Below are 115,343 nucleotides of genomic sequence, written 5' to 3'. Positions count from 1 at the left end.
TGCGCCTGCGCCGCTCCGACCCGACCGACATCGCCGCCCTGGAGAAGGAGTACCGCGCCTACGACCAGGGGATCGCGAAGCTCGCCGACGAGATGGAGCTCGTGCGCCCCGTCGTCGTCACGACCAGCCCCGTCGTGGCCGGTTTCTCGCCGTTCGAGTGGGCCGAGCACGTGATGTTCTTCGCCCGCGACGACTGGACGACCTCGACCCGCTGGAAGGGCCACTGGCCCGCCTTCCAGGAGGCCTACCGCCGCGTCGCGACCAGCGGCCGCTCCGTCACCGCCGTCTCGCAGGAGATCATCGACCGCATCGCGCCGACCGGCCCGCACGCCGTCGTCCCGAACGGCGTCAGCCCGGAGGAGTGGACCGGCCCCGTGCCCGAGGCCCCCGAGTGGCTCAGCCGCATCCCCGGCCCGCGCGCCCTGCACGTCGGCACGCTGGACGACCGGCTGGACGTCGAGGGGATCGTCGCGGTCGCCACCGCGCACCCCGAGCTGCAGATCGTGCTGATGGGCCCGCAGCCCGACCCCGGCTACCTCGCCCCGCTCGCCCCGTTCGCGAACGTGCACCTGCACCACTCCGTCGGCCGCCGCGAGCTGGTGGCGACGATGCGCAACGTCGAGCTCTGCCTCCTCGCGCACCGCCGCACCCCGCTGACCGAGGCGATGAGCCCGCTCAAGCTCTACGAGTACGTGGCGAGCGGCTGCCCGGTGATCTCCGTCGATCTGCCGCCGATCCACGGCATCAGCGACCGGATCCGCATCGTGCCGACCATGGCGGAGTTCGCCGCGGTCGTCGACGACGCGCTCGCCGACGGCCCGGCCACCGAGGACGAGCGCCTCGGCTGGATCCACGCGAACTCCTGGGCCGCCCGGCACGAGACGGTGCTCGACATCCTGCTCGACCGGAACGACGGCCGCGCCCGCGCGGGCGGAGCCACCCCGTCGGCGCTGCAGGCGGGCTAGGTCAATCCACCCAGGGGTCCGACTCCGAAGTAGCCAGGGAACGGGCGCCTCACTATCGTGGGGGTGGCACCGCGGCCCGTTCCGCTGTGCCCTCGTCCTCGGACGGCGAGCACTCGCCCAGGCGCAGGAGCGGATCACGCCGCGCCGGCACCGCGTCGCACCCGACGTCACGATCCTCACCCGCCCGAGAACCACCCGACCGACCAGGACCACGATGCAGCGCAGGCTCCCCGCCCCACCCCGCGCGCGTCCCCCTGGGCGTCGACCCGCCGATGCCCGGGACGCCCCCACGTCCTGACGCACTCCGGGGAGAGCGCGGTCACGACGCCGCCGGATCTCCCTCCCACCGGGCCGCTCCAGTGCAGAGCGGGGCTCCCGCCCGGCTCCGCGCCGCCCCAGCACCACCAGCACCACCCACCCCCCACAACACCCAGCCCTGCACTACCGCCTCAGTCAGCTTCCGCCGGAGGAGAGCCCGAGAGCTCCCCCGGACGCAAGAAGGGTCGCCATGTCACAGTTCCTGTTCGTCTGCTCCGGTGGAGGGCATCTCAAACAGCTCTTCACCCTGTCCTCCCGCTTCGGGATCGACCCCGCCGACCAGCACTGGGTGACCTTCGACAACGGCCTCAGCCGCTCCCTCCTCGAGGGCCGCCGCGTGACCTACAGCCGCTTCGCCGCTCCGCGCGACGCCCGCCCGATCGCCGAGAACGCGCTGATCGCGCACCGGATCCTGGCCAAGGGCGACTACTCCGCCGTCTTCAGCACCGGCTCGAGCCCCGCCGTGTCGTTCATGCCCGAGGCCTCGCTGCGCGGCATCGAGTGCCACTACATCGAGAGCGCCGCGCGCGCCGACGGCCCCTCGATCACCGGCAAGATCATGGCCCGCCTGCCGGGCGTGAACACCTACACGCAGTACCCGGTGTGGGCGGACGAGCGCTGGCTCTTCGGCGGCTCGATCTTCGACGCGTACACGACCGGTCCCGACGAGCCGGTCTCCGCGATCCGCCGCGCGGTGATCTCCGTGGGCACCCAGGACCTCTACCCCTTCGACCGGCTGATCGCCGCGTCGGTGCCGCTGCTGAAGGACGCCGAGGTGCTCTGGCAGACCGGCCTCGCCGACGTCTCCCCCTACGGCATCGAGGGCCGCGCGAGCGTGCCGCACCACGAGCTGCAGGAGGCCGTGAAGGAGGCGGACGTCGTCATCGCCCACGCGGGCACCGGCGCCGCCATCACGGCCATCGAGAACGGCAAGGTCCCGATCCTGGTCCCGCGTCTCGTCGCGCGCGGCGAGCACATCGACGACCACCAGATCCAGATCGCCCGCGAGCTCGACCAGCGCGGCCTGGCCATCGCGGCCGCGCCGGAGGAGCTCACGGAGGAGCTGCTGCTGCGCGCCGCGAGCCGCACGGCCGCGCTGGCCCCCACCGTGCCGCCGTTCCGCTTCAGCCCGTCCCGCGCGCGCTCGCGCCGCCGCGCCTCCGCGAGCGTCCCCTCCTGGCGCCCCGAGCGCGGCGACACCCGCTTCGAGACCGCCTGACGCGGGGGCCGCTGCGCCCGCCTCGCGCCGGAGCACCTCCGGCACGCCGCACCACCTCCGGCTCGCCGAATCCCCACGATTCCGCGAGCCGGAGCCGTCTCCACGTGCCGGACAGCGTCGTCACCACTACCGCCGGCGCGCGCGAGAAACCGCCCGCGCACGCAGAAGGGCGGAGGAGCCGCAGCTCCCCCGCCCTCGTCCTGCCCCCTCAGTGGGCGCAGGCGGCGCTCTCAGCGCCTCAGGAGGCGTTCGCGAGCAGCGCCGTCCAGGCGATGTCCGCGAGCTTCGCCTGACCCGCCAGCGACGGGTGGAAGTGGTCGACGTCGGAGATGTCGTCCGAGGTGACGTCGAAGTCGTGCAGGGCGCCCTGGTCGTAGACGCAGTTCGCGGTGGCGCCGCAGACGTCGGCGAGGACGTCGTTGTAGGCGTCGATCGTCGTCGAGACGTTGTCGCGGCGGGCCTGCGCGTCCGCGTCGTCCGACGTGGGCTGGTAGAGCAGCGAGTTGCAGTTGGAGCTGCCGGCCCAGCGGGAGACGGCCTCGGCGTCGCCGCGCTCGGTCTCGAAGAAGTCGAGCAGGTTCGGCACGGAGGAGACGAAGATCGTCGCCTCCGGAGCGCCGGTGGAGAGCGTCGAGAGCGCGGTCGTGACGTTGCTGCGGAAGGCGTCCGGCGTGGTGATGTCGGCGCTGTTCTTGCGGCAGACGTCGTTCGCGCCGATCAGGATCGTGACCAGGTCGGGCGCGGCGGCGACGGCCTTCTCGGCCTGGCGCGGCAGCTCGGCCGAGGTCGCGCCCTTCGAGGCGACGTTCTCGATCTCGGGCACGGCGCCGACCGACTCGCCGGCGCGACGGGCGACCGAGTCGACCGTCTCGTCCTCGCCGGTGGTCCAGGACGCGCTGGGGCAGGGCTTGTTCTGCCCGCAGGCGGCGACGCCGACCGAGATCGAGTCGCCCATCGCGGCGATCGAGCCGGCCGCGAAGGGCAGCTCGCCCGAGGCGGCGGGCTCGGTCGTCTCGGCGGGAGCCGGGGCGGAGGTGCAGCCGGCCAGCAGCGCGGCGGCGACGGCCACGGCGGCGAGGACGCCGGCGCGACGGGAGCGGGTGGTGCGGGTCATGCAGTGCCTCCATCGGCCGGGGTGGTCTGCGCGGCAGGCGCGGCAGGGGTCGCCGGGCCCTTGGGCTTGGGCTTCCGGACCTGCTTCACGAACGCGAGGATCTGGTTCATGTCGCGGCGGTAGGCCGGGATCGCCATCGCGAGCGCCAGCGGCACCAGCGAGGCGAGTCCGCCGACGAGCAGGTGGACGATCGCGGGCAGATCGGTGTACGCGCCGACGGCCCAGGCCGCGCCGAACATGAACGGCACGACGAGCGCGGGGCGCAGAACGGGCACGATCACGTCGGAGCCGCGCACGAAGGTGCCGCGGATCGCCAGCCAGAAGCCGGGCACCAGCAGCGCCAGGGTGGTGAGGCCGTAGAGCAGCGCGAGGCCCTCGACGCCGTTCCACCACAGGCCCACGAAGAACGAGCCGATGACGAGCGGGCGGGTGACCACGTAGTACACCAGCTGGCGGTGCACGCGGCCGAGCGAGATGTAGATCCAGCCCTGCACGTTGCCGATGCCCTGCGCGATGCCCGCGATGGACAGCAGCGACAGGATCGTCGCGGAGGACGACCACTGCGGGCCGAGCAGCAGCTCGACGAGCGGCCCGGCCAGCGCCGCGAGCACGCCGAACGTCGGCAGCGTGAGGTAGCCGATCACGAGCAGCGCACCGCGGACGTAGCGGCGGTAGCGCTCGCCGTCGTCCTGCAGCGAGGAGAGCACCGGGAGTGCGACGCGGCCGAGCGGTCCGTTGAGCTGCTGCAGCGGCAGCAGGAAGAGCGAGTACGCGCGGGTGTACTGGCCGAGCACGCCGGTGCCGAGCTGCGCGCCGATCAGCACGTTGTCGACGTTGCGGGCGAAGTAGTTGAGCAGCTGGACGCCGAAGATGCTGCCGCCGGTGGTGACCAGCGGGATGACCTCGCGCGAGATCTGCGGGCGGCCGAAGGTGGGCCGGGCCGCGACCCAGAGCGCGATGAACCGGTAGATCAGCGCGCCGCCCTGCAGCACGACGAGCGACCAGACGCCCCAGCCGAGGAACGCGGCGATGATCGAGCCGATCACGCCGACGAGCATCGAGACCACGTCGATCTGCGCCATCAGGCCGAACTTCATCTCCTTCTGCACGCGCGCCTGGAGCGGCATGCAGAGGCTGTTGATGAAGAGGGTCGGCGCGACGGCGAGCGTCAGGACGACCAGCGCCTGCTCGTTGTAGATGCCGGCGATGAGCCAGGCGGAGGCGCCGATCACGATCGTGCCGACCACGCCGAGCGCGACCGACAGCCAGAGCACGGACCGCCAGACGGTCTCGCTCATCTTCTTGGCCTGGATGATCGCGCCGGTCAGGCCGAAGTCGCGGACCAGGTCGGCCACGCCGACGATGGCCGTGACGGCGGCGAGCAGACCGAAGTCGCTCGGCGAGAGCAGGCGCGCCAGCACGATCGTGGAGATCAGCTGGATCGCGGTCTTGCCCCACAGGCCACCCAGGGTCTGGATGACTCCGCGGCTCGCCTTGTGCCCGAGGTCGGACTTGGGCGAGGCGGGCGGCAGGTTCGGCCCGTCCCCCACGGTCGGCGACTGCGCGATCGCGTCGGTCGCGAGCGTCTCGGTGGTGTGCGCGGTGTCGTCGATCGCCGCCTCGATCTGGGCGTCGCTCGCAGTGGTGCCGTGGCGGGCGGAGGAGCCGCCCGCGGGGGTCGACCCCGTCACGCGCGCGTCGTCTCGTCGCGGTTCCATTCGGGTACGCCTCCTCGAGCGATGATCGACCGCGCCTCGAGGCGGGGTCGCAGATAGCCGTAGCAGTAGATCGGGAAGGCCGGCCACAGGGCGGGCCGGCGCAGGACGCGCTTCAGCAGCGCGACCGGGCCGCCGCCGCCGGCGCCGGTCTGCTCGGGCACGAGGCCGGAGGCCGCGAGCTGGGCGTTGCCGATCGCGATGCGGACGGTGCGCTTGATCTGGTTGCGCATCCGGCGCGGCGCCTTCACGGAGAAGGACCGGCCGGGGAGCGTCAGCCGCTCCTCGGGGGTGAAGAGCTGCTGGACGAAGCGGTCGTCCGCGATGATCTCGGGGAAGGCGCCGAAGCGGCTCCGCCCCTCGGCCGACAGGCCGTAGATCCCGGAGCCGACCAGGCCCGGGGCCCGGTAGTCGGAGAGCTCCCAGATCGAGTAGTGCGCCCGGACGGGCCAGGAGGCCCCGCCGGTGTCGACCCGGAACTCCGGCGCGGCCGCGAGCGGGCCGCCGGGGCGGGCCAGCTCGTCGCCGAGCGCCAGGAGCGTCTCGGCCGAGACCGAGACGTCCGCGTCCACGTAGATCCTGGGGAGGACCGTGGCGAGCTCGTCGGCCGCGTTGAGGCCGGCGATCTTCGAGGCCCGGGGCGTCTCCGCCACCAGGATCCGAGGATCGACGGCCCGGGCGACGGCCGCGGTGTCGTCGGTGCAGCCGTTCGCGCCGACCACGATCTCGAGCCGGCCCTCCGGGTCCCCGTCCACGAGGGCGCGGAGGAGCCGGGCGATCACCGCCCCCTCGTCGTGCGCGGGGATGACGACGCTGACGCGTGCGCTCACGACTCGATCTGCGTCGGCTTGCGGACGACGTGAGCGCCGACGTGCGAGCCGAGGGCGGGCTGCCCGACCGGGATGTGGGGGCCTCCGCGGGTGAAGGCGGAGACGTGCCCCGCCTCCTCCGGCGACAGGCGCCGGCGGGTCGACTTCCGTGGTGCCTCCGTGAGCACCCAGGCCCCGACGGCCAGGAGGATCCAGAAGAGCATGAAGGACTGGAAGAAACCGAAGGCGTCGTAGAAGTACGCGGCGATCGTGTAGCCGAGCAGCAGGACCGCGATCGCGAACGCGAGGCTCGCGTACTGCGGCGTCGTGGTGCTCTTGAACGAGTAGCGCAGCAGCATCACGATCGGGACGAGGAACAGCACGGCCAGGCCGATGACGCCCACGGCGCCGCCGTCGAGCAGAGTGCCCAGCCACTGGTTGTCGAGGATGAACGCGTTCTTGTCCTCGCCCACCACGATGCGGCTGCCGACTCCCGTTCCGAAGAAGGGGTGCTCGCGCACGATCGCCATGGCCGGCTCGAGGTCGGCCAGGCGGCCCGCGCCCGCCATGCCCGCGGAGGTGTACTGCGAGGCGATGAGCGCGTCGGGGTCGAGGAACGACCCGATCATGTCCGTGAGGATCTTCGGGATCAGCACGAAGCCGAGGCCGAGCACCGGCACCATGCCCAGGAGCAGGTAGCCGCCGACCTTCGGGCGCAGGATCACCGTGAGCAGGAACATCACGCCGAGCGTGACGATCGCCGTGCGCGAGACCGCGGTGACCACGCCGAGCAGCAGGGCGAGGATCGTGCCGTAGTAGATGATCCGGCGGTTGATCTCGTTGAAGGGCCAGCGGGCGTACTTCGAGAGGTAGATCGCGATCGGGATCATCATGGTGAACATGACGGCCAGCGCGATCGGGTGCTGCGACGAGCCGAACGAGCGGTAACCGCCGGCCCGGTAGGCCTCCTGCTCGGCGCCGAGGCGCTCGAGCGGCAGGAACTTGTCGAGCATCGTGAAGACGTTCTGCTGCGTCGCGCGCTCGATCACCGCGAAGAAGGCGACGACGACGGCAGACCAGACCAGGAAGGTCAGGAAGGCCTCGACGAGCTTCTCGTTGCGCATCACGAGCCGGGCGACGAAGTAGACCGAGAGCATCAGCAGGTCGTTGACGATCGCGCCGGCGACACCGGAGCCGAGGGCGCCCTCGGAGATGAACTGCACATTCGCGGCGATCGAGAGCAGGCTCGAGGCCACCCAGATGCCGAGCGGCCAGCCGAACGCGGCCGGGCGCCAGACGAAGGTCGGGTCGATCATCAGCGCGACGATCGCCGCGACGACCATCAGCACGATGACGAGCCGGTACGGCTCCAGAGCGAAGCCCAGCGGGATCGGCAGCGCGTAGTAGCGCACCGGGATGAACATGATCACGCCGAGCAGGACGATGAACGCGCCGGTCCAGTTGAAGACCAGCTTGCGCGTGAGGTACAGGAACGAGATCCCGAAGAGGATCGCCCCCGCGTACAGCGGATTGAGGTAGTAGACCGCTGCGACGGCCACGGCCGCCAGCAGGACGGTCGACAGGACGGCGCGGACCGTGAAGGTCCGGCGGACGAGGATCTCACCCGCGTAGGGGTCGTCGTTCCCGGGGACCCCGAGCGGGGTCCCCTTCAGCGTCGGCGTGCTCATCTGCTGCGACCGCCTCAGGTGGCGCTGCGCTTCCCGGAGGAGGCCAGCTCACCCGGCCCGGCGGTGTTCTCGGGGGCGGTGCCGAGGGCGGCGGGTCGCTGGCCGTTCTCGGACGCGGTGCCGGTCAGGGCCGGGCCGCGCCGGAAGGACTCGCCGCGGCGCTGGTTGCCGCGGTTGGCGGTGACCCGCTCCCGCGAGATGCGGATGTTGTAGAGGATGAAGGCGAGCGCGATGAACGCGAGGAAGACGCCGAGACCGGTGATCGCGATCGGGATGATCGGGTTCGACCCCTCCTGCTCGACGGCCGCACCCTGGTCGGTGGTCTGCAGGGTGACGCGGAGCTCGGGGGCGACGCCCTGGGCGTCCTGCTGCGCGGTGATGTACCCCTGGAAGATCTGGGTCGCGGTCTGCGAGATCAGGACGGCGCGGGCCGGGTCGGTCGACTCGCCGACGATCGAGAGGATCGGGAGGCTGAAGCGGCCCGGGTTCTGCTCGGTGCCGGCCGGCTGGGTCGTGCGGCGCACGGCGCTGAGGGCCTCGGTCGGCGCGAAGCCGCCGATGGCCTGCTCGACCTGGGTGCGGATCTCGGAGCCGCTGACGATGTACGCGTAGATGACCGCGGTGTTCGTCAGGTCGTTCTGCTGGGCCTCGGACTGGCCCTCGGTGAGGGTCTGACCGGGCTCGACGGCCTGGAGCGGGTTCCGCGAGCCACCGCCGAGAAGGATCGTGGTGTCGGAGCGGTACGCCGACTCGGCGCGCGAGACGATCTCACCGTCCTTCACGGTGTAGCCGGCGACCATGGCGGCCAGGACGGCGACCACGAGGCCGACCGCGAGGAGCCATTTGTAGCTCCAGAGCACTCGAAGGTAAAGGGGGACGGACATCTCGGTCTCGACTTCCAGACGGCGAGGTGTGGGACCTCGGGGCGACGCGCCGCGTGCTCGGAGGTCGCATTGCTGCTGCAATCGTTGGAGCAACGCCTCCGTCCATCACGGCGGTGATGGCGGAACGGGTTTTGCGGCTGTCGAGGTGTCGACGGAGCCTGGTGCGAAGGGCGGTTTCGGAGCGGTGCGGTGCTGCTTTCGCACCGGCCTTCGGGCATGCCTCGATGGGGCCGGAACGAGCACAGAACCGGGACCCCGCGAGTGCGGTGCCCCGACACACTCATTGTGACCATAACCCACGGCATGCGGATGCCGGAAGTATTGCGGCTGTGTTAAGTCTGCGGGACCGACGACTCGCCGAGCCGGGAGTGGACTTGCGTTCCTCTCAGGTGGTCGAGGATGGTGGCTATCGTTCATTCCTGAGCGCGCCGCCCTCACGACAGGAGACGCATGGATGATGAGCACCAGTGCTCCACCACTGCCGCAGGCCCACCCGACCACCGAGACGACCCCGAGCACGACCGCACCGACCGCGACGCCCGTCCGCTGACGAGCGTCGCCTCCGGCGTGCCCGCCGGGGCTCCGCTGTCGATCCTGTACTCGTTCCCGCACGGCATCGGCTCGCCGGGCATCGGCTGGACCGCGCTGCAGCAGGTCCGCTCGCTCGTCGCCGCGGGGCACCGCGTCACCGTCGTCGCCGCCTCGATCACCGAGCCGCTCGGCCCGGTCGCCCGCGCCGTGACGACCCTCACTCTCGGCGGCGTCCGTCTCCCGCACCGCCTCTTCGGCCGCAGCCGCTCGATCGCGCACCACGACCGCGTCACCGCGCGGATCCTCGCCGAGGGCGACTACGACGTCGTGCACGGCTGGCCGTGGGGCTCGGCCCGCACCTTCGACGAGGCCGCCCGCCAGGGCGTGCCCGCGGTCCGCGAGGCCCCGAACACGCACACCGCGCACGCCTTCGAGGTCGTCGCCGAGGAGTACGAGCGCCTGGGCATCACGCCCCCGGTCGGCTCGCCGCACACCTACAACGCGGTGCGCCTGCGCCGCGAGGAGCGCGAGTGGGCGTCCGCGACCGCGATCCTCGTGCCGTCCGCCTCGGTGGAGCAGACCTTCCTCGAGAAGGGCTTCTCGCCGCGCAAGCTCCTCCGCCACCGCTACGGCGCCCTGGTCGACACGACCCGCAGCTTCGATCCCGACCCGCGCGACGAGCCGGACCACGTCTTCACCGCGGTCTTCGTCGGCCGGATCGAGCCGCGCAAGGGCCTGCTCTACGCGCTGCAGGCCTGGCAGCAGTCGAAGGCGAGCAGCACCGGGCGCTTCCTGGTCTACGGCGACTTCACCCCGGGCTACCAGGAGCGCCTCGCCGGACTGCTCGAGCAGCCGAGCGTCGAGCTGCGCGGCTTCACGGGCGACGTCGCCGGGGTCTTCGCGAGCGCCGACGTGCTGATCCTGCCGACCATCGAGGAGGGCAGCGCCCTGGTGACCTCGGAGGCGCAGGCCGCCGGCTGCGTGCCGCTGGTCTCCTCCGCCGCCGGCGCCAACCTCGAGGACGGCGTGCAGGGGCTCGTGCACGAGCCGCGCGACGTCGAGACGCTGACCGCGCAGATCGACCTGGTCTCCTCCGACCGCGCCCTGCTCGCTCGGATGCGCCGGGCCGCACTCGACAACCGGGCGAACCTGACCTGGGAGCGCGCGAGCATCGACCTCGTCGCCGCCTACCGCGCCGCGATGGTGCTCGTCCGCGAGGACCTGGCGGGCACGGGCTCAGCGGGCACGGGCTCAGCGGGCACGGGCTCAGCCGCCGACTCCGACGACCGCTCCGACCAGCCGAGGACAGACACGCCGTGAACCCCTCCGTCCTCACCCCGGGTGACGTCTCGATCATCCTGTGCACCCGCGAGCGGCCCGACATGCTCCGGGAGGCGCTCGCGGCCATCGCCGCCGGCACCGACCCCGAGGTCGAGGTGATCGTCGTCGACTCCGCGTCGACCGACTCCCGCACCCGCGAGGTCGCCCTCGCCGCGGGCGTGCGCTACGTCCGCACCGACACCAAGGGCCTCTCGATCGCGCGGAACCTCGGGCTCGACTCGAGCGACCGGCCGATCGTGGTCTACACGGACGACGACTGCTCGCCGACGCCCGGCTGGATCGAGGCGCTGCTGCGCGCCTTCGAGGAGGAGCGGGTCACCGTGGCGACCGGGCGGATGCTCGACCACACCCTGGTCGACACCGACGTGCCGCCGACCGACCGCATCGTCTACCGCTCCGCCGTCCGCGGCCTCGACGCGGGTCACGGCGCCGTGATGGCGTTCCGCCGCGACGTGCTGCAGACACTGGGCGGCTTCGACGACACCCTGGGGGCCGGCCGCTACCTCGCCGGCGCCGAGGACCTCGACATCTTCTGCCGCGCCCTCGCCGCGGGCGGCACCGCCGTCTTCGTGCCCGACAGCGTCGTGCTGCACGTCAACACCCGCAACCCCGTCGCCTACCGCCGCCTGATGCGCGGCTACGGACTCGGGCTCGGCGCGCTCGTCGGCAAGTGGTGGCGACTGTCGCCCAAGGTCGGCGCGCGGCTGACCGCGACCCTCGCCGTCCGCAGCGGCCGGCGCCTGGTGCGCTCGGCCAAGCGGCGCGGCCGCGGTGCGAAGGACGAGCTCGCGATGGTCGAGGGGATCCTGCGCGGCTACCTGCGCTCGCGCCACCTCCGCCTCTCCGGCTCGACCTTCGTCGACGAGTACCCGCCGACGCCGATCCGCCTGCCGGCCGCCGACCAGCGGCCCGCCGGCACCCCGAGCTGACCGCTCCCCTCCGCCGCCTCCGACCAGGGAGCACCGCCATGACCCGACCCCCTCGCCGCACCGGGCGACCGCACGCCGAGCCGCTGCGCACGCTCGACGAGAAGTTCGTCTCGAACGCCGTCGTCTACGAGGTCGCCCGGCCGACCGGCTCGATGATCGTCGACGGCGCCCCGTTCCGCCGCGCGGACGGCTCGCTCGACCGCGACCTCGTCTACTCCGCCTGGGAGGCGTTCATCCGCTCCTCCCCCTCGGTGCGGCAGCGGCTCGCCCGCGCCCCGCTCGGGCTGTTCACGCCGTCCTGGGTGTCGGTCGACGAGATCGACGTCCGCGACCACGTGCGCTTCCACCCGGGCGTCGTCGAGTGGGACCCGCGGCACGTCGAGCTGCTCACCGGCGCCTTCAACGGGCCGATGGACCCGAAGGGCCCGCTCTGGGACATCCTCGTCATCGAGCTCTCGACCGGGCAGCTGGGCTTCGCGGTGCGCATCCACCACGCGCTCGGCGACGGGATGTTCGGGCTGGTGCTGATCCAGGCGTTCACCTCCGGCGAGCCGATCGAGTTCGCGCCGTTCAGCCGCGCGCCGATGCGCTTCCCGGACGACCCGCGGCCGCCCCGCGGCCCGATCGCGCTCACGCTCGCCGCCCGCCGGCAGATCGCGTCGACCCACGCGTCGCTCGCGGACGAGTGGACCGAGTGGAAGCGCAAGCCGCTGAAGAAGCGGATCACCCGGGTCGGCGGCCGCAACATCCGCGCCGCCCGCGACTGGTGGATCCGCCGCTCGGGACTGCTCGAGCGCAGCATCAAGCCGCGCGACGCCGCGATCCTCACCGCGGACCTCAAGACCGCGAAGGCGGCGGCCCGCGCGGCCGGCGGCTCGGTCGCCGACCTGACCGTCGCGCTCGCGCTGCACGCCTTCGCCGCGCTGCACCCCGAGCGCGCGGAGATCGCGACGCTCGTGCCCGTGTCGCCGCGCCGCGACAGGAACGAGGTCAAGCGCAACCACGTGTCGATGGTGCGCGTCGCCGTGCCGGTGTCGCTCGGCCTCGCGGAGACGGTGGCGAGCGTGCGCGAGCAGGTGCAGCTCGCCGTCGAGACCGGCGAGAGCGGCATCACCCGCGGCCGGAAGGACTGGCAGGGCTACGCGTCCTACCTCCCCGTCTTCCTGCGCCCGCGCTGGTTCGGCGGCGCCGAGCTGGCCTCGATGACCCTCTGGCCGGTGACCGAGCCGGACGACGAGGCCGCGGTCTTCGCGAGCTCCTTCACCAAGCGGCTCGACATCGCGATCTCGGTGCGCTCGGACCTCGACGCGGACCTCTTCATCGGCTCCATCGCGGCCTCGCTGACCGAGATCGGCGCACCGGTCATCGACCCGCTCGCCGAGCAGACCCCCGCCGGATCGCCGGACGACCTCGAATCGAACGGAGCCGGCCGATGAGCCAGGGCGGCGGACCGCTGCGCACCCTCACGAAGGTGCGCACCTACCTGCAGGCCGTGCGCCTGCTGCACTTCCACGCGTACAGCCACGCCGACCAGGTGCCGCGGCTCACCCGCGGGGCCGACGTCTCGTTCGCGCCGAACGTGTCGTTCCGGAACGCCGAGCGGATCACCCTCGGCGCCGGCACCCACATCGGCGAGAACTCGCTGCTCTGGGCCGGCAACAGCACCGGCCGGATCACCCTCGGCGCGAAGTGCCTGCTGGCGCCGAACGTCACGATCACCGCCTCGAACTACGGCATCGTCCAGGGCACGCCCGTGATGGACCAGCCGAAGATCGAGAAGGACATCGTGATCGGCCGGGACGTCTGGCTCGGCGCGAACGTGGTCGTCGTCGCGGGCGTCACCATCGGCGACGGCGCGATCGTCGGCGCGGGGGCCGTGGTCACCAAGGACCTGCCCGCGAACTGCATCGCGGGCGGCGTGCCCGCCAAGGTGATCGGGCAGCGACCGGAGGCCGATCGTGCCTGAGTCGGTGGACACCAGCCTGGCGATCGTGGTCGTCAGCTACAACACCCGGGAGAAGACGCTGGCCTGCCTCGCGTCGATCCCGCTCGGCGACGCGCCGACCCCGCCGCACATCATCGTGGTCGACAACGGCTCCGAGGACGGCAGCGCGGAGGCGATCCGCGCCGCGCACCCCGAGGCGACCGTGATCGAGGCGGGCGACAACCTCGGCTTCGCCCGCGGCGTGAACCGCGGCGTCGCGGCGGCGACCGAGCGCTTCGTGCTGCTGCTGAACCCCGACACCCTGGTGCTCGAGGGCTCCTTCCGCGCGCTGCTGGAGTTCGCCGTCGCGAACCCGCGCTACGGCGTCTACGGCGGGCGCACCCTGCGCCCGGACGGCTCGGTCGACCCCTCGTCCTGCTGGGGCGCCCCGAGCCTGTGGTCGCTGCTGACCTACGCGACCATGCTCTCCACCGCCTTCCGCGGCAACCCGCTGCTCGACCCGGAGTCGCTCGGCGGCTGGCAGCGCGACAGCGTCCGCGAGGTGCCGATCATCACCGGCTGCCTGCTGCTGATGCCGCGCGAGGAGTACGAGCGGGTCGGCCGGCTCGACGAGCGCTTCTTCCTCTACGGCGAGGACGCCGAGTTCTCGATCCGCGCCCGCCGCGCGGGTCTGCGCCCGGTGATCGTGCCGACCGCCGTGATCGTGCACGACGTCGGGGCCTCCACCCGCGACGCGGCGACCGCCGGGAACTCCGGCCGCAAGATGTGCATGGTGATGGCCGGCAAGGCCACGATGATCCGTCTCTCGTGGAAGCCGCTGCCCGCGCGGATCGGCATCGCGCTGCTCCAGGCCGGCGCGCTCGTGCGCACCGTGCTCGAGACCGCGACCCGCCGCAAGCGCCGCGCCTGGACCGAGGTCTGGCAGCGCCGGGCCGACTGGCGCGTGGGCTACCCGGAGGCCGAGCGCACGCTGTTCGGCCGGGTGCCCGGCACCGGCGCGGCGGAGGTCGCCCGATGATCGCCGGCGGGACCCGCACCCTGCGCGGCCGCCTGCGCACGCGCCTGCGCGGACTGCTCTCCGGCGAGGACGCCCGGAGCCGCCGGCTGCGGGTCGAGGCCGAGCCGGCCTTCCGCACCCGCTATGCGAACCCCTACAACGCGCGGCTCTACACGGCGATGACCGCGGAGGGCGTGCTCGTGCGCGACCTCTCCTGGCTGCGCCTGCTCGTCGCGAAGGTCGACGTGGTGCACCTGCACTGGCCGGACCTGACCTTCCTCAGCGGCGTCCGCCGCTACCGGATCGTCGCGCGGCTGGTCTTCTTCTTCGCCTTCCTCCGCGTCGCGCGGCTGCGCGGCACCCGACTGATCTGGACCGCGCACAACGTCACCTCGCACGAGGAGCGCGGCACCCCGTTCCTGCGCAACTGGTACCGGCGGCTGCTGACCGAGAACCTCGACGCGATCGTCTGCCTCTCGGAGGAGGGCGTGACCGCGATGCGCCGCTCCTACCCCGAGCTGGCCGCGGTGCCCGCGTTCGTGACTCCGCACGGGCACTACCGCCAGGACTACGACTTCTCCGCGACCCGGGCCGAGGCGCGCGCCGAGCTCGGTCTGGACCCCGACGCACGGCTCGTCGTGTCGGTCGGCCAGATCCGGCCGTACAAGAACGTGCCGACGCTGATCGAGCGCTTCCGCGAGCGCGAGGACGACGGCACGCTGCTCGCGGTCGCCGGCAACCCGGCCCGCGGACCGCTGCGCGGCGTGATCGAGGAGGCGGCGGCGGGCGATGCGCGCATCCGGCTCGAGCTGTCCTTCCTCAGCGACGAGCGGATGGCGCTCTGGCTGCGCGCGAGCGACCTGGTCGTGCTGCCCTACTCGGCGATCCAGAACTCCGGCTCGGCGATCCTCGCGGTCTCGGCCGACCGGCCGGTGCTGGTGCCCGACCTCGGCGCGATGCACGAGCTGGCCGCCCTGGTCGGCCCCGACTGGGTGCGGCTCTACGACGGCGCCTTCGACTCCGCGGCCCTCGACGGCGCGCTGGCGTGGCTCGACGAGCGCACGGTGGCGGACGACGCCTCCGCCGACCTCTCCGCGCTGGAATGGGACGCGATCGCCCGCGCGACCATCGACGTCTACCGCCGCGTGCTGCGGGCCCCGCGCCCCCGCTGAGCTCCGTTCCTGCTGATCGAGCAGCCCGCGCAGCGGGCGTATGGAGATCCACCCTCCTCCACAGCCCCGTCCGCAGACCCAGCGCACTGAGAAATCACGAAGAGTAGTGCATCCCGAACCTGGGACCGCTAGCTTTGGCTCCTGATCCCCCTTGCACTCCTCCGTCGGCCGTTCCCAGCGTCCGACGGTCGTCGGTCACCGCTGCCCGGCGAGCCCTCCGGTTCCCCCGCCCCGCCCGCCGCACAGAAACACAGGACCTTCGTGATCCCTCGCTCCACCCCGTCGCGCCGCCCCGCCGGCCGCCTGCGCCGCTTCCTCGCGGCCACCGCCGCCGCTGCCGTCGTCACCGCCGGTCTCGTCGGCGCCTCCGCGCTCCCCGCGCAGGCCGCCGATGCCACGCAGACCGGCGCCGGCCGCTACGTCGTCACCGTCGACTCGAAGGCCGTCTCGACGACGCTCGCGAGCGCCCTCGGCCTCACGCTCGACGCGTCCTACGGCGGAGGCGTCTCCGGCTTCACCGCGACCCTGACCGCCCGTCAGCACGCGATCCTCGCCGCCGACAGCCGCGTCCTCGGCCTCTCGCCCGCCGACCAGGTGGTCGAGGGCCAGGCGCAGACCATGCCCTCGCACGTCCTGACCGCCGAGGCCGACAAGGCCCCGGTCAGCGCCGGCGACGGCGTCACCAACTGGACCGGGCCCGCCGTCGCGGTCATCGACTCCGGCGTGAGCGCGCACCCCGACTACAACCTGGCCAAGCAGGTCAACTGCTTCGGCTCCGGCACCGCCGAGGACGCCAACGGCCACGGCACCGGCGTCTCCGGCTACATGACCGCGCTCGACAACGGCTCCGGCACCGTCGGCATCGCCCCCGGCGCGCCGATCTACTCGGTCCGCGCGCTCGACGCGAACAACAAGGGCAACATCTCGACCCTGATGTGCGCGCTCGACTGGGTGTCGCAGAACGCCGCGACCTACAACATCAAGGTCGTCAACATGTCGCTCGCCACGAACGGCGCCGACGACGGCAACTGCGGCCGCACCGACGGCGACACCATCCACCAGGCGGTCTGCGACCTCGTCGCGAAGGGCGTGACCGTGGTCTCGGCCGCCGGCAACTCCGCCGCCGACCTGTCGAAGTACATCCCCGCCGCCTACGACGAGGTCCTCGCCGTCACCAACTTCGCGAACTACGACGGCAAGCCGGGCTCGCTCGCCGCCGTCCCGTGCACGAACGTGACCACCAAGGACGACAACTACACGCTGAACAGCAACTTCGCCTCGCCCGCGGACGCCGGTCACACCATCGCCGCGCCCGGCACCTGCCCCTACACGACGAAGAAGGGCAACACCTACGCGTACATCCAGACCGGCACCAGCATGTCGACGGCCGCCGCCTCCGGTGTCGTCCTCGACTGCCTCGCGGCCGGCGGATCCTGCGTGGGCAAGAGCCCCGCGCAGGTCATCGCCCAGGTGATCGCCCAGGCCAAGTCGGCCACCGTCGACCGCGGCCGCACCTTCGCCGGCGACCCGACGCGTCCCGTCTCCGGCCGCTACTACGGCTACGGCGTGAGCACGATCCCGGTGGGCACGGTCGTCACCCCGACGCCGACCGCGACGCCGACGGCCACCGCCACGCCGACCGCCACGCCGACTCCGACCGCGACGCCCACGGCGACCGCGACGCCGAAGCCGACGGCCACGCCGACCGCGACGCCGACCCCGACCGCGACGCCCACCGCGACCGCCACGCCGAAGCCGACCGCCACGCCCACCGCGACCGCCACGCCGACCCCGACGCCGACCTCCGGCGCCGACACGGTGAAGCCGCAGGCGAAGATCGTCTCGCCCGCCAGCCAGACGACCGTGACCGGCACCGTGACCCTCGTCGCCAACGCGAGCGACAACGTCGCGGTCACGAGCCTCGCCTTCTGGTCCGGCTCGACCAAGCTCGGCGACGGCGTCAAGCAGGCCGACGGCAGCTGGTCGCTCACCGCGAACAGCAAGAACTGGCCGAACGCGACCTACGCCGTGGTCGCCCGGGCCACCGACGCCGCGGGCAATGTGGGCTCCAGCGCCTCGATCACCCTGGTGATCAAGAACTGACCCGCTCCGCCTGACCGGCCCGGCTCCCTCCTCGGAGGGGCCGGGCCGTTCGCGTTTCCCACGGGGCGGTCGCGACGTCAAGGGCGGGCGCTCCGGTGGCGCGGTCCGTAGCGTCGGAGGCGCGCGGTCGACCTCCGTCCGCGCGGAGAGGCAGCCATGAGCGACACCCAGAACGGCCCCGTCATGGACGGCGCCGAGGACGCGAGCAACGACGACAAGCTGGGCGGCCTGATCGAGCAGGTCGACCACGACCACGGCGACGAGGGCGCGGGCGCCATGGCCGATGCGCTGCGCGACCGCGCCGACGAGACCGACACCGAGATCACCTCCTCCGACGAGACGGAGACCCGCACCGGGACGGAGTAGCGCCGCCGGTCGAGCAGCCCGCGCATGCCGGTCGAGCAGCCCCGCAGGCGGCGTATCGAGACCCGCCGTCACCAGCTCGGCGGGTCTGCAGACTCCTGTTCTGACGCTGGTGGATCTCGATACGCCCGCTCCGCGGGCTACTCGATCAGCATGATGCCGCCCGCCCCTCGAGCAGCCGCCGCAGGCGGCCCTTACACGCTGGTCGAGCAGCAGCGTCCGGCGGCCCTTGCACGCTGGTCGAGCAGCCCGAAGGGCGCATCGAGACCCACCACCGCCGAGACATCCGGGAGCGAGCCTCCTCCCCAACCCCGATCTGACAGCACTGTCCCCGATCGGCCCGCCACCCCACTCCGGTGTCGGTGGTGCCTGATTCAATACCCGTATGTCAGAAGACGAGGATGCGGCAGCACTCGCGGAGGTGCGCGACTGCTTCGACGACTCCGCCGCCGCCGAGCGCGCTGCGTCCCCGACGCGCCTCAGAGCGGCGGAGCGGATGCACCGCGGCTACCGGATCGCGCTCACCGTCCCGGAGGCCTTCGCCCGCGGCGCGACTCGCAGCGTGACACGCGACCTCGTCGAGCGCTCCGTCCGTGCCGAACTGGCGGTGGCGTTCGGGGTGTCCGAGCGGGAGGTCTCCCGCCGCCTCGAGACCGCGCAGCTTCTGATGGAGCACCTGCCGCTCACCCGCGCGCTGCTGCGCGACGGCCTGATCCTCTGGGAGCTGGGCGAGGCGATCTGCAGGACCGCGAGCAGCCTTCCCGAGACCTCCCGCTCCGCACTCGACGAGCGCGCCGCCGACGCCGCCGTCAGGATGACCACCACGCAGCTGCGCCGAGCACTCGGTCGCTGGCGGGAGGAGCTGCACGAGCAGCCGCTCGCCGAGCGCCACGCGCGCGCGAAGGAGGACCGCGCGGTCTGGGTCACGCCGGACGTCGACGGGATGGCGACGCTCTGCGTCTACGCTCCCGCGCCCGCCGTCTCCGGCGCCTACGACCGACTCCGCCGCATCTCCCGCACCCTCCGCGACGAGGGCGACCCGCGCACCCTGCAGCAGCTCAGCGCCGATGCGGCGGTCGATCTGCTTTGCGACGGCGACATCATCGGAACCACGCCGAACGACGAGCATCGGCCCGACCCGACCTTCGTCCCCGGCGTGCGCGCCGAAGTGCGGCTCACGCTCGCGGCGTCCACCGCCGTGGGTCTCGACGATGCGCCCGCGGAGCTCGACGGCTACGGCCCCGTCCCCGCCCCGATCGCCCGTGAGCTCATTCGCACCGCTGCGTCCTTCACCCGCGTCCTCACCGATCCGGACACCGGAGCCGTCGTCTCCGCCGGCCGGACCTGGCGCACTCCACCGCCCCAGATGCGCCTGCACCTGCAGCTGCGGGACCAGACCTGCCGCTTCCCCGGCTGCACCCGGACCGCCGCCACCAGCGAGGCCGACCACACGATCGAGTGGCGCAACGGCGGCGAGACCTCGCTCGAGAACCTCGTCATGCTCTGCACGTCCCACCACCACGTGCGGCACGGAGAGCAGTGGAGCTACGACCGGGTCGACGACCACGGGACGATCGAGTGGACGAGCCCGACCGGCCGACGGATCAGCAACCGCCCGCCACCCCTGCCCGGGCGGCCACCCGACCCGCCCCCGGGGCCCCGCTTCGACGATGCTCCCGCACCGTTCTGACGGTGGGGGATCTACTTGGAAGAGATGCCCGCACACATGCTGGTCGAGTAGCCCTGCAGGGGCGCATCCAGACCCGCCCACCCCAAGGACGTCGGTCTCCTCCCCGCCCTGCGCTGGCGCCGGAGGCGCCCCCTCCGCTCGATACGCCCGCTCCGCGGGCTACTCGATCAGCATTGATTCCCCGCTGCGGGCTGCTCGGCGAGCATGGACGCAGTGCGCGCCGACCGGGCAGCGGATGCCCGCGGTGTCTCCCTCTCGTGAGCATGCGCTCGCATGGACCGATGTCCCGTCCGCCGCACACCGTCCGCCTGAGCCACCCTTCGGAAAGGCAGCCGTGCCCGACGCTCTCCTCGTGCCGCTCCTGCTCGCCGCGCTCGTCACCAGCGGCCTGGCGGCGGGCTTCTTCTACGCCTTCGCCTGCGCGGTGATGCCGGGCCTGGGCCGGACCGACGACCGCGCCTTCGTCAGCGCGATGACCGCGATCAACGCCGCGGTGCAGAACCCGCTGTTCGCCCAGTACGTCGTCACCTTCGGGCGCAGCGTGCCGCTCAACCTGCGACTGGACCGCGCCGCCGGCGGTCCGCTCTCCGACGCCCGGCGCGGCTTCGAGCGCGCCTGGATCCGCGCCAACACCGCGCGCGTGCTCGCCTCGGGTGGTTCGCTCCTCCTGCTCGGGATCGCCCTCGCGACGACCTGACGTCCGCGCCGTCGATCCGCGAGTCCCTCGACTCCCGGAAGACGGGCAGTCTGGTGAGCACCACCCCGATCCAGGAGAGATACCATGACCGCACCCCGCCGCGCCCTGATCCTCGTCGACGTCCAGCAGGAGTACTTCGCCGGGCCGCTCGAGATCCGCTACCCGCCGCACGCGACCTCGCTGCCCGCCATCACCGCCGCGCTCGACGCCGCCACGGCCGCCGGTCTGCCGATCGCCGCCGTCCAGCACAGCAGCGGCGAGGGAGCACCCGTCTTCGCACCGGGCACCCCCGGCTTCGAGCTGCACCCCGAGATCGAAGGCCGCCGCAGTGATGAGTGGACGTCGATCACCAAGCAGTTCGGCACCGTCTTCGCCGGCACCGACCTGCTCGCCTGGCTGCGCGAGCGCGACGTCGACACGATCACCCTCGTCGGCTACATGACCAACAACTGCATCCTCGCCTCGGCGGCCGAGGCCGAGACGCACGGGCTGACGGCGGAGGTGCTCTCGGACGCGACCGGTGCCATTGCGATCTCGAACGCGGCGGGCTCCGTCGACGCCGAGACGGTGCACACCACCCTGCTCGCCCTGCTGAACTCGAACTTCGCGGCCGTCGCCGACACCGCCGCCTGGACCGACGCCCTCGCCTCCGGCGAGCCCCTCCCCCAGAGCGACCTCGGCAGCTCTGCCGTCGCGGGCGCCGCGCTGCCGCCGCGCTGAGACCTCGCCTACTGGTCGGGACGCCCCGTAAACGGGCCGCATGGTCGGGAACGACGAGTCGAGCGCGGCGTCGGGGCACACGTTACGTGATTGCCGCGCTCCACGAAGAGGTGACCACCGAAGGTAGAACGATGGCGCGCGACGTTCGGCTGAAACGCGCAACGTCCGTTCACCAAAGGACAGCCCACGAGTTCGGCACCCCTCCACTCCGCAGATCTACAGCAATGGGAGCGCTCTCCCGATTCACAGTAAACAGTGATCCACATATTGATTGCCGTCAGCATTGCGCCAGCATGTACGTGGCTGTGGTTCTACAGCGCAAGGAAAATGGCTGCGATCGTCGCATTGTCGAGCGCCATGATCGGCATACCGAACACGACGTCGGCAGCACCCAGCCTCGATCCCGTGCCCACGCTGGAGCTGGACATGCGAAACGCTTCGCCGGATGAAAGCACGTCCTCATCCATCACCATCCCGCGGGCACTTACGCGCAACCCGACGGACAGAAGCTTCAGTTCGCCGATGAAGCGAAATACAGCTGCGTCGGGAAGACGAACAATCCACACTGATCTCGCGGCACGGGCGGTGTTATCGCTAAAACTGTTGTCACCTGCTCCGGACCCAACGGCAACATCCCTGTCAGGGTCCTCTCGCTTCTCGGCAAGACCAGCCAGAACAGCGTGGCAAGCCTGCAGATCGTCGCCGAGTCGAACTACGTCCAGAACATCCCGGTGGGTGCACTCGGCCAGCCACGGACATGGTATGTCCCCGCCGAAGGAGCACCAAGGATAAGCGCAGACGCCTACTTTCGTGCCAGCCATTCGTTCGCAGGAGCGCCACCATTGAGTACAGAGATCTCAGGATCGGGCCAGTCGACTTTTCTCTACGTCAGAAGTAAGTAGAAGCGACCCTTACCGCGAGAAGAGAAGCTCGAGTGTTGCTTTTCCGGAATTGAAGGCGCTCGGGTGCTCGAGGTACAGTCGGAACGGAAGACCACGAGCATCTCGCTCCGCCCATTCAATCACCTCCAGGACATCTCGCGCTTCGATGAAACGGATCTCCTCCTCGATCGTCTCGGCCTCTGTGGAGTAGACGCGATAGACCGGGTTATCCACTTCGCCGTCGACGTTGCGAGGATCTACTAGGTGAGTCTTCATTGTCTCTTTTTCCTTTCTCCGCTGCGGTCATTATTCCCCACCGTCGGCCTCGCACTCGTTCGCACATCGAGATGTTCCCACGGAGTCCGCGGTTCTCGATACTCCGATGCGGCGGTCTACTCGATCACCAGATCCTGCGACTTTGGGGCTCTGCGAGCGGCTCGACCGGGCGCTTCGTCAGCGGTCCGAGGGCGGCGGGAACGGGCGGGTCGAGCGCGGGGCGGCCGGGGGCAGGGCCGCGCGGGCGCGGTGCAGGGAGACGGCGGTGAGCAGGACGCGGGTGCGGGCCGAGGAGGCGTCGAGCGGGCCGATCAGGGACTCGATGCGGGCGAGGCGGTCGTAGAGGGTCTGCCGGCCGATGCAGAGGGCGGCCGCGGTGGCGGTCTTGCTCCCCCAGTGCGACGCGAACGTCTCAAGGGTCGCGAGCAGCTCCGGCCGGCCGCGGCGCAGCGGGCCGAGCACCTCCTCCACCAGAGCATCCGCCTCGGGGTCGTCTCGCAGCGTGCTGGCGAAGCGCTCGAGCCGGTGCAGCCGCGCATCGACGACGCCGCTCTCGGCGCGGGTCCACTCCCGCACACCGCGCACCTCCGCGAGCTCGCGCGGCACCCGCGCCACCGCGTCGGCGCCGCTGCCGACGCAGACCAGCGCGGACGCCCCGGCAGCGGGCGGCCACTCGCCGAGCAGCAGCGCCCTCGCCCGCTCCCGCGCGGCGGCGTCCGGGAAGGCCAGCAGCGCGAGCAGCTCGCCGCCCGCGACGCAGATCACGCTCGCGGAGTCCGCTGACCCCCGCACCGAGCGGTCGAGCGCGGCGCGGACCGCACGGAGGGTGCGCTCGTCGTCGCCGACGTCGGCCCAGACTCCGAGGAAGCACTCCCGCCCGCCGACGCCGAGCCGGCCGAGGAGCGCGTCGATCTGCAGCTCCGCGCTCGGGTCGGGGCGCGCGGACGGCGCCGTCGCGACCGCGAAGAGCTGGGCGGTGAGCCGCTCGCGCGCGGTCGGCGGCCGCCGCCGGAGCAGGGCGATCGCCAGCACGTCCGGCGCGCGGTCGAGCGCGACGGCCACGCCGTGCAGGTCGGCCTCGTCGTGGGCGCGGAGGTAGAGCGTGCCCAGGAGGGAGTCGCCGGCCCGCAGCACCCCGGACGAGGCGCCCGCGGTGCGCGCGGTGTCGACGCCGCGGCCGGGATGGGCGCGCACGATCTCCTCGCCCGCCGGCGAGACGAGCGCGGCACTGGCGCCCGTGGCGCTCGCGACGACCTTCAGCAGCTCGTCGATCCCGGCATCCGCGGCCGCCGCCTCGCCGAGAAGTCCGGACACTCTGTCCGCCACCCGCAGGCTCCGGAACTTCTGCTCGGTGAGCCGGGTGTTGATGCTCTCGCAGACCTGCACGAACGGCACCCGCCGGGGCAGCGCGAGCACGGCGAGCCCGAGATCGTCGGCAGCGGCGACGAGCGGGGCCGGGACGCTCGGCAGCCGCTCGGACAGCTCGACGGCCAGGGCGCCGATCCCCGCCGTGACCAGGGACTCCACATAGCGACGGCACTCCTGGGGATCCTGGTCCGAGGAGAGGTTCACGCCCTCCATCAGCAGCAGCTCGCCGCCCAGGAGCAGCGGCGCGACGTCGAGCTGCTCGCTGGCGTGCGCCCAGCGGATCGGCACCCGCGCGGCGGCCTCCCCGCCGGCGACCACGACCGGTCCGGCGGCCGCGAGCAGCGGGTCGAGAAGCGCCTCGGACAGCGGGATCACCATGCAGAACGTCCTCTCGCGTCACGGCGAATTTACACGGCGAGGCGGCCGCCGAAACCGCCCGCCGGGAGGGTGGAGCCCGACCCGCCGCGCTCCTCCACAGCCCGCTCTGCCGCGGCGCCGTCCACCGTTCCCCGCTCCGACTCCCCGCTCCACCTCACGCTTCGAGAGGATCCACCCATGAGCTCCGACACCCTGCACGGCCCGACCGACACCGAGGACGCGCTGACCCCGCTCCCCGAGAGCCGTCGCAACGCGCGCCTCGACGGCCAGTTCTGGATCTGGGCGGGCGCCAACATCGCCCCGATCAACTGGGTCCTCGGCGCGCTGGGCGTGAACATGGGCCTCGGCCTCTGGGACACGATCACCGTCCTCGCGCTCGGCAACGTCGTCGGCATGGCCGTCTTCGGCTTCTTCGTGCTGCTCGGCCAGCGCACCGGCGCGACCGGGATGCTCGTCGGCCGGGCCGTCTTCGGGCGGCGCGGCAACTACGCACCCGCCGTGATCCAGGCCGTCGTCGTGATCGGCTGGTGCGCGATCAACACCTGGATCGTGCTCGACCTGGTGATCGCGCTGCTCGGCTCCGTCGGCCTCGTCGACCCGGAGGCGGCGAACATCGGCTGGAAGGTCGCGGTCGCCGCGGTGATCATGGCGATCCAGGTCGCGATCTCGTTCCTCGGCTACCGGGCCATCGCCGCCTTCGAGCGCTGGACCGTGCCGCCGACCCTGCTGGTGCTGGCCGTGATGTCGATCGTCGCCTGGTTCTTCCTCGACATCGACTGGTCCTACGCCGGCCCGGCCGAGGGCGCCCTCACCGGCGGCGACCGGATCGCGGCGATGTCGATCGTGATGACCGCGATCGGCATCGGCTGGGGCCTCACCTGGCTCGCCTACGCGGGCGACTACTCGCGCTTCGTCAGCCCCCGCGCCTCGCGCCGGAAGCTCTACTTCGCCAGCGTGCTCGGCCAGTTCGTCCCCGTCGTCTGGCTGGGCGTGCTCGGCGCGACGCTCGCCACGAAGAACGGCTCGGTCGACCCGGGCCAGCTGATCGTGGAGAACTTCGGCGCCCTCGCGATCCCGGTGCTGCTGCTCGTGGTGCACGGGCCGATCGCGACGAACGTGCTCAACATCTACTCGTTCGGGATGGCCACCCAGGCGCTCGACATCCGCCTGGGCCGCCGCGCGCTCAGCCTGATCGTCGGAGTGCTCGCCTTCGCCGCGTCCGTGTTCTTCGTCTTCCAGGACGATCTGGCGACGACGCTGGACGCCTGGCTGGTGGGACTGGTCGGCTGGGTCGCGCCGTGGGGCGCGATCGTCCTGGTGCACTACACGGTGTTCGAGCCGCGGGTGCGCTCGTTCGGGCACCTCTTCGCCCCGGTCGGCTCGCCGCTGCTGCCGGACGTGCGCTGGCGCGCGCTGCTCTCCTTCGCGATCGGCGCGACGCTGACCTGGCTGTTCATGAACGGCTCGGTGCCGGCGCTGCAGGGACCGGCCGCGACCGCGCTCGGCGGCGTCGACGTCTCCTGGCTCGCCGGCGGCGTCTCGGCGGGGCTCGCCTATCTGCTGCTCGGCCGCGGCGACGCCGCGTCCTGGGTGCGGAAGCGCGAGGCCCTGGAGCCGGCCGCGCGCGAGTCCGAGCCCGTCCTCGGGTAGCCGGCCCCGTCACTCCCGCTCCTCTTCTCCCGCACCACCCGCTCCCGCACCACCCTGCTCCTGCACCACCGCATCACGAACGGAACCGCCATGCCCCTCCTCATCACCGACGCCGCCGTCATCACCATGGACGCCGTCTCGGGCGCCGTCCCGATCACGGCGAGCATCCGGATCGTCGACGACGTGATCACGGCGATCGGACCGGGGCTCGAGCCCGAGCCGGGCGACGAGGTCCTCGACGGGCGCGACCGCCTCGTGACACCGGGCTTCGTCAACGCGCACACCCACTCGTGGGAGTACCTCTACAAGGGGCGCTACGACAACCTGCCGCTCGAGCTGTGGATGCTGCTGTCGTACCCGATCCTCGGCGACAGCCGCGTCGCTCCGGACCTGATCCGGCTGCGCTCGTCGCTGTTCGCACTCGAGTCGCTGAAGGCGGGCGTCACGACGCTCGTCGACGACGTGCTCGAGAACCCGGACCAGGACGCGGCGCAGCTGGCGGCGGTGTTCGACGCCTACGACGAGATCGGCATCCGGGCGAACATCTCCGGGCACGTGATCAGCAAGCCCTTCTTCGAGACCATGCCGTTCCTCGAGGAGTACCTGCCGGCCGAGCTGCTCGACTCGGTCCGCGGGGCGGCGCGACCGACCACCGAGGGCTACCTCGACTTCAGTCGCACCGCCTTCGCCACCCAGCACGGGCGGGGCGGCGGACGGCTGCGCTACATGGTCGCGCCCTCGGCCCCGCAGCGCGTGGGCGCCGATCTGCTGGTCGGCGCGACGGAGCTGGCGCTCGAGCACGACGCGGAGTGCCACATCCACGTCCTCGAGACCAAGACGCAGCTGGTGACCGGGGAGGAGCTCCACGGCTCGACGCTGGTCGAGTACATGGCCGGGATCGGCGCCCTCTCCGCGAACACGACCTTCGCGCACGGGATCTGGCTGACCGACTCCGACATGGCGTCGATCGCGGCGGCGGGCACCTCCGTCTCGCACAACCCGATCTCGAACCTCAAGCTCGGCTCGGGCATCGCGCCGTGGCGCGCGCTGCACGACGCGGGGGTGAACCTCGGGCTCGGCACCGACGGCTGCTCGAGCAGCGACTCCCCGCGGATGCTCGACGTGATCAAGGCCGCGGCGCTGCTGCACAAGGTGACCGATCCGGACCTGTCGACGTGGCCGACGGTGGCCGAGGTGCTGACCGCGGGCACGATCGGCGGTGCGCGCAGCGCCGTGCTCGGCGACGTCACCGGCAGCATCGAGGTGGGCAAGCAGGCCGACCTCGTGCTCTTCGACCTCGAGACGCTCGCGTTCACCCCGCGCCAGCGCCTGGAGAACCAGCTCGTCTACTCCGAGAACGGCTCGTCCATCGACACCGTGATCGTCGCCGGGCGGGTCGTCGTCGCGGGCGGCGAGTCGACGACCGTGGACGAGGCGGCGCTGCGGGCCGACCTGGCGGCGCAGCTCGGCGACATCGTCGCCTGGCAGGACGCCCTCGACCGCTCCAACGGCGTGCTGACCGAGCCGTTCCACCGCATGTACGAGCGGGCGATGCGCCGCGACGCCCCGATCGACCGCTTCAGCGGCAGGCGCCTGGTCTGACGGCGCTCGGTCTGACGGCGACGGGACCGACGGCGCGCATCCTCGGCTCATGGAACCCCCTCCGGCACGCAGAACCCGCCTCGGCACACCGGATCCGGACAGTTCCGCGAGCCCGATGCGGTTCCGCGAGCCGAACGCGTCTTCGCGCTCGGGGCAGCACCGGGGGCCCGTGGCACCCGTCCGGGGCGGGATCGGACGGACCGGCGGCGCGTCGAGCCGGAGTGCGCCCCCTGAACGGGAACCCCCGTCCGGAGGAAGGTTCATTGCGAACGGGCGTTCGAACGCCCCGCCTAGGGTCGCAGCAGACGCGCCGGACTCCTCCGGCCGACCTCTCGAGCGACTCCCCCCACCGCAGTGCCGCGGTCAGGGCATGAGCCGCTCCTCCGCCCTCGACGCCCGGAAGGACGCCCGTGCCGACGACCCCCGCGACAGCCCGCCCGCGCCGCTCAGGCGCGCGGCAGGCCGGCGAAGTTCGCGGCGCTGAGCTCCTGCACGGCGGGCAGCTTCGCGAGGATGTCGGCCGAGACGCTGTCGCGGTCGGAGAGGACGCGCTCGAGGGCGTCGCCCACGCGGCCGGCGAGACCGGCACCCGGCTCGACGCAGAGGTAGGGCAGCTCGAACATCGCCATCAGGCCCTCGACCTTGCCCTGGGTGGCGAGCGTGATCGCGGGGACGCCCTTCATCAGGGACATGATCGCCAGGTGCATCCGGCCGGTGACGGTGACGGTCGCGCGCTCGGTGAAGCCGCGCACCTCCGCCGGGGTGAGGACGTCCTCGACGAAGGCGACGCCGGTCGTGTCCGGCAGGGCCGCGTAGACCTTGCGGCAGGCCGCGAGGTCGTCCGGTCCGTGCTTGATGACGTGCGGGAGCAGCACGACCGCGAGGCCGCGTGCGCGCAGGCCGCCGATGATCTCCACGTAGGCGCCGGTCTGGTCGGTGTCGATCAGGCCGGAGACGTTGATGATCGCGATGCCGCCGGTCGTGTCCAGCGCGGCGAGCTCGGTGCTCGCGCGGCCCTGGTCGACGGAGCGCGCCGAGAAGACGATGTCCGCCGAGGCCTTCGCGTCCAGGCCGTCGCGGCGGGCGCGCTCGACGGAGAGCGGGTCGCGGAGGAAGAGGGTCGTGCCGGCGCGGTCCGCGTCGCGGAGCTGCGCGAGGGCACCGGGGTGCGCCTTGCCGTTCCAGCTGAAGCCGAGGACGCGGGTGTCCACTCCGGCCGACGCGGCGCTGCGGGCGACGAGCGCGCGGCTCGTCGAGGCGCGGAAGTTGTAGGCGCCGTCCATGATGTCGGCGCCGACGATCGAGACCGACGCGGCACCGGGCAGCATGGCCCGGAAGCGGCGCAGGTCGCGGACGAAGCTCGGCAGGCCGCCGTAGAGCAGGGTGCCCAGCGAGACGATCTCGACGCGGTCGGCCTGCTCGGCCGGGATGCGGAAGTCGCCCTTGTAGCGGGTGATCACGGTGATCGGCCCGGCCACGTTCTCCAGGAACGCGCCGACCAGCGCGGCGTCGCCGATGTTGCCGGCGCCGGGGGGCGCGATCAGGATCGCGCGGCCCTGAGCACCACTGGCTCCGCGGGCCCCGCCGGAGCGGCGGGCGCTGCGCAGGCGCGGAGCGTCGAGGAAGACGCCGCGCGCGCCGAGCGAGAGCACCGCCGGGCTCTTCAGCAGCGGGGCGGTGCGCTTGCGCAGCCCGCCCAGCACCGTCCGGACTCGCGAACCTACTCCGCTCACAGCGATTCCGTTCCCGGCCCCGTCGTGGAGCCGTGCTCATCGATGGCGGAGGCGGCCCGTCGCCGCATCCGTCCGTCCGGGCGGGATCTCGGCGGCAGAGGCAGCGGTGCTGCCCGTCCGCCGGGGACGCTCCCGCCGCGCCCAGTGTACGGAGTCGTCCCCCCTTCGGCCGGCGCGCACCGCCGAGGCCCGGTGCGGCCTCCCCTCGTCTTCTCCCTCCTCCTCTCCCAGCCCCGAGTCCCCGCTCACACCTTCCCCGATTGGACACCACGCCCATGACTCGAACGCTCAGCGCGACTCTCGCCGCTCTGCTGGTCGTGATCGCCGCGTTCTTCGCGGCCGCGCCCAGCTTCGCGGCGGCGAACCGCTACGCCTCGCCCAACGGCACGGGAACGGCCTGCTCCGCAGCCGCTCCCTGCGCCCTGACCACCGCCGTCCAGAACGCCGCCGCCGGCGACACCGTGCTGCTCACCGCCGGCACCTACCCGACGACCACCCTCAAGGGCGGGAAGGCGACCGTCGCCGCTCCCGTCGTCGTCCAGCCGGCCCCGGGCGCCTCGCCCGTGCTCGGCTCGACGAAGGTCTACACGCCCAACACCGTGTGGAACGACATCTTCTCCAAGAGCACCTTCTACACCTACGGCTCCGGCATCACGGTGAACCGGATGCACATCGACGGCGCCGGCATCTTCGTGCGCAGCGCGAACGTCGTCGTCCGCGACTCGCTCTTCGAGAACGGCTCGTCGATCGACGGCATCCAGGTCGGCGGCACCGACAACGGGCTGATCGAGAACAACCTGGTCCGCAACTTCGACCAGAACATCGACAACGGCCTGCACGCCGACTGCATCCAGGTGTTCGAGAGCAACGACGTCACCCTTCGCGGGAACACGCTGATGAACTGCTACAACGCGGGCATCATCTTCTCCCCCGGCGGCGGCGACGGCATGAGCGACATCACCGTGGAGTCGAACTTCGTCTCCGGCTGCATCGTGATCACCAGCGACTGCCGCGGCGGCTCGTCCGCGGACTTCCGGGAGGCCTCGGCCGACGGCATCTACATCCGCAACAACACCTTCGAGTCGGGCGCACTGCGGGTCGGCGGGGCGAAGAACACGGTCTTCGACCGCAACATCGTCAGCTACCTCTCCTCCTGCACCAGCCCGATGACGAACACCATCGTCGAGAACTGGAACACCAAGCTCTGCAAGACGCCGTCGCTGCTCAACCAGCAGGGCAACATCCAGGGCGCTCCGGCGCTCGCCTCGGTGGCCACCGGCGACCTGCACGTGCTGTCCGCGACCGGGACCCAGATCGCCGGCTGGGGGTCGACCACGTCGGCCCGCACCGACATCGACGGCCAGGTCATGGGCTCCCGCACCGCCGGCGCCGACCAGTTCGGCGGGGTGACCGCTCCGACGCCGACCGCGACGCCGACGGCCACGCCGACCGCGACCGCGACCCCGACGGCGACGCCGACGGCCACCCCGACCGCGACCCCGACGGCCACGCCGACGGCCACCGCCACCCCGACCGCGACGCCGACCGCCACGCCGACGCCGACCGCCACGCCGACGCCGACCGCGACTCCGACCCCGACGGCCGCGCCCGCCCCGGTCGACCGCACGGCGCCGACCGTCGCGATCGTCTCGCCGGGCTCCGGCTCGTCGGTCACCGGAGTCGTCAGCCTGATGGCGACCGCCGCGGACGACACCGCCGTGACCGGAGTCACGTACTGGGTCGGCACCACCAAGCTGGGCGACGCCGTGCAGGCGTCGGACGGCAACTGGTACCTCACGGTCAACACCGCGGTGTTCCCGAAGGGCACCTACTCGGTGACGGCGAAGGCCGTCGACGCGGCGGGCAACGCCACGACGAGCGCCCCGATCCTCCTGAAGCGGGTCTGACGCCCGGAGTGAGGACCGCCTGAACGTCGAAGGGCCCCTGCGCAGTGCAGGGGCCCTTCGTCGTCCGCAGGTGACGGAGTCGCCGTCAGTCGGACTCGCCGTCAGTCGGCGAAGATCGCGCCCACCGGCTCGCGCTTCTCGGCCTGGAAACGGTCCTCGGCGCGGCCGAGCGCCCAGTAGGCCGAGAGCGAGAGCGCCGCGCGCTCGACACCCCAGTCGTCCTGGAGGATCGTGCGGAGCCGCTTCATCGCCGTCCGCTCGCCGTGGGCGAAGACCTCGACGGCGCCGGCCGGGCGGGTCAGCTCTGCGACGGCAGCGGTCAGCGCGTGCCCCGCCTCCTCGTCGCCGCGGTGCAGCCAGCGCACCTCGACGCCCGCGGGGACGGTCAGCGGCAGCTCGTCCTCGGCGCCGTGCACCTCGATGAGCGCGGTGCCGCGGGCCTGGGCGGGCATCGCCTCCAGGGCCGCCGCGATCGCCGGCAGCGCCGACTCGTCGCCGAGCAGGAGGTTCGCGGCGTCGGCGCCGGGCGCCCAGGCGCCGCCGGGGGCCGACATCTCGAGGCGGTCGCCGGGGCGCGCGGAGGCGGCCCAGGGTCCGGCCACTCCCTCGTCGCCGTGCAGGACGAAGTCGATCGCGAGGCTGCGCGCCTCGAGGTCGACGGAGCGGATCGTGTAGGTCCGGCGCACCGGGAGCTCCTCGGGGGCGAGGCGGGCGCGCCGGGCGTCGAGGTCGTGCGGCGGCTCGAGCGCGACGCCGGGCGGGGCGAGCAGCAGCTTGACGTAGCGGTCGGTCGCGGCGAGCCTCTCGGGATCCGCGGCCTCGACGAAGGCGTCGAAGCCCTCGCCGCCGAGGTGCACGCGCACGAAGTGCTCGGTGAGCCGCTCGGTGCGCAGCACGGTCAGCACGAGCTGCGGGCGGGGCGGACGGGCGCGGCGCTCGGACGGCGCGGCGGGCGTGGTGGCGTCGGTCATCCCTCCAGCATGCCGCCCGCGCCCGCCCGGCGCGCGCGCTCGGCCCGGGCTCGCAGGAACCGCCCCGGCACGCGGAAACCGTCGAATCCGACGAGCCCGACCGCGTTTCACGAGCCGGAGACACGACGAATCGCGGCCGGAACCGATACTGCTCGCCCGGTCAGCAGCAGGAGCGCGGTGCTCCCGCTACTGTTCGGATCGCTGCCGACCTCGTCGCGTGTCAGCACCAGGTCGACGAGTACCGACGCGGCCCGTGCGGGGCCGAGCGCGAAGAAGGGAGAGCTGATGGCGGCATCCTTTCGCGCCTTTCTCGACGAGTCGTCGGCCGACCGTGGCAGCGGGCATCAGGAGTACCTCGTCTGCGCAGCTCTTCTGACCGACGACTCCTGCTCGGATGCGCGCGACCTGCTGCGCCCGCTCCTCCTGCCCGGACAGATCAAGCTCCACTGGACGGGCGAGAGCGAGCGACGTCGCCGCGTCATCGTCTCTCGCATCGTCGAGCTCGGACCGATGAACATCGTCGTCTCCCACCGCGATCTCCGGCGCCGCCGCGTCGAGCGGTATCGGCGGAAATGCCTCGAGATGCTGTACCACGAGCTCATCGGGCTCGAGGTCTTCGATCTGGCGCTCGAGTGCCGATCCACTGCTCAGGACCGAGACGACCGTGCCCACATCGTCGGTCTTCAAGCGCAGGGAATGGATCGTCGCCTGCGCATCGCGCATCGTCGCGGCGGTGACGAGCCTCTGCTCTGGATCGCCGACGCTGTTCTGGGAGCGATCAACTCGGCCCGTCTCGGGGACCACAGACATCTCGACGAGCTGCGGACGACGCTGATCATCGAGAGTCGCACGCCGGAGTCACTCGTCGCGATCGACTCCGGGCCCTGACGAGCGGAAGGCACCCTGACAAGCGAAAGACCCTGGATCCAGTCGTCCGGCTGGGGTTCCAAGGTCTTCTTCCCGTTCCGTCGTAACGGAGGGCGACTCCTACGGTACGGCGTCCACGGTGACCCTGCAACGCCCGGAGCCGACGAGCCGAGACCGGTTCCGTGCGCGGACCGCGGCACGGGCGCGGACGCCACGGACAGCGAAGGCTCGTGTGGCGCGAGGTGGGGGCGCCCCGGCGCGCGACGGCGCGCGGGCGCGGACGGCCACGCCGTAGCCTCTCCCCCATGGATGCGACCACGACCGTCTCGCGCGCCGCCCCGACCGCCCCCCGGCTGCAGCCGGACCGGGTCCTCGTGCCCGACGTCCTGCGCGGGGTCGCCATCGTAGCGATGCTGATCGCGCACGCGATGCCGCTCGTCCCGAGCCTGCGCGGCGGGGCGGTCGGCTTCGCGGCGGGCACCATCAACGACCTCGCGTCGCCGCTGTTCGCCCTGGTGATGGGGATGTCGGCGGCGCTGGTCCTCGCGCGGCCCGGAGCCTCCGGCGGGCGCGTCGTCGTCCAGAACCTGATCCGCGGTGCCGTGCTGGTCGCGCTCGGCGTCTGGCTGGGCGGCTGGGGCAGCTGGATCGCGATCGTGCTGCCGCACCTCGGGCTCACGCTCGCGCTCGGAACGCCGATCCTGCTCCTGCGCAGCCGCCTCGTCGCGGTCGTCGCCGCCGTTGTCCTCGTGGCGGGCGCCCCGCTGAACGCGGCGGTCGCCGCCGGTGCCGACCCGACTGCGCTCTACGCGCGGACGCCCATCGGATTCCTGCTGCAGTGGAGCTTCGTCGATCCGCACTACCGGCTGACGAATCTGCTCCCCTTCCTCCTGCTCGGCGCGCTGCTGCTGCGGCACGGCTTCCGGCGCGACCGACTGCTCGCCGTGCTGGCCGTCGTCGCCGTGCTGGCGTACCCGGTCCGGCCCGCGCTCGAGCGGCTGATCGGCCTCGAGTCCGTGTCGGGCAGCCACCCGGACACGCTCCACGACCTCGGCCTGGTGCTCGCCGCCTACGTCGCCGTCGTGCTGCTCGCGACGGTCCGGCGGCGGCCGGCGAGCACGGTGATCACGGCGGTGCTCACGCCGTTCCGCGCCGTCGGATCGCTCGCGCTCTCGGTGTACGTGCTGCAGGTGGCGGTCGTCGCCGCCTTCGCGGCCCGGGGCCTCGGCTACGTCGCCGACACCCCCGGCGCCGCCCTCCTCCTGGTGCTGGGAGTATGGGCGGTCGCGGTCCTGTGGTGGCGCTTCGTCGGCATCGGACCGCTGGAGTGGCTGATCGGCCGGCTGACCCGGCTCGTGCCGGCGCCGCGGCGCTGAGCCGCCGATCGGTCGCCGACGATCGTCAGCTCTCGACGACCGGCAGCTCGGCGACCGCGACGGCTCCGCCGCTCTCGTCGGTGATCTCGATCGAGGCGACGGAGGCGCGCAGGACGGCCGCGTTCATGGCGCAGTCGAGCTCGGCGGTGCTGCCGAGGAACGAGCCCGAGGGCAGCCGCACGCCCGTCGCCGTGACCAGGACGACCTCGTAGCTCTCGCCGACGGCGAAGCCGCTGCCGCGCAGGATCGTCTCGGTGCCCCAGGTGTGCGCGACGAGCTCGGCGTCGATGTCGAGGGCCGGGTCCTCGGCGAACGCGATCGGCTCGACGGCGCCGAGCGTGCCCGGCCCGCCCTGGGGCGGTCGGTCGCCGAGCGCCTGCAGTGCGAGACCGCCGACGGCGCCGAGCGCGACGCAGGCGGCCGCGGCGGTCACGCCCAGCGCGATCCGGCGCCCCCGCGCGGGCCGGTCCGACGCATCCCGCGTTTCCTCGCCCCGGGCCCTCGGGACCGCCGTCAGCGCCGGGCCGGCGAGCGCCGCCACCCGCGTGCGCAGGTCCGCCGAGGGCTCCGGCTCCTCCCAGCGGCCGACGCCGCCCAGCCCGGACAGCACGGCGCCGAAGGAGGCCAGCTCCTCGTCCACGCTCGGATCCTCCGTTCGCAGCCGGTCGAGCTCGGCGGCCTCCTCGGCCGACAGCTCGCCGGCGAGGGCCGCGGCGATCAGTTCCTCGCGACGGCCGCCCTCGTCCGGGCCGCCGTCGCCGGGTCCGCCGTCGCCGGGTCCGCCACTGCTGGTCACGATCGGTCCTCCGGAGTCGGGTCGGGCGCCGCGAGATGCGTGCGGAGCGCCTTGAGAGCGTAGAACGTGCGGGTCCGGAGCGTCGCGACCGCGACTCCGGTCGCCGCGGAGACCTCGGCGTAGCTCCCGCCGCGGAGGTGGATCGCGACGATCACCTGCCGGTGCTCGGGCGAGAGCCGGGCCAGCGCCTCGACCATCATCAGCGGCTCGAGCGGATCGACGTCGTCGCCGGGGACGTCGTCGAGCACCTCGGCCGGCACGATCCGCGGCAGCCGCTGCAGGGAGCGGTGCGCGTCGACGATCACGTTGCGGGCGATCGCGAACAGCCAGGTGCGCGGGCTCGCGCGCTCCGCGACGTAGCGCTCGCGCGAGCGCCAGGCCCGGAGGAACGTCTCCTGCACGCAGTCCTCGGCGAGACCGCGGTCGCGCAGCGCGTTGACGGCGAAGCCGAGCAGGGCGGATCCGTGCTCGTCGAACGCCGCGGTGAGGTCGAGGGGCGTGGGGTCGCCGGGCGTGGGATCGCCGGGCGTGGGATCGAGCGGCGGGGCGGCGGGTCCGGCGGCGGGCACGGGCGCCGGGTGCGGGTCGGGCTGCGTCATCGCGGTGCGGTCCCCTCGTCGCGTCGTCGTCGTCGGCCCGGTCGTCCGCGGCCCGGTCGTCGTCGGCCCGATCGTCGTCGGCATCGTCAGCGCCGCGAGTGCCATCGGCGCCTCCTGTCCCGACCGGCCGGGCGGCCCGTCACAGGGGGTACGGAGCGGAGGAGCGAGACGTTCATCCGGGCACTGCGGTCGAGTCTATGAGAAGGATCTCAGACAGCGGGGAACGGGCGCGCTCAGCTCCGCGGCGCTCGGGTCCGCGGCGCGAACGCGCCGAGGGCGTACACGAGCAGGAGCAGCGCCATCGCGACTCCCGACGCGACCGCCGCCAGCACGGCCGCCGCGCCGCTGCCGAGGAGCAGGCCGAGGCCGCCGAGCACGACCAGCGCGCCGCCGAGCAGCGCGAACATCCGCTCGGAGAACGCCCACGCGAACGGGAGGAAGTGCAGCCCGACCACGAGCGCGATGAGCGCCGGGCGCAGCTCGCCGCGGCCCGCCGACTCGAGGACCCGGCTGCCGACCGCGATGAGCGCGAACTCGGCGACCACGCAGGCTCCGTAGACGGCGAGCCGCGCGGGCCCCGGCGGTGCGAAGGGCCCGAGCGGACGCGGACGGACGAAGAGGAACCAGAGTGCGGCGACGACCGTCGCGCCGACCAGGACCCGCGCGACGATCGCGACGGGCTCCGCGGGCGAGTACGAGAACGCGAAGACGACCGCGCCGGCCAGGCCGACGACCGCACCGAGTCGTCGCGGGTCCGCGAAGACCGGCGGGCCGCTCTGCTCCGATGCCATCCGGGCAGCCTCGCAGATCCCGGACGGCAGCGACAGCCGCCGGCGTCCCGAGCGAGCACCTGCGGACGCGCCGAGCGGCCGCGGTCCGGTCAGGAAGCGGTCCCGAGCTCCTCGATGTCGTCCACACCGGCGGCCGCGGCCTCGCGGCGTCGCGCGCGCAGGGACGGCGCGAGCAGCGCGGCGACGATCGCGAGCGCTCCGACTCCGGCCGAGGCCCAGAAGCCGACGGTGAACGCCTCGTCCGTCGGGGCGCCCTGCGGGGTGACGCTGGAGGAGATCAGCGCGGCGATGACCGCGGTGCCGATGCTGCTGCCGATGGTGCGCAGGACGGTGTTCGCGCTGATGGCCTCGCCGGTCTGGGCGGCGGGCACGCTCTCGACGATCGCGTTCGAGGTGGCCGCGAGGGCCATGCCGATGCCGATGCCGGTGAGCACGCCGGAGACGAGGATCTGCCACTCCTCGCCGTGTCCGAGAGCGGGGAGGACGAACGCGATCGCGACGGCGACGCCGCCGGTGATCATCGGGATCTTCGGCCCGACGCGGCGGATCATCGCCCCCGCGACGACGCCGGAGACGACCATGGCGACGACCGTCGGCAGCAGGAACAGACCCGCCTCGCTGACCGACTTGCCGAAGCCGTAGCCCAGCACCGTGGGCAGCTGGAGCAGGGTCGGCACGAGGATGAAGGTGCCGAACATCGCGAAGCCGAAGGCGAGCGCGACGATGTGCGCGGTCCACACCCCGCGGTGGCGGAAGAGGCGGACGTCGATCAGCGGCTCGGAGACGCGCAGCTCGACCAGCACGAAAGCGACGAGGGCGACCGCGCCGAGCACGAGCAGGCCGATCGTCTTCGCGTCGCCCCAGCCCCAGTTCTGGCCCTCGCTGATGGCGAGGAGGAGCGCGACCAGGCCGATCGAGAGGATCGTCGTGCCGACGAGGTCCAGCTTGCCCGGCGTGCGCACGGGCGACTCCGGCATCCCGAAGACCGCTCCGAGGAGGGCGACGGCGACCAGCCCGGCGGGCAGCCAGAACAGCCAGTGCCAGGAGAGCGCCTCGACGATCGGGCCGGCGGCGACGATGCCGACTCCGGCGCCGATGCCGAAGATGGCGGACAGCAGCCCGATGGTGACGCTGACGCGCTCCCGGGGCAGCTCATCACGGACGATGCCGATCGACAGCGGCATCACCGCACCGGCCGCGCCCTGCAGGACGCGTCCGACGATGAGGACGCCGAGGTTCGGCGCGATCGCGGCGACGACCGTGCCGACCAGCAGCAGCGACAGCACCACGATCAGCACCTTGCGCTTGCCGACCATGTCGCCGAGGCGACCGAGGATCGGCGTGAGCACCGAGGCGGAGAGCAGGTAGGCCGTCAGCACCCAGCTCGCGTCGCTCGTGGCCACGCCGAGGTCCTGCCCGATCGTGCCCAGGGCGGGGGCGACCAGCGACTGCAGGACGGCGAACGAGAGACCGCCGAGCGAGAGGTAGAGCACGATCGCGGTGCCGCGCGGCTTCCGCTGCGGCGCAGCGCTCTCGGGCGGGACTCCGGTCGGCACCGAGCCCGTCGCGGCGGGCTGGCTGGTGGTGGACATGCGTCTCCTCGGCTGGTGTGCGGCGTGTGAGCGGCGTGTAAACAGGTGCTTACTTGTCGAGTGTAGCCAGCGCGGTGCGCCTGTCAACACGTGTTTACTTGTCCTCGGCTAGGTTGGTCGACGGGAGTGGGACATGAGCACTGACAGCGAGGACGTCGTCACGGCGGTCTCCGGCGGCGACGCCGACGACGAGCTCGTCCGCCCGGGCCGGGACGCGGAGGCGACCAAGCGCGCGCTGATCCGGGCCGCGCGGCGCCGGTTCGCGACCGACGGCTACCGCGCGACCACGGTGCGGCACATCGCCGCCGACGCCGGAGTGAACGTGGCCCTGATCAACCGCTACTTCGTCTCCAAGGACGGTCTCTTCGAGGCGTGCATGCGCCGCACCTCGGACGAGCTGGAGTCCGAGACCCCCGGCGGACCCGCGGATCTCGACGCGATCGTCCAGCGGCTGATCGGCCACGTCCTCCGCGCGCCGAACAACGACGACCCGCTGCAGCTCCTCCTCCTGCTGCGCTCCTCCGGCGACGCGACCGCGGACCGGATCCGCCGGGAGACCCTCGAGGAGTTCACCCGCCGGCTCGCCGTCGCGGCCGGCTGGCGCCCGGACGACCCGCGGACCGCCCCGGTGCTGGTCCGAGCCCAGCTCGCCATCGCGACGATGATGGGCGTCACCGTGATGCGCACCTCCGCCGCCGTGGAGCCGATCGCCTCCGCCGCCGACGAGGATCTCCGCGAGCCGCTGGACCGGATGTTCCGCGTCCTCCTCGGCGCGGAGTCCGCGACGACCGAGCCGCGCTAGTCCGGGTCGGAGTCGTCGCCGCCCCACTCGGGGGGCGCGCCGGCACTGCGCGGCAGGGCGTGCCGCCTGCCAGGATCCCTCGTGGGCCTTCTTCCCCCGGGAGCCCCTCCCCCGCCGCACGAGAGGCCGCCATGATCGACGTCCGCACCTCCGCCGACCGCCCCGCCCGCCGCCCCGACCCCCGCGGCATCTCCCGCCGGGCGGTCACCACCGCCGCCGCCTGGACCGTGCCCGTCGTGGCCGTCGCCGTCGGCACCCCCGCGGCCGCCGCGTCCGGCCTCGACGTGGGAGCCTTCGTCCTGAACGGCACCTGCGGCAGTCCCGGGATCCTCGGCCCCGGCTTCACGCTCACCGCAGGCTCCGCCGACCTGCCGGTCGGGACCACGATCACCATCGTCGGCAGCGGCGTCGCGAACATCGGCGTGTTCACGGCCACCCCGAGCATCGCGACGATCACTTCCCCGAGCAGCACCACCCGCTTCGTCACCCTCACCGGTCCGCTGCCCGCAGGCTCCACCCTGGGCCTGCGCACCACCCTCTCGGTCACCAGCGCCTTCACCCTCAACGCGACGACGACCCTCCCCGAGGGCTCCGTCGGCACCGGCGCGAAGAGCACGGCGTCGGTCAGGTCCGACCGGGTGTTCTGCACGGGCAACTGACTGCACGGGCGACTGACGGGAAGCGGGTCGATCGCCGAAGATTGATGAAGATTGCCCCGAATTAGAAAATCCTCATCTTGTGCAATCGATGACAATCGTCGCCCCGGGGCGCTCACACGTCGGAGGTTCGGCGGCGGATCAGTACGGGACCGTGAGCGACAGCACCGCGACGTCGAAACCCGGCGCGGTGATGACCAGGTCCGCCACGGGGACCGGACTCTGCGTGCGATCGTCGCTGGCGATCAGCAGCAGCAGGATGCCGGACTCCTCGCCCGCCGCGAGCGCGGGGTCGTAGCGGAGGGCGATGCGTCCCTCCGGGAAGCCGTCGGCGTAGCTCCACTGCTGTCCGTTGAAGCCGGCGAACGAGTAGCCGTTTCCCGGATCCTGGAGGACGACGATCACGGAGCCACCCTCGAGCGGGGCGGAGCCGGTGTTGGTCGCATAGACGCGGTACGCCGTCGAGGCCGACGCGACGTCCTCCGCGGGACCTTCGGCGCGAGCGCCGAGCGCAGGGAGCGTGCCGCTGGCCGCGGCGGACGGTGCGGAGACGGCGAGCGCGATCACGGGAGCGGCCCAGGCCGCTCCGACGAGGGTGCGGCGCGCGAGCGGCGCGGGGGGAGCGGTCGGGTCGGGCACGGCGGGGTCCTCTCGGCGGGGGTCAGGGCCGAGCGTAGATCGGGGCGGCACCGCCGGGGAAGCGGATCCGGGCGCCGGGCCCTACTCGGGGGTGGGCGCGTCGAGGGTGGAGGGGTGAGGGACGAGGCGTGGGACCAGCCGCACCAGCACGACCATGCCGATCAGCTCGACCAGGGTCTGCGTCACGACGACCACGGGCGCGAGTGCCAGCGGCGCGGGGAGCGCGAGTGCGAGCGGCAGCACCACGAGGGAGTTGCGGGTGGCGCCGCTGAACACCAGCGCGCGGGACGAGGGGACGTCGAGGCGGACGAGCCGGGCGACGCCGAGTCCGGCCGCGACCATCACCGCGAGGAACGCGGCGTAGAGGGGGACGAGAACGAGCAGTCTGCCCGCGGCGGCACCGACGGCGCCGATCTGCGAGGCGACGACGATGAGGAGGGTCGCCGCCATCAGCGGCACCATCAGGCCGAGCATCGTCGATTCGACGACCCGCCCCGCGCGATGCCGGCGGCCCAGCGCCTGCACGAGTGCGGCGGCGGTGAGCGGCAGCACGATCAGCAGCAGGAGCGCCCGCGCGAACGGGGCCACCTCGACCACGGCGACGCCTTCCGGCCCGAGGAACAGCAGGAGGTAGAGCGGGAGGAGCAGGAGCTGCGCGAGCATCAGCAGCGGTGCCGCCGCGAGCAGCCGGTCGGACGCGCCGCCCGCGAGGCCGGCGAAGACGATCACGTAGTCGATGCAGGGCGTCAGCAGCACGAGCAGCACCCCGAAGAGCAGCGCCGGGCTCTCGGCGACGAAGCGGGACAGCCCGTACGCGACGACCGGGACGACGACGAAGTTCAGGACGCCGACCGCGGCGAGGAAGCGGACGTCGCGCAGCGCGCGGCCGAGCGCCGCGAACGGGACGCCGAGGAACGTCGCGAACAGCAGCAGCCCGAGCACCGGCTCGATCGCGCCCTCCAGGTGCCGCGCGGCGGGCAGCAGCAGCCCGAGCACGGCGCCGGCGGCGATCGCGCCGAGGTACACGGCGACCTGCCGCCGCTCGAGCCGCGCGACGAGCGCGCTCACGGGCGGGGGCACGGCAGTCGGAGGGGCACACGCCAACGCTAGAGGCTCGGCGCGTCGTGCCGGCCGAGCGCTCGACAGGGCGCGTTCACGCCGGTCGAGCAGCGGCCCCTCCATGCCGGCCGAGTAGCCGCCTCCGGCGGCCCGTGCATGCTGGTCGAGTAGCCGCCTCCGGCGGCGTATCGAGACCCACCATCGCCGAGACATCCGGGAGCGGGTCTCCTCCACACTCTGGTTCTGACGACGTTGTCCCCGATCAGCCCGTGGTTCCGACCCGGCCGTCGGTGGCCCCTGCTTCGATATCCGTATGTCAGAAGATGAGAACGCGGCAGCACTGGCGGAGGTGCGCGACTGCTTCACCGACGCCGCGGCCGCCGAGCGCGCCGCCTCGCCGACGCGCCTCAGAGCCGCGGAACGGATGCACCGCGGCCACCGCATCGCGCTCACCGTCCCAAAGGCGTTCGCTCGCGGCGCGACTCGAAGCGAGACCCGCGATCTCGTCGAGCGCTCCATCCGCGCCGAACTCGCGGTGACGCTCGGCGTGTCCGAGCGGGAGGTCTGCCGACGCCTCGAGACCGCGCAGATGCTGATGGAGCACCTTCCCCTCACCCGCGCCCTACTGCGGGACGCGCGGATCCTCTGGGAGGTCGGCGAGGCGATCTGCAGAACCGCGAGCACCCTCCCGGAGGCCTCCCGCGCGGCCCGCGAAGACCGCGCCGCCGACGCCGCGCTGACGATGACGACCACGCAGCTGCGCCGAGCCCTGACCCGCTGGCGGGAGGAGCTGCACGAGCAGCCCCTCGCCGAGCGTCACGCCCGCGCCCGCGAAGACCGCGCGGTCTGGGTCACCCCGGACGTCGACGGGATGGCGACCCTCTGCATCCACGCCCCAGCGCCGGTCGTGTCGGGCTCGTACGACCGGCTGCGCCGCATCGCCCGCACCCTCCGAGACAACGGCGACCCCCGCACCCTGCAGCAGCTCAGCGTGGACGCCGCTGTCGACCTGCTTTGCGACGGCGACATCGCCGGCACCACGCCGAACAAAGAGCACCGACCGGACCCGACCTTCGTCCCCGGCATCCGCGCCGAGATCCGGCTGACACTCGCCGCCTCCACCGCCGTGGGCCTCGACGACGCGCCCGCGGATCTCGACGGCTACGGCCCGGTCCCCGCCGAGATCGCCCGCGAGCTGATCCGCACCGCCGCCTCCTTCACCCGCGTCCTCACCGATCCGGAGACCGGCGCGGTCGTCTCCGTGGGCCGCACCCACCGCGTCCCACCGCCGCAGATGCGCCTGCACCTGCAACTGCGGGACCAGACCTGCCGCTTCGCCGGCTGCACCCGGCCCGCCACCACCAGCGAGGCCGACCACACCCTCGAGTGGCGCAACGGCGGCGAGACCTCCCTCGAGAACCTCGTCTCGCTCTGCACCTCGCATCACCATCTGCGGCACGGCGACCAGTGGACGTACGACCAGGTCGACGACGTGACGATCGTGTGGACGAGCCCCACCGGCCGGCGGATCAGCAACCGGCCGCCCCCACTGCCCGGGCGGCCGCCGGACCCGCCGCCGAGGCCTCGGTTCGACACCGTACCCGCGCCGTTCTGACGGTGGGTGGATCTCGATACGCCCGCGAGGCGGGCTACTCGATCAGCATGCAGCGCCTTCATGGCGCATCAGCCCGCAGCGCCTGCAGCGCCTGCAGCGCGCGTCGGTATGCGCCCCTCATGCTGGTCGAGTAGCGCGCAGCGCGTATCGAGAACCGACCCCGCCAGACAGTGGACCTCGTACGCCCACTCCCCGAGCGGCTCGGACGACGCTCGGAAGGCGCGTGCGCCGACGCCGTCCGGCACGCTACGCTCATTACTCAGCCAGCTGACTAATCGAGGAGCGACATGACCGCCACGACATCCCCCACCCGCGCGGACCGGATCCGGCAGTCGACCGTCGCCGTCAGCGCCGTGCTCGCGGTGGTCGGCTCGTTCATCGGCTCGGGAGCAGCAGGCGGCACGCAGATCCAGGACGCCGCCGGCGGCGCGCTGTCCGCGTCCTCGACCCCGGTCGCGCCTGACGGACCCGCCTTCGCGATCTGGAGCGTCATCTACACCGGCCTCCTCGGCTACGCGATCTGGCAGTTCCTGCCGTCGCAGACCACCCGCACCCGCCACCGCCGGCTCGGCTACTGGGCCGCCGCGAGCCTGCTGCTGAACGCCGCGTGGATCCTGGTCGTGCAGGCCGGACTGCTCGCGCTCAGCGTCGTGGTGATCGCGCTGCTCCTCGCCGTGCTCGCGCGGATCTTCGTGCTCCTGCGCACCACCCGCACCGACGGCGTCGTCGACGCGGTCCTCACCGACGGCACGTTCGGCCTCTACCTCGGCTGGGTCTGCGTCGCGACGGTCGCCAACGTCACGGCCGGCCTCGTCGGCGCGGGCATCGGCAGCGCCGACGGGCCCGGCGCCACACCCTGGGCGGTCGTCGTCCTGATCGTCGCCGCCCTGATCGGCGTGCTGATCGCCGTCACCGGTCGCGGCCGGATCGCTCCGATGCTCTCGCTCTGCTGGGGCCTGGCCTGGGTCGCGGTCGGCCGCTTCTCCGGCGAGCTCGTGTCGATCCCCGCCGGCACCGCCGCGCTGATCGCCGCGGCCGTCGTGCTCGTGGCGACGCTCCTGCTCCGCGTCACCGCCGCCCGTCGCACCGGCACCGCGCGGGTCGCCGCGGCCTGACGCCTCCGCTCAGGCCGCCGGGAACGCGCGCCCGACCGCCGCGCGGAGCAGCGCGCGCCGCCGCTCGTGCTCCGACGCGGCCTCCTCCGCCGTGGCGGCGTAGACGTTGCTCACCGGCGACCACGCCATCGACATCGCGATGACGAGCGCCATCACGTCGAACGGGTCGGCCGCGACGCCCACCGTGCCGTCGGCCTGAGCGGCGCGGATCGCCTCGAGCTTGCCCTCCTCGCGCACGCGCGCCTCGTCGTCGGCGACGAGGTGGCCGGCCGGGCGGCGCTCGAGGCGCGCCCAGGTGGCCAGCCGGATGAGGTCGGGGCGGCGCAGGTACTCGTCGTAGAGGCGGACCGCCCAGTCGCCGAGATCGGACGGGTCGATCGGCACGACGTCGACGATCCGGTCGAGCGACGCCTCGAAGACCGCGTCGAAGAGCAGCTCCTTGCTGGTGAAGTAGGAGTACAGCTGCGCCTTGTTGCTGCGAGCCTCGGCCGCGATCCGGTCCACCCGCGCGCCGGCGATGCCGTAGCGGGCGAACTCGGCCGTCGCCGCCGCCATGATCCGCGCACGCGTCGCCTCGCCCTTGCCGGTGGCCGGTGTCGCTCCCATCCCTCGAGACTACCGACCGGTCTGTTCTCCGCCGCCCGCCGGTGCTAGCGTCGATAAAACAAACCGGTTAGTAGAAACGAGCGCGCCATGACCAGCACCACCGCCTACGCGGCCACCGCCGAGGGCGACCTCGCTCCCGCCGCCATCGAGCGGCGCGCCCTCCGCCCCGACGATCTCGCCGTCCGCGTCGACTACTGCGGCGTCTGCCACAGCGATCTGCACGCCCTCCGGACCCACGCCGCGCACTCCGCCGACCCCGCCGCCGACGCCGGCCCGCTCGTTCCGGGTCACGAGTTCGTCGGCACGGTGCTCGCCGTCGGCGAAGGTGTCACGGCCTTCTCCCCCGGCGACCCCGTCGCGGTCGGCAACATCGTCGACTCCTGCGGCGCGTGCGACATGTGCACGGCCGAGCAGGAGAACTTCTGCCGAGAGTTCCCGACCCTCACCTACGGCGGCACCGACCGGCACGACGGCAGCACCACACTCGGCGCGTTCTCGCGCGAGTACGTCGTCCGCGACCGCTTCGCCTACCCGCTGCCGGCCGGCCTCGACCCTGCGGCCGTCGCTCCCCTGCTCTGCGCGGGCGTCACCGTCTGGGAGCCGCTGCGCGCGCACTCCGTCGGCCCCGGCTCGCGCGTCGGCGTGGTCGGGCTGGGCGGCCTCGGCCACCTCGCCGTGAAGCTCGCCCGGGCGCTCGGCGCCGAGGTGACGGTCTTCACGACCTCGGCCGCGAAGACCGCCGACGCCCTCGCGCTCGGCGCCACGCGGGTCGTCGTCTCCCGCGACGAGGAGGCGATGGCCGCGCAGCGCGAACGCCTCGACCTCGTCCTCGACACGGTCTCGGCCGCGCACGACCTCGCGCCGTACTTGCACGTCCTCGCCCTCGACGGCGCACTGAGCGTCCTCGGGATGCTCGCACCGGTCACCGTGGACGTCACCGACCTGCTGATCGGGCGGAAGAGCCTCACCTCCGGCGGCAGCGGCGGCACCCACAGCACCCGCGAGTTGCTCGCCTTCTGCGGCGAGCACGGCATCACCGCCGACGTCGAGGTGCTGCCCTCCGCGCAGGTGGGCACCGCACTGGAGCGTCTCGCCGCGAACGACGTCCGCTACCGCTTCGTCCTCGACCTCGCGGACCTCGACGGCGCCGACTGACCGCCGCCCGCCGAACGACCCTGCGACCGCCGTCTTCTCGAGGAGACGAACTCCGCCCTCGCAGGATCGGCGGATGCCCCGCGGTCATCGCGCGCGCAGCGCTCGCACCCCGTCAACGGTGATCGCCCCGGCGCGCCGACGCTCTCGCGTCCCGTCCGGGGCATACGAGAAGAACGTACCCGTTCGCGGAGGACTACTCCCGCTCCAGGCGCGGACCGCTCATCGAGAGGACGTGGGACGGGGCACGTTCCCTCCGCAGACCCCGTCGCGCGTCCGCTCGCGACGCGCGAGCCGCGCGAGTGGACGCAGGACGGGCGCTGCGGAAGCTGCAAGGCCCGTCGCGCGTCAACTCGAAGCCGCCCCGGGCCGGGCCCGCGTCAGGCCCGAGCCGACGCCACCGCGCGCGCCAGCGCCGGGCCGTGCGCCGCCAGCACCAGGTCGCGCACCGCCGTCACCGGCAGCGACCCGGCGCCGGCCGGCAGCAGGTCCGCGTCCGAGGTCAGCACCAGCGGGGTGTCCGCCGCCGACACCGGCAGGCGGCCGTGCGTGCCGCGCACCAGCGACGCGTCCAGCGGCACGAGGTTCATCGCGTAGCGCAGGCCCAGGGCCTTCTTCGCGAGGTTGCCGGCCGCCTTCGCCTTCACGAGCTTGTCGGCGGGGTCGAAGAACAGCTCCGCCGGGTCGTAGCCGGGCTTGCGGTGGATGTCGACGCCGCGCGCGAAGTCCGGCGCGCGATCGTCGTCGAGCCAGTAGTAGTAGGTGAACCACGCGCCCGGCCGCGCCACCACGACGAGCTCACCGGAGCGCTCGTGGTCGAGGCCGTACCGCGCCTGCGCCTCGCGGTCGAGCACCTCGTCCACCCCGTCCAGCGCCTCGAGCAGCGAGCGCACCCGCGGCAGATCGGCGGCGTCCGGCACGTAGACGTGCGCGATCTGATGGTCCGCCACCGCGAAGGCGCGCGACGTCCACGGGTCCAGCTGCTCGCGGCCGTCCTGCACGTACACCTCGAGCAGTCCCGCGCGCCGCAGCGCCCGGTTGACGTCCACGGGGGTGTCCGCCGCCGCGATCCCGTACTCCGCGACCACGACGACCGACGCGCCGAGCGCCTCCGCGTCGTCGAGCAGCGGCGCGAGCACCACGTCGAGCTCGGACGCCGCCCGCCGCGCCTCGGGCGAGTCCGGCCCGAAGCGCTGCAGGTCGTAGTCGAGGTGCGGCAGGTACGCCGTGGTCAGCTGCGGCGGGCCGGAGCCGTCGCCCGCGAGCACGTGCCGGGTCGCGTCCACCATCCACTGCGTGGAGCGCAGCGACGCGGTCGGCCCCCAGTACTGGAACAGCGGGAAGGCGCCCAGCTTCCCGACCAGCTCGTCGTGCAGCGCCGGCGGGCGGACGTAGGCGTCCGGCGACTTGCGGCCGTCGGCGTGGTAGATCGGCCGCGGCGTGACCGTGACGTCGGTCGTCGCTCCCATCGCGTACCACCAGCCGATGTTGGCGGCGCGGTAGGGCTCGCCGTCGGACAGCCGGCGGGCCGTCTCCCAGACCTTCTCCCCCGTGACCAGGCGGTTGTGCTGGCGCCAGAGGTGCACCTCGCCGAGGTCGCGGAAGTACCAGCCGTTGCCGACGATCCCGTGCTGCGCGGGCATCGTGCCGGTGAGCATCGACGACTGCACGCTGCAGGTGACGGCCGGCAGGATCGTGTCCAGCGGCAGCTGCCCGCCGGCCCGGGCGAGCCGGGACAGCCGCGGCATGTCGGCGAGCGCCGTCGCGGTGAGACCGACCACGTCGATCAGCAGCACCGGCGTCACAGCGCGACCTCCTCGGCGACGAGGGCGGCGACCGGCGGCACTGCGGCACCCTGCTCCAGCACCGCGGCGCGTGCCTGCGGCGTCATCAGGTGCTCCGCCGCCCAGGCCAGTTCGGCCCCGATGCCGACCGAGAGATCGCTCGGCGCGTCCGCGAGCACCGCCCAGGTGTAGGTCTCGACGTCGAGGTGGATCTCGTCGTACGGCCAGGCGGCGTCGACGGCGGAGACCGCCTCGGCGAGCACCGCGGTGGTCGCCGACAGCGGCGCGGCCGGCCGGTGGTGCAGCGGCACGTGGAAGTGCACGCGCCAGGGTCCGGCGCCGGGCAGCGTGTCGAGTGCGTCCGGCAGGTCGTCGACGCGGAGCACCCCGCTCGCGCCGTTCTCGCGGGTCTGGTGCAGGTAGCGCTTCTCCACGAACGCCCCGACGGCGGCGCGCGCGGCCGGATCGGCCGGGTCCGCGACGTGCAGCGCGGCCGAGGCCTGCACCTTCACGACCCGGAGCCCCGCGTCCCGGATCCGCCGGACCGCCGCCGTGGGGTCGGCGAACGACACCGCGAGGTGGCACGTGTCGAGGCAGACGCCGACGTAGGCCGGGTCGACCAGGCCGATCCGCGGGTGCAGCCAGGCGACGACGTCCTCGACCGTGTCCAGGATGCAGCCCGGCTCGGGCTCGATCGCCAGGCGGATCGCGTGCCCGGTCGAGCGCCGCAGCTCGCGCAGCTCGTCGACCAGCAGCGCGAGCTGCCGTACCGCCGCCGCGTCCTGCTCGACGCCCCAGCCCTCGCGCCAGCCCAGGGGCAGCGTCGAGATGCTGCCGTCGGCGCCCGCGGGCAGCAGATCGGCGAGGATCCGCGCGCAGTCGATCGTGTAGGCGAGGCGCTCGGGGGTGGTCCAGTCGGGCCGGTAGACGTCGAGCTTCACCACCTCGGCGTGGAAGGCGGCGTAGGGGAAGGCGTTGAGCGTCCGCACCTCGAGGCCGTTGCGCTCGAGCGCGGCGCGCAGCACGGCGCGGTCCTCGCGGCTGGCGACCAGCCGGGCGGCGAGGTCGCGCGGGATCCACAGCCCCACGCCGACGGTGTCGAGCCCCGCGGCGGCGCGGGCGGGCCCGGCGTAGACGTCGAGCTGGCGGACGACGCCCTCGAGGTCCTCGGCCGGGTGGACGTTGGTGCAGTAGGAGAGGTGCATCAGACGACCTCCGCCACGCGCGGCGCGCCCCGGAGGATCGAGTTGCCCTCGAAGCTGCGGCCCATCGCGTCGACCGCGTCGAAGCCCGGGATCGGGTCGAGGTTCAGCCGTCCGCTCTGCCCGTAGAAGTCGATCGGGTTCTGCCAGAGCAGCCGGTCGACCTCGGCGGCGCTGAAGCCGGCGACGAGCAGCAGGTGCCCGGTCTTCGCGGTGGTCAGCGGATCGGAGCGGCCCCAGTCGGCGGCGGAGTTGACCAGCACGCGGTCCAGGCCGATCCGCTCGACGAGCGTCACCAGCCGGATCTCGTCCATCTTGGTGTCCGGGTAGATCGAGAAGCCCAGCCAGCAGCCGGAGCCGAGGACGAGGTCGACGGTCGTCTCGTTGAGATGGTCGACGACGACGAGGCCGGCGTCGATCCCCGACTCGGCGACGACGTCGAGCGTCTGCTGCGTGCCCGCCGCCTTGTCGCGGTGCGGGGTGTGCACGAGCACGGGCAGACCGTGGTCCTTCGCCAGCTCGAGCTGGTGGCGGAAGACCGCGTCCTCCTCCGCGGTGAGCGAGTCGTAGCCGGTCTCGCCGACCGCGACGACGCCGTCCTTGGCGAGGTAGCGGTCGAGCTCGGGCAGCACCTCGCGGCAGCGCGGGTCGTTCGCCTCCTTGGGGTTCAGCCCGATCGTGCAGTGGTGCCGGATGCCGTACTGCGCGGCGCGGAAGCGCTCCCAGCCGATCAGGGCGTCGAAGTAGTCGGTGAAGGAGCCGACGCTGGTGCGCGGCTGGCCGAGCCAGAACGACGGCTCGACCACGGCGCGGACCCCCGCGTCGTGCATCGCCTGGTAGTCGTCGGTGGTGCGGGAGGTCATGTGGATGTGCGGGTCGAAGATGCGCATCGTCGCGCCTTTCTCGTGAGGGGTCGTGATGGTGTGCGGGGCCGGAGGTCGTGTCGAGGGACGCGCCGGTGGTCCCTCAGCTCGGCAGGAGCACCGCCAGGTCGTCCGGCACCGTGCGGCCGGCGGCGCGGCGCTCGTCGGCGAAGCGGCCGGCCATCGCGGCGAGCTCGGGGTCGCTCCGCCGCTCGAGACCGGAGACGGCCGCGAGCGGGACGCCGCAGAAGACGAGCTTGAGCACACCGTGCCGCCAGGCGTGCGCGTCGAGGTGCTCCTCGGCGAAGCGGCCCATCGCCGCGGCGACCAGCCGGGTGTCGTTGGCGCGCAGGGCGTCCGCGATCAGCTCGCGACCGGCCGCGGCGAGCGGCTCCCCCGCGCGGCCGGCGGCGGTGAGCGCGTGCAGGCCGACCAGCACGCCGCGGCGCTCGGCGTCGTCGCCGCCGCGGTAGAGGCGGAGGAGCAGGGCGGCGAGGTCCTCGTCGTCGAGCGCGGAGGCGGCGGCCGCGATCAGCGCCGAGCGCGCCGCGTCGTCCTCGGTGCCGTGCACGAGGCCCTGCGGATCCGTGTCCGGGCGGAGCGGCGCGCGGCCGGCCTCCCGACCGGCGGCCGGGAAGCAGCGCTCGATCCGCCGCGGCTGCTCGCGCAGGACGGCGCAGGCGCCGGCGGTCCAGGGGTGCTGGGGCGACTCCGCCCCTGCCCCCCGGGTCCGGATCGCCGCTCGCATCGCCGCGAGATTCGCGACCGCGAGGCGCGGGGCGTCGTGCGAGTGCCGCGGCAGCTCCACGGCGGCGATCCCGCGGTAGCCGATCTCCTCGAGCGTCGCGAACGCGGCCGCGAGATCGAGCGCGCCGGTGCCGAGCTCGAGGTGCTCGTGCCGCTCGGGCAGCATGTCGTCGACCTGCACGTTCACCAGCAGGCCGGCCGCGCTGCGGAGGGCGCCGACGACGCCGTCCGGCTCGACGACCACGCAGTGGCCGAGGTCCACGGTGAGACCGAGCGCCTCGGGATCGCCGAGCTCGCGGCGCAGCAGCAGTGCGTCCGCGACCGTCTCGACGAGCATGCCGGGCTCCGGCTCGAAGCCCAGCCGGACGCCGTAGCGCTCGGCCTCGGCGACGACGCCGCGCATCCGCTCGACCAGGAGCCGCCAGCCGCGGGCGCGCTCCATCCCCTCGGGCAGCACGCCCGACCAGAGCGAGACGGCGTCGGCGCCGAGCAGAGCGGCGATCTCGATCGCGCGGTGCAGGAAGGCCAGGCGCGGGCCGGCCTCCTCGTCGACCAGGGTCGGCCGGTGCTTCACGAACGGATCGAGGAGGTAGCGCGCGCCGGTCTCGATCACCACGCGGAAGCCCAGCTCGTCGAGCCGTCGACGCAGGGCGAGGGTGCGCTCGCGGACGTCGTCGGCGAACGGGTCGAGGTGCGGGGTCCCGAGGGTCAGCGCCACCGCCCGGTAACCGGCGGCGTGCAGCACGGTCAGGGCGTCGTCGAGGGTGTGGTCGGCGAAGCCGTTGGTGCCGTAGCCGAGGACGGGGCCGGCCTGGTCGCTCTCCTGCCCGCTCATGTGATGTCCGCCGAGACCCTCGGGCGCCGCAGCACGACGGCGCCGAGCGCGTCGAGCCCGAGCAGGGCCGCGCCGAGCTCCGGCCGCCGCAGCCCGGCGAGCGCCGCCTGCAGCGGGATCATCCCCGCGATGCCCGAGCGGGTGGCCGTCCGCGCCGCGGCCGCGTCGGGCGTCCGCACCGCCCGCAGCTGCGGGACCAGCACGAGCGCGATCCAGCGGGCGATCGCGACGGCGACGACCGCTCCGATCGCCGGGCCGCCCTTCGCGCGGACCGCCCCGATCCCCAGCGCGAGGGCGAGCGCGGCCGTGCCGGTCGCCGCCGCTCCCGCGAGGGCCGGGCGGGTGCCGTGCACCTCGCCGCGCGAGAGCACGGTGACGCCGAGGGTGTGCGCCGCGACGGCGGCGGAGGCGGGAGCCGCCGCGCGCACACCACCCGCTCCGGCACCGAGCAGCACGTCGAGCCCGCGGCACGCCGCCATCACGACCGGCCCGAGCGGAGTCGGCTTGGCCAGCAGGTCGTACGACCAGATGCTCGCCGCGAGCGGCACGCTCAGCAGGAGCGAGCGGCGCCCGTCCACCAGTGCCGCGACCGCGATCCCCGCCCCGGTCAGCCCGGCCGCCAGCCCGAGCGCGGCGCCGCGCCGGATCCGCCCCGACGGGATCGGCCGCTCCGGCCGCTCCAGCGCGTCGAGCTCCGCGTCCGCGTAGTCGTTCAGCGCCATGCCCGCGGAGTAGAGGAGCGCGGACGCGAGCGGCAGCGCGACGGTGCGCGCGCCGGGCGCCCGGCCGGCCCACGCCGCTCCGGCCACCGTGTCGCCGAGCACCGAGAGCGCAGCCTTGGCGCGCACGAGCTCGAGCCAGTCGCGCAGCTCAGCCATGGCGGATCGCGCCGCCCGCCACGAGCGAGCGCTGAGCGACGGCCGCCCCGGTGCGGGCCGACCAGGCGACCAGCTCGGCGGTCTGCTCCGCGAAGCCGTGCACGTCGCTCCCCCACGGGTCCTTGAAGAAGAAGCCCATTTCGGCGACCGGGCCGGAGATCCCGGCCGCGTCGGCGAGCGACATCAGGCGCGCCAGGTCCAGGATCAGCGGGGCGGCGAGCGCGGAGTCGTAGGCCGACCAGATGGTCTGCACCGTGATCCGCGAGCCGAGGAACCCCTCCGCGTGCACGTGGTCCCACGCGGTCTTCACGTCGCCGAGGTCCGGCACGTTGTCGATGTGCAGCGGAGTGACGACCTCGTCGCCGAGCAGGCTGCGGAGCCCGCGGTTCTTCGAGACCAGCTTCGAGCGCACCGCCTCCGGGTCGGCGAGGGTCTGCCCGTCGCCGCCGCCGAGCAGGTTCGCGCCCGCCCAGGACAGCACGCGCATCCCGCGCGCCGTGAACATCGGCGCGAGCACGCTGCGGAGCAGGGTCTCGCCGGTCTTGCCGTCCTGTCCCGCGATCGGGATGCCCGCCTCCGCGGCCCACTCCTCCAGCGCGGGCAGCGCCAGCGCGGTGGAGGGGGTGAAGCAGACGTAGGGCGAGCCGGCGGTCACCGCGGCGAGCGCGGAGATCGAGCTCGGCGGCAGCACGGTCTCGCCGGGCCGGGCCAGCGCGGCGCGCAGGGCGGCGAGGTCGTGGAACTCGGGGCGGTCCTGCGGCAGCACCTCGGTGGAGGCGACGTCGATCACGACGACCCGGGCGAGCGCGTGCCGCTCGCGGAACTCGACGATGTCGGCCGCCTGACGATCGATCTCGTCCTGCTGCGAGCCGCCCTCGACGCCGAAGGAGCGCCGGATCTCGCGGTCGGTCGCGTCGAGCCGGTCGGCGACCTCGGCGACGACCGAGGTCGGGAACATCCCGCCGGCCGCCAGGCCCATCGCCTTCTCGAGCAGCGGGGTCGACGAGACGTCGTGCCCGCCGATCACGATCGCGTCGAAGCCGGCGAGCGGGACGTCCTCGAAGGCCGGGGTCGCGGTGGCGCAGCCGTTGCTGGGAGCGGCGCCCGAGGCGATGGCGTGCAGGCCGACGGCGGCCGTGGTGGCGACGCTGCCCCGGGCTCCGATCAGCCAGAGGCCGATGCGCTCCTGCTGCGGGGCGCGGTCGGCGGCGGTGGTGGTGCCGGTGGTGCTGGTGGTGCTGGTGGTGTCGGACGAGGTCATCGTTCTCTCCTGTCTGTGGACTTCATTCGTGGGGAGGTCGTTCGGGGCATGTCGTTCGGGGGGAGGCCGTTCGCGGGGAGGTCGTTCGGGGGGACGTCATTCGGGGTCTCCCTGCGCGTCGAGATTGCGTCACCTCGCGGCGACTGCTTTCCTCAGGTGTGCCGAGCCGCCACCCGATCTCCCGAGCAGTCGCCTGCCGTCGCCCGGACGGCGCTTGCACGGACGGCGGGCGCTCCGCGTGAGCGGGCGGGCCGGCTCGCAGACCGGCGACCTGCTGCGGCTCTTCGCCGACGGCCGTCCGCGCACCCGCGCGGAGCTGGTCGAGGAGACGGGACTCGCCCGCACGGCGGTGATGACGCGGCTCGACCTGTTCTTCGAGCTCGGCCTGATCACGCACCTCGACCGCGCGCCGTCGACCGGCGGCCGTCCGTCGGCGCGGCTGGTCTTCGATCCGTCGGTCCGCGCGTTCCTGACCATCGACCTCGGCGCGACGCACTCGACGATCGCGCTGACCGACTTCGACGGCCGCATCGTCGTCGAGCGCCGCGAGGAGCTCGACATCGCGCAGGGCCCGATCCGGGTGCTCGACCACGCGCTCGACGTCTGCGACGAGATCCTCGCCGATGCGCACCTGGCGCCCGAGGCGCTGGCCGGCTTCGGCCTCGGCGTGCCCGGCCCGGTCGAGCACGCGAGCGGCCGCCCGGTGCGCCCGCCGATCATGCCCGGCTGGGACGGCTTCGACATCCCGGGCTACATCCGCCGCCGCGTCGACACCACCGTGCTCGTCGACAACGACGTGAACCTGCTGGCCCTCGGCGAGCGCGCCTCGCGCTTCCCGCACGCGCAGGACCTGATCTTCGTGAAGATCAGCACCGGCATCGGCTCGGGCATCGTCTCGGGCGGCGTCCTGCAGCGCGGTGCGCTCGGCGCGGCCGGCGATCTCGGTCACGTCCAGGTGCCGCGCACCGCTCCGGAGGCGGCGGACGGCCGCGACGGCGACCTCGAGGCGCTCGCGAGCGGCGGGGCCCTGGTGCGCGCGCTGGCCGAGGCGGGCCGCGACGTGCACTCGGTCCGCGATCTGCTGGCGCTCCTGCGCGACCGCGACCCGGAGGCGATCGAGGCGGCGCGCCTCGCGGGCCTGCAGATCGGCGAGGTCCTCGCCACCTGCGTGAGCCTGCTGAACCCGTCGGTGATCGTGCTCGGCGGCAGCGTCGCGCTCGCCGCCCCGGAGATCCTGGCCGGCGTGCGCGAGGTCGTCGACCGGCGCTCCCTGCCGCTGGCGACCCAGCGCCTGCACGTGGTGACCGCCGAGCTCGGCGGCAGCGGCGGCGTGCGCGGCGCGGCGCTGATGCTGCGGCAGCACCTCCTCGGCCCGAGCAACGTCGACGCGTTCCTCGAGCAGCTCCGCGAGCAGAGCCTCGCCGAGCGCTGACGCCCCGGCGGCGACGGAGGTCAGGAGCGCACCCCCGCCCGGTCGGACGCTGACGGGTCGGTCGTCTCCCGCGAGATGCCACTTGTGAGCTCGACACGCCGTGAATCCTCGTCAGAAGTGGCATCTCGCGGAGTCGCGGAGGCGCCGGTCGTCGAGGCACCGGCCACCGCAGCGGCGACGGCGGCGTCGATCCGCCGCTGCTCGCCCGCGGCGCGGCGGCGGCGGCGCACGACCGCCAGCACGATCAGCCCGATCAGCAGCGCCAGCAGCAGCAGCGCGCTCCACGGCACGGCCGCGGTCGAGGCCTCGGAGGAGACGGCGGCGACCTCGGGCACGGCGGCCGGGTCGGTGGCCTGCCCCGCGAAGTCGGCGGTGACGACGGTGCCGGTCAGCGCGATCCGGGCGGTCGCGACGAACAGCGGCCAGACCCCGGCGACGGTGACGCTCCGGCTGGTCGAGCTGCCCGGGAGCAGCTCGGGCAGCGGCTCCGGATCGGTCGCGGCGACGCTGCCGAGGCCGAGGAGACCGGAGACCGCGAGCTCGGCGCCCGGGGCGAGGCGGGTGTTGCCCGCGTTGGTGACGGTGTAGTCGATGGTGGTCGTGCCGGGGGCGAAGGGGTTCCACTCGCCCTGGTACGAGACGGCGAGGCCGTCGACCGAGAGGCGCGGGGCGAGGTCGCCGCCGACGCGGAGGTACATCCGCGAGCCGAGGCGGCGGTCGACCGAGACCCCGGTCTCGCCCTGGACGAGGATCGAGGAGACGACCCCTGCGGCGTAGTCGCCCGGCACGGCGTCGGCCGGCACCTCGAGCTGGAACGGGATCTGCACGCTCTCGCCCGCGGGGACGACGACGTCCGGGGCCTCGAAGGAGATCCAGCTGCCCAGCTGGGTGGACGGCTCGGCGGCCGGCAGCAGATCGAGCTGCCCCGCCTCGGTGAGGAAGCCGTCGGAGCCGTAGACGCGGAAGGTCTGCTCCTCGTCGTCGTAGTTGGAGACGATCAGCGCGTCGCTCAGCTGCCCGCCCGGCTCGAGCGCGTAGGCGTAGTTCGGCCGGTCGCTGCCCTGCTCGGTGTCGGCGGGCCGCACCCCCCAGGTGACGGCCGAGCTCGCCTGCGAGCTCGCCGTCTCCGCGAGGGCCTGCGCCGGCAGCACGGCACCCGCGACCCCCACGACGAGGAGGACACCGAGCGAGCGGAGTGTGGAGCGGAACATCATCGTCCAGCCTTTCGAGGGGGTGGGTCCCTCCGCGAGATGCCACTTGTGCACGCGACACGCCGTGTCAGGCGTGCACAAGTGGCATCTCGCGGAGGAGGAAGGAGGGGGGCCGGCCGCCGGGGCTCCGGCGGCCGGCCGAGGGTGGCTAGCCGAGCGCGGTGAGCGTCAGCGTCGCCGTGTAGGTGCCGGTTCCGACCGACAGCGGGAGCTGCAGGTCGAGGTCGGCGCCGAGGACCGAGGATCCGGTCGGGTGTCCGGCCGCGGCGGAGCCGAGGACGCGGGCGGTGGCGAGGCCCTCGCCCGAGACGAACCCGGAGACGACGGGGGCACCGGCGACGGCACCGCCCTCGTTCTCCAGGACCTTGGGGGTCCAGCCGAGGTACTTGCCCGAGACCGTCTGGTCGCCGGCACGGAAGTCGCTGATCTGAGCGGTCACCGACCACTCCGGTCCGGACAGGCGCGAGTCGGTCACACGGACCGGCACGAGCTCGCCCGACGCGGCGAAGTGGTCGCCCTGCTCCTCGGCGACACCGAGGTTCACCAGGTTGCTGGTGCCCTCGAGGCTCCAGGTCAGCTCGCCCTCGCGCGCGTCCGGCACGATGACCGCGACGGCCTGGTCGCCCTGCGCCGCAGCGCCGGCGGCCGTGCCGGTGAAGTCCCCGTCCACTCCGGCGGCGGTGTTGCCCGCGCCGAAGTTGACCGCCGGAGCGTTCTCGGCGAGCGTGATCCGCCCGCCGACCGTCGAGCCCGCGAGCTGGACGTTGCCGGAGTTGCCCGAGAGCACGAGGTTCCCGCCGACGGTGTTGCCGAGCGCGGCCGCGGAGCCGTCCTCGTTCGCGCCGAGGAGCACGCCGCGCGAGGATCCGCTGACCGTCAGCGAGCCGCCGACGATCGCGCCGCCGACGCTGACGCCGAAGTCGCTGCCGGCGAAGGTCGCGTCGCCGCCGACGCTGGTGCGCGCCACGTCGACGTAGTTCGCCGCGTCGGTGCTGACCGAGCCGTCGACCGAGACGTCGCTGAGCTCGACGTCGATGCCGCCCGCCTCGACCATGCCCGCGACGGTGAGGTCGCGGAGGTAGAGGAAGCCGGCGCGCGAGCCCTCGGAGAAGGACACGACGTCGCCGCCGACGCTGGTGCCGTCGATCGAGATGCCGTACGCGTCCGTGCCGATGACGTCGCCCTCGATCGTCGCCGAGGTGGCGTCGAGCCAGGCGTCGTCGCCGACGGTGATCGAGCCCTGCACGACGACGTTGCCCAGCACGCAGGTCTCGCCGGCGGCGACGGTCAGGTCGCCCGCGATCGTCGTGTTGCCGAGCTCGGTCGTGCAGTCCGTCGTCGCCGCGAAGGCGGACGGCGCGGCGACCATAGCGAGGGAGGCGGCCGCGAGGACCGCCGTGGTCGTCTTCCACTTCATGGGGGTTCTCCTCGGTGCGCCGGTGCGCGTGGTGGTGCGGGGAAGGGAGGCGCCGGCGCGGCGCGAGGACTCAGCCACGGAGAGCCTCGATGGCGTCGTAGCTGCGCGCGGCGTTGCCGAGCGAGTTCACCGGGTTGGGCGCGACGGCCTGGGTGGGCGCGGTGTCCTGCTCCCAGACGCCGTAGCGCTGGCCGCGGTCGCGCAGCTCCGACAGGAACGCCTGGTACGGCAGATTGCCCGCGCCGAACTCGACGATGTCGTAGCCGTTGGTGTTCGCGTTGTTCGTCTTGCCGTCCTTGAGGTGCAGGATCGGGTAGCGGCGCGGATTGCGCTTGATGTAGTCGAGCGGCTCGAAGCCCGGGTAGAGCTTCTTGCCCACGTAGGCCCAGTAGACGTCCATCTCGAGGTAGACGTGCTTCGGGTCGGTGTTGTCGTAGAACACGTCGTAGAGGCGCGTCTTCGGGTCGTCCGAGCCGAAGGCGAACTCGCCCGCGTGGTTGTGCTGGTAGAGCTTCATGCCCGCGGCCGTGACCTGGGCGCCCCAGGCGTTCCACTCGTCCGCGGCCGCACGGTAGCCCGCGACGGTGTTGACGTTGGTCGGCGCGTTGCCGGTGCCGAGGTGCGGGGTGCCGAGGATCTGCGCGATCTCGATCTGCTTCCCCAGCTCCGAGCGGAGCAGGTTGGTGCCGACGTGCGAGCCGACGGCCCGCAGGCCGTTGTCGTCGAGCAGCTGGCGGATCTCCTGGGGGGTGATCGCGCCGACGTTGCCCTGGGTGTAGCCGGCGAACTCGATCTCGCTGTAGCCGATGCGGCCCAGCTCCTCGAAGACGGCGCGGAAGCCGAGCGACGAGACCTTGTCGCGGACGCTGTAGAGCTGGATCCCGATCCGGTTGATCGGGACGAGCCGGTTGGCGCCGGACGAGGGCGCGGGAGCGGCGAGGGCGCCGGGCGCCAGCGCGCCGGCCCCGACTCCGACGGCGACCGTGGAGGCGGCGAGCGCCGTCATCAGCGCGCGTCGGCTCATCGGCTTCGCCGTGATGGATCCGTGGTGGTGGTGCATTGTCTCTCCTTCGAAACGGAACATGCAGATGGATCAGGGGGGGGGGACCGGCCGGCCCGGGCTCTCGGCGCGAGCCGGCCGGTCCCGCCGCGGCTACTGCTGGACGGTGAGGTTCAGCAGGCTGGACGCGGCGTTGGTGTTCGCCGTGGCGGTGTGGGTGACGGTCAGCTTGTAGCTGCCCGCGGCGAGCTTCGGCAAGGTCACGACGACCTTCCCGTTCTCGTCGAGAGTGCCGGTGAGCATCGCGACGGTGGAGAGGTTCCTCTTCACCATCACGGTGACCTGCCCGGTCCCGGCGACGCCGGTCGACGTCTTCGCTTCGACCGAGACCTGCGCGCTGGCGCCCGGCTTGACCGGGTTCGGCGAGACGGTCGCGGTGAGCACGGAGTCGGCCTTCGACACGATCAGGCGGGCGGTGCCGGCCGAGGCCTTGAAGGTCCCGTCTGCTCCGTAGGCCGCGCGGAAGGTGTGCGTCCCGGCCCCGAGGGTCTGCGGCAGGGCGATCGTCGCCTTCCCGCCCTCGAGGGCGCTGCGGCCGATCTCGGTGTCGCCCTCGTAGAGGACGACCTCGCCGCCGGGGGTGCCGCCCTGGCCGGAGACGGTGACCGTCGCCGATCCGGGAGCGCCGAAGGTCACGCGAGGGGCGCCGAGCGCCACGGTCGTGGTCGAGTCGACGGTCGGCGCGTTCCCCGCGGCGAGGTCGATCGTGAACGAGACCGTGCCGACCGCGGAGACGTTGCCGCCGGTGTCGGTGGCGCGGTACTGGACCGTGCGGGCGCCGTTGGTGGTGAAGGGCACCGAGTAGGCGCCGTTCGCGGCGCGGACCGTGGTCCACGTCGTCCCGTTGTCGACCGAGTACTGCACGCTGGCGAGCGCGCCGTTGTCGGTCGCCGCCAGGTTCAGGTTCACCGCGCGGTTGTAGACGCCGCCGACGCCGGTGGGCGCTGCGGGGTCGAGGGTCGCGCTGACGGTCGGCGCCGTCGTGTCGCCGGCACCCGCACCCTGGAAGGTGAGGGAGTCGAGCGACAGGCCGGAGGGCGAGGTCACGTAGAGCGAGCCGGTGCCGGTGGGCTGGCCGGAGAACGGCACGAGGACGTCCTGCCAGCCGGCGCCGGCGGGGATGGTCGCCGTCCCGAAGGGCGCCGCGTCGGCGGCGTTCCAGCGGAGGTCGACCGTGCCCTCACCGGTGGCGCGGACCACGACGCCGGTCAGGTTGGCGAGGTTCACCGGGTCCCAGCGCAGGAAGGATCCCGCACCGAGTCCGCTGACCGCGTTGCCGCCGCTGGCGGTGGTGTCCGCGTAGGGCAGGACGCCCTCGCGGGCGGCGTGCTCCGCCTCCTGCGTCTTCGGGTTCAGCCGCAGCGTCGCCTCGGCCGCGGCCGGGGGCAGTCCGTTGTAGCCGGCGTCCGTGTAGGTCACGACGACGGTGCCGTAGAGCAGCGCGCCGGGGCCGTGCTCGGGCGAGTCGGCGGACGTCGGGAACGCTCCCGTGGCACCGGTGCCGGTGACCTCGGGGTGGGCGTGCTCGTCGTGGCCGAGACCGTAGGTCCACGCCACGCGGCTGCCGACGATCTGGTCGCCGTCCTCCGCGTCACGGCCGGTCACCCGGTAGGGGATCGCGTCGCCCCACTCGAAGAACGAGCCGTTGCCGGGCGTCGTGATCTCGATCTGCGGCGCCTGGTTGCCCACGGAGATGACCCGGGAGGTGAGGCTGAACTTGCCCTTGGCGTCGGTGACGCGCAGGCGGGCCGTGAACTGGCCGAGCTCGGTGTAGGTGTTCTTCACGGTGACGCCCGTGGCGTCGAAGGTGCCGTTGCCGTCGAAGTCCCAGTCGTAGGTGAGCGCGTCGCCCTCGGGGTCGGAGGATCCCGTGGCGTCGAACGTCACCTCGAGCGGCGTCTCGGAGGCGGACAGCGGCGTCGCGGTGAAGCGCGCCTGGGGGGCCTTGTTGCCCTCGGCGTAGTCGATCCGGTACAGGCCGGCGTCGGGGTTGGCGCGGAAGAAGCCGTCGCCGTACTCGAGCACGTACATCGACCCGTCGGGGCCGAACTCCATGTCCATGGGGTTGTCGTGGATCGGCTGGTTGCGCGAGCTCAGCGCCGTGTTGGGCAGGAAGTCCTCGATGTGCGTGACCGCGCGGTCGTCATCGAGCGTGAACGCCGCGATGTAGTCCTGCGAGAACTCGCCGAAGAAGGTCTTCTCGTTCCAGTAGGCCGGGAACTTCGACGTCGAGGTGTTCTCCTCGTCGAAGTGGTACACCGGTCCGCCCATCGGGCCCTGGCCGGTGCCCGTGCCGAAGTTCACGAGCTCGTCGAACGGCTGGTCGCCCGGGTTGTCGCCGTAGTAGACGGTCGCCGGCGTGGCCGCCGGGATGTCCACGAGGCCGGTGTTCCAGCGCGAGTTGTTCTTCAGGTTCTGCGGGTCGAAGAAGCCGCGGGGCGTCGCCGTCTCGAAGTCCCACTCGTTGTACGGCAGGTTCGGGCCGTGCACGTAGGGCCAGCCCGAGTTCTGCGGCTGGTCGAGTCCGGTCGCGTTCCACTCGACGAGACCCATCGGGCCGCGCACGCCGTCGGCCGCGGCGGCCTTCGTCGCGTCGGGACCGTAGTCGCCCCAGGAGAGGGTGTTCGTCTCCGCGTCGACGTCGATCTTGAACGGGTTGCGCACGCCCATCACGAAGATCTCGGGACGGGTCTTCTCGGTGCCCACCGGGAAGAGGTTGCCCTCGGGGATCGTGTACGAGCCGTCCTCCTGGACCGTGATCCGGAGGATCTTGCCGCGCAGGTCGTTCGTGTTGCCCGCACCGCGACGCGAGTCGAAGCCGGGGTTCATGCCGGGCGCGTCGTTGTTCGGCGCGAAGCCCGCGGCCCCCGGAGCGCTCGCCGGCGTGTTGTCACCGGTCGAGAGGTACAGGTTGCCGTCGGCGTCCCAGTCGAAGTCGGCGCCCACGTGGCAGCACTGCCCGCGCTGCGCCTCGACCTCGATGATCTTCTGCTCGCTCGCCAGGTCGAGACCGGAGCCGGTCCACTTGAACCGGGAGAGGCGGTTGACGCCCTTCCACTGGTCCCAGTAGCTCTCGTCCTCACCCGCGGGGAGCATGTTCGGGGCCGCACCGGTCGGCGTGCCGCTCTGGGGCGCGTAGACCAGATAGACCCACTGGTTCTCGGCGAAGTCGGGGTCGACGCCGACGCCCTGGAGCCCGTCCTCCGAGTTCTGGTAGACGGGGATCGTGGCCACGACGCGCGTGGTGCCGGTCTTCGGATCGGTGTGGCGGATCTCGCCGTTGCGTGCCGTGTGGAGGACCGACTTGTCCGGGAGGACGGCGAGGTCGATCGGTTCGCCGACGTTCTTCGTCAGCAGCACCTTCTCGTAGTTGCTCCAGTCGAGCGCGGACTCCGCGCCCGGCTCCGAGCCGTGGTCCACTCCGTCGTGGGCCGAGGCGGGCAGGCCGAGAGCGGTGAGTCCGGAGACCGTCACCATCCCGGCGATGCCGAGGGCGAAGAGAGACCTGATGCTTCTCTTCGTGGATCGCTTACCATTCATGCGTGATGTGATTCCTTCAACGAGGTGTTCATCGCAGAGGCCGGATCCGTCTCTGTCCGCACGACGTGCGGATCCGGTCTCCTCTGGTCGGCCCGTGGGCCGATGTCTTCGTCGTCGCCTCCTCTCGCGGGATGCTGTCGCGGCGCCGGTCGCTCCTCTTATTAGAGGAGCGGTTCCGGCTGGTCCGGGCCGGCGCGGGGTCTCCCCCGCGCCGGCGGGTCAGTGGGCCGGTCGGATCAGTGATCCGAGCGGATCAGCGGATCAGGACTCGAAGGCCGAGGGCAGGTACTCGGCGACGTTGTCCTTGGTGACGACCGGCGCGAAGAGCTGGATCTGGCGCGGGACGCCGAGCGAGGTGGTGTCGCTCATCGACTTGTTCTGCTCGATCAGGCGGGCGAGCTTGATGCCGTCCGCGGCCTGGGTCGAGGGGTAGACGACCGTGGCCTTGACCACGGAGTCGTCGGCCTCGATCGAGCGCATCACGTTCGCCGAGCCGGCGCCGCCGACGAGGATGAACTCGTCGCGGCCCGCGGTGTCGATCGCGGCGAGGACGCCGACGCCCTGGTCGTCGTCGTGGTTCCAGATCGCGTCGATCTGCGGCGCCGCCTGGAGGAGGTTGGCCGCGGCCTGCTCGCCGCCCTGGACGGTGAAGTCGGCGGCGACGCGGTTGTCCACGTCGAGTCCGCAGCCCGAGAGCGCGTCGGCGAAGCCCTGGCTGCGGTCCTGGGTCAGCGGCAGCGAGTCGATGCCGGCGATCTCGGCCACGACCGCGTCCGGGTTGTCGCCGAGCTGCTCGCAGAGGTAGGTGCCGGCGCTGACGCCCATGCCGTAGTTGTCGCCGAGCACCGTCGAGCGGGCGGCGAACGGGCTGGAGAACTCGCGGTCGACGTTGATGACGGTGATGCCCGCCTCCATCGCCTCGGTCGCGACCTCGGTGAGCGCGGCGCCGTCGATCGGCAGCAGCACGATCGCGTCGACGCCGTCGTTGATGAAGGTCTCGACCTGGCTGATCTGCAGGTTGACGTCGTTGGTGCCCTCCGCGGTGCGCAGCTCCACGTCGTCGTACTTCTCGGCCTCGGCGATGGCCGCGCGGCTGACGGCGCCCATCCAGCCGTGGTCGGCGGCGGGAGCGGTGAAGCCGATCACCACGGTGTCGCCCGAGGCGTCGTTGTCCGAGGCGGCGACCGCGGCGGCGGTGCCGCCGCCGGAGGCGTTCCCGGTCTCGACGGGGGCGTTGGAGATGCAGCCGGTGAGCATCAGCGCGACGGCGCCGAAGGCGAAGCCGGCGGTGCCCAGGCGGGCGGTGCGGCCCAGTCGGACGGTGCGGCCGAGGCGGGAAACGGAGGGGTGGCGAACGGACATGGAAGTGATCTCCTTCGATGGATCCATGAGGGGCCGCAGGGCACAGCGGTGCCTGCGGAGGGTGACCGGAGTGGTCGAGGTGGATGCTGCTGGTGCTGGGAAGCGGGGCGAGCGCCCCGGGAAGAGGTGGGGCCGGCGGCCCCTCGGGTCAGGACTTGCCGCGGGCGGCGAAGCGCTGCTGCAGCAGGACGGCGGCGACGATGATCGCGCCCTTCGCCACGGCCTGGGCCGAGGTCGACATGTTGTTCTGCGTGAAGACGTTGGTGAGGGTCGTGAAGATCAGGACGCCGAACACGGTGCCGACGATCGTGCCGCGGCCGCCGGCGAGCAGCGTGCCGCCGACCACGACCGCCGCGATGGCGTCGAGCTCGTAGAGCGTGCCGTTGGTCGACGAGCCGGCGGTGGTGCGGGCGAGCATCATCACCGCGGCGATGCCCGCGGTCAGGCCGGCGAGGCCGTAGACGTACATGGTGTGCCGGCGGACCTTGATGCCGGCGAGGCGGGCCGCCTCCGGGTTGCCGCCGACCGCGACGGTGCGGCGGCCGAAGGTCGTGCGGTTGAGCAGGATCCAGCCGGCCACCGCGACGAGCGCGAAGATCAGCACGAGGACCGGGATGCCGAGCACGTCGGCGCGGAAGAAGTCGAGGAACGGGTCGACGGTGACGATCTGCGTCTGCCGGTTCGAGATCAGCTCTGCGAAGCCGCGGGCCGCGACGAGCATCGCCAGCGTCGCCATGAAGGCGACCACGCGGCCGTAGGCGATCAGCGCTCCGTTGATCAGCCCGCAGACCAGGCCGACGAGCACCGCGGTCAGCACGATGACCAGCCAGGAGGTGTTCGCCGCGTAGTACTGCGTCGAGACCGTGCTGGCCCAGACCGTCGCGAGCCCCATCACCGAGCCGACCGAGAGGTCGATGCCGCCCGAGGTGATGACGAAGGTCATGCCGATGCTCAGCACGCCGATCACGGCGGCCAGGCGGAGGATCGTCAGCACGTTGTCGACGCTGGCGAAGCGCTCCCCCGCGGTGGCGAACCCGACGATGCAGAGGATGACCAGCGCGAGCACCAGGCCGATGTTGCGGCCGAGCGAGCCGCCCATCATCCCGGCGAGCCCGGAGCGGGCGTCCTTCGACGGAGCCCCGCCGCTCGGCCCTCCGGTCGCGGCCGAGGCGTGACGTCCGGCGTCCTCCTGCGGACCGCCGATCGACGGTGACGCGGTGTCGAGCTGTCCGCTCACGCTGCACTTCCTTCCATGACGAGATCGAGCACGCGGTGCTCGTCGATCGAATCGGCGGGGCCCTCGTGGACCACGGCGCCGTCGGAGATCACGAGCACTCGGTCCGAGAGCCCGAGGACCTCGCCGATCTCGCTGGAGACCACGAGCACGGCGGCGCCGTTGGTCGCGAGGTCCCGGATCAGGGTGTAGATCTCGGCCCGAGCTCCGACGTCGACCCCGCGGGTCGGCTCGTCGAGCAGCAGCACGCGGCAGCCGCGCACCAGCCAGCGGGCGAGGAGCGCCTTCTGCTGGTTGCCGCCGGAGAGCGTGCGGGCGTCGCGGTCGACGCCGTGCGGGCGGAGGTCGAGCGCCACCGCCTGCTCGGCCGCCGCCGCGCGCTCGGAGCGCTCGTCGAGGAAGCCGCGCTTGGCGAAGCGGTCGAAGGTCGAGAGGGTGATGTTGCGGTAGACCGGCTCGTCCAGGAGCAGGCCCTGACTCTTGCGCTCCTCCGGGCAGAGGCCGATGCCGGCGTCGACCGCGGAGGTGACCGAGCCGGCCCGCAGCCGCTTGCCGGCGACGCTGACGGTGCCGGTGCTGGCGCGGCGGGCCCCGTAGATGGTCTCCAGGATCTCGGAGCGGCCGGAGCCGACCAGCCCCGCGAGGCCGACGACCTCGCCGGCGCGGATCTCGAGCGAGACGTCGGCGAACGAGCCGCGCAGCCCCAGGTTCTCCACCTTCAGCAGCGTCTCGGCCTCGGTGGGGAGCTCGGTGCGGTCCGGGAACACGTACTCCACGGCGCGGCCGGTCATCAGCGTGATCAGCTTCGAGGTCGGGGTGTCGGCGACGGCGAGGTTCTTCGCGACCGTCGCGCCGTCCTTGATGACGGTGATCCGATCGCCGATGGCGCGGATCTCCTCGAGGCGGTGCGAGATGTAGACGATGGCGACGCCGTCGGCGGTGAGCTGGCGGACCACGTGGAAGAGGTTCTCCACCTCCTCCGAGTCGAGCACCGCGGAGGGCTCGTCCATGATGATGACCCGCGCGTCGTGCGAGAGGGCCCGCGCCATCTGCACGATCTGCTTGCCGGCGGCGGAGAGGCTGCCGACCTCGCGGTGCGGGGCGATCTCGGGGTGGCCGAGGCGCTGCATCAGCTCGCGGGTGATCCTCGCGGCCTTGGAGCGGGCGGTGAAGCCGCCGCGGGAGAGCTCGTGGCCGAGGTAGATGTTCTCGGCGACGGAGAGGCCGTCGACGACGTCCAGCTCCTGGTACATCGTGGCGATGCCGAGGGCGAGCGCGGCCGTCGGCGAGGGGATCGTGACGACCTTCCCGTCCACGAGGATCTCGCCCTCGGTGGGCTGGTGGGCCCCGGCGAGCGTCTTGATCAGCGTGGACTTGCCAGCGCCGTTCTGGCCGAGGAGGCAGTGCACCTCGCCCGGCCGGACGTCGAGGTCGACGCCGTCGAGGGCTCGTGCTCCGGGGAAGACTTTGACGATCCCGCGCATCTGCAGAAGCAGTTCTGACGCGGTGTCCTGAGTGCGGGAAAGAGGCTGGGCGGCGGTGTCGCCGGGGTCTGCGTTGACCATGCGGACGAAGCTACAGCGACTTAAGTCGCGGGTCAACCAAAAGTTCTGAGTCGTTTCGAAGGAGATCCCGGCGGTCGCCCAGCGCGTCGAAACGCTTCCGTCACTCGCGCCAGCCCTGGGATCCGCGGGTTTAGGCGACATCTGACGGCGCAATGCGCGGCGTGTCGAGACACCACGTCCCGTCATAGAGCGCTCTCCGACCCTATGAATCCCGTCCGGGCCGCAACCGGATCGTGACCTGCGGCCTCCCGAGCCCTCCGTCGCCGCCCTCCCGCTCAGCAGAAAGAGCTGGCGGAGCCGAGCGCGGGCATGGGAGGGTCGACCCGCCGACGAAAGGACGACGATGTCGAACGACCGAGCACTGCGCGTCGCGATGGTGGGGACCGCCTTCATGGGCCGCACCCACTCGCACGCCTGGCGCACCGCCCCCCGCTTCTTCCCGCTGCCGCTGCGCCCCGAGCTCGCCGTGCTGGTGGGCACCGACCCGCAGCGGACCGCCGAGCGCGCCGAGACCCTGGGCTGGAGCGAGTCCTCGACCGACTGGCGCGCGGTGATCGCGCGCGACGACATCGACCTCGTCGACATCTGCACCCCCGGCGACACCCACGCCGAGATCGCGATCGCCGCCCTCGAGGCCGGCAAGCACGTCCTCTGCGAGAAGCCGCTGGCCAACTCCGTCGAGGAGGCCGAGCGGATGGTCACCGCGGCCGCCGCCTCGGGCCGCGTCGCGATGTGCGGCTTCAGCTACCGCCGCACCCCTGCGCTGGCGCTGGCCAAGCGCTTCGTCGACGAGGGCCGGCTCGGTGCGATCCGCCACGTCCGCGCCCAGTACCTGCAGGACTGGCTGAGCGACTCCGAGGCCCCGCTGACCTGGCGCCTCGACGCCGCGAAGGCCGGCTCGGGGGCGCTCGGCGACATCGGCGCGCACATCATCGACAGCGCGCAGTGGCTGACCGGCACCCCGATCGCCTCCGTCTCGGCGGTCCTGCGCACCTTCACCACCGAGCGCCCCGTGCTCGCGACGCAGGCGGGCCTCGGCGGCCGCGCGGAGGAGGGCGCCGAGCGCGGCCCGGTCACGGTCGACGGCGCCGCCGCCTTCACCGCCTCCTTCGAGGGCGGCGCCCTCGGCGTCTTCGAGGCGACCCGCGTCGCCACCGGCCGCAAGAACGCCAACCGCATCGAGATCAACGGCGAGACCGGCAGCATCGCCTTCGACTTCGAGCGGATGAACGAGCTCGAGTACTACGACGCCCGCGACCCCGAGGACGCCCGGGGCTTCCGCACCATCCAGGTCACCGAGCCCTCGCACCCGTACATGTCGGCCTGGTGGCCCGCCGGCCACGGCATCGGCTACGAGCACCTCTTCAGCCACCAGGTCGTCGACCTCGTCGAGGCGATCGCGGCCGGCACCCCCGCCACCCCGACCTTCGCCGACGCCCTCGAGGTCCAGCGCGTCCTCGCCGCCGTCTCGACGAGCGCCGCCAACCGCTCCGAGTCCACCCCCGTGCAGCGCGGCACCGGCCCGGTCTGACGCCGGAAGGCACCGCGCTGATTTCCGCTGAGGAGATTTCCCAGCAGCCTGCTGGGAAATTGAGTGATCCTCCTCATCCTTCCCTCGCTGGACTGCGAGCCGAGTGTCGAACGGTTCCGAGAGGGTGCAGCGTCTCCGTCGGGCGCGGAGTGCCAGGCTGGGGCGATGCGCCGACGAGGGAGTTCTGCGGCGGCCGCCGCGGTCGTCGCGCTGCTGCTGGGCGGCTGCGTCGAGGCGGAGTCCGGGCCGGCGGCGGTCGGTGCCGGTGGCGTGGCGGACGGCACCTCGGCGAGCGTGTCCGCCGCGGGGACCGTCGACGTCTCCTATCAGCGGCAGGGCGACTTCGCGGTGGTCGTCGCGCTCGACTGCTCGGCCTGCTCCGGGACCGTCACCGTGTCGGCGCCCGGGCGCAGCACTCCGGTGGGCGAGGCCGCGGCGGGGACGCAGTCGTCGTGGCTCCTCGAGACCGTCGCGACCGACCCCGTCGACCAGTCGCTCCTCGTGCGGACCGCCGGCCACTGGACGCTCACTCTGCAGAGCTGGAACGACCTGCCCGAGGTCTCCGGCGAGCAGTCGGGCAGCGGATCCGCGGTGCTCGCGTTCTCGGACGACGTCGACAGCCTCGACGTCGCCTACGGCCCGGCGAGCAGCGAGGACTCGCTCTCCGGCCGCGTCCTCGGCACCGCCGGCACCCGCCAGACCTTCGGCGACACCACGGCCTTCGCCCGCGTCGTCGACGCCACCCTCCCCGGCGTGGTCGCGATCCGCACCGACGGCGCCTGGACCCTGACGCCGACCCCGTGACCTGCGCGCCGGGTCCCCCGGTCGCGCTCCGCGAGATGCCACTTGTGAGCACGACACGCCGCAGAATTCGCGCACAAGTGGCATCTCGCGGAGGGGGTCGGCGGGGGCGCTTCGGGGGCTTCGCCTCGTGAGGCGATCCTGCGCCATACTTCCTGGATGAGCAAGAAGATTGACGCGGCGCATCGCGCCCTGGTAGCAGCCCTCGACAAGCACGCCGGCCTCGTCGGCGACAAGTCGTCGAAGCCGAGCAAGGTCGCGCGCGCCGCGTCCGAGCTCCGCGCCGCGACGAAGGCCTACTCGGCGCTCGTCTCGGCCCGCACCGGCACCTCGAGCCCGTTCGCGGACCTCGCCGACCCGCGCCTGGACCAGCCGACCATCGCCTCCCTCCGGGCCGAGCGCGACGCGATCGCCGCCCGGCTGGCCAAGCACGAGGCCCTCGCAGCGGAGTCGGGCGACGAGGCCCTCGCCGGCTGACCCTCCTCCCCCGCTCTCCCTCCCCCGTGGAAGTCGCCGTGTTACGGGCGTGTTTCGCGCGCCCGGTGGCGCCCTGCGTACGGTGGTCTCCGGGATCCGCGCAGTCGCGGCGTCGAGCGACCGGAGGCCGGTCGCAGCGCCGGCGGTGACCAGCACCGCCCGTGGACGCCGCCCGGATCCTCTCCACGGAAGGATCCACCGCATGTCCCTGCGCCGCACTCTCCTCGCGACCACCGCGATCGCCGCCTCCGCCCTCCTCCTCGCCGGCTGCTCGTCCGCCGCCGGCGCGAGCGACGACACCGTCCGCATCGGCGTGGTCGGCGCGGGCGACCCCTACTGGGCGACCTACGAGCAGGCCGCCGAGGACGCGGGCATCGACGTCGAGATCGTCGACTTCACCGACTACAACCAGCTCAACCCCGCGCTGACCGAGGGCGAGATCGACCTCAACCAGTTCCAGCACCTCGTCTACCTGGCGCAGTACAACACCTCGGCCGACGCCGACCTCGTGCCGATCGGCGCGACCGCGATCTACCCGCTCGGCCTCTACTCGACCCAGTACGACAGCGTCGAGGACATCCCCGAGGGCGAGAGCGTCGCCGTCCCGAACGACGTGACCAACCAGGCCCGCGCGCTCCTCGTCCTCCAGTCGGCCGGCCTGATCGAGCTGACGGACGGCGGCACCGCCTTCTCCGGCCTCGACGACATCGACACCGGCGCCTCGAAGGTCACCGTCACCGCGCTCGACGCGGCGCTCGTGCCGACCTCGCTCCCGGACGTCGCCGCCGCCGTCGTCAACAACGACTACCTCGCGGGCGCGGGCCTCGAGGCCACCGACGCCCTCGCGCAGGACGACCCGAGCGACCCGACCGCGGTGCCCTACGTCAACGTGTTCGCCGCCCGCGCGGACGACGCCGAGAACGAGACCTACCTGAAGCTCGTCGACGTCTACCAGACCTCGCAGGACGTGCTCGACGGCGTCTCCGAGCAGTCGGGCGGCACCGCCGTCTTCGCGACGACCCCCGCCGCCGAGCTGCAGTCGACGCTCGCCACCGTCGAGGCCGACGCCTCCGCCCAGGGCTGACCCGCCCCTCCCCCGCCGCGACCCCGCGGCGCAGCAGTGCCCGTCCCGGCAGTGCCCGACCCCAGCAGTGCCCGATCCAGCAGTGAAGGAAGCGCCGTGCCGCTCATCCGCCTCGCCGACGTGAGCAAGGTCTACCCGCCGCTCGCGCGCGGCGCGTCCGCCCTGACCGCCGTGGACGGCGTCAGCCTCGACATCGAGGCCGGCGACGTCTACGGCGTGATCGGCTACTCCGGCGCCGGGAAGAGCACGCTCGCGCGCCTGATCAACGCCCTCGAGCCCGCGACCGGCGGCAGCATCGAGATCGACGGCCGCGAGATCGTCGGCCTGCCCGAGCGGGAGCTGCGCCGGCTGCGGCTCGGGATCGGCATGATCTTCCAGCAGTTCAACCTCTTCGGCTCCAAGACCGTCGAGCAGAACGTCGCCTATCCGCTGCAGGTCGCCGGCACGCCGCGTGCCGAGCTGCGCGCCCGCGTCGACGAGATGCTCCGCTTCGTCGGCCTCTCCGACAAGGCCCGCAGCCACCCGGAGCAGCTCTCCGGCGGCCAGAAGCAGCGGGTCGGCATCGCCCGTGCCCTCGCCGCCTCGCCGCGCATCCTCCTCGCCGACGAGGCCACCAGCGCCCTCGACCCGGACACCACCGGCGAGGTGCTCGCGCTCCTGCGCCGGATCAACGAGGAGCTCGGCGTCACCATCGTCGTCATCACGCACGAGATGGACGTCGTCCAGCAGCTCGCGACGAAGGTCGCCGTGATGGAGGCGGGCCGCATCGTCGAGCGCGGCCCCGTCTTCGACGTCTTCTCGGCCCCGCGGGAGGCGGTCACCCGCCGCTTCGTCTCCACGGTCGTGCGCACGGTGCCCTCGCGGGAGGAGGCGGCGGTGCTGCGCGCGCGCCACCGCGGCCGCCTCGTCACACTGTCCTTCTCGGACGGCTCCGCCTCGCAGGGCGACGTCTTCGCCGAGATCGCGCAGGCCGGCGTCCCGCTGGAGCTCGTCTACGGCGGCATCACCGACGTCCGCGGCCGCGCCTTCGGCCACCTCACCGTCGCCCTCGACGCGTCCGACGCCGTGATCGACCCCCTGCTGGCCCGCCTCGGCGCCCGCGTCGCCCTCACGGAGGTGCCCCGATGAACGAGCTCATCCCCCTGCTGCCCCAGCTCGCCGAGGCGACCGGCGAGACCCTCTACATCGTGGCCCTCAGCCTGCTCTTCGGCGGGATCGGCGGCCTGCTGATCGGGCTCGGACTCGCCGTCACCCGCGGCGGCGCGCTCTACGCCAACCGCTTCGTCTTCGGTCTCTTGAACGTGATCGTCAACGTCTTCCGGCCGATCCCGTTCATCATCTTCATCGCCGCCGCCCAGCCGCTCGCGCGCCTGGTGGTCGGCACGGGCATCGGCACCGACGCGATCGTCTTCACACTCTCGCTCGCCGCGGCCTTCGGCATCGGGCGCATCGTCGAACAGAACCTGCTGACCGTGCAGCCCGGCGTGATCGAGGCCGCCCGCTCGGTCGGCGCGAGCCGCTTCCGGATCGTCCGCACGGTCCTGCTGCCCGAGGCGCTCGGACCGCTGATCCTCGGCTACACCTTCGTCTTCGTCGCCATCATCGACATGTCGGCCGTCGCCGGCTACATCGGCGCCGGCGGCCTGGGTACCTTCGCGATCCAGTACGGCTACCGCCAGTTCGAGCCCGTCGTCACCTGGGCGGCCGTGCTCGTCATCATCGTGATCGTCCAGCTCGTCCAGCTGCTCGGCAACGTCCTGGCCCGCCGAGTCCTCCGCCGCTGACCCGCCCGTCCCCTCCCTCTCCGCGAGATGCCACTTGCGTACACGACGCGCCGCGAAAAGCGTGCCCAAGTGGCATCTCGCGGGAGGAGTCAGCACGGTGGGTGTCATGAGGATCCGATACGACCCGCAAGCGAACGCCGCCTACCTGCCCGTCGGGCGCGAACCCGAGGCCGGCGAGTCCGTCGAGCAGGTGCACGACATCGCCGACCCGCACGGGTTCGGCGAGATCATCCTCGACTTCGACGCCGCCGGACACCTCATCGGCGTCGAGATCCTCGGCGCGCGCGCACTCCTGCGCCCCGAGGCCCTGGCCGACGCCGACATCCTCTGACGCCTTAACCACCTCCGCGAGATGCCACTTGTGTACGCGACACGCCGTGAAAGGCGTGCACAAGTGGCATCTCGCGGAGGGGAGGGGGCAGGGCTCAGTAGCGGGGCTTGCGCTCCGGGCGCTCCGAGGAGCGGGACGGGCCCGAGGGGCGAGCGCCGCGGTCGGCGCCGGCGCGGCTGGGGCGGCGGTCGGGCTTGAGCTCGATCAGCTGGCCGCTGATGCGGGTGCCGGCGAGGCGGTCCAGCACGTCCTGGGGCAGGTCGGCCGGCAGCTCCACGATCGAGAAGTCCGGGCGGATGTCGATGTGCCCGAAGTCGCCGCGGTTGAGGCCGCCCTCGTTCGCGAGCGCGCCGACGATCTGGCGGGGCTCGACGCGCTGACGGCGGCCCACCTCGATCCGGTAGGACGCGAGGTTGCTGTTCGACGAGCGCTGGCGGCGCTCGGGACGCTCGCGGTCGTTGTCGTACGAGGACCGGTCGGAGCGCTCCGGGCGGTCGCCGCGGCTGTCCTCGCGGCGGAAGCGGGGGTCGTCCGGCGAGAGCAGCAGCGGCTCGTCGCCCTGGGCGACGATCGCCAGCGCGGCGGCGACGTCGGACTCGACCACGTCGTGGTGCTCGACGTAGTGGCCGATGATGTCGCGGAAGCGGTCGAGCCGCTCGCGGTCGGCCAGCGCCGTGGTGATGGCGTCGTCGAAGCGGGAGAGGCGCGTCACGTTGACGTCCTCGACACTCGGGAGGCGCATCTCGGTCAGCGGCTGGCGGGTCGCCTTCTCGATGGCGGAGAGGAGGCGGCGCTCGCGCGGGGTCACGAAGCTGATCGCGGCACCGCTGCGGCCGGCCCGGCCGGTGCGGCCGATGCGGTGCACGTAGGACTCGGTGTCGATCGGGATGTCGTAGTTGACGACGTGGCTGATCCGGTCGACGTCGAGACCGCGGGCCGCGACGTCGGTCGCGACGAGGATGTCGAGCTTGCCCGACTTCAGCTGCTCGACGGTGCGCTCGCGCTGGGCCTGGGCGACGTCGCCGCTGATCGCGGCGGCCGTGTAGCCGCGGGCGCGCAGCTTCTCGGCGAGCGTCTCGGTCTCGCTCTTGGTGCGGACGAAAACGATCATGCCCTCGAAGTTCTCGACCTCGAGGATGCGGGTCAGCGCATCGACCTTCTGCGGGTACGACACCATCAGGTAGCGCTGGGTGGTGTTGGCGGAGGTCGTGGTCTTCGCCTTGACCGTGATCTCCTCCGGGTCCTTCAGGTACTTCTGCGAGATGCGGCGGATCTGCGACGGCATGGTCGCCGAGAACAGCGCGATCTGCTTCTCGACCGGGGTGTCGGCGAGGATCGTCTCGACGTCCTCGGCGAAGCCCATCTTGAGCATCTCGTCGGCCTCGTCGAGCACCAGGTACTTCAGGTGCGTGAGGTCGAGGGTGCCCTTCTCGAGGTGGTCCATGATGCGGCCGGGCGTGCCGACGACGACGTGGACGCCGCGACGCAGCGCGGACAGCTGGGTGCCGTAGCCCTGACCGCCGTAGACGGGGAGCACGTGCACGCCGCGCAGGCCGGACGCGTAGCGCTCGAACGCCTCGCAGACCTGGAGCGCGAGCTCGCGGGTCGGCGCGAGGACGAGCGCCTGCGGGGTCTTCTGCGAGACGTCGAGGCGGGAGAGGATCGGCAGCGCGAACGCCGCGGTCTTGCCGGTGCCGGTCTGCGCGACGCCGAGGACGTCGCGGCCGGACAGGAGGGAGGGGATCGTCGCGGCCTGGATCGCCGAGGGCGTCTCGTAGCCGACCTCCTTGAGGGCCTTGAGGACGGGGTCGCTGAGACCCAGGTCCGAGAAGACCAGCGAGGGGGCGGTCTCGTCTGCCGGCGCGGCCGGGGCGGTGCTGTCGGCGGCGGGCGCGGTCGCGCCGTAGGCCTGGGGGGCGGGTTCGGGTGTATCGGTGGACGCCATAGTGCAACGGTAGGCCGTCGGAGGCGCGCGCGAGCGCAGATCCGGCCTCTGAGCGGGCATTCGCGCCGGATCGGCGGCTGTGGAGGGGTCTCGAGGAGCCGCGCGGGCCCTCGCGTCAGTAGAACTCGACGGTGTCGACCCGGTTGATCAGCTCCTCGCCGTCGAGGTAGCGGGTGGCGTTGCGGGCGAAGAGCTCGGCGATCAGGCGGTCCTCGGCCGCGTTCAGCGCGGCGGTGTGCGGGCTGAGCAGCACGTTCGGGTGGCTCCAGAGCGGGCTGTCCTGGGTGAGCGGCTCCTCCGCGACGACGTCGAGGGCGGCGAAGCCGACCCGGCCGTCCTCGAGTGCGACGAGCAGCGCGTCCTCGTCGATCACGGTGCCGCGGCCGACGCTGACGAGCGTCGCCCCCGGGCGCAGCGCGGCGAAGAAGTCCGCGCCGACGAGCTTCTCGGTCTGCTCGGTGCCGGGGAGGGTGACGACCACGCCGTCGATCCGCCCCGCGACGTCGGCGATCGCCGACGGCGGCACGATCTCGTCGACGTGCTCCACGGCGCTCTCGTGCCGGCTGGTGCCGATCACCCGGGCGCCGAGGACCGACAGCTTCTGCGCGGTCGCCCGGCCGATGGTGCCGAGCCCGACGATCAGGATCGTCTGCTCCGAGAGCAGGCTCATCGTCCAGCGCGAGCCCCACTCGCGGGCGCTCTGCAGCGCCTGCAGCTTGGGCAGCGTCTTCGCGCCGGCCAGCAGGCCGAACAGGGAGAACTCGGCCAGCGGATCGGAGTGCACGCCCGCGGAGGTGGAGAACGCGACCCGCGCGAGCTGCTCCTCGCTCAGGCCGGCCTTCTTCACCTGCGCGCCGCCGCCCGCGGGCATCGTCTGCACCCAGCGCAGCCCCGGGTTCGCGGCGACCGTGCGAGCCAGCTCCGACGGCGTCTCGTCCGGCACACCGTAGAGCACCTCGGCGGAATCGACCAGCTCCTCGAACGCCGCCTGCTGCTCCGCGGTGCGCTCGAAGGCCGGGTCGCCGCCGTGATCGCCCGGGTGCCGCATCGGCGGCAGCAGACTCTGGTCGGCGACGAAGTCGATCCGCGGCTCCAGCTCCACCACCCGCACGATCAGCTCGTCGCTGATCGGCGTGGCGGCCACGACGCGCAGGCGTCCGGTGCGGGCCGCGCCGGGCTCGGTCGATCGGGGCGGAGTCGGAGCGGGCGTCGTCACGGGAGTCCCTTCGAGCGGCGAGCGGCGAACGGCGCGGCGGGCACCGACGCGATCGACCGCGGTCTCCCGTCAGCGTATCGAGCGGAGGGAGCGCGTCAGGTTCGGGCGCAGGGCGGGGAGGAGGCCGGCGTTCGCAGGGAGGTGGGTCTCGATACGCCCGGCCAAGAAGCAACCCCTTGGCCGCCCGCATTGCTGTGGATCTCCGCGTCGCCGGCCGTCAGTCACCGGGCCGCCGGCTGGACGAACGGTGAGGACGCCCCTCCGCGCCTCGGGCCCCGCCCTACCGTGAGCGGACGGGAACATCGATCGAAGGAGACCGGATCATGGCGGCAGCAGGAGTGGCGACGGTATGGGTGCCGGTCGAGGACATGGAGCGGGCGGTCGCGTTCTACCGCGACACCCTCGGCCTCGACGTGAAGAGCACCTCGGGCGACTGGTCGGAGCTCGACGCGGGCGGACTGATGATCGGGCTGAACGCCCGCGAGTCGGCCTCGGTCGCGGAGAGCGGCGGAGCGGTCATCTCGTTCCAGCCCGACGGCAGCATCGAGGACGAGCTGGAGCGGCTGAAGGCGCGCGGCGCGTCGATCGAGGGCGAGATCAGCGACCACGAGTGGGGTCGCATCCTCCCCTTCAAGGACTCCGAGGGCAACGACCTCCAGTTCTACACGCCGCCGCAGAGCTGACGGCGGGCTGAGCGCCGGAGAGACGGCGCGGAGCGAGGGGGAGGCGGACGGAACCGCCTCCCCCTCGTCGCGTCAGGACGGCCCGTCGTGTCAGGACGGCTCGTCGCGTCGGGACGGCTCGTCGTGTCAGGACGGCTCGTCGGCTCACGACGGCCGCAGCGGCAGCCGGCCGGCGAGCCGCGCACCGCCGAGGGCGGCCGACGGGGCCAGTTCGATCGAGCCTCCGTAGACCGCGAACTGGCGCGAGAGGCGCTCGAGCCCGGAGAGCACCGGCGGGGCCGCGAGCCCGCCGCCGTCGTCGTCGAGACCGATCACCACGGCGTGCTCCCTCTCCCCGCGCGCCACGTCGAGCTGCAGCCGCACGGCCCGCGCGCCGCCGTGCTTGAGCGCGTTGGTCAGCGCCTCCTCGATCAGCCGCACCAGCAGCACCCGCTGCTCGATCGGGACACCGCGCTCCTCGAGACCCGGGTAGTCGTCGTGGACGTCCAGGTCGACGGCGATCTCCGGCGGCAGGCGCGAGAGCAGATCGCGGGCGGCGGCGACCAGCCCGTGCTCGATGTCGACCGGGTAGAGCGCCCCGCTGACCGCGCGGACCTCCTGCTCCCGCAGCTCGTCGAGCCGGCTCGCGATGCCGCTCAGGCGCTCGGCGGTCGCGGCGGAGGGAGGCGTCGCGGCCAGCCCGCGCAGCTCCGCGGCCAGCACCACGAGCGTGTTCTGCAGTCGGCCGTGCAGGCCCTGCGCGACCTCGCGGCGCACGCGCAGCTCCTCCTGCTGAAGCGCCTGCACCGCGTCGACGGCCTGGAGCAGCACGCGGGCGCGCTCCCGCTCCTTCTCGCGCACCCGTCGGGTCGCATCGACGAGCAGGAACCCGAACGAGACGATCAGGCCGACGACCACCGCGCCCACCACGAGCTCGACCACGAGCGCGTCGAGCGCGGTCGGCAGGTAGACCCCGACGATGAGCTGCAGCCCGACGCGGACGACGGCGACGACCGCCGCGATCCCCGCCGAGACCAGCAGCCGCCCGGTGCGCGCGCGGCGCTCGGGACGCAGCAGCGCGACGAGCGCGACCGCGAGGCCGATCGACGCGATGTTGACGACCACGCGCACGACGACGTCGACGACAGGCCCGCTCTCGACCCCCCGCACGGTCTGCGACAGCATGCCCAGCGCGAAGACCGCCTGCAGCGCCGCGAGGACGGCCAGCACCCCGCCGAGGATCGCGACGGTCCCGCGCAGGATCCGGTTGTCCTCGGCGTCGTCCGCGCGGCGCGGCCGGGAGTCGTCGGGGAGGGTCACCGGGTGTGCTCCAGGAACAGCAGGGTCGCCTCCACGCGGGGGTTGCGCGAGCCGTCGGAGCGCAGGCCGAGCGCTCCGTAGAGGGCGTTCACGTGGTTGTCGACCGAGCGCACCGCGATGCCGAGCCGCACCGCGATCGCGGCGTTGGTGAGGCCCGAGGCGAGGGCGCCGAGCACCTCGTACTGCCGGCGGCTGAGCGCGTCGACGGGCGAGCTCCGGCGGGCGGTGCGCGCGGCGACCAGGGCGGGGTCGAGCACGGTCCGGCCGTCGAGCGTCGCCCGGATCGCGGTCATCAGCGCGGGGGACGAGAGCGACGAGCTCTTCGAGAGGTAGCTCCAGCCGCGCACCTCGTCGCGGCCGAGCCGGAGGAATCGGTGCATCGAGTCGACCGCCGAGAGCAGCACGACGGCGAGCTCGGGGTCGCCGGCGCGCAGCTCGCGGCCGAGCTCGATCCCGTCGCCGTCGCCCAGCTCGATGTCGATCACGGCGACGTCGAGCTCGGCGGGTCGCAGCCGCTCGCGCGCCTCGGCGGCCGAGGACGCCTCGACGACGCTGCGGACTCCGGGTACCGCGCGCAGCAGCGACGCGAGCATCTGCCGGTAGAGCGGCTGGTCGTCGACGACGGCGAGCCGCAGCTCCCGCAGACCGCCCCCGAACGTCACACCGCATATCTTGTCCCGGCGCCGGGGACGGGATCGGCGGAGATCGTGCTCAGAGCCGCTTGACCCCCGTCAATGGGGGGCACGGTCCCACTGTCGGAGCGCCCTGCGGGCCGGTCGATGAGACATCCGGTCTCAGCGCGCGAGCAGAGCCCCCGTCAGCGCCAGCCCACCGGCCGCCGCGGCGAGCGCCGCCGCCCACATCCCGAGGCCGTAGCCGAGGCCGGCGGCCCAGCGCCGCTCGAGCAGCATCCGCGCGGCCTCGACGCTCGCCGTGCTGAAGGTGGTGAAGCCGCCCAGGACGCCGGTGCCGAGCACGAGGCGCCACGCGTCGTCCAGAGCGCCGGTCAGGGCCAGCCCGGTGACGACGCCGAGCAGCAGCGAGCCGGAGACGTTGATCAGGAGCGTGCCGACGGGCCAGCGCACCGGGATCAGCGAGCGCGCGACGCCGTCGAGGACGAGGCGGGCCGCGGCGCCGACGCCACCGGCGAGAGCGATGCCCAGGAAGAGGAGCGGCTCCGTCATGCGGTCGCCCCGCCCCGGCGCCGGCTCGCGAGGACGACGCCGAGCGCGGCCGCGAGGGTGCCGAGCACGAGCGTCACGCCGGTGTACAGGAGCACCTCGGCGATCCGGCCGCCCTCGAGGAGCGCCACGGTGTCGAGGGAGAAGGTGCTGTAGGTCGTGAAGCCGCCGAGCACTCCGGTGCCGAGCAGGAGGCGGAGGGTGAGCCGGCCGCCGGTGTCCGGTCCGCGGCGGGCGAGGCCGGCGAGCAGCAGGCCGAGCAGGAAGGCGCCGACGAGGTTGACCGCGATCGTCGCCACCGGGACGGCGCCGAGCGGCGGCAGTACGAGCGCGGTCCCGTAGCGGGCGGCCGTGCCGACGGCGCCGCCCGCGGCGACCAGGAGGATCGCGCCCGGCCGCAGGTGCGGCGGCCGGGTGCTGAGCGGCGCGGTGCTGGGCGGCCCGGTGCGGGGCGGCGTCACTCCCCCGTGTCCCAGGGGACGCGACGGCGTGTGCCCTCGTCGGCGCGGGGCACGACGAGGACGGGGCGGCGCTGGCGGTGCGCGAGGTGCACCGCGACGCTGCCGCTGAGGAACTCGGCGATGCTCGCGAGCACTCCGGCGTCGCGGGTGCCGACCACGATCATCCGGGCGTCGATCTCCTCGGCGACGTCGGTCAGGACCAGCGCCGGCTCGCCCTGGACCGTGCGCAGCGTCCAGTCGACGTCCGTCCCGGCGAGGGCCGCGCCGATCTCCTCGCGGAGTCCGGGCGGCTCGGTCGGGCCGGCGCCGGTGCCGCCGGAGCGGGGCACGAGGCCGACGGGGATGCCGCCGGTCATCGGGTCGACGTACTCGCCGACGAGGTACGGATCGGCGACCACGGTGAGCAGCAGCAGCGGCGCGCCGAGCCCGGAGGCGAGCTGCGCGGCGGTGCGGACGACCTCGGGACGCTGCCCGTCGACGACGCCGACGAGCACGGGTCCGGAGGGAGTGGATTCGGTCATGGACGGCTCCTTCCCTGGTCCTTCCATCCTCCCACCGGGGCCGGAGCGGGAGGAGACGCTGCGCGACGAGTTCCGTCGTGATCATTCCGTTACCGCACGGTGGCGGGCTAGAGTGACGAGTCGCCGGGCCCTGCCGGCGCCCCGCACCACCCCGCAGGCCCCCCCTGCACCACCCCAGTCCGCCCACCCGAGGAGAGCGCACGCGTGTCGACCACTGGCATTCCCGATCCGCAGGAGTGTCACGACACCTCTCCCTCCGCGCCGGCGCACCTCACCCGCCGCGAGGCCCGCGCCGCTGAGGCCGCCGCCGCTTCACGGGTGGCCGGTGCCGCTGTGCCTGTCGCTGCCGCGGCCGTCGCCTCTGCGCCCGTCGCTTCTGCGCCCGTCGCTTCCGTGCCCGTCGCCTCCGTGCCCGTCGCTTCCGTGCCCGTCGCGACTCCTCGCGCCACGGTCGCCCCGCGCCCTCCCGCCGCCTCGCAGCCCGCTCGCTCCGGTGGGCTCAGCCGGCGCACCCTCGGCTTCGCCACGTTCTCGATCGTCGGCGGACTCTTCGCCACCGCCGCGCTCCCCGCGTACGGCGCCCGAAGCACCGCGGCCACCGCGGCCGGCACCGCCGCGAACCGCGCAGGCCTGCAGAACCTCACCGTCTCGTCGGAGGCGGCCGGGCAGACCGCCGTCCGCGACGCGTTCGCCGCGCCGACGCAGGCGCAGCTCGACGAGGCCAGCCGCCAGGCGGCCGTGCTGCAGAACGCGAACGGCGGCGGCTTCAGCACCGTGCAGACCCGCGCCGTCGGCGACGACTACCCGTGGCCCTACGAGACGATCGACGACGACGGCGGGGGGCTCTCCCCGCTCGGCTACTACTACCGCGAGTGCGTCGACTTCGTGGCCTGGCGCCTCAACCGCGACGCCGGCGCGACCGCCGCGCCGTGGAAGTACACCTGGGGCAACATCACGCCGAGGGGCGGCAGCGCCTGGGAGTGGCCGGACAACTGGGCCGCGAAGGGCTGGGCCACGAGCTCCGTCCCCATCGTCGGCTGCGTCGCCTGGTGGACCTACAACCACGTCTCCTACGTGCAGCAGGTCAACGACGACGGCACCGTCCTCCTCGAGGAGTACAACTACGGCGGCCGCCACAGCTACGTCACCCGCACCTTCCCCACGGCGCAGGTCCCCCTCTTCCTCTACCCGCCCGCCCTGTAGCGGCGGCCCCCGCCGCCTCGCGGATCGCTCACCGCCTCCGTGCGGATATCCATGCTGATCGAGTAGTCCGCGAAGCGGGCGTATCGAGATCCACCACCGCCAGCAGGACGACCTGCAGACCCCGCCGCGCCGAGGGTGAGCGGCTCTCGAGACGCCCCTGCGGGGCTACTCGACCAGCATGACGACGCGCAGCGGCCGCACTCCCACCCCCAGCATGACGACGTGAAGCGACGTCCTCTCAGCGCTACTCAGGAAGCGACGGGCGTCGTCCCGCGCTCGAGCTGCTGCACCCTGGTCCGGGACACACCGAAGGCGGCGGCGGCGGCATCGAGCGTGTACCGGTCGGCTCGAGCGATCGCGACCGCTCGGCGTCGAGCGGCGGCCGAGCGCTCCTGCGCCTCTCGCGACTCGCGCTCGGCCTCCTCGGCTTCGCGCCACGCCGCCTCGGCGGCGGGAGTCACGTGCACAGTGACTGTGACGCTCACGTCCTCCTCAGGGACGTTCAGGAAGAGCGCGGCCACTTCGCGAGCAACGGCGTCGACCTCGCCCACCGTTCGGGCCTGACCCACGGTGTCGAGCTCGGGGATCGTCACCAGCCACCAGCGCCCGTCCCGCTCGGCGGTCGCTGCAAGGTCGTACTTCGTCACGGTCACCCTCCTAACGCCATTCCCTCGGGACATCGGGAAACTTCTTGCCGAGCTGACGAATCACGCCCGCCGATACCTCGGCATGCCGTGGGATCGTCTCCTTCACCGACTCGTCGGGCAGACCCCAGATCTCGTGGCTGCCCTTGCCCCGCCGCAGGAGCCCCCCTAACGACGACAAGGAAAGGGGGACTGTCGAGATGGCGCACGACGCACGGTCGTCTTCCCGCGCGCAGCGGAAGATCACCTCTGAGGCGACGCGCGCAGACGATCGAGGACGGCCAGGAGCGCGGCGAACGCGGGCGTGCGCGGGTCGATCGGGGCGTAGTGGTCGGCGTCCGGGATCTCGACGAGGTGCGCGGAGGGGTGCTCGGCGCAGTAGCGGCGGCTGTACGCGATCGGGACCTCGTCGTCGAGGGTGCCGTGCAGCAGGACGGTCGGCATCGGTGGGGCGGGGAGCCGCGCCGGGTCGAGGTCGTCGAGCGGGCCGTCCGGGCCGAGCAGCTCCGCCACGGCGCCGTTCCCCAGCCGCTCGTCGGCGGCGGCGCGCAGGTCGGCGACTCCGGCGAGCGAGACGACGGCGTCGACGTGCGGTGACGGATGCGCGGCCTGCGACCAGAGCGCCAGGTGGCCGCCGGCCGAGTGGCCGACCAGCACCGTGCGCGGGCGCTCCTCCGCGGGGACCAGAGGCGGGAGCGCCGCGACGGCCGCGAGGACGTCGTCGAAGGAGCCCGGCCATCCGCCGCCCGCGTCGCCGACGCGCCGGTACTCGAGCAGCAGCACCGACCAGCCCGCGTCGGCGAGCGCGGCGGCCAGCGGACGCGCGTGGCTCCGGTCCCAGCGTGCCCGCCAGAAGCCGCCGTGCACGAACAGCACGAGATCCCGCCCTGAGCCGCGGTAGAGCTCCGCGATCTGCTCCGGCGCCGTCCCGTAGCGCAGCAGCTCGTCCGGTTCGCGCGCCGCGAGGTCGAGGACCCCGCTCACGCGCCGCCGTGGACCTCTCGGGACTCGCGCGCCCCCTCGAGGAGCAGGTCGCGCACCGCCAGCACCACGGTCTCGACCTCCGCGAAGGACGTGGAGAGCGGCGAGAGCCCGAGCCGGATACCGCTGGGCGTGCGGAAGTCCGGGATGATCCCGCGCTCCCAGAGCACGGGGACCATCGGGGCGAAGTCCGGGTGGTCGACGGTGATGTGGCCGCCGCGGCGCGCGGGCTCGCGGGTGGTCGACAGCTCGACGCCGAGCGGGGCGAGGTGCTCGTCGAACAGCTCGACGGCGAAGGCGGTCAGCGCGATCGACTTGGCGTGGATCGCGGGCAGGCCGGCCTCCTCGATCAGGTCGAGCATCGCCTGCATGGCGAGCATCCCGACGATCGGCGGCGTCCCGCTGAGGAAGCGGCGGATGCCGTCGGCGGGGTCGTAGTCCTCGCCCATCCGGAACGAGTCCTTGACGCCCATCCAGCCCTGGATCGGCTGCTGGGCCCCGGCGATCAGCTCGCGGCGCACGTAGAGGAAGGCGGGGGCGCCCGGGCCGCCGTTGAGGTACTTGTAGGTGCACCCCGTCGCGAGGTCCACATCCCAGGCGTCGAGCTCGATCGGCAGCACGCCGACGGAGTGGCAGACGTCCCAGAGCACCAGCGCGCCGTGCTCGTGCACGATCTCGGTGATCGCCGGGACGTCGGCGGCGTAGCCGGAGCGGTAGGCGACCTGGCTCAGCACGACGACGGCCGTCTCGGCGCCGACGACCGCGCGGACGTCGTCCGGCGTCACTCCGGAGCCCGACTCGGTCTCGATCCAGCGGATGCTCGCCCCGGTCTCGGCGGCGATCCCCTCGACCACGAAGCGGTCGGTCGGGAAGTTGCCGCGGTCGATGACGATCTCGGACCGACCGGGCCGGGCGGTCAGCGCGGTGCGGATCAGCTTGTAGAGCGAGACGGTGGTCGAGTCGCCGACGACGACCTGACCGGGAGCGGCGCCGAGAACCGATGCGCCGAGGCGGTCGCCCAGCGTCAGCGGGAGCTGGAACCAGCTGTCGTCCCAGCCGCGGATGAGGCGGGTCCCCCACTCCTGCTCGACGAACGCGGCGTAGCGCTCGGTCAGGACCTTCAGCGGGCGGCCGAGCGAGTTGCCGTCGACGTAGGCGGGCAGCGCCGGGTCGTCCGCGCCGACGAAGCGGGAGCGATAGCCGGCGAGCGGATCGAGGCGGTCGAGCTCGGCCGCGGAGGAGCGGACGGTCTGGTCGAGGGCCACGGCGGCCCTCCTCTCGTGTGGGGCGCGGGTGCGGGGAGGAGCGGGGACTCCTCACAGTCGCACGAGCGGGCCCCCGCGGGACAGCACTCGCGCGAGGATGGTCGGGTGACCTCCTCCGCAGCGCCCGTCCACCCTCGCCCGCGCCTGCTCCCGAGTCTCGGGGTCGGCGTCGCGGCGGGCGCGCTCGGACTGCTGCCGTGGCTGCTCACCGGGCTGCGGCTGCCGCTGCAGAACCTCTGGGCGACCGACGTCCTGCCCGAGGAGATGCCGCTCGCGCTGCTGCCGTTCAGCCAGTACTTCCTGACGCTGATCGTCTCGGTGATCGTGGTCGGGTCGGCCCTCGCGGGACTCGCGGCCCGGCTCGGCCGGCGGCGCGGCATCGGCCCGCTCGGCGCCGCGCTCGGAGCGGTCGGCGTGCAGGTCGTCGCGCTGGTGCAGTCGGCGCTGACCGTGTCCGCCGGGCTGCGGGAGGACCGCGACTCCGACCTCTACCTCGCGGCGATCGTCGGCGGCACCGTCGCCGCGATCGCGGTCGGAGCGCTGCTCCTGCTCGTGATCGCCCGGGCGCCTCGGGCGGGGGCGGCCGTCGCGATCTCGTTCGCTGCGGTGGCCGCCGGCGGGTGGCTGACCGGAGTGGTGGCGCCGCTCAGCCGCGACGGCTCGGCCGCCGGAGTCGCGCTGCTGAACGCGGTGCAGTGGCTGCCGGGGATCCTGGCCGGCCTCGCCCTCGCCTGGTGCGGGGTGCTCTCCGCCGGCCGCGTGATCGCCTGGATCGTGAGCCTCGCCGTGCTCTGGGTCGGGCCGGTGCTGGTCACCGCCGTCTCGGCCGCCGCCGGCTCGCGGGTGCTGGCCCGCCATCCGCTCGAGATGCTCGACTACGCCCAGGCCGTCTTCACCAGCGCGCTGATGCTCCCGGCCGTCTCGCTCCGCACGCCGGCGACGGCCCTCGTCGTCGCCGCCCTCGGCGTCGCGGCCCTGCGCGCCTGGCACGCCCGCCGCCCCAGCATGCTGGTCGAGTAGCCGCGCAGCGGCGTATCGAGGCCGACGTGTCGGCGGGGGTGGATCTCGATACGCCCGCTCCGCGGGCTACTCGATCAGCATGCTCGGCGCGGGAGGGGTCAGGACTCGAACCAGCCTCGGGGGTGGTGGTCGGCCGTCAGGGGGGTGCGCTCGCGCTTCGGGCGCGCCCACTGCACGGCGTTGGCCAGCACCCGCTTGATGTCGGGGTGGTGGTAGACGGGGTAGTCCTGGTCGCCGGGCGAGAAGTAGAACACCTTGCCCAGGCCCCGGGTGTACGTCACTCCGGAGCGGAAGACCTCGCCGCCCGAGAACGTCGAGAGGAAGACCGTCTCCTCGGGCACCGGGATGTCGAAGTACTCGCCGTACATCTCCTGCTCGGGGATGACGATCGGGCTCGGCACGCCCTCGGCGATCGGATGGGTCGGCGCGATCGTCCAGACCAGCTCGCGGTCGTGGTCGTTCCGCCACTTCAGCGAGCAGGTCGTGCCCATCAGCGCCTGGAAGATCTTCGAGTAGTGGCCGGAGTGCAGGATCAGGATGCCCATGCCCTCCTGCACGTGCCGCAGCACCCGCTGCACGACCTCGTCCGACACCTCCGGGTGCGCGATGTGCGCCCACCAGAGCAGGACGTCCGTCTTCGCGAGCGCCTCCTCGGTCAGCCCGTGCTCGGGCTCGGGGAGGGTCGCGGTGCGCACCGAGACGGCGTCGCCGAGCGACTCCGTCAGGCCGTCGGCGATCACCCGGTGGATGCCGTCGGGGTAGTGCCGCATGACGGTCTCATCGCCGCGCGTCTCGTGGCGGAACTCGTTCCAGACCAGGACCTCGAGGGGTACGCTCATGCGACCGCCACCTCCTTCTTCTCGGCGGCGGAGCGGTAGATCGCGTCGACCACCCGGCTGCGGTGCAGCGCGTAGTCGCCGTAGTGGCCGGCGTAGCGGGGACCGCCGGCGGGAGCGTCGGCGCCGGAGGAGATCGCGGCCAGGAACTCCGCGATCACCGAGCGGTGGTGCCCGGCGGGCACCGGCACGTCGGGGCGGGACGTGGTGGGGGCGCCCGCGACCTCGGAGTAGAACGTGAGCGTCCCCTCCGTCGCGTAGTCGGCGACGTGCAGGCGGGCGCCGCCGGCCGAGCCGAGCAGCTCGACCTCGATGTCCTCGTGCACCTTGGAGTAGCTGGCCCAGGAGGCGTCGAGCTGCAGGCTGCGGCCGTTGTCGAGGCGGAGCAGCGCGCTGGAGAAGTCCTCGACCTCGAAGGCGTGCGTGCCGGTGGCGGCGACGCCGTGCGGGCGCCCGCCGCGACCGGAGCGGCCGATCTCGCCGTAGGCGACGGCGGAGACGCTGGTCACCCGCGGTTCGCCGAGCAGGTGCAGCGCGATGTCGAGGACGTGCGAGCCGAGGTCGATCAGCGGTCCGCCGCCGGCGAGCTCCTTGCTGGTGAACCAGGAGCCGATGCCGGGGATGCCGGTGCGCCGCTGCCAGCTCGCGCGGGCGTGGTAGATCTCGCCGAGCGGGGCGTCGTCGAGGTAGGTGCGGAGGTAGGCGACGTCGGCGCGGCGGCGGTGGTTGTAGGCGATCTCGAGGACGCGGTCGTTCGCGCGGGCCGCCTCGACCATCTCGGCGGCGAGCTCGGCGGTGGTGGCCAGCGGCTTCTCGCAGAAGACGTGCTTGCCGGAGGCGAGCGCGGCGACGGCGATCGGGTGGTGGAGGTGGTTGGGCACGCCGATCGAGACGACGTCGAGGTCGTCGCGGGCGACGAGCTCCTCCCAGTCGGCGTAGAGGTCGGGGACGCCGCGGGTGGCGCCGAGCTCGCGGAGGCGCTCCTCCTCCTGGCCGGCGAGCGCGACGACGCGCGCACCGGGGAGGGCCTGGAAGGCGTCGAGGTGGGTGGTGCCGGCGAAGCCGAGGCCGACGACGCCGACGCGCAGCTCCCCCGGGATCTCGGTCGTGCCTGTGTTCTCGGTCATGCCGTCGAGCCTAGTCGAATTGATTCGAGTCCTCGATAAACAGGGGGGTGGGTCTCGATACGCCGCCTGCGGCGGCTACTCGACCAGCATGCAGTGACCGGCGAAGGACAGCTTCATGCTGGTCGAGTAGCCCCGCAGGGGCGTATCGAGACCCGCCGTCGTCAGCAGGGAGGCGTCAGTCCGCGCGCTGCAGGCGCACCGCGATGTACTCGCGGCCCGGGAGGTCGATGCGGAAGCGGCCCGAGTAGGTGCCGGGCAGGCGCTCGACCGTCATCGCCCAGGTGTCGAGGACGTCGACCGTGTACGAGACGTCGGGCTCGAGCAGGAAGCGGCGGTACGTCGGCCGGTCGAAGCCGAAGTAGTAGAGGTAGTACTCGCCCTCGACGCCGGCGCGCGGCACGTCCCAGTCGAGCGGGATCGGCTCGAGGCCGCGAGCGGGCCCCTCGGCCAGGACCGACTCCAGGAACGCGATCCGCGCCGGGCTCGTCCCGCGCAGCTCGCCGCCCTTCGACCACCAGAGCACGTCGTCCGGGTGCACGTAGGTCTCGCCGTGCCCGACGTAGCCGCCGCGCAGCGCGCCCTCCCAGAACCGCCGCACCAGCTCCTCGCCGGTGATGTTGCCCCAGCCCTGGTCGATGTCGCCCTCGTAGGCGCACTCGTCGATGACGACCGGCTTGCCCCAGCGGCGCCACTCGGTCGTCATCTCGGCCGTCTTGTAGACGTCCTGCCGCTGGATGCTGGCGTGCGTGATCCACGGCCGGGAGTGGTCGTAGAACTCGCGGCAGTTGTGGATCGAGAGCAGGTGCCGTGACGGGTCGTCCTTTCCCACGATCCCGGCGAAGCGCTCCCAGTCCTCCTCGGTCTTCTCGAACAGCAGGTCGTACTCGTTCGCGAGCGACCACCAGACGTTCGCGAACGAGGCGAGCCTCGCCACGGCGTAGCGCACGTAGCGATCGTCGGCGACGGCGTCCATCGTCGAGAAGCCCCAGCGGTCGTAGGCGTGGAAGAGGATGAGGTCCGCCTCGATGCCGAGCTCGCCGAGCTGCTCGATCCGCCGCTCGAGGTGCGCCCAGAACGCCGGATCGAAGCGCTGCCAGTCGAACCCCGCCCCGGGCGAGCCCTCGAACGGGTAGCGCTCGGGCTCGTTCTCGTTGAAGAGGTACGACTTCGGGAAGACGCACATCCGCATCTTGGTGAAGGGGGCGGTGGCGAGCGCGGCGAGCGTCCGCTCCTCCAGCTCGTCGCCCTGGTGCGTCCAGGCGTAGGAGGTGGTGCCCAGCGGGCGGTGGCGGGTGCCGTCGGCGTGCGCGAAGTGGAAGGTGTCGGCCACCCGCACCGGGCCGTGCTGCCCCGCCACCGCCGCGGTCACCGAGACGGAGCCGGTGACGCCGTCGAGCGAGCGGGCGCTGCTCGAGGTGGTCCAGGCGTACTCGCCGGCGGCCTCCGGCATCCAGCGCAGCCGGTAGACGCCGTCGCCGTCGTAGAAGCCGGGCACGCGCACCGAGCCGGTGGGCCCGTCGACGATCGCCGAGAGCGCGACGTCGACGAACGGGTTGCCGTGCGCGGGGCCGCGCAGCTCGATCTCGAAGCGCCCGAAGACGGTGGCGGTGGCCGGCGCGGACACGCCGGCCGAGGCCAGCGGCACGTCCGCGGTCTCGTAGTCCCCGGAGGGCTCGACGAACCGCTCCTGCTCGCGGACCGGCGCCGGCTCCTCCGTCGGGATCGCGGCGACCTCGGCCAGCAGCGCCTCGCGCTCGGCCGCGTCGAGAGACTCCTCGGTGTCGACGACGAGCCCGAGCGGATAGCTGTGCAGGGTGTGCAGGATCGAGGAGTGCACCAGCCCGGGGAGGCGGCGCTCGACGATCGCGTGCCCGCGCGGGTCCCGGAGGACCTCGAACAGGCGCGTCTCGCGCGAGAACCGCTCGGCGGTGTCGGTGGTGTGCGGCACGGTCAGCCCTTCACGGCGCCGGCGAAGGCGCCCTCGACGAAGTAGCGCTGGAACATCAGGTAGACGATCAGCACGGGGAACACGGACATGATGGTGAAGGCGTTCAGCGGCCCGTACGAGCTGGTGAACTGCGACTGGAAGCCCTGCAGCGCGAGCGGGATCGTCCAGGAGTCCTGGCTCTGCAGCAGCGCGAGCGCGATGGAGTACTCGTTCCAGGTGGAGACGAAGTCGAGGATGAACAGCGCGGCGAGCGCCGGGCGGGCCAGCGGCAGGATGATCGTCAGGAACAGCCGCCAGTTGCCGGCGCCGTCGATCCGCGCGCTCTCGTCGATCTCCTCGGGGATCTGCCGGAAGAAGCCGTAGAGGATGAAGGTCTGGTACGGCAGGCCGAAGGCGATGTACGGCAGGATGATGCCGAAATTGCTGCTCAGCAGCCCCAGCCCGTTGATGACCTGGAAGAGCGGCGCGATCGCGACCTGGATCGGCACCATCGCGCCGAGCGCGATCACGCCCATCAGCAGGCGCTGCCGGCGGAACCGCATCCGCGCCAGAGCGAAGGCTGCGGCCGCCGAGATGAACAGGCCGATCGGCACCTTGAAGAGCGCGATGATCAGGCTGTTGCCGCCCGCGGTGAGCAGGTTGCCGCGGTCGAGCGCCTCGACGTAGTTGCCGAAGTCGGGCGACCACGGCGGCACGAAGGCCGGCGTGCTGAAGATGTCGGCCTCGCTCTTCAGCGAGGTGAAGACCATGAAGATCAGCGGGACGGCCCAGATCAGGACGGCGAAGACCAGCGCGATCCAGAGGCCGATCCGGATGTAGTCGCGGCCGCCGACCGGGCGGCGGGTGCGCTTGGGCGGCGCGACCAGGCCGGGTGCGCTGGTCGGGATGCTCGTGACGCTCATGAGTTCTTCTCCTGACGAGCCGTCCACACCATGTACGGGACGACGATGACGAGGGTGATCACGAGCAGGACCGTGGCGATCGCGTTGCCCTGGCCGTACTCGTGGTTGTTGAAGGACTGCTGGAACGACCAGAGTGCGAGCACCTGCGTCTGCTGCGCCGGGCCGCCGCCGGTCATGCCGACGATCAGGTCGAACACCTTGATCGAGTTGATGATCGTGAGGACGACGACGATGACCGTGGTCGGCCGCAGCGCCGGGATCGTCACGTTGCGGAAGACCTGCCAGGCGTTCGCGCCGTCGAGCCGGGCCGCCTCGACATGATCGGGCGAGACGCTCTGCAGGCCGGCGAGGAAGAGCACCATGTTCGTGCCCGCGATCTGCCAGACGAAGGCCGCGAAGATCGAGTAGAGCGCGAGGTTCTTGTCCCCGAGCCACTGCACCTCGGCCAGCCACGGCAGGTCGAACAGCTGCGCGAGGTTCACGCCCACGCCGTAATTGGGGTTGTACATCCAGCGCCACATGTTCGCGATGGCGATCGGGGCGAGCACGCCCGGGATGTAGAAGAGCGAGCGGAAGGCGTTGCGCCCGAACAGCGGCCGGTTCAGCGCCAGCGCCATCACCAGCCCGAGGCCGACCGGGATGAACAGCGAGAGCACCACCCAGATCAGCGTGTTCGAGAACGCGGTCCAGAACACCGGGTCCTGGGTGAAGATGCGGACGTAGTTCTGCAGTCCGACGAAGACCTGCGGGGCGCCCTGGAAGCCGGACCACTCGAAGAAGCTGAGCCGCACCGACTCGAGCGAGGGGCCGACCACGAAGACGAGGTAGGCGGCGAGCGCCGGCGCGAGGAACGGCAGGGCGGCGAGGAAGCCGGTGCCGCCGAAGCGGGCGAGGGCCCGGCGGCGCGGATGCTTCCTCCGCGGCTGCTCCGGCGCGGACTGCCGCGGGCGGGCGGGGGTGGATGTCGTCATGGCGGACCTCTCGGACGTCTCGGACGCGGGGTGCTCGGGCACGGCGGCGCTCGGGCGGAGGGGACGCGCGGCCCCCTCCGCCCCGGGCGTCACTGCTGGTCGATGAACTTCTGGAACTCGGCGCCGGCGTCGGCCGGGTCGAGGTCGCCGGTCGCGACCAGGTTCTGGATGCGCCAGTACTCAGTGGTCTGCGACTGCGAGAGGTTCTGGTCGTTGTTCATGTAGACGCCGGTCGCCGCCTCGGTGATCGGGTTCCAGAGGGCGTCGAAGGCGCTCTGGTCCTCGGGGGTGACGTCGACGTTGACCGAGCGGCTGCCGAAGGTGGCGATGAACTTCGCCTGCGCCTCGGGCGAGGTCAGGTAGTCGAGGAACTTCGCGGCCTCGTCGGCGTGCTCCGAGTTCGCGGAGATGTAGTTGTTCTCGTTGAAGCCGTAGATGCGGTCGGTGCCCGTGGGGAAGGCGAAGATGCCGACCGAGTCCTCGGACATCCCGGCGTCGCGGATCTGCTGGTTGAACCAGTCGCCCTCGATCGCCATGGCCGCCTTGCCGGCGAAGAAGAGCGAGCTCGACTCGTCGTTGTTGATCGAGATGAAGCCGTCGTTGACGTAGTCCGACGTCCAGGTGGCGAACTCGGTGAAGGTGTCGGTGACGCAGGACTCGTCGGCCCAGCTCGCCTCGCCGGTGACGAGGGCCTGGTAGCCGTCGGCGCCGCACTCGGTCTCGAGCAGGCTGTCGAGCAGGCGCATCACGTGCCAGTTGACGGTGCCGCCGAACTCGAACGGGGTGATGCCCGCGTCCTTCAGCTTCCCGGCGTCCTCGACGAGCTCGTCGTAGGAGGTGGGCGCGGCGTCGATGCCGGCCTGCTCGAAGAGGTCCTTGTTGTAGAAGACCGCCTCGGTGCGCTGGGTGTAGGGCACGCCGTCGTAGCCGCCGTACTGGGTGACGGTGGACATCGTGGTGTCGGAGAAGCGGTCGGCCCAGCCGTACTCGTCGTAGTACTCCTTCAGGTCCAGGCTCGCGCCGGCGTCGATGAACTCGCCGCCGAGACCGGGGCCGGCCCAGGAGAAGAAGAGGTCGGGGGCGCCGCTCGTGCCGAGCGTGGTGCGCAGCGCGTCCTTGTGCGCGTCCACCGCCCGCTGCTCGACCTTGACGGTGATGTCGGGGTTCGCCTCCTCGAAGTCGCTGACGATCTCGTTGATCGTCGCGTTCGCGGAGTCGGCCGACTCGGTGAGCTTGAACCAGGTGATCTCGGTCTTGCCGCCGGAGTCGCCGCCGCTCGCGGAGCAGCCGGCCAGGCCTGCGAGGAGGAGAGCGCCCGTGGCGAGGGCGACGGATCGGGTCAGAGCATGGGAACGGGTCAGAGCACGCATCGTCGCGTCCTTTCGCTGCTCGACATCGCAGCAGCGCGACATCGACGTCGGATCCGCCGATCAGGGCCGGGACTGGAGCTCCAGCGGCGGTGGATGAGGGATACGTTATCGATAACACATTCGGGCGACAATGCGTGCAACCGGTTGATGGGTCACGATCGGGTAACGGCGATCGGCCCGGAATCGGCTCAGTAGAGTGAGCGGGTCGCCGCCAGGGAGGGAGCCTCGATGTCGAGCACGTCCCTGCCCCGCGCGCGGCCGAGCATGGCCGACGTCGGGCGGCACGCCGAGGTCTCGGCGCAGACCGTCTCCCGCTTCTTCACCGGCGGCTACGTCGCTCCGGCGACCCGGGTGCGCATCGAGGCGGCCATCGCCGAGCTCGGCTACCGGCACAACCGCGTCGCCCGGAACCTCCGGGTCCAGCGCACCGACACGGTCGGCTTCCTCGCGATGGGGCCGCTGAACTACGGGCACTCCGAGCTGCTGACCGGGGTGAGCCGCGCCGCGCGCGCCGAGGGGCTCTCGCTGATCACGGCCCTGCTCGAGGTCGGGCCGGACGCCCCCGGCGCCCGCGAGGAGATGCGGCACGCGGTCGACAAGCTGCTCTCCTTCCAGGTCGACGGGATCATCGTCGGCACGCCGTACGGCGGGCTCGACGAGCTGGTCGAGTACATCGCCGCCTCGGTGCCGGTCGTTACGCGCTCCGAGCGCGGCGGCCCCGTGGGCGACTCGACCTACGCCGACTCCTACGGCGCCGGCTACCTCGGCACCCGGCACCTGCTCGAGCTCGGGCACCGGCGGATCCTGCACCTCGCGGGCCCCGGCGACCGCAACGAGGCCGTCGACCGCGAGCGCGGCTACCGGGCGGCGCTGACGGAGGCGGGGGTCGCCCCGCTCGACGTGCTGCGCTGTGCGGAGTGGGACGCCGAGTCGGGAGCCGCGCAGGGCCGGGCCGTCGATCCGGAGTCGTTCACCGCGGTCTCGGCCGCCAACGACCAGATCGCGCTCGGCTTCCTCCGCGCGATGTCCGAGCGCGGCCGGACGGCGCCCGGCGACTACTCGATCGTCGGCGTCGACGACATGCCGGACTCCGCGTACTACTCGCCGCCGCTGACGACGATGCACCTCGACCACCAGCTGCTCGGCGAGAAGGCCCTGCAGATGCTGGCCGCGCGCATCCGCACCGGCGAGCGCCAGGAGCGGACGGCGGTCACCGCCCGCCTGGTGCTGCGCTCGTCGACGGCACCGCTGCGCTGACGCCGGGTCTCGATACGCCGCTGCGCTGACGCCGGGTCTCGATACGCCGCTGAGCGGCTACTCGACCAGCATGGGAAGAGCCGCCTGCCTCATGCTGATCGAGTAGCCCGCGGAGCGGGCGTATCGAGATCCACCATCGTCAGAAGCCGAGTCAGCAGACCCGCCCTGCTGGTGACGGCGGGTCTCGATACGCCCTGCGGGACTACTCGACCAGCATGACTGCAGCCGTCGCTGCGAATCGATTCATGCCGATCGAGCCAGCAGGTGCTCCTCAGTCGCGCGCGTGCTCCCCGGTGGACAGGCGGGCGAGCAGCTCCGCCAGGTCGCGGCGCACCACGGGGGCCTCGAGCGCGTCGCGGTCGGCGGCGTCGTAGGCGCTCGCGAAGGCCTCGAGCTGGCGGTGCAGCTCGGTGCGCGCGGTGCCGCGGGCGACGGGCTCGAGGCGCTGCGCCAGGCGGAGGCCGGCGCGGACGACGAGCGGCTGGTCCAGCGCGTAGGCGCGCAGGGCGAGGTAGACCTCGGCCAGGAGGTCCGCGGCGGTCGGCCAGGTGCACCACAGCCGGGCGACGCCGTCGGCGTCGCGGAAGCGGGTGCGCGGGCCGTCGCCCCGGCAGAGGTCGACGAGCGCGCCGGTGAGGGCGTCCAGCGCGCTGACCGCGGTGTACGGGTCGTTGGTGCCGGTCGCGAGGCCGCGGACACCGATCTCGACGACCTGCTGCACGGCGTAGCGGAGGTCCTGGTGCGGGGTGCGCGCGTCCGCGATCACGACCGCGGCGAGCGCCGCCTCCTCGAGGTCGCTCCCGCCGACGAGCTCGAGCACGGGATCGCCGGCCAGGACGTGGTCGCCGGGTGAGGCGAGCGTCCGCAGCACCGCGTCGTGGCGGGCGCCGAGCGCGACGAGGCGCTCGAACTCGAGCTGCTCGACGTAGCCGGAGCGGGGCGCCGTCAGCACGACACCGCCGGCGGGGAAGGGCTCCTCCCGGCGGTCCCGCTCGTCCTCGTCGCCCGACAGCTCCGCGATGACGTCCTCGAGCTCGCCGAGCACGCGCTTCTGCAGCGTGGTCACCTGCACCGACAGCGCGATGTGGTGGATGAAGTAGACGAGCACGGCGACGTCGCCGACCGCGAGCACCACCGCGAAGCCGACCGCGACGACGGGCACGAAGGCGAGGGTGGCGTCCTCCTCGGTGTGCACCGAGCGGAGCACGATCAGCGAGTAGAGGAACGTCGAGGTCAGCACCGCGAGGACGACCTGGTTGCCGCGGTCGGCCATGAAGTTGCGGACCAGCCGGGGCCCGTAGGCGGAGGACGTGGTGGCGAGGACGGAGATCGTGATCGAGAACGAGGTCGCGGCGACCCCGAGCATCGTGCCGCCGATCGCGGAGAGGATCGCCCGGCCGCCGGTCGCGGAGAGGTCCTCGACGAGGGGGAGGTCCTGGATGCCCGCGCGGATCAGCAGCCGGTCGAGCTCGATCAGCCCGAAGGCCAGGGCGATCGCGAGGACGCCGAACAGGGTGGGCAGGAACCAGAACGATTCGCGGGCGTGCAGGAGCCGGGAGCGCATCCTCGAAGGCTAGATCTTTCATGCTGATCGAGTAGCCCTCGGAGAGGGCGTATCGAGATCCGGCGTTCTGGAGGACGTGGGTCTCGATACGCCCTTCGGGCTACTCGACCAGCATGGGTCGCCGCTTCGCGGCTGCTCGACCAGCAGGGGAGGCCGCCTCTGCGGGCAGTCGCGGACCTACGGGACGATGACCGCGCGGCCGCGGACGGTGCCGTCGTGCAGGTCGGCGTAGGCCCGGGGGGCGTCGGCGAGGGCGTAGCGCTGCACCTCGACGTCGATGCGGCCCGCCTTGGCGAGCTCGAAGACCTCGATCAGCTCGCTGCGGGAGCCCCAGTAGGGGATCCGCAGGGCCGCGTCGTAGGCGATCGTGCCGAAGCCGACGGTCGCCTGGCCGCCGCCGATGCCGACGATGGTGACGTCCGACTCGACGGCGGCGACCGCGGTGGCCGTCGCGATGGTCGGGCCGGCGCCGACGAAGTCGAAGACGGCGTCCGCGCCCAGCCCGCCGGTGATCTCGCGGATCTTCTCGGCGGCGGAGGCGTCGCTGATCAGCGTGACGTCCGCTCCGACGTGCTTCGCCAGCTCGAGCTTCTCCTCGCTGACGTCGAGCACGATCACCGTCGCGCCGGAGAGCGCCTTGAGGATCTGGATGCCGACGTGGCCGAGTCCGCCCGAGCCGATGACGACGGCGTAGGTGCCCGCGCCGAGCTTCGGGAGGCTGCGCTTGATCGCGTGGTACGGCGTGAGCCCGGCGTCGGTGAGCGAGACGTTCTTCACCGGGTCGAGGTCGCCGATCGGGATCAGGTGGCGGACGTCGTCGACGATCATGTACTCCGCCATCGAGCCCTGGTTGCCGAGGCCGGGCGGGCGGATGCCCTCCGCCTCGGCGTTGGTGCAGTAGTTCTCCGCGCCGCGCGAGCAGTTGAGGCAGTGGCCGCAGCCCCACGGTCCGTAGACGGCGACGGCCTCGCCGATCCGCAGGCCGGTCTCGACGCCGGGGCCGAACTCCTCGATCACGCCCGCACCCTCGTGGCCGAGGGTGAGCGGCAGCGGGTAGTGCTGGGCGAGGTAGTCCTCCTCGGGGAGGCTCATCACGTAGTCGTCGGAGTGGCAAACGCCGGCGGCGGTCACCTTCAGCAGGATCTCGCCCGGCCCGGGCACGGGCTTCTCGATCTCGACGACCTCGGGGGCCTGTCCGACGGTGGTGTAGCGCAGTGCCTTCACGGTTCCTCCTTCGCCGGGCCGCGCTCCGCGCAGTCCGACATCTGTCTGCTATCGGGTGCCTCTCCAGTATCCGCCGCTCTCCGTCGGCGCGCTCGGACCGCCGGGGAGGGTTGACCTCGGCCCTCGCGCAGGACGAGATCCGAGCCGTGGTGTATCCATGGGGAGGGCGCAGGCGGACCGCCCGGGACGACGGAAGGCGCGACGACATGGCCCCACCGCGCCGGAAGGCGACGCTCGAGTCGGTCGCCGAGCGCGCCGGGGTCTCGCTGAAGACGGCGTCGAACGCGGTCAACGGCACGGGCCGGATGGCCGACGGCACGCGGGAGCGCGTCCGGGCCGCGGTCGCGGAGCTCGGCTACACGGTGAACGTCGCGGCCCGCAATCTGACCCGCGGACGGACCGATGCGGTGACGCTCGCCGTGCCGACCCTGAAGGCCGCCTACCTCGCCGAGCTGGCGGAGGCGGTCATCGAGACCGCCCGCGACATGGACCTCGCGGTCTCCGTCACGACCTACCCCGACGACGGCGGGGACGGCTCGCGCCGGCTGCTGCAGCGCTTCAACTCGCAGCTCACCGACGGGCTGCTGCTCTCGCTGTCCGAGCACGAGACCCTCGACCGCTCGGCGCTCGCCGTCGAGTACCCCCTGGTCTGCCTGGGGACCCGCGACACCTACGAGCTGGTGGACCGGGTGACGACCGACGACGTCGCCGACGCCCGCGCGGCCACGGCGCACCTCCTCGCACGCGGCAGCACCGCGCTGGCCGTCGTCGGCGCGCACTCGCCCTTCGACGCCGACCGGATCGGCGCGGCCCGCGAGGGGAACGCCGAGCAGCGGCTGCGCGGGGTCGTCGAGGAGCTCGCCGCCGCGGGCCGCTCGCTCGATCCGCGCCTGGTGGGCGTCACCGGCTACGACTGGACGATCGGCTCCGGCTTCCGGGTCGCCCGCGCGCTCGTCGAGGCGGGGGTGCCGTTCGACGGCCTGGTCTGCTTCAACGACGTCCTCGCGACCGGCGCGATCTCGGCCCTGCGCGAGGGCGGACTGCGCATCCCGGACGAGGTGCAGGTGATCGGCTTCGACGACATCGAGGAGTCGGCGTTCCTCTCCCCGCCGCTCACCTCGATGGACTCGCGGATCGAGTGGATCGCCCGCACGGCGCTCGAGCGGCTGGTCGCGCGCATCGACCGGGTGGAGGCCCCCGCGACCACGCTCTTCGCCCGATCGCAGGTCGTCGCCCGCGGCACGACACGCTGATCAGAGAAAAGTCTCCTTGCCCTCACAGGATCCTCCAGGCTAGATTCGCGTTCGTGGTACAGCGCTGTACCACGGTGGACCTGCGATGACGGAGGCACGACATGACGCGTACGACGACGAGGCGGCTCCCCGCCCTGATCGCTGCTCTGCTCGCCGGGCTGCTCGTGCTCGCCGGCCAGTCGCCTCTCGCCGGGCAGACCGCCGAGGCCGCCGAGATCCGGACGACGACGGTCGCCTTCACCGAGACCACGACCGTGCGCGGCACGCCGAACTCCACCTTCTACGAGGGCGCCTGGTCGAAGAACAGCACGCACACCTGGGCGACCGGCGGCGCGGCCTTCGAGATCGCCTTCACCGGCGAGACGGTCGCCCTCTCGGGCCGGAAGGCCACCACCAACGGCACCGCCGACGTCTTCGTCGACGGCGTCAAGATCGGCTCGGCCGACTACCGCGGCGCCCGATCGACCACCACGGTCCCGATCGCGAGCTTCACCGGGTTGGCACCCGGCGACCACGTCCTCCGGGTCGTCACGGTCGGCTTCGTCAACCACGCCTCCGCCGAGTTCACCAGCGCCGTGCTCGTCGACGAGCGCGCCCGCCTCGCCGCCGCGCTCGACCGGGTGGGCGCGCTCGCCGCGGCCGACTTCACCGCCGCCTCCTGGGCCCCCTTCTCGACCGCCCTCGCGACCGCGACCGCCGCCCGCGACGACGCCGCCTCGACCGACGCCGCCCTGCTGGCCGCCCGCGACGCCCTCGAGGCGGCCGAGACCGGCCTCGTCCGGATCTCGGGACTGCGCGAGCGGCTCGACGAGTACCGCACCCGCGTCCCCTCCGCCTACACCGCCGCGTCCTGGGCGCCGTTCGCCGCGGCGACGGTCACCGCGGGCGAGCTCCTCGACGACCCCGCAGCGAGCGCCGCGGCCGTCGTCGCCGCGAAGAACGGCCTGCAGACCACCGCCGCCGCCCTCGTCCCGCTCGCCGACGGCACTCTCGAGACCATCGAGAACGACCGGTTCTGGCTCGACACCGCGGGCGACCCGATCTTCTCCCAGGGCGGCGGGATCTTCCGCTTCGGCGACCGCTACTACTGGTACGGCGTCGAGTACACCGGCTCGCAGCTCTACTACGACTCCCCGACCCGCGCCTACACCCGGGCCGGCGAGGGCGACTTCGTCGCGGTGACGGCCTACTCCTCCGAGGACCTCGTGCACTGGACGTTCGAGAACGACGTCGCCACGAGGGACACCGCGCTGCACATCCCCGCCTCGAAGGACGTCACGGGCAGCTACTTCTCGGACATGGACACGCTCGCCGACGCGGTCTGGATCGGCCGGCTCGGCGTCGCCTACAACGAGCAGACCGGGAAGTACGTCCTGCTCACCCAGTTCGAGAGCCCCGACCCGGCCCGCGTCACGAACGCCGGAGTCCTCTTCCTCAGCGGGGACTCGCCCGTCGCCGACTTCGAGTACGCGAACCTGCAGACCCACATCCCCGGCGTCTACCGGAACCCGAGCAAGCCGGGCTGGGAGCAGGGCACCGGCGACCAGACGGTCTTCACGGACGACGACGGCGCGGACTACCTCGTCTTCTCCTACCGCGACGGCCGCAGCCGCACCTACGTCGGCCGGATCAGCGACACCGACTCGCTCTCGGTCGAGACGGCCGTCGAGGTCTACCGCGGCGCCGGGCGCGAGGGCAACGCGATGTTCAAGCTCGACGGCCAGTACTACGTCGCGAGCTCGGACCTGCACGGCTGGAACACCTCGCAGACCTACCTCGTGCGCTCGCTCGAGGGCCGGATCCAGGGGCCGTACTCGAGCATGTACGTGCTCCCCGGCACCGAGAAGGACTACAGCCACGTCACCCAGAGCGGCTTCTTCCTGACGGTGCAGGGCACCGAGCAGGACACCGTGATCTACGCCGGCGACCGCTGGGCCGACTTCGCCTGGAACGGCCTCGGCTACAACCAGTGGCTGCCGCTCAGCGGGACCGGCGCGGACGTCCGGTTCGAGTCGCTGAGCGAGTGGGACCTGAACGCCCGCTCCGGCGAGTGGCGGGCGGGCGCCGGCAACAACTGGATCCTCAACCCCGACTTCGCCGCCGACCGGATCGCGGTGACCACGGTCACCGGCTGGACGCAGACCACCGACCCCGCCTCGACGACCACCGCCTTCGTCTCGAACCCCTCGCCCGGCGCCGACGGCTCGCGCTTCGCGCTCCGGCTCGGCGCGGCGCAGGCCTTCTCGGGCGGCGTGCAGCAGCAGGACGAGGTCCCCGCTGGCGTCTACACGCTGTCGCTCCGCGCGGACCGGCCGGGAGGGCTCGACTCCGCGCGGATCGTGGTCACCGGCGCGGACGGCGTCGAGCACCGCACCGAGATCCCCGCGACGAGCGGCTGGGCCGACGTGCGCTCGGCGGAGTTCTCGCTGCCGGCCGGCACCGCCACCGTCGCGATCCTCGCGAGCGGCCCCGGCGGCGCGGGCCTGACGGTCGACGCACTGGCCCTCCGGCGCCAGGCCGCGGCCACCTGGTCGGCGACCTCCGTCTACCAGCAGGGCGACAGCGTGCTCTTCCAGGGCTCGCTCTGGCGGGCCTCGTGGTGGACGAGCAACCAGACCCCCGGCGACCCGAACGGCCCGTGGCAGCAGCTCGCGACCGCGCCCGACGGCACCGCGGTCTGGACCGCCTCGCGCATCTTCGACACCGGCGACGTCGTCGTCCACCAGGGCCAGCGCTACCGCGCGAAGTGGTGGACCCGCAACCAGGCCCCGGGCGACCCGTACGGGCCCTGGCAGCCGCTCGGCTGAGCCCGAGCGCCCCTCCTCCTCCCTCCCGCAGCACCACTGTCTTCCCTCCCGCAGCACCACTGCATCCGCAGCAGCACTGCATCCCGCAGCAGCACCCCACCCACACAGAAGGAACGAATCCGTGCGAAGAAGCTCCAAGAAGTTCACGACCGTCGTGGCCGTCTCCCTGCCCCTCGTCCTCGCGCTGAGCGCCTGCGCGGCCGGCGGCGGCGGTGGCGGGAACGCCGCCGGCGGAGGCGACGGCGACGAGACGCTCAGCGTCTGGGCCTGGGACCCGGTGTTCAACATCGCGGCCCTCGAGGAGGCCGAGAAGATCTACCAGGAGGACCACCCGGACTTCAAGCTCGACATCATCGAGACCCCCTGGGACGACTTGCAGCCCAAGCTGACCACCCTCGCCCAGTCGCAGCAGTACGAGGAGCTGCCCGACGTCTTCCTGATGCAGAACAACGCGTTCCAGAAGAACCTCGTCAACTACCCGGAGATCTTCAGCGAGCTGCCCGCCGACGCCGTCGACTTCGCGGAGTTCCCCGAGGCCGTCGCCGCCTACTCGACCCTCGACGACGTGCACTACGGCGTGCCGTTCGACTCGGGCACCGCGGTCACCGCGCTGCGCACCGACGTCCTCGAGGCGGCCGGCTACACGATCGACGACTTCACCGACATCACCTGGGAGGAGTTCCTCACCAAGGGCAAGGACGTCCTCGCGAAGACCGGATCGCCGCTGCTCTCGGGCCAGGCCGGCTCCTCCGACATGATCATGATGATGCTGCAGAGCGCCGGAGCCAGCCTCTTCGACGACGAGGGCAACCCCACCATCACCGACAACGACGCGCTGCTCGCCGCGATCGACGTCTACAAGCAGCTCGTCGACTCGGGCGTCTTCGTCGAGGTCAACTCGTGGGACGAGTACCTCGGCACCTTCGTGAACGGCTCCGTCGGCGGCACCATCCAGGGCATCTGGATCGTCGGCTCCATCCAGACCGCCGAGGACCAGGCCGGTGACTGGGCGATCACGAACGTCCCCTCGCTCGACGGCATCTCCGGCGCGACCAACTACACGGCCAGCGGCGGATCGTCCTGGGCGATCAGCGCGAACGCCGACGTCGACCTCGCGGCCGACTTCCTCGCCTCGACCTTCGCCGGCTCGACCGAGCTCTACGACACGATCCTGCCGAAGTCCGGCGCCGTCGCGAACTGGCTGCCCGCCGGCTCCTCGACGGCCTACGAGCAGCCGAACGAGTTCTTCGCCGGCCAGCCGATCTTCGCCGAGGTCGCCGAGTTCGGCGCCGAGGTGCCGAGCAACAACACCGGCGCCTACTACTACGAGGGCCGCGACGCCGTGAGCGCCGCGATCACGCAGATCATCGGCGGCGCGGACCCCGCCTCGGCGCTGGAGGAGGCGCAGAAGAACGTCGAGTTCGCCATGAGCTAGGGCTCGCCGCGAGCCGGCGTCGCCGAGACCCGACGTCACCGCGAGCCGGCTCGCACCCCGGGCCGGGGAGGACTCCTCCTCCCCGGCCCGTCCCTCCCCGTCCCTCTCCTTCCGAGAATGCGAGCCCGCCCGTGTCGACCTCCGCCCCTCCGCGCCCGCGCCTGCGCGTCCCACCCCGGCCGCAGCGCGATCTCCGCAGCCGCCCGATCCGCCTGACCGGGGAGCGCCGCCGCAGCCTCACCGGCTGGGCCTTCCTCCTGCCGGCGGCGGTGCTCATCTTCCTGGTGAGCTTCCTGCCGATGATCCAGGCCTTCCTGCTCTCGCTGCAGACCGGCCGCGGGGCGAACCTCAGCTACGCGCAGCCGTTCTGGCTGAACTACGAGCGCCTGCTGCAGGACGAGATCTTCCGGCTGACGCTGCAGAACACCTTCATCTACCTGATCATCCAGGTGCCGGTGATGCTGATCATGGCGCTGGTGCTGGCCAACCTGCTCAACACCAGGAACCTGAAGTTCAAGACCTTCTGGCGCACCGCGATCTTCCTGCCGTGCGCCGTCTCCCTCGTCGCCTACTCGCTCGTCTTCCGCACGATCTTCGCCAACGACGGCTTCGTCAACGACGTGCTGATGGGCATCGGCCTGATGGACTCGCCGATCAACTGGCTCGGCAATCCGGACACCGGACGCTTCGTCATCATCCTCGGACTGCTCTGGTACTGGACCGGCTACAACATGGTCTTCTACCTGGCGGCGCTGCAGAACGTCGACTACTCGAGCATCGAGGCCGCGCGGATGGACGGCGCGAACGCGCTGCAGACCTTCTGGCACGTCACGATCCCGCAGCTGAAGCCGATCATCCTGCTCACCGCGATCATGTCGACGAACGGGACGCTGCAGCTCTTCGACGAGTCGTGGGCGCTGACCAGAGGCGGCCCGGCCTACACGACCATGTCGATGTCGCACTACCTCTACGAGGTCTCGTTCCTGAAGAACCCGAACTTCGGCTACGCCTCGGCCCTCTCCTACGTGATCCTCATCCTCGTCGCGGTCCTCGCGTTCGTTCAGCTGAAAGTCGGTGACAAGCGTGATTGAGCGCGTCAGCACCCTGCCCGCGATCGAGGACGTCGAGTCCGTCACTCCGAGCGAGTCCGTCCCCGTCCGCACGGCGCCGCTGTCCTCGCGGCTGCGCGGCCTGCCGAAGTACCTGTTCCTCTCGGTCTTCGCGCTCTTCTCGATCTTCCCGCTCTACTTCATGGCCGTCTCGGCGACGAACACCAGCCAGGACGTCCTCGACTCGCGGATGATCCCGGGCCTGGCGCTCTTCGACAACTTCGCCGGACTGCTCGATCTGCAGGACGTCGGCTCGGCGATGTGGAACTCGGCGACCGTCGCGGTGGGCACCACGGTGCTCGCGCTGATCGTCTGCTCGATCGCCGGCTACGGCTTCGAGGTCTTCCACTCGCGGGCGAAGGACCTGGTGATGGCGGTCCTGCTGATCGCGATCATGATCCCGTTCGCAGCGACGATGATCCCGCTCTTCCAGGTCTTCGCCGAGGTCGGGATGATCAACTCCCTCGCCGCGGTGATCATCCCGGCGGTCTCCACCCCGTTCCTGATCCTGCTCTTCCGGCAGGCCTCGCGCTCGTTCCCCTACGAGATCATCGAGGCCGCGCGGATCGACGGGGTCAGCGAGCTCGGGATCTTCGCCCGGATCTACCTGCCGTCGATGCGCTCGACCTATGCCGCGGCCGCGGTCATCACCTTCATGACCGCCTGGAACAACTTCCTCTGGCCCAAGGTCATCCTCGTGAACAACGACTTCCAGACCATGCCGATGCTGATCTCGAACCTCAGCGCGGGCTACGTCGTCGACTACGGCGTGCTGATGCTGGCCGTCTTCCTCGCCTCGGTGCCCACCGTCATCGTCTTCATGGTCCTGCAGCGCTCCTTCGCCGAGGGCATCACCGGGGCGATCAAGTGAGCCTCGCGGAGCTCCCGGGCGAGGCTGCGTCGACCGCCGGGTTCGACCTCGCGCGGCTCTCCGACCCCGGCTTCTTCGCCGAGAACCGGCGGCCCGCGCACTCCGACCACCGCTGGTTCCGCTCCGAGGAGGAGGCCGCGACGGGCGTCAGCTCGTTCGAGCAGTCGCTGAACGGGCTGTGGCGGATCCACTGCGCGCCCCGCCCGGCCGACGCGCCGGCCGGCTTCGAGCGGCCCGAGTTCGACGCGGGCGACTGGGACCTCATCCCCGTGCCCGCGCACATCCAGCTGCACGGCCACGACCGCCCCCAGTACGTGAACACCCAGTACCCCTGGGACGGGCGCGAGAGCATCTTGCCCGGGCAGGCCCCCGAGCGGTTCAACCCGACGGCCTCCTACCGGACGACCTTCGAGCTGGACGCGCCGCTCGCGCCCGGCGAGCGGATCGCGCTCGACGTCCGCGGCGCCGAGAGCACGATCGCGCTCTGGCTGAACGGCGTCCACCTCGGCTTCTCGGCGGACAGCTTCTCGCCCGCCGAGTTCGATCTGACGGACGCGCTGCTGCCCGGCGAGAACCTGCTCGCCGCGCAGGTGGTCAAGTGGAGCGCCGGCTCCTGGCTCGAGGACCAGGACTTCTTCCGCTTCTCCGGGATCTTCCGCGACGTCGTGCTGCTGCGCCGCCCGCGGGCGCACGTCGAGGACCTCCGCGTGCGGACGACGGTCGACGACGACGGGGCCGGGGTCGCGGTCGAGCTGCGGCTCGACGGCGCGGGCTCGGCGACGGTCGAGCTCGACGGCGTCGGCCCGCTGCGGCTCGATCCGGACGGCGTGCACCGCCTCCGCCTCGCGGAGCCGCGGCTGTGGAGTCCCGAGGACCCGCACCTGCACCGCCTGACGGTGCGCGTGCGGGACGCGGACGGCGCCCTGACCGAGGTGATCCCGCAGACCGTCGGGCTCCGCCGCTTCGCGATCGAGGACGGCGTGCTCAGCCTCAACGGGCGGCGGGTCGTCTTCCGCGGGGTCAACCGGCACGAGTTCGGCCTGCAGGGGCGGGTCGTCGACCGGGCGCAGACGGAGGAGGACCTCCGGATCCTGAAGCGGGTGGGCGTGAACGCGATCCGCACCAGCCACTACCCGAACAACTCCTACTTCTACGACCTCGCCGACGAGTACGGCTTCCTCGTGATCGACGAGATGAACCTCGAGACGCACGGGCTGTGGGACCGCGTCCGCTACCTCGACGCGCCGCTCGCCGAGTCGGTGCCCGGCGACGACGGCCGCTGGGCGCCCGCGCTGCACGACCGGGCGCGGAGCCTGCTCGAGCGCGACAAGAACCACCCGAGCGTGGTGATGTGGTCGCTCGGCAACGAGTCCTTCGGCGGCACCGTGCTCCGCGATCTCGCCGACTGGTTCCGCGCGGTCGACGACCGGCCGGTGCACTACGAGGGGGTGCACTGGGACTCCCGCTACCCGGAGACGACCGACGTCGTCAGCCAGATGTACACGCCGGCTGCGGAGATCGAGCAGTACCTCGCGGAGCACCGCGACAAGCCGTTCCTGCTCTGCGAGTACGCGCACGCGATGGGCAACTCCTTCGGCGCGGTCGACCGCTACCTCGATCTGGCCGAGCGGGAGCCGCTCTTCCAGGGCGGCTTCATCTGGGACTTCGCGGACCAGGCCGTCGCGATGACCGACCGGCACGGGGTGCCGTTCCTCGGCTACGGCGGCGACAGCGGGGAGTCGCCGCACGACGGCGACTTCAGCGGCAACGGGATCCTCTTCGCCGACCGCACGCCGACGCCGAAGCTGCAGGAGGTCGCGCACCTGTACCAGCCGTTCCGCGTCGACGTCTCGCCGGCGGAGATCGTGATCGGGAACCGGCTGCTGGCCACCTCCTCCTCCGCGTACGCGGCGGTCGTCGTGCTGCGGCGGGAGGGACGCGTGCTGGCGGAGCGGGAGCTCGCGACCGATGTGGCCGCGGGCGGGTCATCGACCTATTCGCAGCCGGTGCCGCTGCCGGAGCTGCCGGGCGAGTACACGCTCGACGTCGAGCTGCGGCTGGCCGAGGACACGCGGTGGGCGCCGGCGGGGCACGTCGTCGCGCGCGGGCAGCACGTCTTCGAGGTCGCGGGGTTCTCGCGGCCGGAGCACGCGCCGCGGCCCGAGGTCATCGACGGCACCCACAACGTGGGCGTCGTGGGCGAGCACTTCAGCGTCCTCTTCTCCCGGCTGCACGGCGGGCTGATGTCGTACCGCTGGGGCGGCGGAGCCGAGGGCGGACGGGAACTGCTCACCTCGATCCCGATGCCGTCCTTCTGGCACGCGCCGACCTCGAACGAGCGCGGCTGGGGCGGTCCCTTCGAGGACGGGCAGTGGCTGCTGGCGAGTCGCTACGCGCGCGCCGCGGGCAAGGCGCTGCGGACCGCGCGGGTGTCCGTCGAGGAGCACGCGGTGGTCGTCGGGTTCCGCTACGAGCTGCCGACCACTCCTCGGGCGGTCTGCGACGTCGACTACCGGGTCACGGGCGACGGGCGGATCGAGGTGACCGTCGCGATGACGGTGCCGGACGGACTGCCCGATCTGCCCGAGTTCGGGATACAGCTGACCACCGGCGCCGACGCGCACCGGCTGCGCTGGTACGGCGACGGCCCGGACGAGTGCTACTCCGACCGCCGCCTCGGCGCGCGCCTGGACGTCTGGGAGAGCGACGTCGCGCGCGAGCTGACCCCGTACCTGAAGCCGCAGGAGTCGGGCAGCCGCACCGGAGTGCGCTGGGCCGAGGTGACCGACGACGCAGGCTTCGGCCTGCGGCTCGACTGCGCCGGCGGGATGGAGTTCTCGGCCCTGCCGTGGACGCCCTACGAGATCGAGAACGCGCAGCACCCGAACGAGCTGCCGCCGGTGCAGCGCACCGTGCTGCGCCCGGCGCTGCGCCGCCGCGGCGTCGCGGGCGACGACTCCTGGGGCGCCCGCCCGCACCCCGAGTACGAGGTCCGGCCGCTCGACGGCCGCCTCGAGTTCCGCTTCGGCCTGACGGGCGTCGGCGGCTGACGCCGCGGGTCTGCTGGAAGAGACGGCCCGCAGACATGCTGGTCGAGTAGCCCGCGCCGCGGGCGTATCGAGACCCCGCCGCGCACAACATCAGCTGAGAGCACAGGGCCTCCCCCGTCAGCGGAGGGACCCCCGTCTCAGCTGATGTTGTGCGGGGCCGGCGGCAGCCCACGCCTCCCCTGCTGGTCGAGCGGCCCGCGCAGCGGGCGTATCGAGACCCACCCACCCCACGCACTCCCCCGCAACAGCCCCGAAACGCGCGCTCGCTAGGGTTCCCGGAGCAGTGCCGGCGGACGCCGGCCGGAACGCGGGAGAGCATGCAGAAGCGGATCGTCCTCGGGGTCTTCGAAGCGGGCACCCCGCACGTCGGCGGCACCATCAGCTGGTCGCACCCGCGCAGCCGCGACGGCGACTTCCGCGACATCGACTACTGGCAGCGGATGGCGCGCCTCCTCGACGACGCCAGCTTCGACTTCCTCTTCTTCGCGGGCGGCTCCTTCGGCTACTCCTCCCGCCGCGGCGAGCTCTCGGACGTCCTCGTCGAGGCCGGCATGACCTTCGCGCTCGACGGCGCGTACCTCATCCCCGCGCTGGCGGTCGGCACCGAGCGCCTGAACTTCGTGGTCACCAGCACCACCGGCGCCGACCACCCGCTGCACGCGGTGCGCAAGTTCTCCACCCTCGACCACGTCACCCGCGGGCGCATCGGCTGGAACATCGTCACCGGCGCCTCGCAGAACACGATGGCCGCGATGCTCGGCCAGTCCGCGATGGTCCCGCACGACGAGCGCTACCGCGCCGCGCAGGAGTACGTCGACGTCGCCTTCTCCTTCTGGGAGGGCGGCAACGACGACGACGTCATCGTGCTCGACCACGAGCGCAACGTCTTCGCCGATCCCGAGAGGATCCGCCCGGTCGCCTACGAGGGCGAGTTCTACCGCTCGCACGGCTACCACACGCTGCCGCCGTCGCCGCAGCGCTCGCCCCTGCTCTTCCAGGCCGGGACCTCGCCGGTGGGCCGCGCCTTCGCCGCGAAGAACGCCGAGTGCGTGTTCGTGCAGGGCTCGACCTACGGCAAGGTCAAGGCGGACATCGTGGACATCCGCCGCCGGGCCGCGGAGAACGGCCGCGATCCGGAGTCGATCAAGGTGATGGTGGGCGTCACGATCGTCGTCGCGCCGACCTCGGCGGAGGCGGCGCAGCTGCGCGCCGAGTTCGACGCCCTGCAGACCGACGAGCTGGCCGCGCACTACTACGCCGGCAACACGGGCGTCGATCTGCTGGCCTACGACCTCGACCGCACGCTCGCCGAGCAGCTGGTGCTCGACGACCAGGCCGGGCAGATGGGCACCAGCAACATCGAGCGCTTCCTCACCCGCCCGGACGGCTCGGCGCCGACGGTGCGCGAGATCCTCGACGAGCTGAAGGGCAAGGGCACCCGCGGCTTCGCGATCACCGGCGACCCCGTCGAGGTCGCCGACGAGCTCGAGCGGATGATGGACGAGGCCGACCTCGACGGCATCATGCTCGAGGCGGTCTTCGGCCTCGCCTCGATGCGCGACTTCATCGAGCTCGTGCAGCCCGAGCTGCGGCGCCGAGGCCGCCTCGACCCCGAGCCCAGCGGCGCCACCTTCCGCGAGCGCATGCTCGGCACCGGCCCGCACCTCGCCCCCGAGCACCACGCGGCCGGCTTCCGCCCCGAGGCCTGACGCCGCACTCCTCGACCAGCACGAGGCGATGCATGCTGATCGAGTAGCGCTCGCAGAGCGCGTATCGAGATCCACCACAGTCAGGAGCTAGGTCTGCGCGGCCGCACTGCTGGCAACGCCGGGTCTCGATACGCCGCTGCGCGGCTACTCTACCACCATGAGAGCGGGCCGTGCCGTGTCGCAGGGCGACCCCGATTCATGCTGATCGAGTAGCGCTCGCAGAGCGCGTATCGAGATCCACCGGCGTCAGGAGCTGAGTCTGAAGACCAGCCGTGCTGGCAACGGTGGGTCTCGATACGCCGCTGCGCGGCTACTCGACCACCATGAGAGCGGACCGCCGCGTTGCAGGGGCGGCCCCTTCATGCTGATCGAGCAGCGCTCGCAGAGCGCGTATCGAGATCCGGGCGGCGTCAGCTGACGCGGACGAGGGTGCGCTGCCAGCCGGAGGAGCCGTTGGGGGCGACGCCCGCGCGGTCCTCGATCTGGAGCATGCCGTTCGCGTCGGTCGCGCGGACGGCGACGTAGTGGGCGCCGCTCGCGGCCTCCCAGTCGACGTACCACTGCACCCAGGTGTCGAGGTTGACCGGGGTCGACAGGGTGGCCTCCTGCCAGTCGCCGTCGTCGATGCTGACCTCGACCTTGGCGATGCCGGTGGTCTGCGCCCAGGCGACGCCGGCGATCTTGGTCGCACCGGCGGGGATCGCGGCGTCGATGCGCGGGGTGTCGATCCGCGAGGACATCTTGATCGGGGCCTCGGCGTCGTAGCCGCGCGGGGTCCAGTAGGCCTCGTCGGCGGCGAAGGTGGTGACCTTCAGCTCGGTCAGCCACTTCGTGGCGGAGACGTAGCCGTAGAGGCCGGGGATCACCATCCGCACCGGGAAGCCGTGCTCGAAGGGCAGCGCCTCGCCGTTCATCCCGACGGCGAGGATCGCGTCGAGGTTCTCGTCGGTGACCGCGGAGAGCGGGGTGCTGGCGGTGTAGCCGTCGACGCTCGTGGAGAGCAGCATGTCCGCGCCGCTCTGGATGCCGGCCTTCTTCAGCACGTCGCGGAGCGGGACGCCGAGCCACTTGGCGTTCCCGACCAGGTCGCCGCCGACCTGGTACGAGACGCAGGTCATGGTGATGCCGTACTCGTCCAGGCCCATGTCGAAGATGTCCTGCAGCGACATGGTGACCTCCTGGTCGACCATCCCGGAGATCTTCAGCGACCAGGTGGAGGGGTCGATCGAGGGCACGGTCAGCGCGGTGTCGACGCGGTAGAAGTCGGCGTTGGGCGTGTAGAGCGGAGTGAGTCCGTCGATCCCGAGGTCGGCGCCGGCCGGCACCGAGACGGTGCTGCGCGGGCTGGGCAGGCGCAGGGCGTCGCGCACGCTGGCGAGCGAGGAGGTGGCGGCGTTGACGGCACGGGCACCGGCGCCGATCACGGCGGCACCGACGGCGGCGATCAGGGTGACGCGGAAGAAGCCGCGGCGCTCGATGCCGACCGGGCGGGCGGCGGGGGCCGCCCCGGTCTTCTCGGCGGCGGACGCGGCGCGCCAGCGGCGCAGGCGCGAGACGGTCAGGTGCATGACGATCATCGCGACGACGAGACCGACCAGGGTGGGCACCGCGGAGAGCGGGGTCGCGCCGGTGCGGGTGACGATCGCGGCGATCGAGAGGCCGCCGGCGATCACGAGCAGGATCTGGCCGAGCGGCGGGCGGATCAGCTGCAGCACGCCGGCGAGGGCGGCGGCGACCAGCACGGCGACGCCGATGCTCGCCAGCAGGAAGATCTTGTCGTTCGCGCCGAACGTCTCGATCGCGAACTCCTTGAGCGGGCGCGGCACGATGTCGACCACGAACGCGCCGAGTGCGAGCACCGGGCTGGCGTTCTTCGCGACGACGAGCGCGACGAGCTCGGCGATCGCGAGCAGCACGCCCGCGACGACGATGCCGGCCACGGCCGAGAGTGCGATGAACCGCAGCTTCGGCACGCGCGGGTTCTTCCCTGTCTGTTCCATGGGAGTCATGCTCCGCCCTTGACCTGCCCGTTCGCAGTGTGGTGCCGGTTTGGTCGAGTCGGGTAACGAATCGGTAACGCTGCGACCTCCTCCTCCGGCCGCGAGATGCCACTTATGAGCGCGACACGCCGTGAAAAGCGTGCACAAGTGGCATCTCGCGGAGGGAGTCAGCGCGGGGTCAGCCGCAGGTGCGGGCGGAGTAGGGGGCCGCCTTCGTCGTCGTCACCGATTTGCCGTCGATCGTGGCCGTCGCGGTGACGGTCGCGGTGCCGGCCGGGATCGAGGCGGCGCGGGTCGTGTCGGCCTGCGTCGCGCTCCTGCCCGCCGCGATGCCCGGGTAGGACTTCGTGGCGTAGGGCGTCGCGATCGAGATCGACGCGGCGGCCTTCGAGTCGTTGCGGGCCGTCGTCGTCAGGACGACCTTGCCGGCGACGCAGCGCGTCGTGGCCGAGACCGTCAGGTCGATCACCGCGGCGGGAGCGGCCCGGACGATCGCGAGCCGGTAGGTCGCGAGCGTCGTGTGGTCCTGCGCGGAGGAGGTGATCACGACGTTCGTGGTCCCCGAGGCCGCGAGGGTCACGGTCCGGGCGACGGTGTCGTCGATCAGCACGCCGTCGACCTTCACCAGTCCGCTGGCCACGGCCGGGTCGAGGTCGAGCGCGACGCTCGTCGCCTGGACCGGCACGGTCAGCGTCAGGTCGCGCACCCCGGCGGCGAGCGCCGGCGAGAACGTCCCGACGGACGACGTCAGCTTCGTCAGCTCCGCGTTCGTCGCGAACCCGGTCGACTCCGTCGTGTAGACGCCGAAGACGCCGCCGACGTTGCTCGCGGTGCCGGTGCCCTGGAAGCGCACGGTCACCTTGGGGACCTTGTTCCCCTGGGCGTCGAGGACGTAGGCGCCGGACTGATTGCGCTTCCAGCTGTCCTTCGCCGCGATCCCGTCGAGCACGGCGCGAGGGATCTCGTCGTACTGCACGTACCAGTTCAGCGCGCCCGCGGCGCCCGAGACCACCTCGGTCTTGAGCTTCACGTCGTTGAGGTAGACGTCGAAGGTGCGCCCCGCGTCGCCGCCGTAGTAGCGGACGCCGAGGTAGTTCTTCGGCAGCGCCGGGTCGACGATCATGTCGTACTGGAAATACGCGTCCGCCGACCGCTCGCCGTCGCGGTAGCCCTCGCCGCGCCAGGTCCCGACCGCCGAGCGGTTGTACTTGTAGTTCTTGTCCGCCTCCGAGTTGTTGTTGTCGAACGAGGTGAGCGAGTCGATCGTCGTCTCCTCCACCCGCAGCTGCTGCTTCTCCTTGAGGATCAGCGCCTGAGCCTCCGCGGAGTCGGGGGCGATGAGCGTCATGTAGGTCGCGTAGCGCGCGTTGTAGAGGCTGTAGTACGGCTGGAAGATCCGGGCTTCGGAGGCTGCGTCGACGTTCGTCATGCCGAAGCGCATCGTCGTCGTCCCGTTGCCGTTCGCGCCGTTCGGCAGGCGGAGCAGGTTCTGCTTCACCGCGGACTTCCACGCGGCCGCGTTCGCGACGACCACGTTCGAGTTCACCGTCTTGTCGGCGACGCTCATCTGCACGAGCACGCCCGCGGGGTAGGAGGCGTCGACGTTGTTCCGGTTCAGCTCGGTCGCCAGGAGGACGGGCCCGTAGGTGAAGGCCGTCCAGTTCGCGTTCTCGGTGTTCGCCACCGCGGCGACAGCGGCCGGCAGCTTCCAGGTGAGGGTGTCGCCCGCCGCCACCGGGACGACCGCGTAGCCGCCCTCGGTCAGCGCGGCGACGTCGCGGACGGCGCCGTTCACGGTGAGCGTCGGCGCGCCGTCGACCCAGGCCGGGATGCGCAGGCGCAGCGTGGTGCCCTCGGCGACCGCTCCCGCTCCGAGCGCCGCGATCGTGAAGCGCGCGGTGTCGGTGTTCGGGATGTCCGCCGTCTGCGTCACCTTCAGGTTGCTGCCGCCCGAGCTCAGCACCGACGAGCGGAACTGGTTCACGTAGACCGTCTTCGGCCCCTCGAAGTAGATCGAGTCGCCGAGCTTGGTGAAGCTCTCGACGCCGGTACCGTGGTCGCACCAGAACTCGTCGTGCTCCTCGCCGAACACCTTCGCGTAGCCCGCGGTCTGCGGCTGGAAGTAGGTGACCATGCCCGTCTCCGGGTTCTGCACCGAGAGCACGCCGTTGATGAACGCGTTCTCGTAGAAGTCGGCGTACTTCACGTCCTTCGTCACCTGGAACAGCGCCCGGGTGAGCTTGAGCATGTTGTAGATGTTGCAGCCCTCGGAGGTCGAGTTCTCGCCGTAGCCGGTGGTCTGCCCGTTGGTCGCGTACTGGTAGAGGGTGTCCGCGCCGTGGAAGTGCTCGGACTGGCTGTTGCCGCCGTTCGCGTAGCTGTGGCTCTCGTCCACCATGCGCCAGAAGTTCTCGGCGGCGCGCCGGTACATGTCGAGGTCCGCCTTCTCGGTGGCGGTCAGCGTCGCGTACAGCGCGGGGTCGTCGGTGAAGAGGGTGTAGCGCTTGAGCGCGCCGATCAGCTTGGGGATCGTCGTGTTCGCGTGCAGGCCGTTGAGGACGTCCTCGTTGTTCGCGAGCTTCCGGAAGAGGGCCGTCTCGTCGAAGTACTCGGCCGCGCGCTTGTGCGCCGGCTTCTGCGTGGTCTCGTAGAGGCGGTAGAGCGCCTCGTTCATCCCGCCGTACTCGGTGCTGAGCAGCTGCGCCGGGTTCGCCTGGCGGCCGGCCCAGGTCGTGATCCAGGAGCCGAAGCCGTCGGCGACGACGAGCGCCTCCGCCGACACGGCGCTGGGCGCGTACTGGTGCGCGTCGAGCAGGCCCGCGAGCACCTTGTGCAGGTTGTAGAACGGCACGAGCAGACCGTCGGCGCCGGAGGGCAGGTAGCTCACCGGGAACGGCGAGACGTAGCCGGCGTTGGCCGGGTCCTTGAGGGCGTAGGCGTCCTGGACCTTCTTCAGGCCGTCGACGGAGGCGGTCAGCTTCGCGAGCAGCGCGGCCTTCGTCGTCGCGTCCTGCTCGCTCGCGTAGGCCTGGGAGAGGCCGGAGATGTAGTGGCCGAAGAAGTGGCCCTGGAACCGGGTGCCGCTCTCGCGCTCCCAGCCGCCGTAGCCGCCGGCCGTGGTCGGGGTGAGACCGGCCTGCGTGGAGAAGGAGTGCAGGAACATCTCGGGGTCGAGGCTGAGCAGGTACTCGACGGTCTGCTGCTCGCCGTTGTCGAGGTACGGGTCCTGGACGGTGACGTCCGAGAGGCCGGCCTCCTGCAGATAGCTCGAGCTCTTCACGCCCTTCGGCTGTACCTGGATCGCGAAGGTGCGGGTGACGGCCGTGCTGCCGCCGTAGGTCGAGGAGCCGGTGAGCGTCACGGTCGTCGCGGCGCCGGTGGGCGGGGTGACCGTGGCGGTGCCGCCGGAGATCGCGATCGCGGCCTCGTCGGAGGAGGTCCAGCTGAGGTCGGAGCCCTTCGCGCCGCGGGTCGGCACGGAGAAGCCGGTGCTCGTGCTCGCGGGCAGGGTGACGGCGTCGAGGTCGGCCTTCGCGACGGCGGCCGGGTCGAAGGACGCGTTGTGCGCCTTCGTCAGGGCGACGACGTCGGTGGTCGTGGCCACCTTGCCGTAGAGGACGTAGTCGTCGAGGAGCCCGCGCAGGTGCGCGCCGTTGTACTGCGGTCCGTTGAAGCCGAGGGTCTTGGTCGAGGTGCCCTCGGAGCCGAGCACGCCGGTGGCCGCTCCGGTCGCCTCGGACTTGGTGACGGTGGGCTGCTTCACGCCGTTGCGGTAGAAGGCGACCTGCTTGGTCGCCTTGTCGTAGCTGGCGACGACGTGGGTCCACTCGTTCGTCGGGAAGAAGCCGGCACGGGCGGTGTCGATCGCGACCTTGTAGGGCTGTCCGGTCGAGGGTCCGATCGAGAGCGCGAGCGGGGTCGCGTCGCTCTCGGAGGTGAGGTACCAGCCGTCGGAGTTGTAGGCGGTCTTGTTCCAGGTGAAGACCTGCTCGCCGGTCATCGCGGCGGTCGGCTTGTACCAGAACGAGACCGTGAGGTCGGCGGGCTGGAGGCGGGCGTCGGTGCCGAGCGACACCGCGTTGGAACCGGTGAACTCGAAGGCCTGGCCGGCGAGGCCGGTGCCGTACGCGGCGGCGCCCTTCTGCATCCCGACCGTGTTGCCGCGACCGCTGGTGTCGGTGATGCTGCCGTCGAAGGGCAGCTCGAGCACCTTCGCGCTGTCGAGGGAGGTGGCCGGTGCGGCCTGCGCGGTCGGGCCGACCGCGAGCAGTCCCGCCGTCAGCGCCATCACCGCCGCGGTCGCGATCGGGATCCGTCGTCTCGTCGTCATTCGTGGGGCCTCTCGTCGTTGAGATCGGTACTGGGCGCGATGTTACCGTGAACAATTCGCTTTCGGTGAAGTTTCGGTAGGCGGGCTGAGCGGGCTCGAAGACACGGGTGCCGAGCTCCGCCACCGTCCCCAGCGAGCGCCAGCGATGCGGACCGGGGAGCGGAGAAGGGGAACGCTGGTCCGCGGCGAAGGGCGGACGAGAGTGACGATCAGAGCGGATTCGACGGCGCCGCTGCTGCATATCGAGGCAGTGTCGCGCCGATTCGGCGCCGGGCCGGAGGCATCCTGGGCCGTCCGCGGCGTGAGCCTGCGGGTCGAGGCGGGCGAGGTCGTCGCGCTCCTCGGGCCGAACGGCGCCGGGAAGACGACGCTCGCGCGGATGATCGCGACGCTGCTGACGCCGACGAGCGGCTCGATCCGGGTCGACGGGGTCGACGCCGTCGCGCGGCCGGACGAGGCGCGGCGTCGGCTCGCCCTCGTCCTCGGCGGCGAGCGCGGCTTCTTCCTGCGCGCGACCGCGCTCGAGAACCTCCGGTACTTCGCGTCGCTCGCGGGCGTGCCGCGGCGGCGGAGGGACAGCCGCATTCTCGAGGTGCTCGCGGCGGTCGACCTCAGCGCGCGGCGTGGCGACCGCGTCGAGGAGTTCTCCCGCGGGATGCGCCAGCGGCTGCATCTCGCCCGCGGGCTGCTGGCGGAGCCGCCGCTGCTCCTGCTCGACGAGCCGACGGTGGGGCTGGATCCGGAGGCGGCGCTGTGCTCCGCGCCCTGATCCGCGAGCTGCGCCGGGACGGGCGGGGCGTCCTCCTGACCACCCACCACCTGCACGAGGCGGAGGAGCTGTCGGACCGGAGCCTCGTCCTCCTCGACGGCCGGATCCGCGCGGCGGGGCGACCGCGGGACATCGCCGCGGCGGGCGGGCTGGGCGAGGTGACGACCCTGGCCGCTCCGGCGCTCACCGCGGCACTCGCGGACCGGATCTCCGCGCTCGACGGCGTCCGCTCGGTCCGCTCCGACAGCATCGCCGACCGGCCCGTCGTGGTCGTCGGCTGGGACTCCTGCCGGCCCGACCTCCGCGCCCTGGCGGCCGTCGTCGCCGACCTCCCGACCGGCACCTGAACCACCCGGCCGGCG

94 protein-coding genes (1 of these 94 only partly in view) are annotated in these 115,343 nt (G+C 72.4%); 44 read left to right on the top strand and 50 right to left on the bottom strand.

The window, feature by feature from the left end:
- Both MT350_RS19230 and MT350_RS19225 read left to right on the top strand, forming a co-directional pair.
- Nucleotides 1-965 carry the 3' portion of a hypothetical protein gene (locus MT350_RS19230; protein WP_243616456.1) on the top strand. The gene continues 331 nt to the left of window position 1, outside the view, so 965 of the gene's 1,296 nt are visible here — the last part of the coding sequence; its start codon lies off the left edge, out of view; it ends in the stop codon at nucleotides 963-965.
- Nucleotides 966-1,473: 508 nt separating this feature from the next.
- Nucleotides 1,474-2,502, top strand: a complete 1,029-nt coding sequence (locus tag MT350_RS19225) for a glycosyltransferase (protein WP_123731824.1) — start codon at nucleotides 1,474-1,476, stop codon at nucleotides 2,500-2,502.
- Between the two features lie 238 nt (nucleotides 2,503-2,740).
- On the opposite strand, the gene MT350_RS19220 is transcribed toward MT350_RS19225, so the two are convergent.
- Genes MT350_RS19220 through MT350_RS19200 form a run of 5 tightly spaced genes read right to left on the bottom strand, consistent with a single transcriptional unit; the run spans nucleotide 2,741 to nucleotide 8,712 of the window.
- Complete coding sequence (locus tag MT350_RS19220; RefSeq protein ID WP_243600319.1) at nucleotides 2,741-3,616, bottom strand: GDSL-type esterase/lipase family protein; 876 nt, start codon at nucleotides 3,614-3,616, stop codon at nucleotides 2,741-2,743.
- Complete coding sequence (locus MT350_RS19215) at nucleotides 3,613-5,307, bottom strand: lipopolysaccharide biosynthesis protein (RefSeq protein WP_166674001.1); 1,695 nt, start codon at nucleotides 5,305-5,307, stop codon at nucleotides 3,613-3,615. The genes MT350_RS19220 and MT350_RS19215 overlap by 4 nt, the downstream gene beginning before the upstream one ends.
- Complete coding sequence (locus MT350_RS19210) at nucleotides 5,304-6,161, bottom strand: glycosyltransferase family 2 protein (protein WP_243600318.1); 858 nt, start codon at nucleotides 6,159-6,161, stop codon at nucleotides 5,304-5,306. The genes MT350_RS19215 and MT350_RS19210 overlap by 4 nt, the downstream gene beginning before the upstream one ends.
- Nucleotides 6,158-7,828 carry an O-antigen ligase gene (locus MT350_RS19205; protein ID WP_123444655.1) on the bottom strand — a complete coding sequence of 557 codons (1,671 nt, stop codon included), beginning with the start codon at nucleotides 7,826-7,828 and terminating at the stop codon, nucleotides 6,158-6,160. Before MT350_RS19205 ends, MT350_RS19210 begins: the two co-directional genes overlap by 4 nt.
- A 14-nt stretch (nucleotides 7,829-7,842) precedes the next feature.
- Entirely contained in the window at nucleotides 7,843-8,712 is an 870-nt protein-coding gene (locus tag MT350_RS19200) for a hypothetical protein (protein ID WP_133671811.1), read from the bottom strand.
- Nucleotides 8,713-9,162: 450 nt separating this feature from the next.
- Here MT350_RS19200 and MT350_RS19195 point away from each other — a divergent pair, with 450 nt between their 5' ends.
- The 11 genes from MT350_RS19195 to MT350_RS19145 all read left to right on the top strand — a co-directional run bounded on the left by MT350_RS19195 (nucleotide 9,163) and on the right by MT350_RS19145 (nucleotide 21,200).
- Complete coding sequence (locus MT350_RS19195; protein ID WP_243600317.1) at nucleotides 9,163-10,563, top strand: glycosyltransferase family 4 protein; 1,401 nt, start codon at nucleotides 9,163-9,165, stop codon at nucleotides 10,561-10,563.
- Entirely contained in the window at nucleotides 10,560-11,513 is a 954-nt protein-coding gene (locus tag MT350_RS19190; RefSeq protein ID WP_132435098.1) for a glycosyltransferase family 2 protein, read from the top strand. Before MT350_RS19195 ends, MT350_RS19190 begins: the two co-directional genes overlap by 4 nt.
- A gap of 38 nt (nucleotides 11,514-11,551) precedes the next feature.
- Complete coding sequence (locus MT350_RS19185; RefSeq protein WP_243600316.1) at nucleotides 11,552-12,949, top strand: wax ester/triacylglycerol synthase family O-acyltransferase; 1,398 nt, start codon at nucleotides 11,552-11,554, stop codon at nucleotides 12,947-12,949.
- A complete protein-coding gene (locus MT350_RS19180; protein WP_123705671.1) occupies nucleotides 12,946-13,479 on the top strand; it encodes a DapH/DapD/GlmU-related protein in 534 nt (177 codons plus the stop codon). The genes MT350_RS19185 and MT350_RS19180 overlap by 4 nt, the downstream gene beginning before the upstream one ends.
- Before the next feature lie 4 nt (nucleotides 13,480-13,483).
- On the top strand, nucleotides 13,484-14,476 hold the full coding sequence (locus tag MT350_RS19175; RefSeq protein WP_243616455.1) for a glycosyltransferase family 2 protein: 993 nt from the start codon (nucleotides 13,484-13,486) through the stop codon (nucleotides 14,474-14,476).
- Nucleotides 14,473-15,627: a glycosyltransferase family 4 protein gene (locus MT350_RS19170; RefSeq protein WP_243600314.1), complete on the top strand. Its 1,155-nt coding sequence runs from the start codon at nucleotides 14,473-14,475 to the stop codon at nucleotides 15,625-15,627. Before MT350_RS19175 ends, MT350_RS19170 begins: the two co-directional genes overlap by 4 nt.
- A 261-nt stretch (nucleotides 15,628-15,888) precedes the next feature.
- Entirely contained in the window at nucleotides 15,889-17,730 is a 1,842-nt protein-coding gene (locus MT350_RS20550) for an Ig-like domain-containing protein (RefSeq protein WP_243600313.1), read from the top strand.
- A gap of 156 nt (nucleotides 17,731-17,886) precedes the next feature.
- Nucleotides 17,887-18,096 carry a hypothetical protein gene (locus MT350_RS19160; protein ID WP_243600312.1) on the top strand — a complete coding sequence of 70 codons (210 nt, stop codon included), beginning with the start codon at nucleotides 17,887-17,889 and terminating at the stop codon, nucleotides 18,094-18,096.
- Between the two features lie 382 nt (nucleotides 18,097-18,478).
- Nucleotides 18,479-19,783, top strand: coding sequence for an HNH endonuclease signature motif containing protein (locus MT350_RS19155; RefSeq protein WP_243600311.1), 1,305 nt, complete (start codon nucleotides 18,479-18,481; stop codon nucleotides 19,781-19,783).
- A gap of 334 nt (nucleotides 19,784-20,117) precedes the next feature.
- A complete protein-coding gene (locus tag MT350_RS19150) occupies nucleotides 20,118-20,480 on the top strand; it encodes a hypothetical protein (RefSeq protein WP_243600310.1) in 363 nt (120 codons plus the stop codon).
- 84 nt (nucleotides 20,481-20,564) lie between these two features.
- Nucleotides 20,565-21,200, top strand: a complete 636-nt coding sequence (locus tag MT350_RS19145) for an isochorismatase family protein (RefSeq protein WP_243600309.1) — start codon at nucleotides 20,565-20,567, stop codon at nucleotides 21,198-21,200.
- A gap of 311 nt (nucleotides 21,201-21,511) precedes the next feature.
- Here MT350_RS19145 and MT350_RS19140 read toward each other — a convergent pair whose 3' ends face one another.
- The 3 genes from MT350_RS19140 to MT350_RS19130 form a co-directional block, all read right to left on the bottom strand.
- Nucleotides 21,512-21,673, bottom strand: a complete 162-nt coding sequence (locus MT350_RS19140) for a hypothetical protein (protein ID WP_243616454.1) — start codon at nucleotides 21,671-21,673, stop codon at nucleotides 21,512-21,514.
- Between the two features lie 438 nt (nucleotides 21,674-22,111).
- Nucleotides 22,112-22,357, bottom strand: a complete 246-nt coding sequence (locus MT350_RS19135) for a hypothetical protein (RefSeq protein ID WP_243600307.1) — start codon at nucleotides 22,355-22,357, stop codon at nucleotides 22,112-22,114.
- A 177-nt stretch (nucleotides 22,358-22,534) separates the two neighbouring features.
- Nucleotides 22,535-24,103 (bottom strand): PucR family transcriptional regulator, encoded by a 1,569-nt coding sequence (locus MT350_RS19130; protein ID WP_243600306.1) that lies wholly within the window; start codon nucleotides 24,101-24,103, stop codon nucleotides 22,535-22,537.
- 177 nt (nucleotides 24,104-24,280) lie between these two features.
- Between MT350_RS19130 and MT350_RS19125 the strand changes: the two genes are divergently transcribed.
- Nucleotides 24,281-25,753 carry a cytosine permease gene (locus MT350_RS19125; RefSeq protein ID WP_243600305.1) on the top strand — a complete coding sequence of 491 codons (1,473 nt, stop codon included), beginning with the start codon at nucleotides 24,281-24,283 and terminating at the stop codon, nucleotides 25,751-25,753.
- 90 nt (nucleotides 25,754-25,843) lie between these two features.
- Nucleotides 25,844-27,355 (top strand): amidohydrolase family protein, encoded by a 1,512-nt coding sequence (locus tag MT350_RS19120; protein ID WP_243616453.1) that lies wholly within the window; start codon nucleotides 25,844-25,846, stop codon nucleotides 27,353-27,355.
- A gap of 446 nt (nucleotides 27,356-27,801) precedes the next feature.
- On the opposite strand, the gene MT350_RS19115 is transcribed toward MT350_RS19120, so the two are convergent.
- Nucleotides 27,802-29,088: a polysaccharide pyruvyl transferase family protein gene (locus tag MT350_RS19115; RefSeq protein WP_243616452.1), complete on the bottom strand. Its 1,287-nt coding sequence runs from the start codon at nucleotides 29,086-29,088 to the stop codon at nucleotides 27,802-27,804.
- A gap of 275 nt (nucleotides 29,089-29,363) precedes the next feature.
- Between MT350_RS19115 and MT350_RS19110 the strand changes: the two genes are divergently transcribed.
- Nucleotides 29,364-30,995 carry an Ig-like domain-containing protein gene (locus MT350_RS19110; protein ID WP_243600303.1) on the top strand — a complete coding sequence of 544 codons (1,632 nt, stop codon included), beginning with the start codon at nucleotides 29,364-29,366 and terminating at the stop codon, nucleotides 30,993-30,995.
- Nucleotides 30,996-31,096: 101 nt separating this feature from the next.
- Here the strand turns inward: MT350_RS19110 and MT350_RS19105 are convergent, their stop codons facing one another.
- Entirely contained in the window at nucleotides 31,097-31,966 is an 870-nt protein-coding gene (locus MT350_RS19105; protein WP_243616451.1) for a siderophore-interacting protein, read from the bottom strand.
- Between the two features lie 285 nt (nucleotides 31,967-32,251).
- Between MT350_RS19105 and MT350_RS19100 the strand changes: the two genes are divergently transcribed.
- Nucleotides 32,252-32,854 carry a hypothetical protein gene (locus MT350_RS19100; protein WP_243616450.1) on the top strand — a complete coding sequence of 201 codons (603 nt, stop codon included), beginning with the start codon at nucleotides 32,252-32,254 and terminating at the stop codon, nucleotides 32,852-32,854.
- A 284-nt stretch (nucleotides 32,855-33,138) separates the two neighbouring features.
- Nucleotides 33,139-34,209, top strand: a complete 1,071-nt coding sequence (locus MT350_RS19095; RefSeq protein WP_243600300.1) for a DUF418 domain-containing protein — start codon at nucleotides 33,139-33,141, stop codon at nucleotides 34,207-34,209.
- A 25-nt stretch (nucleotides 34,210-34,234) separates the two neighbouring features.
- Here MT350_RS19095 and MT350_RS19090 read toward each other — a convergent pair whose 3' ends face one another.
- The 4 genes from MT350_RS19090 to MT350_RS19075 all read right to left on the bottom strand — a co-directional run bounded on the left by MT350_RS19090 (nucleotide 34,235) and on the right by MT350_RS19075 (nucleotide 37,987).
- Complete coding sequence (locus MT350_RS19090; protein WP_243600299.1) at nucleotides 34,235-35,005, bottom strand: hypothetical protein; 771 nt, start codon at nucleotides 35,003-35,005, stop codon at nucleotides 34,235-34,237.
- Nucleotides 35,002-35,709 (bottom strand): sigma-70 family RNA polymerase sigma factor, encoded by a 708-nt coding sequence (locus MT350_RS19085; protein ID WP_243600298.1) that lies wholly within the window; start codon nucleotides 35,707-35,709, stop codon nucleotides 35,002-35,004. The genes MT350_RS19090 and MT350_RS19085 overlap by 4 nt, the downstream gene beginning before the upstream one ends.
- 128 nt (nucleotides 35,710-35,837) lie before the next feature.
- Nucleotides 35,838-36,395, bottom strand: coding sequence for a hypothetical protein (locus MT350_RS19080; RefSeq protein ID WP_243600297.1), 558 nt, complete (start codon nucleotides 36,393-36,395; stop codon nucleotides 35,838-35,840).
- Between the two features lie 89 nt (nucleotides 36,396-36,484).
- Nucleotides 36,485-37,987, bottom strand: coding sequence for an MFS transporter (locus MT350_RS19075; RefSeq protein ID WP_243616449.1), 1,503 nt, complete (start codon nucleotides 37,985-37,987; stop codon nucleotides 36,485-36,487).
- Between the two features lie 133 nt (nucleotides 37,988-38,120).
- Here MT350_RS19075 and MT350_RS19070 point away from each other — a divergent pair, with 133 nt between their 5' ends.
- Nucleotides 38,121-38,789 (top strand): TetR/AcrR family transcriptional regulator, encoded by a 669-nt coding sequence (locus MT350_RS19070; RefSeq protein ID WP_243600295.1) that lies wholly within the window; start codon nucleotides 38,121-38,123, stop codon nucleotides 38,787-38,789.
- Between the two features lie 131 nt (nucleotides 38,790-38,920).
- Nucleotides 38,921-39,448 carry a hypothetical protein gene (locus MT350_RS19065; RefSeq protein WP_243616448.1) on the top strand — a complete coding sequence of 176 codons (528 nt, stop codon included), beginning with the start codon at nucleotides 38,921-38,923 and terminating at the stop codon, nucleotides 39,446-39,448.
- Between the two features lie 138 nt (nucleotides 39,449-39,586).
- On the opposite strand, the gene MT350_RS19060 is transcribed toward MT350_RS19065, so the two are convergent.
- The gene (locus tag MT350_RS19060) at nucleotides 39,587-40,084 is read right to left on the bottom strand and encodes a hypothetical protein (RefSeq protein WP_243600293.1); all 498 of its coding nucleotides are present in this window, start codon (nucleotides 40,082-40,084) and stop codon (nucleotides 39,587-39,589) included.
- An 81-nt stretch (nucleotides 40,085-40,165) separates the two neighbouring features.
- Complete coding sequence (locus MT350_RS19055; RefSeq protein WP_243616447.1) at nucleotides 40,166-41,152, bottom strand: bile acid:sodium symporter; 987 nt, start codon at nucleotides 41,150-41,152, stop codon at nucleotides 40,166-40,168.
- A 304-nt stretch (nucleotides 41,153-41,456) separates the two neighbouring features.
- On the opposite strand from MT350_RS19055, the gene MT350_RS19050 reads away from it, so the two are divergent.
- Both MT350_RS19050 and MT350_RS19045 read left to right on the top strand, forming a co-directional pair.
- Nucleotides 41,457-42,758 (top strand): HNH endonuclease signature motif containing protein, encoded by a 1,302-nt coding sequence (locus tag MT350_RS19050; RefSeq protein WP_243616446.1) that lies wholly within the window; start codon nucleotides 41,457-41,459, stop codon nucleotides 42,756-42,758.
- A gap of 287 nt (nucleotides 42,759-43,045) precedes the next feature.
- Nucleotides 43,046-43,873, top strand: a complete 828-nt coding sequence (locus MT350_RS19045) for a tryptophan-rich sensory protein (RefSeq protein ID WP_243599783.1) — start codon at nucleotides 43,046-43,048, stop codon at nucleotides 43,871-43,873.
- Between the two features lie 9 nt (nucleotides 43,874-43,882).
- On the opposite strand, the gene MT350_RS19040 is transcribed toward MT350_RS19045, so the two are convergent.
- Complete coding sequence (locus MT350_RS19040) at nucleotides 43,883-44,479, bottom strand: TetR family transcriptional regulator (protein WP_243599782.1); 597 nt, start codon at nucleotides 44,477-44,479, stop codon at nucleotides 43,883-43,885.
- Between the two features lie 87 nt (nucleotides 44,480-44,566).
- Between MT350_RS19040 and MT350_RS19035 the strand changes: the two genes are divergently transcribed.
- On the top strand, nucleotides 44,567-45,634 hold the full coding sequence (locus MT350_RS19035; RefSeq protein ID WP_243599781.1) for an NAD(P)-dependent alcohol dehydrogenase: 1,068 nt from the start codon (nucleotides 44,567-44,569) through the stop codon (nucleotides 45,632-45,634).
- A 377-nt stretch (nucleotides 45,635-46,011) separates the two neighbouring features.
- Here MT350_RS19035 and MT350_RS19030 read toward each other — a convergent pair whose 3' ends face one another.
- The 6 genes from MT350_RS19030 to MT350_RS19005 all read right to left on the bottom strand — a co-directional run bounded on the left by MT350_RS19030 (nucleotide 46,012) and on the right by MT350_RS19005 (nucleotide 53,201).
- Entirely contained in the window at nucleotides 46,012-47,436 is a 1,425-nt protein-coding gene (locus tag MT350_RS19030; protein ID WP_243599780.1) for a nucleotide pyrophosphatase/phosphodiesterase family protein, read from the bottom strand.
- Nucleotides 47,433-48,620 (bottom strand): metabolite traffic protein EboE, encoded by a 1,188-nt coding sequence (gene eboE, locus MT350_RS19025; protein WP_243616445.1) that lies wholly within the window; start codon nucleotides 48,618-48,620, stop codon nucleotides 47,433-47,435. The genes MT350_RS19030 and eboE overlap by 4 nt, the downstream gene beginning before the upstream one ends.
- A complete protein-coding gene (locus MT350_RS19020) occupies nucleotides 48,620-49,507 on the bottom strand; it encodes a TatD family hydrolase (protein WP_243616444.1) in 888 nt (295 codons plus the stop codon). The genes eboE and MT350_RS19020 overlap by 1 nt, the downstream gene beginning before the upstream one ends.
- Before the next feature lie 76 nt (nucleotides 49,508-49,583).
- Nucleotides 49,584-51,062: an EboA domain-containing protein gene (locus MT350_RS19015; RefSeq protein ID WP_243616443.1), complete on the bottom strand. Its 1,479-nt coding sequence runs from the start codon at nucleotides 51,060-51,062 to the stop codon at nucleotides 49,584-49,586.
- Entirely contained in the window at nucleotides 51,059-51,940 is an 882-nt protein-coding gene (locus tag MT350_RS19010) for an SCO3242 family prenyltransferase (RefSeq protein ID WP_243616442.1), read from the bottom strand. Before MT350_RS19010 ends, MT350_RS19015 begins: the two co-directional genes overlap by 4 nt.
- On the bottom strand, nucleotides 51,933-53,201 hold the full coding sequence (locus tag MT350_RS19005; protein ID WP_279396524.1) for an inositol-3-phosphate synthase: 1,269 nt from the start codon (nucleotides 53,199-53,201) through the stop codon (nucleotides 51,933-51,935). The genes MT350_RS19010 and MT350_RS19005 overlap by 8 nt, the downstream gene beginning before the upstream one ends.
- A gap of 238 nt (nucleotides 53,202-53,439) precedes the next feature.
- Here MT350_RS19005 and MT350_RS18995 point away from each other — a divergent pair, with 238 nt between their 5' ends.
- Nucleotides 53,440-54,633: an ROK family protein gene (locus tag MT350_RS18995; RefSeq protein ID WP_243599774.1), complete on the top strand. Its 1,194-nt coding sequence runs from the start codon at nucleotides 53,440-53,442 to the stop codon at nucleotides 54,631-54,633.
- A gap of 20 nt (nucleotides 54,634-54,653) precedes the next feature.
- Here MT350_RS18995 and MT350_RS18990 read toward each other — a convergent pair whose 3' ends face one another.
- The 7 genes from MT350_RS18990 to MT350_RS18960 form a co-directional block, all read right to left on the bottom strand.
- Nucleotides 54,654-55,844: a DUF916 domain-containing protein gene (locus MT350_RS18990; protein WP_243616441.1), complete on the bottom strand. Its 1,191-nt coding sequence runs from the start codon at nucleotides 55,842-55,844 to the stop codon at nucleotides 54,654-54,656.
- A 148-nt stretch (nucleotides 55,845-55,992) separates the two neighbouring features.
- Entirely contained in the window at nucleotides 55,993-57,261 is a 1,269-nt protein-coding gene (locus tag MT350_RS18985; RefSeq protein ID WP_123444620.1) for a hypothetical protein, read from the bottom strand.
- A 70-nt stretch (nucleotides 57,262-57,331) separates the two neighbouring features.
- The gene (locus tag MT350_RS18980) at nucleotides 57,332-58,321 is read right to left on the bottom strand and encodes a sugar phosphate isomerase/epimerase (RefSeq protein ID WP_243616440.1); all 990 of its coding nucleotides are present in this window, start codon (nucleotides 58,319-58,321) and stop codon (nucleotides 57,332-57,334) included.
- 93 nt (nucleotides 58,322-58,414) lie between these two features.
- Nucleotides 58,415-61,861 carry a PQQ-dependent sugar dehydrogenase gene (locus tag MT350_RS18975; RefSeq protein ID WP_243616439.1) on the bottom strand — a complete coding sequence of 1,149 codons (3,447 nt, stop codon included), beginning with the start codon at nucleotides 61,859-61,861 and terminating at the stop codon, nucleotides 58,415-58,417.
- Nucleotides 61,862-62,122: 261 nt separating this feature from the next.
- Entirely contained in the window at nucleotides 62,123-63,223 is a 1,101-nt protein-coding gene (locus MT350_RS18970) for a substrate-binding domain-containing protein (protein ID WP_374206655.1), read from the bottom strand.
- A gap of 148 nt (nucleotides 63,224-63,371) precedes the next feature.
- Nucleotides 63,372-64,325, bottom strand: coding sequence for an ABC transporter permease (locus tag MT350_RS18965; RefSeq protein WP_123445318.1), 954 nt, complete (start codon nucleotides 64,323-64,325; stop codon nucleotides 63,372-63,374).
- A 131-nt stretch (nucleotides 64,326-64,456) separates the two neighbouring features.
- Nucleotides 64,457-65,941 (bottom strand): sugar ABC transporter ATP-binding protein, encoded by a 1,485-nt coding sequence (locus MT350_RS18960; protein ID WP_243581137.1) that lies wholly within the window; start codon nucleotides 65,939-65,941, stop codon nucleotides 64,457-64,459.
- 424 nt (nucleotides 65,942-66,365) lie between these two features.
- On the opposite strand from MT350_RS18960, the gene MT350_RS18955 reads away from it, so the two are divergent.
- From MT350_RS18955 to MT350_RS18925, 7 genes are all read left to right on the top strand, one after another.
- Complete coding sequence (locus MT350_RS18955; RefSeq protein WP_243616438.1) at nucleotides 66,366-67,553, top strand: Gfo/Idh/MocA family protein; 1,188 nt, start codon at nucleotides 66,366-66,368, stop codon at nucleotides 67,551-67,553.
- 165 nt (nucleotides 67,554-67,718) lie between these two features.
- A complete protein-coding gene (locus tag MT350_RS18950; protein WP_243616437.1) occupies nucleotides 67,719-68,357 on the top strand; it encodes a hypothetical protein in 639 nt (212 codons plus the stop codon).
- Nucleotides 68,358-68,513: 156 nt separating this feature from the next.
- Nucleotides 68,514-68,831: a hypothetical protein gene (locus MT350_RS18945; protein ID WP_243616436.1), complete on the top strand. Its 318-nt coding sequence runs from the start codon at nucleotides 68,514-68,516 to the stop codon at nucleotides 68,829-68,831.
- Nucleotides 68,832-69,033: 202 nt separating this feature from the next.
- On the top strand, nucleotides 69,034-69,915 hold the full coding sequence (locus MT350_RS18940) for a MetQ/NlpA family ABC transporter substrate-binding protein (RefSeq protein WP_243616435.1): 882 nt from the start codon (nucleotides 69,034-69,036) through the stop codon (nucleotides 69,913-69,915).
- A gap of 96 nt (nucleotides 69,916-70,011) precedes the next feature.
- Entirely contained in the window at nucleotides 70,012-71,043 is a 1,032-nt protein-coding gene (locus MT350_RS18935; RefSeq protein WP_243599768.1) for a methionine ABC transporter ATP-binding protein, read from the top strand.
- Nucleotides 71,040-71,699: a methionine ABC transporter permease gene (locus MT350_RS18930; RefSeq protein WP_123734681.1), complete on the top strand. Its 660-nt coding sequence runs from the start codon at nucleotides 71,040-71,042 to the stop codon at nucleotides 71,697-71,699. Before MT350_RS18935 ends, MT350_RS18930 begins: the two co-directional genes overlap by 4 nt.
- 106 nt (nucleotides 71,700-71,805) lie before the next feature.
- Nucleotides 71,806-72,030: a DUF2283 domain-containing protein gene (locus MT350_RS18925; protein WP_243599766.1), complete on the top strand. Its 225-nt coding sequence runs from the start codon at nucleotides 71,806-71,808 to the stop codon at nucleotides 72,028-72,030.
- Between the two features lie 94 nt (nucleotides 72,031-72,124).
- Here MT350_RS18925 and MT350_RS18920 read toward each other — a convergent pair whose 3' ends face one another.
- Both MT350_RS18920 and MT350_RS18915 read right to left on the bottom strand, forming a co-directional pair.
- Nucleotides 72,125-73,975: a DEAD/DEAH box helicase gene (locus tag MT350_RS18920; RefSeq protein WP_243616434.1), complete on the bottom strand. Its 1,851-nt coding sequence runs from the start codon at nucleotides 73,973-73,975 to the stop codon at nucleotides 72,125-72,127.
- Between the two features lie 115 nt (nucleotides 73,976-74,090).
- Complete coding sequence (locus MT350_RS18915; protein WP_243616433.1) at nucleotides 74,091-75,191, bottom strand: D-2-hydroxyacid dehydrogenase; 1,101 nt, start codon at nucleotides 75,189-75,191, stop codon at nucleotides 74,091-74,093.
- A gap of 323 nt (nucleotides 75,192-75,514) precedes the next feature.
- Between MT350_RS18915 and MT350_RS18910 the strand changes: the two genes are divergently transcribed.
- Complete coding sequence (locus MT350_RS18910; protein WP_132435182.1) at nucleotides 75,515-75,874, top strand: VOC family protein; 360 nt, start codon at nucleotides 75,515-75,517, stop codon at nucleotides 75,872-75,874.
- Between the two features lie 144 nt (nucleotides 75,875-76,018).
- Here the strand turns inward: MT350_RS18910 and MT350_RS18905 are convergent, their stop codons facing one another.
- The 5 genes from MT350_RS18905 to MT350_RS18885 form a co-directional block, all read right to left on the bottom strand.
- Nucleotides 76,019-77,173 carry a sensor histidine kinase gene (locus tag MT350_RS18905; protein WP_243599764.1) on the bottom strand — a complete coding sequence of 385 codons (1,155 nt, stop codon included), beginning with the start codon at nucleotides 77,171-77,173 and terminating at the stop codon, nucleotides 76,019-76,021.
- On the bottom strand, nucleotides 77,170-77,835 hold the full coding sequence (locus MT350_RS18900) for a response regulator transcription factor (RefSeq protein ID WP_243599763.1): 666 nt from the start codon (nucleotides 77,833-77,835) through the stop codon (nucleotides 77,170-77,172). The genes MT350_RS18905 and MT350_RS18900 overlap by 4 nt, the downstream gene beginning before the upstream one ends.
- A 132-nt stretch (nucleotides 77,836-77,967) precedes the next feature.
- Nucleotides 77,968-78,357: a CrcB family protein gene (locus MT350_RS18895; RefSeq protein ID WP_243599762.1), complete on the bottom strand. Its 390-nt coding sequence runs from the start codon at nucleotides 78,355-78,357 to the stop codon at nucleotides 77,968-77,970.
- On the bottom strand, nucleotides 78,354-78,815 hold the full coding sequence (locus tag MT350_RS18890; protein WP_243599761.1) for a CrcB family protein: 462 nt from the start codon (nucleotides 78,813-78,815) through the stop codon (nucleotides 78,354-78,356). The genes MT350_RS18895 and MT350_RS18890 overlap by 4 nt, the downstream gene beginning before the upstream one ends.
- Entirely contained in the window at nucleotides 78,812-79,336 is a 525-nt protein-coding gene (locus MT350_RS18885; protein ID WP_243599760.1) for a universal stress protein, read from the bottom strand. Before MT350_RS18885 ends, MT350_RS18890 begins: the two co-directional genes overlap by 4 nt.
- A 408-nt stretch (nucleotides 79,337-79,744) precedes the next feature.
- Between MT350_RS18885 and MT350_RS20545 the strand changes: the two genes are divergently transcribed.
- Complete coding sequence (locus MT350_RS20545) at nucleotides 79,745-80,539, top strand: CHAP domain-containing protein (RefSeq protein ID WP_243616432.1); 795 nt, start codon at nucleotides 79,745-79,747, stop codon at nucleotides 80,537-80,539.
- A 248-nt stretch (nucleotides 80,540-80,787) separates the two neighbouring features.
- Here MT350_RS20545 and MT350_RS18875 read toward each other — a convergent pair whose 3' ends face one another.
- From MT350_RS18875 to MT350_RS18865, 3 genes are all read right to left on the bottom strand, one after another.
- A complete protein-coding gene (locus MT350_RS18875) occupies nucleotides 80,788-81,186 on the bottom strand; it encodes an antitoxin HicB (RefSeq protein WP_243599758.1) in 399 nt (132 codons plus the stop codon).
- A 240-nt stretch (nucleotides 81,187-81,426) separates the two neighbouring features.
- Nucleotides 81,427-82,167 carry an alpha/beta fold hydrolase gene (locus MT350_RS18870; RefSeq protein ID WP_243599757.1) on the bottom strand — a complete coding sequence of 247 codons (741 nt, stop codon included), beginning with the start codon at nucleotides 82,165-82,167 and terminating at the stop codon, nucleotides 81,427-81,429.
- Nucleotides 82,164-83,429 (bottom strand): aminotransferase class V-fold PLP-dependent enzyme, encoded by a 1,266-nt coding sequence (locus MT350_RS18865; RefSeq protein ID WP_243599756.1) that lies wholly within the window; start codon nucleotides 83,427-83,429, stop codon nucleotides 82,164-82,166. The genes MT350_RS18870 and MT350_RS18865 overlap by 4 nt, the downstream gene beginning before the upstream one ends.
- 105 nt (nucleotides 83,430-83,534) lie before the next feature.
- On the opposite strand from MT350_RS18865, the gene MT350_RS18860 reads away from it, so the two are divergent.
- Nucleotides 83,535-84,449 (top strand): hypothetical protein, encoded by a 915-nt coding sequence (locus tag MT350_RS18860; RefSeq protein WP_243616431.1) that lies wholly within the window; start codon nucleotides 83,535-83,537, stop codon nucleotides 84,447-84,449.
- A gap of 98 nt (nucleotides 84,450-84,547) precedes the next feature.
- Here MT350_RS18860 and MT350_RS18855 read toward each other — a convergent pair whose 3' ends face one another.
- The 6 genes from MT350_RS18855 to MT350_RS18830 all read right to left on the bottom strand — a co-directional run bounded on the left by MT350_RS18855 (nucleotide 84,548) and on the right by MT350_RS18830 (nucleotide 91,603).
- Nucleotides 84,548-85,288: a ThuA domain-containing protein gene (locus MT350_RS18855; RefSeq protein WP_243616430.1), complete on the bottom strand. Its 741-nt coding sequence runs from the start codon at nucleotides 85,286-85,288 to the stop codon at nucleotides 84,548-84,550.
- Nucleotides 85,285-86,412: a Gfo/Idh/MocA family protein gene (locus MT350_RS18850; protein ID WP_243616429.1), complete on the bottom strand. Its 1,128-nt coding sequence runs from the start codon at nucleotides 86,410-86,412 to the stop codon at nucleotides 85,285-85,287. The genes MT350_RS18855 and MT350_RS18850 overlap by 4 nt, the downstream gene beginning before the upstream one ends.
- 175 nt (nucleotides 86,413-86,587) lie before the next feature.
- A complete protein-coding gene (locus MT350_RS18845) occupies nucleotides 86,588-88,360 on the bottom strand; it encodes a DUF5605 domain-containing protein (RefSeq protein WP_243616428.1) in 1,773 nt (590 codons plus the stop codon).
- A gap of 2 nt (nucleotides 88,361-88,362) precedes the next feature.
- Nucleotides 88,363-89,262: a carbohydrate ABC transporter permease gene (locus tag MT350_RS18840; protein WP_243599752.1), complete on the bottom strand. Its 900-nt coding sequence runs from the start codon at nucleotides 89,260-89,262 to the stop codon at nucleotides 88,363-88,365.
- On the bottom strand, nucleotides 89,259-90,233 hold the full coding sequence (locus MT350_RS18835) for a carbohydrate ABC transporter permease (protein ID WP_159423673.1): 975 nt from the start codon (nucleotides 90,231-90,233) through the stop codon (nucleotides 89,259-89,261). Before MT350_RS18835 ends, MT350_RS18840 begins: the two co-directional genes overlap by 4 nt.
- 89 nt (nucleotides 90,234-90,322) lie before the next feature.
- Nucleotides 90,323-91,603 carry an ABC transporter substrate-binding protein gene (locus tag MT350_RS18830; RefSeq protein WP_243599751.1) on the bottom strand — a complete coding sequence of 427 codons (1,281 nt, stop codon included), beginning with the start codon at nucleotides 91,601-91,603 and terminating at the stop codon, nucleotides 90,323-90,325.
- 228 nt (nucleotides 91,604-91,831) lie between these two features.
- Between MT350_RS18830 and MT350_RS18825 the strand changes: the two genes are divergently transcribed.
- Nucleotides 91,832-92,860: a LacI family DNA-binding transcriptional regulator gene (locus MT350_RS18825; RefSeq protein ID WP_243599750.1), complete on the top strand. Its 1,029-nt coding sequence runs from the start codon at nucleotides 91,832-91,834 to the stop codon at nucleotides 92,858-92,860.
- Between the two features lie 271 nt (nucleotides 92,861-93,131).
- Here the strand turns inward: MT350_RS18825 and MT350_RS18820 are convergent, their stop codons facing one another.
- Complete coding sequence (locus MT350_RS18820; RefSeq protein ID WP_243616427.1) at nucleotides 93,132-94,424, bottom strand: DUF2254 domain-containing protein; 1,293 nt, start codon at nucleotides 94,422-94,424, stop codon at nucleotides 93,132-93,134.
- Between the two features lie 177 nt (nucleotides 94,425-94,601).
- Nucleotides 94,602-95,648, bottom strand: coding sequence for an NAD(P)-dependent alcohol dehydrogenase (locus MT350_RS18815; RefSeq protein ID WP_243616426.1), 1,047 nt, complete (start codon nucleotides 95,646-95,648; stop codon nucleotides 94,602-94,604).
- A 206-nt stretch (nucleotides 95,649-95,854) separates the two neighbouring features.
- On the opposite strand from MT350_RS18815, the gene MT350_RS18810 reads away from it, so the two are divergent.
- From MT350_RS18810 to MT350_RS18780, 7 genes are all read left to right on the top strand, one after another.
- Nucleotides 95,855-96,901, top strand: coding sequence for a LacI family DNA-binding transcriptional regulator (locus MT350_RS18810; protein WP_243616425.1), 1,047 nt, complete (start codon nucleotides 95,855-95,857; stop codon nucleotides 96,899-96,901).
- A gap of 101 nt (nucleotides 96,902-97,002) precedes the next feature.
- Entirely contained in the window at nucleotides 97,003-99,708 is a 2,706-nt protein-coding gene (locus MT350_RS18805; protein ID WP_243616424.1) for a carbohydrate-binding protein, read from the top strand.
- A gap of 121 nt (nucleotides 99,709-99,829) precedes the next feature.
- Nucleotides 99,830-101,143 carry an extracellular solute-binding protein gene (locus MT350_RS18800; protein WP_243616423.1) on the top strand — a complete coding sequence of 438 codons (1,314 nt, stop codon included), beginning with the start codon at nucleotides 99,830-99,832 and terminating at the stop codon, nucleotides 101,141-101,143.
- Between the two features lie 131 nt (nucleotides 101,144-101,274).
- The gene (locus MT350_RS18795) at nucleotides 101,275-102,234 is read left to right on the top strand and encodes a carbohydrate ABC transporter permease (RefSeq protein ID WP_243616422.1); all 960 of its coding nucleotides are present in this window, start codon (nucleotides 101,275-101,277) and stop codon (nucleotides 102,232-102,234) included.
- Nucleotides 102,227-103,123 (top strand): carbohydrate ABC transporter permease, encoded by an 897-nt coding sequence (locus MT350_RS18790; protein WP_243599743.1) that lies wholly within the window; start codon nucleotides 102,227-102,229, stop codon nucleotides 103,121-103,123. Before MT350_RS18795 ends, MT350_RS18790 begins: the two co-directional genes overlap by 8 nt.
- Nucleotides 103,120-106,173, top strand: a complete 3,054-nt coding sequence (locus tag MT350_RS18785; protein WP_243599742.1) for a glycoside hydrolase family 2 TIM barrel-domain containing protein — start codon at nucleotides 103,120-103,122, stop codon at nucleotides 106,171-106,173. Before MT350_RS18790 ends, MT350_RS18785 begins: the two co-directional genes overlap by 4 nt.
- Nucleotides 106,174-106,490: 317 nt before the next feature.
- Nucleotides 106,491-107,882, top strand: coding sequence for an NtaA/DmoA family FMN-dependent monooxygenase (locus tag MT350_RS18780; protein ID WP_243616421.1), 1,392 nt, complete (start codon nucleotides 106,491-106,493; stop codon nucleotides 107,880-107,882).
- A 410-nt stretch (nucleotides 107,883-108,292) separates the two neighbouring features.
- Here the strand turns inward: MT350_RS18780 and MT350_RS18775 are convergent, their stop codons facing one another.
- Both MT350_RS18775 and MT350_RS18770 read right to left on the bottom strand, forming a co-directional pair.
- Nucleotides 108,293-109,882 carry a molybdopterin-dependent oxidoreductase gene (locus tag MT350_RS18775; protein ID WP_243599740.1) on the bottom strand — a complete coding sequence of 530 codons (1,590 nt, stop codon included), beginning with the start codon at nucleotides 109,880-109,882 and terminating at the stop codon, nucleotides 108,293-108,295.
- Between the two features lie 178 nt (nucleotides 109,883-110,060).
- Complete coding sequence (locus MT350_RS18770) at nucleotides 110,061-114,212, bottom strand: beta-L-arabinofuranosidase domain-containing protein (RefSeq protein WP_243599739.1); 4,152 nt, start codon at nucleotides 114,210-114,212, stop codon at nucleotides 110,061-110,063.
- Between the two features lie 250 nt (nucleotides 114,213-114,462).
- Here MT350_RS18770 and MT350_RS18765 point away from each other — a divergent pair, with 250 nt between their 5' ends.
- Both MT350_RS18765 and MT350_RS18760 read left to right on the top strand, forming a co-directional pair.
- Nucleotides 114,463-114,981: an ABC transporter ATP-binding protein gene (locus MT350_RS18765; RefSeq protein ID WP_243599738.1), complete on the top strand. Its 519-nt coding sequence runs from the start codon at nucleotides 114,463-114,465 to the stop codon at nucleotides 114,979-114,981.
- The gene (locus tag MT350_RS18760; RefSeq protein ID WP_243616420.1) at nucleotides 114,966-115,328 is read left to right on the top strand and encodes a hypothetical protein; all 363 of its coding nucleotides are present in this window, start codon (nucleotides 114,966-114,968) and stop codon (nucleotides 115,326-115,328) included. Before MT350_RS18765 ends, MT350_RS18760 begins: the two co-directional genes overlap by 16 nt.
- Nucleotides 115,329-115,343 lie beyond the last annotated feature (15 nt).

It is taken from the genome of Rathayibacter sp. VKM Ac-2928 (genome assembly GCF_022815545.1).
Taxonomy (GTDB): Bacteria; Actinomycetota; Actinomycetes; order Actinomycetales; family Microbacteriaceae; genus Rathayibacter; species Rathayibacter festucae.
The sequence above is the reverse complement of the archived record's forward strand: the minus strand, read 5'-3'. Positions and strand labels throughout refer to the sequence as shown.

Bases quoted from the DNA above. Each gene is read 5' to 3' on its own strand.
- MT350_RS18925 (WP_243599766.1), top strand. From the start codon at position 71,806: ATGAGGATCCGATACGACCCGCAAGCGAACGCCGCCTACCTGCCCGTC.
- MT350_RS19135 (WP_243600307.1), bottom strand. From the start codon at position 22,357: ATGAAGACTCACCTAGTAGATCCTCGCAACGTCGACGGCGAAGTGGAT.
- MT350_RS18940 (WP_243616435.1), top strand. From the start codon at position 69,034: ATGTCCCTGCGCCGCACTCTCCTCGCGACCACCGCGATCGCCGCCTCC.
- MT350_RS18775 (WP_243599740.1), bottom strand. From the start codon at position 109,882: ATGGAACAGACAGGGAAGAACCCGCGCGTGCCGAAGCTGCGGTTCATC.
- MT350_RS19220 (WP_243600319.1), bottom strand. From the start codon at position 3,616: ATGACCCGCACCACCCGCTCCCGTCGCGCCGGCGTCCTCGCCGCCGTG.
- MT350_RS18990 (WP_243616441.1), bottom strand. From the start codon at position 55,844: ATGTTCCGCTCCACACTCCGCTCGCTCGGTGTCCTCCTCGTCGTGGGG.
- MT350_RS18850 (WP_243616429.1), bottom strand. From the start codon at position 86,412: ATGACCGAGAACACAGGCACGACCGAGATCCCGGGGGAGCTGCGCGTC.
- MT350_RS19035 (WP_243599781.1), top strand. From the start codon at position 44,567: ATGACCAGCACCACCGCCTACGCGGCCACCGCCGAGGGCGACCTCGCT.
- eboE (WP_243616445.1), bottom strand. From the start codon at position 48,620: ATGCACCTCTCCTACTGCACCAACGTCCACCCGGCCGAGGACCTCGAG.
- MT350_RS19020 (WP_243616444.1), bottom strand. From the start codon at position 49,507: ATGCGCATCTTCGACCCGCACATCCACATGACCTCCCGCACCACCGAC.
- MT350_RS18830 (WP_243599751.1), bottom strand. From the start codon at position 91,603: ATGCGTGCTCTGACCCGTTCCCATGCTCTGACCCGATCCGTCGCCCTC.
- MT350_RS18810 (WP_243616425.1), top strand. From the start codon at position 95,855: ATGGCCCCACCGCGCCGGAAGGCGACGCTCGAGTCGGTCGCCGAGCGC.
- MT350_RS18965 (WP_123445318.1), bottom strand. From the start codon at position 64,325: ATGATGGGCGGCTCGCTCGGCCGCAACATCGGCCTGGTGCTCGCGCTG.
- MT350_RS18910 (WP_132435182.1), top strand. From the start codon at position 75,515: ATGGCGGCAGCAGGAGTGGCGACGGTATGGGTGCCGGTCGAGGACATG.
- MT350_RS18820 (WP_243616427.1), bottom strand. From the start codon at position 94,424: ATGCGCTCCCGGCTCCTGCACGCCCGCGAATCGTTCTGGTTCCTGCCC.
- MT350_RS19070 (WP_243600295.1), top strand. From the start codon at position 38,121: ATGAGCACTGACAGCGAGGACGTCGTCACGGCGGTCTCCGGCGGCGAC.
- MT350_RS18950 (WP_243616437.1), top strand. From the start codon at position 67,719: ATGCGCCGACGAGGGAGTTCTGCGGCGGCCGCCGCGGTCGTCGCGCTG.
- MT350_RS19200 (WP_133671811.1), bottom strand. From the start codon at position 8,712: ATGTCCGTCCCCCTTTACCTTCGAGTGCTCTGGAGCTACAAATGGCTC.
- MT350_RS19170 (WP_243600314.1), top strand. From the start codon at position 14,473: ATGATCGCCGGCGGGACCCGCACCCTGCGCGGCCGCCTGCGCACGCGC.
- MT350_RS19085 (WP_243600298.1), bottom strand. From the start codon at position 35,709: ATGGCACTCGCGGCGCTGACGATGCCGACGACGATCGGGCCGACGACG.
- MT350_RS18945 (WP_243616436.1), top strand. From the start codon at position 68,514: ATGAGCAAGAAGATTGACGCGGCGCATCGCGCCCTGGTAGCAGCCCTC.
- MT350_RS19105 (WP_243616451.1), bottom strand. From the start codon at position 31,966: ATGACCGACGCCACCACGCCCGCCGCGCCGTCCGAGCGCCGCGCCCGT.
- MT350_RS18955 (WP_243616438.1), top strand. From the start codon at position 66,366: ATGTCGAACGACCGAGCACTGCGCGTCGCGATGGTGGGGACCGCCTTC.
- MT350_RS19040 (WP_243599782.1), bottom strand. From the start codon at position 44,479: ATGGGAGCGACACCGGCCACCGGCAAGGGCGAGGCGACGCGTGCGCGG.
- MT350_RS18780 (WP_243616421.1), top strand. From the start codon at position 106,491: ATGCAGAAGCGGATCGTCCTCGGGGTCTTCGAAGCGGGCACCCCGCAC.
- MT350_RS19065 (WP_243616448.1), top strand. From the start codon at position 38,921: ATGATCGACGTCCGCACCTCCGCCGACCGCCCCGCCCGCCGCCCCGAC.
- MT350_RS18985 (WP_123444620.1), bottom strand. From the start codon at position 57,261: ATGAAGTGGAAGACGACCACGGCGGTCCTCGCGGCCGCCTCCCTCGCT.
- MT350_RS18885 (WP_243599760.1), bottom strand. From the start codon at position 79,336: ATGACCGAATCCACTCCCTCCGGACCCGTGCTCGTCGGCGTCGTCGAC.
- MT350_RS19180 (WP_123705671.1), top strand. From the start codon at position 12,946: ATGAGCCAGGGCGGCGGACCGCTGCGCACCCTCACGAAGGTGCGCACC.
- MT350_RS19050 (WP_243616446.1), top strand. From the start codon at position 41,457: ATGTCAGAAGATGAGAACGCGGCAGCACTGGCGGAGGTGCGCGACTGC.
- MT350_RS19015 (WP_243616443.1), bottom strand. From the start codon at position 51,062: ATGAGCGGGCAGGAGAGCGACCAGGCCGGCCCCGTCCTCGGCTACGGC.
- MT350_RS18770 (WP_243599739.1), bottom strand. From the start codon at position 114,212: ATGACGACGAGACGACGGATCCCGATCGCGACCGCGGCGGTGATGGCG.
- MT350_RS19195 (WP_243600317.1), top strand. From the start codon at position 9,163: ATGGATGATGAGCACCAGTGCTCCACCACTGCCGCAGGCCCACCCGAC.
- MT350_RS18970 (WP_374206655.1), bottom strand. From the start codon at position 63,223: ATGTCCGTTCGCCACCCCTCCGTTTCCCGCCTCGGCCGCACCGTCCGA.
- MT350_RS19120 (WP_243616453.1), top strand. From the start codon at position 25,844: ATGCCCCTCCTCATCACCGACGCCGCCGTCATCACCATGGACGCCGTC.
- MT350_RS19110 (WP_243600303.1), top strand. From the start codon at position 29,364: ATGACTCGAACGCTCAGCGCGACTCTCGCCGCTCTGCTGGTCGTGATC.
- MT350_RS19140 (WP_243616454.1), bottom strand. From the start codon at position 21,673: ATGGTGATGGATGAGGACGTGCTTTCATCCGGCGAAGCGTTTCGCATG.
- MT350_RS19100 (WP_243616450.1), top strand. From the start codon at position 32,252: ATGGCGGCATCCTTTCGCGCCTTTCTCGACGAGTCGTCGGCCGACCGT.
- MT350_RS19080 (WP_243600297.1), bottom strand. From the start codon at position 36,395: ATGGCATCGGAGCAGAGCGGCCCGCCGGTCTTCGCGGACCCGCGACGA.
- MT350_RS18805 (WP_243616424.1), top strand. From the start codon at position 97,003: ATGACGCGTACGACGACGAGGCGGCTCCCCGCCCTGATCGCTGCTCTG.
- MT350_RS18855 (WP_243616430.1), bottom strand. From the start codon at position 85,288: ATGAGCGTACCCCTCGAGGTCCTGGTCTGGAACGAGTTCCGCCACGAG.
- MT350_RS18895 (WP_243599762.1), bottom strand. From the start codon at position 78,357: ATGACGGAGCCGCTCCTCTTCCTGGGCATCGCTCTCGCCGGTGGCGTC.
- MT350_RS18980 (WP_243616440.1), bottom strand. From the start codon at position 58,321: ATGCACCACCACCACGGATCCATCACGGCGAAGCCGATGAGCCGACGC.
- MT350_RS19160 (WP_243600312.1), top strand. From the start codon at position 17,887: ATGAGCGACACCCAGAACGGCCCCGTCATGGACGGCGCCGAGGACGCG.
- MT350_RS19185 (WP_243600316.1), top strand. From the start codon at position 11,552: ATGACCCGACCCCCTCGCCGCACCGGGCGACCGCACGCCGAGCCGCTG.
- MT350_RS18930 (WP_123734681.1), top strand. From the start codon at position 71,040: ATGAACGAGCTCATCCCCCTGCTGCCCCAGCTCGCCGAGGCGACCGGC.
- MT350_RS19005 (WP_279396524.1), bottom strand. From the start codon at position 53,201: ATGACCTCGTCCGACACCACCAGCACCACCAGCACCACCGGCACCACC.
- MT350_RS18975 (WP_243616439.1), bottom strand. From the start codon at position 61,861: ATGAATGGTAAGCGATCCACGAAGAGAAGCATCAGGTCTCTCTTCGCC.
- MT350_RS18920 (WP_243616434.1), bottom strand. From the start codon at position 73,975: ATGGCGTCCACCGATACACCCGAACCCGCCCCCCAGGCCTACGGCGCG.
- MT350_RS18835 (WP_159423673.1), bottom strand. From the start codon at position 90,233: ATGACGACATCCACCCCCGCCCGCCCGCGGCAGTCCGCGCCGGAGCAG.
- MT350_RS19145 (WP_243600309.1), top strand. From the start codon at position 20,565: ATGACCGCACCCCGCCGCGCCCTGATCCTCGTCGACGTCCAGCAGGAG.
- MT350_RS18840 (WP_243599752.1), bottom strand. From the start codon at position 89,262: ATGAGCGTCACGAGCATCCCGACCAGCGCACCCGGCCTGGTCGCGCCG.
- MT350_RS18825 (WP_243599750.1), top strand. From the start codon at position 91,832: ATGTCGAGCACGTCCCTGCCCCGCGCGCGGCCGAGCATGGCCGACGTC.
- MT350_RS18960 (WP_243581137.1), bottom strand. From the start codon at position 65,941: ATGCGCGGGATCGTCAAAGTCTTCCCCGGAGCACGAGCCCTCGACGGC.
- MT350_RS19075 (WP_243616449.1), bottom strand. From the start codon at position 37,987: ATGTCCACCACCAGCCAGCCCGCCGCGACGGGCTCGGTGCCGACCGGA.
- MT350_RS19225 (WP_123731824.1), top strand. From the start codon at position 1,474: ATGTCACAGTTCCTGTTCGTCTGCTCCGGTGGAGGGCATCTCAAACAG.
- MT350_RS19045 (WP_243599783.1), top strand. From the start codon at position 43,046: ATGACCGCCACGACATCCCCCACCCGCGCGGACCGGATCCGGCAGTCG.
- MT350_RS19095 (WP_243600300.1), top strand. From the start codon at position 33,139: ATGGATGCGACCACGACCGTCTCGCGCGCCGCCCCGACCGCCCCCCGG.
- MT350_RS19125 (WP_243600305.1), top strand. From the start codon at position 24,281: ATGAGCTCCGACACCCTGCACGGCCCGACCGACACCGAGGACGCGCTG.
- MT350_RS19010 (WP_243616442.1), bottom strand. From the start codon at position 51,940: ATGGCTGAGCTGCGCGACTGGCTCGAGCTCGTGCGCGCCAAGGCTGCG.
- MT350_RS19130 (WP_243600306.1), bottom strand. From the start codon at position 24,103: ATGGTGATCCCGCTGTCCGAGGCGCTTCTCGACCCGCTGCTCGCGGCC.
- MT350_RS19205 (WP_123444655.1), bottom strand. From the start codon at position 7,828: ATGAGCACGCCGACGCTGAAGGGGACCCCGCTCGGGGTCCCCGGGAAC.
- MT350_RS19155 (WP_243600311.1), top strand. From the start codon at position 18,479: ATGTCAGAAGACGAGGATGCGGCAGCACTCGCGGAGGTGCGCGACTGC.